Below are 109,846 nucleotides of genomic sequence, written 5' to 3' on the forward strand. Positions count from 1 at the left end.
ACCTGCCGCGGCTGCGCGCCGCCGGCCTCACCGCCTTCCACATCGGCGGCGCCGCCCGCCCCGACGGCTGGGCCGCCCCGGTCTCGGCGGACGCGGTCCGCACCTGGCGCACGGCCGTCGACGCCTGACCCGCCCCACGGGCGCGCGGCGCGGAATCCCCCGGCGCGCAGCCGCGGGAAAACCCCGTGCCCGCGCCCCGGCGCCCTCGCTAGCCTCGCCCGCATGAGCGACGGCATCGACGAAGCACTCGTACGGCGGCTGGTCGCCGCCCAGTTCCCGCAATGGGCCGGACGGACCGTGCGGCGGGTGGCGTCGGCCGGGACGGACAACGCGATGTTCCGGCTCGGCGACGACCTCGTCGTACGGCTGCCGAAGGCGGAGTGGGCGACCGGGCAGGCCGAGAAGGAGCAGCGCTGGCTGCCCCGGCTCGCGCCCGCGCTGCCCCTGCCCGTGCCCGTGCCGCTCGGCCTGGGCGCCCCCACGGCGGACTTCGGCCGGCCGTGGGGCGTGTACGGCTGGCTGGACGGCGCCGACGCGTGGACCGCGCCCGTCGCCGACCTCGCGCACGCCGCCGGGGAACTGGGCCGCTTCGGCGTCGCCCTGCGGGCGGCCGACGCCACCGGCGGCCCCCGCTCCTTCCGGGGCGGCGCCGTCACGGAGTGGGAGCGCGGCGCCCTCCCGGCGGCCGTCGCCGCGCTCGCCGCCGCCGGACTGCTCGACGCGCGCACCGCCCTCGCCGCCTGGGACCGGGCCCTCGCCGTCCCCGCCTGGGACCGCGACCCGGTCTGGCTGCACGGCGACCTCCTCCCCGGCAACCTCCTCACCCGCGCCGGACGCCTCAGCGCCGTGATCGACTTCGGCGGCCTCGGCACCGGCGACCCCGCCGCCGACCTCCTCCCCGCCTGGACCCTCCTCACCCCCGCCACCCGCCCCCTCTTCCGCGCCGCCGCCGAGGTCGACGACGCCACCTGGGAGCGCGGCCGGGGCTGGGCCCTGTGCTGGGGACTGGTCACCGACCACTACTACGGCGACGTCGGCGGCCCCGGCACCGCCCCCGTCCCCAACCCGACCCTCGCCGCCGTCGCCCGCCGCTCCTGGACCCAGGCCCTCCCCGAGTACGCTTGACTCAGGCCAACTGCTCCGGCAGCGGCGCCGCGTGAACGATCGTCAGACCCGACACCGCACGCGTCAGCGCCACGTACAGGCGCCGCAGACCCGTGCGCTCGTCCGGCTCCCCGTCCACCACGGCGGCCGGCTCGTCCAGCACGACGTAGTCGTACTCCAGACCCTTCGCGAGCGACGCCGGGACCAGCGTGAGCCGCGACTCGGCGGTCGTCTCCTCGCCGGGCGCGAGGTACGGCATCCCCGCCGCCTCCAGCGCCTCCGCCAGCGGCGCGATCCGCGCGTCCGCGGCGATCAGACCGATCGAGCCCTCGTGCCCGAGCGCGTCCGCGCACGCCGCGACCACGGCGGCGTCCTCCGTGCCCGGCGCGGCCGTCCGCACCTCGAAGGCGCCCGGGTTCTCCCGCACCGACTCCACCGGCGCGAGGCCCGGCGCCATGTGCGGCAGCAGCCGGGACGCGTACGCGATCACCTCGCTCGGCACGCGGAAGCCCGCCGTCAGCTCCTCCACCCGCGCGCCCGGCTTCCCGAGGTGCGCCAGCGCCGTCTCCCAGCTCCCCGTCGCCCACGGCGTGGTGCCCTGCGCCAGGTCGCCGAGGACCGTCGCCGAACCGGTCGTGCAGCGCCGGCCCACCGCCCGGTACTGCATCGGCGACAGGTCCTGCGCCTCGTCCAGGACCACGTGCCCCAGCGAGTGGGTCCGCTCGACCAGGTCCGTCACCTCGTCGATCAGCACCGTGTCCGCCGCCGACCACTTCGCCGTCCTCACGCTGCGTGCCGGCTTTGCCCACAGCAGCAGCTTCTGCTCCTCCTCGCTCAGCACCCCCGCCGCGTGCTCCGCCAGGAACTCCGCGTCGCCCAGCAGGCGCAGCACCAGCTTCGCCGGCTCCACCGCCGGCCAGCACTCCTTCACCAGCGCCTTCACCGCAGCGTTCCGCGCGACCGCGTTCTGCACCCGGTCGTCCGGCGCCTCGCCCGCCTGCTCCATCCGCACCAGCACTGCGTGCGCCACGCGCTGCGGCAGCGCCTCCCGCGCCGCCCCGTACCGGATGTCACGCGCCGTCAGCTCCCGGACGATCTCCTCCAGTTCGTACGCCGGCACCCGCCAGCGCCGCGAACCGCGCACGACCATCAGCGGCTCCTTCGGCGGCGTCACGTGCGACCACACGGCCCGCCGCAGCACCTCCGCCATCCGGGCGTCGCCCTTCACGACCGCCGTCGCCGCCTCGTCCGTCCCCCGCACCTCCACGTGCGCGACCAGGTCGTCGACCGTCGCCTGCTTCACCTCCAGCTCGCCGAGGGCGGGCAGCACCTGCTCGATGTACTGGAGGAAGGACCGGTTCGGCCCGATGACGAGCGTGCCCGTCCGGGCCAGCCGCTCCCGGTGGGCGTACAGCAGATAGGCGACACGGTGCAGACCGACCGCCGTCTTGCCCGTCCCCGGACCTCCCTGCACGCACAGCGTCCCCGACAGGTCGGAGCGGACGATCTCGTCCTGCTCCGGCTGGATCGTCGCCACGATGTCCCGCATCGGGCCGACGCGGGGCCGCTCGATCTCCGCCTGGAGCAGCCGGCTCGTCCGCTCCAGCTCCGCCGGGTCCGACAGGTGCTCGTCCTCGTACGCGGTCAGCTCGCCGCCCGTGTACCCGAACCGGCGGCGCAGCCCCACGTCCTGCGGGTCCTTCTTCGACGCCTGGTAGTACGGCTGCGAGACCGGCGCGCGCCAGTCGACGACCATCGGGTCGCCCTGCGCGTCGTGCACGTGCCGGCGGCCGATGTAGAAGCGCTGCCCGAGCTGGGCGGGCGGCAGGTAGTCGAGCCGGCCGAAGAACAGCGGGGTGTGCGAGAGGTCGGCCAGCGCCTTGATGCGGTCCTCGATCTGCCGCTCCAGGACGACCGAGTTCACCCAGTTCGCGGTGACGTCCTTGATGTCCAGCGCCTCCACCTCCTCGCGCATCGCGCGCAGGGCGGCGCGGGAGGCGGAGAGGTGGGCCCGCTCGCGTACGAGCGGGTCGTCGGTGGGCACAGCTGCGGACACGGTGAAGCCTCCGGTCGGACATACGGACACACGGACACGTCGATGTGGCCGCCGGTTTCCGACCGGACGGCGGCGCTCTCCGTACGCGACGGGAGGCGGGGAAGCCGGTGAGTCTAACTCCGCCCCGCCGTCCGGTGCGAATCGATTTCCCGTAGGGGGAGGGGTCCGCCGTAAGGGTGACCCCGGTTCTCCCCGGATTCCGCCCCCAGGCCGATGTGTTCCTAATGTCCGGATTCCATCATGGAGACATGACCGCGACGACCTTCACCCTCGTGACCACCGTCCCCCGCCCCCGCCGCGTCACCGCGGCCCTCCGGGCCTTCGGCTCCGCCTTCGTGAGCGTGGCGCTCCTCGGCGACCCCGGCCCCCCGGAGGCGGGCGTCAGGAACCCCCGCCCCGCCCACGCACGGGACCGGGCCCGGACCTGAGTACGCGGCCGGTCCCGGGCTGAGTACCCGCACGCCTGCCGGTGTTCCCGGCGCGCTGCTGGGATGGAGCCATGACGACACCGACACCGCGCCCCACCCCCGACCCGTACGCCCTGAGCCCCCTCGCGCTCCGTGCCTTCGCGGGCTTCGGCCTGCTCCTCGTCGCGGTCTGCGCCGTGGCGGCCCTGGCGTTCACCCTCGGCGACGCGATCTCCGGCGACGGCGTCGGCGGCGGTTTCGCCACGGCCGCCCTCTGGTCCGTGGGCCTCGCCGCCGCGGCGGGCGTGGCCGCCCTCGTCGTGCCCCGCCGCGACGTCGTCACCGCCCAGTACGTCCTGGCCCTCGCGGGCCCGGTCCTGGCGCTGATGGACTGAGCCCGCCGGATCTCCTACGTCGCCAGCAGCTCGTCCGCGTCCACGATCCGGTACGCGTACCCCTGCTCGGCCAGGAACCGCTGCCGGTGCGCGGCGAAGTCCTGGTCGATGGTGTCCCGCGCCACCACCGAGTAGAAGTGCGCCTGGTGCCCGTCCGCCTTCGGGCGCAGCACCCGGCCGAGGCGCTGGGCCTCTTCCTGGCGGGAGCCGAAGGTGCCGGACACCTGGATGGCGACGGTCGCCTCGGGCAGGTCGATCGAGAAGTTCGCGACCTTCGACACGACGAGCACGTTGATCTCGCCGTTGCGGAAGGCGTCGAACAGCCGCTCCCGCTCCTTGTTCGACGTCTCGCCCTTGATGACGGGCGCGTCGAGGTGCGCGCCGAGCTCGTCGAGCTGGTCGATGTACTGACCGATGACGAGGATCTGCTGCCCGGCGAACCGCTTCACCAGCGCCTCCGTCACCCGCCGCTTCGTCGCGGTCGTCGCGCAGAAGCGGTACTTCTCCTCCGCCTCGGCCGTCGCGTAGGCCAGCCGCTCCGAGTCGGTGAGGTTCACCCGCACCTCGACGCAGTCGGCGGGCGCGATGTACCCCTGCGCCTCGATCTCCTTCCACGGCGCGTCGAACCGCTTCGGGCCGATCAGCGAGAAGACGTCCGCCTCCTTGCCGTCCTCGCGCACGAGCGTCGCGGTCAGGCCGAGCCGCCGCCGGGCCTGGAGGTCGGCGGTGAACTTGAAGACCGGCGCGGGCAGCAGGTGCACCTCGTCGTACACGATCAGACCCCAGTCGCGGGAGTCGAACAGCTCCAGGTGCGGATAGACGCCCTTCCGCTTCGTCGTCAGCACCTGGTACGTGGCGATGGTGACGGGCCGGATCTCCTTCTTCGTCCCGCTGTACTCGCCGATCTCGTCCTCGGTCAGCGAGGTCCGCTTCACCAGCTCGTTCTTCCACTGGCGGGCGGAGACGGTGTTGGTGACGAGGATCAGCGTCGTCGCCTTCGCCCGCGCCATCGCCCCGGCTCCGACCAGCGTCTTCCCGGCCCCGCAGGGCAGCACGACGACCCCGCTGCCGCCGTGCCAGAACCCCTCGACGGCGTGCTGCTGGTACGGCCGCAGGCTCCAGCCGTCCTCGGCGAGCTCGATCGCGTGCGCCTCGCCGTCGACGTACCCGGCGAGGTCCTCGGCCGGCCACCCCAGCTTCAGCAGCGTCTGCTTGATCTGCCCGCGCTCGGACGGGTGCACCACCACCGTGTCGGCGTCGATCCGCGCCCCGACCAGCGGCTGCACCCGCTTCGACCGCAGGATCTCCTCCAGCACCGGCCGGTCCGTCGTGGTCAGCACCAGCCCGTGCGCGGGATGCTTGGTGAGCGTGAGCCGCCCGTACCGGTCCATGGTCTCGGCGATGTCCACGAGCAGCGCGTGCGGCACCGGATACCGCGAGTACTCGACGAGCGCGTCCACCACCTGCTCGGCGTCGTGCCCGGCGGCCCGCGCGTTCCACAGCCCGAGCGGCGTCACCCGGTACGTGTGGATGTGCTCGGGCGCCCGCTCCAGCTCCGCGAACGGCGCGATGGCCCGCCGACAGGCTTCGGCGAGCTCGTGGTCGACCTCCAGGAGCAGCGTCTTGTCGCTCTGGACGATGAGAGGTCCGTTCACGTATGTGGGTTCCCTTCCGCGCGGCCAAACATCCAGTCTGCACGACACCCGTCGGTTGTCGCCGGGGGCTGCCACACTGAAGGCGACCGGTTCCGCACGAGGGAGGTGGCGAGATGAGCGTCGCGCACGATCCGCACTACGGGCCCTGGACCATAGAGGAAGTCCTGGCACTGGGGGAGGACCGAGGTCAGCGTCGTGAACTGATGGGGGAAGCGCTCGTGATGTCACCGGCCCCGGGAGTCAAGCACCAGCGGGCGTCGTCGCGCCTCTGGAGCCTGCTGGACCGCGCCATCCAGCAGGAGGGTGTGGCGGCCGAAGTCCTGGAGGCGGTCAATCTCGTGCTGCCCGACGGGCTTTTCATCCCGGACATCGTGGTCGTCGAGGCGGCCGCCGCTGCCGAGAACCCGATCACGTGCGACGCCGACGACGTGCTGCTCGTCGTCGAGATCGTCTCCCCGTCGTCGTCCGGGCGCCGGACCGACCGCCTGCTGAAGCCGCCGTACTACGCGGAGGCGGGCATCGAGCACCTGTGGCGGCTCGAACTGGAGCCGGTGCCGACGCTCGTCGTGGGCGAGTTGCAGGACGGGCGGTACGTCGAGCACACGGTCGCCGAGGCAGGCCGGACGACCCCGATCGAGAAGCCCTTTCCGCTGGAGGTCGACCCGGCGGCCCTGGTCGCGCCGAGGGGCTAGACCTCCTCGTCCGCCAGTTCCGCCACGCCCGTGATGCGGTGCAGGGGGTAGGTGCGGACCTCGTCGGCCGTGTGGTCGTAGCCGGTGACGAAGCCGCCCTCGACGCGGACCGGGGCGATGACGCGCTGGCTCGCCGCGCCGTCCGCGTTGACGTAGCCGATCCACACCGCCGAGCCGGTCATGGCCGCCGCCTGGACCGTCGCCAGGGTCTCGGCGGCGGAGGTGCGGGGGAGGCCGCCCGGCGTGGCGGGGGCGGCGGCGGGTTCCTTGCGGACGGCCGTGGCGGCGCGGTCGCCGGCCCGGATCGCGCGGACCGCCGCCGCGAGCAGGGTGGCGTCGGGTGCCGGCGGGCCGTCCGGGACGGGCGCCGGGGGCGTGCGGGGCGGGGTGCGGCGGGCGTCGGCGCGGGTGATCAGGACGTCGCCCTCCGCCGACTCGGCGGCCGGCGCGTAGCCCATCGCCCGCAGCCCGTCGAGGAGCGCGGCCGGGTCCGTCTGCGCGGCCAGCACCGTCGGCGCGAGGCGGCGCAGGCGCAGGGACGCCGAGCGGCGGTCCGCGAGGATCTCGCCGAGCAGCGCGTCGTCGTCGCAGCGCACGTACGCGGACGCCGCGCCGATCCGCAGGTGCCCGTGCCTGCGGGCCACGTCGTCGACGAGGTACGCCAGCGGCTGCGGCACCGGTGTCCGGGAGTGCGCGGCGAGGAAGGCGTGCAGGTCGGCGGCGGTCCGGCCGGTGTCGAGCGCGCGCCGCACCGAGCCGGGCGTGAACCGGTAGACCGTCGCGCCGCCCTTCGACTCGACGTCCGCGAGGACCGCGAGCGCGTCGGCCAGCGGGCGGAGCAGCGGGCCGGGGGCGACGGCGGTGAGGTCGGCTTGGAGCAGGACGTGGTCGACGGCCTCCGGCAGCAGCGGCTCCAGCAGTTCCGCCGCGCGTTCGGCCGCGACCTCGGGTTCCACGCCGCCGCCCGCCGCGGCGGGCTCGGCGGCCTCGGTGAGCGGCAGGTTCAGCAGGGCGCGGGCGGGGGTGGACAGCGCGCCGCGGCCGGTGACGCCGAGGAGTTCGGCGTCGTCGAGCACCCAGCGGGCGAGGCGTTCCCGCAGGTCGGGGGCGTGGGCGGCCCGCGTCGGCCGCTCCCAGCGCAGCCGGGCCAGCAGCGACTCCGGTTCGGCCGCCGCGCCGGGCGGCAGCGTCGCCAGCAGGCCGAGGACCCGGTGGCGCACCTCTGGCGCCGCCGCCCGGTCCAAATCGGGGCCGAGCGCGGACAGCGCCCGGCCCTTCGCGTCCTGCCCGCCGGCGAGCCGCGGGGTGCGGGTGGCCGGCAGCCAGGCGGTGACGAGCCGGGCCCAGCGTTCGGCGGGCGGCTGGTCGAGCCAGTCGTCGTACGCCGGCGTCGGCGCGTACCGCTCGTCGGCCTCGCCGTCCGAGGCCAGCAGCCCCGCCCCGTACGCCAGCTCCAGCCAGAACGCCGCCACCGGCTCGGGCACGTCCAGCGCCGTCGCCGTCCGCTTCAGGTCCCGCACCGACAGGCCGCCGGCCCGCAGCACCGGCGGGCCGCCCTGGTCCCAGGACTTCAGCAGCTCCTCGACGGTCGCCAGCGCCGTGTACGCCTGCCCGGCGGCGGCGCTGTCCACCACCTGGGGACGGTACGAGCGGGCCACCGCGACCTCCGGCGCGCGCGGCTCGGGCGCCCGCTGGGCCCGCCCGCCGCGCAGGTGCAGCGCCACCTCGCGCGGCAGCACGACCGTGCGCGGCGACACCGGCAGCAGCAGCCCCCGGTCCCGCAGCCAGGTGACCGGCGGCGCCGGCTTCGCCGTCACCTCGCCGTACGGCGGCCCCCACACCAGCCGGTCCAGCACGGCCAGCGCCTCCGGCGGCGCGGTGTCGAGCAGCGCCGCCATCCGCTCCCGGTCGGTGAAGAGCCCGGTCAGCGCGGCGACCGCCGACACCGGGTCGTGCGTGGACGGCAGTCCGGCGGCGGCGACGATCTCCTGGAGCCGGCCCGGCGACATGCCGGCCGTCGCCTCGGCGACGGTCGGCCCGAGGCCGGTGGGGGAGGGGTGCTGCGGCGACGGCGACAGCAGTTCCCGCGCGGTCCGGACGAGCCGCAGCCGGTCGTCGTCGCCCCACACCAGGGCCTGTTCGCGCAGCAGCGCGACCGCGCGGGGCAGCTCCGCCCCGATGGCGGGCGCGTCGGGGCCGCCGCCGAGGAGTCCGAGCAGGACGGGGTACGGGGCGGGGTCCGGGGCCACCGCCAGCGTCTCGGCGACCTGGAGCGCGAACCGGTCGAGCCGTTCGAGGGCGCGGACGACCGACGCGCGGGTCCCGGCCCGGGTCGCGAGCTGGGTGAGGTCGTTCGGGACCGGTCCGAGCAGGTCGGGGCGGGCCCGCAGCAGCGCGGCGAGACCGTCGTCCCCGCGTGCCCGCAGCTCCTCGGCCAGCGTGCGCGGGCTCCCCGCGGTCCGATTCGGACGTCCCTCGGGCACGTGCGCCTCCCGGTCCAGCTCGCCGATCCCCATCCGCCCCACGTTATCCGCTGGACAGGCGCTACCGTCAGGACCGGGACGGCGTTCGGCCGGACGGTGGAGGGGCGGCGTGGGCATCGAGAGCGACCGGATGGTCTTCGACTACCTGAGCGAGGTGGGCGACCTGGCCCAGCAGCGGCACCTCCCGCCGGGTGACCGCAGCGCGCTCGTCGCGGGCCTCCGCGACGAGATCGACCGCCGCCGCGCCACGTACGGCGAGGAGTCCCCGTCGGCCGTCCGGGGCATCCTCGGCGACCTGGGCACCCCGGACGAGGTGGTGGCCCGGGCGGAACGCGGGCCGGCCGGGACGGGCCGCGGCGGTACGCCCCCGGAGCCGGCGCCGGAGCCCCGCCCCGCGGCCCCGCCGCCACCCCGGCGCGGCGCCTGGTGGTCCGGCCCTAGCAAGGACACCAGCAAGGACACCAGCAAGGACACCGGCAAGGGCACGACCGATGCCGACGCCCCGCCCGCCGCGAGGCCCGCCCCGGCGTCCGCCCCCACCCCCACCCCCGTCCCCACCCCCCGCGGCTGGTGGCACGGCGATCCCGCCGCCCCGGCCGGGCCCGCCGGCGCCGGAGACCCCGGAGACCCCGACGCCCCCGGCGACCTGGACCTGCTGGTGCCCGGCTTCGTCGGCGGCGTGGAGGCGCCGGAGCTGTTCCGCCCGCCGGAGCCGGAGGTCCCCGAGGAGGACGAGCCCGCGGAGGCCCCGCCCGGCCGGGCCCGCCGGCTGGCCGGTCTGCTGCGCCGGCGCCGCCCCGCGCCGGAGGCGGAGGAGGCGGCGGAGCCGGAGGAGGAGGCCGCCGCGGCTCCCGCGCGCCGGGGCGTCGCGCACCCGTTCCTGCTGCTGGCGGCGGTGCTGCTGGTCGCGGGCGCGGCGTTCGGCTGGCTGCTGGCGCTGGCCGGCGGCTGGCTCATCGCGTACGGCTCCCGGCGGCTGTCCCCGGCGCAGATGAAGACGGCCGTCCTCGTGCTGCCCGGGGCCGCCGCGGCGGCCACCGGCGTCTGGCTGTGGGGGCGGCGGGACGGCCGCTGGGGCGACCCGCTGCCGCCGGAGGCGCTGGGCGCGGCGATCGGCGACGCCTGGCCGTGGACGCTGCGGGCGGCGGCCGTCCTGTCAGCCCTCTACCTGCTCCACCGCGCCCGCCGCGGCTGAGTCGCCGTCGTCCCAGGGCGCGCCGGGGACGACGAGCGGGGAGCCGGTGACGGGGTCGGGGACGACGACGGCGGGCAGGCCGAACACGTCGCGGACCATGGCGTCGGTGACGACCTCGGCGGGCGGGCCCTGGGTCACGACCCGTCCGGCCTTCATGGCGATGAGGTGGTCCGCGTACCGGGCGGCCTGGTTGAGGTCGTGGAGGACGAGGACGACGGTCCGGCCGCGGGAGCGGTTGAGGCGGCGGACGAGGTCCAGCACCTCGACCTGGTGCGCGATGTCCAGGTAGGTGGTGGGCTCGTCGAGGAGGAGCAGGTCGGTCTCCTGGGCGAGGGCCATCGCGATCCAGACGCGCTGGCGCTGCCCGCCGGACAGTTCGTCGACGGACCGGTCGGCGAGCGCGGTGACGTCGGTGCGGGCCATGGCCTCGGTGACGGCCCGCTCGTCCTCCTCGGACCACTGCTTCCACCACGCCTGGTGGGGCTGCCGGCCGCGGGCGACGAGGTCGGCGACGGTGATGCCCTCGGGGGCGACGGGCGTCTGCGGCAGCAGGCCGACGGCGCGGGCGATGGCCTTGGTGGGGAGCTTCGCCAGTTCCTCGCCGTCGAGCAGCACCGCGCCGCGCTCCGGCTTGAGGAGCCGGCCGAGGGCCCGCAGAGTGGTGGACTTGCCGCAGGCGTTGGGGCCGACGATGACGGTGACCTTGCCGTCGGGGACGGCGAGGTCGAGGTCCTCGACGACCACCCGGTTCTCGTAGGCGAGGGTCAGCCCGCGGGCCGTCAGTCTGCTCATGCCTTCTCTCCCGTGCGGCTCCGGACGATGAGCCAGATCAGATACGGGGCGCCGACCGCCGCCGTGAGGACACCCACCGGCAGTTCCACCGGGGAGAACAGCCGCCGTCCGACGAGGTCGGCGGCGACGACGATCAGCGCGCCGAGGAGCGCCGAGCAGAACAGCGGGATCTGCGCGGTGCGCGTGACCCGGCGGGCGATCTGCGGGGCGAGCAGCGCGACGAAGTCGACGGGCCCGGCGACGCCGGTGGCGACGGACGCGAGGACCACGCCGACCGCGACGAGCCCGAGCCGCACCCGCCCGAGCCGGACGCCGAGCGCGGTCGCGGTGGCGTCGTCGAGGGAGACGGTCCGCTGGGCGCGGGCGGCCCACAGCACGGCGGGCAGCAGGAGCAGCAGGGTCCAGCGGACGGGCGCGGACTCCTCCCAGCCGCGTCCGTTGAGGGAGCCGGTCATCCAGATCTGCGCCTGCTGGGCGACGAGGTAGTCGCCCTTGGTCATGAACAGGGTGATGAGGGACCGGAGGGCGACGGCGAAGCCGATGCCGATGAGGACGAAGCGGGTGGCGTGCAGGCCGCCGCGCCAGGCGAAGACGTAGACGAGGGCGGCGGCGAGGACGCCGCCGGCGATCGACAGGTACGGCAGCACCGTGTACGAGGCGAGGCCGAAGGTCATCGCGGCGACGGTGAGGGCCCCGGCGCCCTGGCTGATGCCGATGATGTCGGGGGAGGCGAGCGGGTTGCGGGCGACGGTCTGGATGAGCGCGCCGGCGATGCCGAAGGCGGCGCCGACGGCGAGCGCGGTGACGAGCCGGGGTGTGCGCAGTTCCTCGACGACGAACGCGGCGGGGGAGTCGCCGCCGGTGAGGATCGTGAGGACCTCGCCGGGCGGGACGGTCTTCTCGCCGGCGCAGAGGTACGCGACGGAGACGGCGGCGAGCAGCAGGAGCAGCGCGCCGGCGGCGAGGACGGAGCGCCGGTGGACGAGGAAGGAGGCGGGTCCGGTGCGGACGAGCCCGTAGCCGGCGGGGCGGACGGGCGGCCGGGTCTTCGTGAGGCTCACGCGGGCACCGCCTTCCGGCGGACGAGGGTGACCAGGAACGGCACGCCGATGAGGGCGGTCATGACGCCGGCGGGGACTTCGCCGGGCGGGAAGACGATCCGGCCGGCGACGTCGGCGACGAGCACCATGACGGGCCCGATGAGGGCGGCCATGGGCAGCACCCAGCGGTGGTCGGAGCCGACGACGGCGCGGGCGATGTGGGGGACGGCGAGGCCGACGAAGGCGAGGGGGCCGGCGGCGGCGACGGCCGCGCCGGTGAGGACCGTCGCGCCGAGGCCGCCGACGATCCGTACGGTGGCGACCTTCTGTCCGAGGCCCCTGGCGACGTCCTCGCCGAGCGCGAGGGCGTCGAGGCCGCGGGCGACGGACAGCACGAGGACGGCGCCGAGCAGCAGGAACGGCCAGATCTGGGCGATCGTGGCGGCGTCCCGTCCGTCGAGGGAGCCGGTCTGCCAGAACCGGAACTCGTCGAGCGCGGCGGCCTGCGTGGTGAGCACGCCGGTCGTGACGGACAGCAGCAGCGCGTTGATCGCCGCGCCGCCGAGGGCGAGCTTCACGGGGGTGGCGCCGCCGCGTCCGCTGGAGGCGATCGCGTACACGGCGACGGAGGCGACCGCGGCGCCGGCGAAGGCGAACCAGACGTAGCCGGAGACGCTGTGCACGCCGAGGAAGGCGATGGCGAGGACGACGGCGACCGAGGAGCCCTGGCTGATGCCGAGGATGCCGGGGTCGGCGATGGGGTTGCGGGTGATGCCCTGGAGGGCGGTGCCGGCGAGCGCGAGGGCGGCGCCGACCATCAGCCCGATGACGGTGCGGGGGACCCGGAGCTGCCGGACGACCTCGGCGTCGTCGCCGCCGGCGCCGTGCAGCAGGGCGTCTAGGACGGTGCCGGGGGCGACCGGGCGGGCGCCGACGGCGAGGCTGAGGAGGACGGCGAGGAGCAGGGCGACGACGGCCGCCGAGGTCGCGAGGACCCGTCTGGAACGGAAAGCGGCTGTCATGTGCACCCATCGGGCGAGGAGGAGGTTCGGTAAGGCTTGGCTCAGTCTAAGCAGCCGCCGAATTCGAACACCCGGGCACAATGTCACCCATGACGACGAACGTTCCCGCGGGCCCGCTCACGGTCGGCTTCGACCTCGACCTGACCCTCCTCGACACCCGCCCCGGCATCCGCCGCACCTGGGAGGAGTTCGCCGCCGCGTACGGCGTCGACGTCGACGCCGACCTCGTCGTCAGCCGCCTCGGGCCCCCGCTGGAGCAGGAGATGGCCCACTGGGTCCCCGCCGACCAGGTCACCGACATGGCCGCCCGCTACCGCGCCCTGTACGGCGTCCACGCCTTCGCGCCCACCGCCCCCATGCCGGGCGCCCGCGACGCCCTCGACGCCGTCCGCGAGGCCGGCGGCCGGACCCTCGTCGTCACCGCCAAGAACGGCCCGCACGCCGAGCAGCACTTCGCGCACCTCGGCATCGAGCCCGACGCGGTCGTCGGCGGCCTGTTCGCCGAGGGCAAGGCGGAGGCCCTGCGCGCCCACGGCGCCTCCGTGTACGTCGGCGACCACGTCGGCGACGTCCGCGGCGCGAAGGCCGCCGGCGCCCTGTCCGTGGCCGTCGCGACCGGCCCGTGCGCGCCCGGCGAGCTCCGCGCCGCCGGCGCCGACGTCGTCCTGAAGGACCTGACGGACTTCCGCGCCTGGTGGGAGACGTACACGCGCTAGGCGGCGCGCCGCGCCTCCCGCGCCTGGCGCCGCTGCGCCGCCACGGACCGGAGCACCCCGGCGGCGGCCAGCGCGAAACCGACGCCCATCAGCATCGACACCAGGTAGGCGACGGTCGGGAAGGGATCCGTCCCGAGGAAGAGCGGAGCCACGGTGACCAGCGTCGCGACCGCCCCGACCGCGAAGACGACGACGCCCGCCCTGACGAGTCCGTCGCCCGGCGCGGAATCGTCCACGGGTCCTGTACGGGTTTCACTGCGCATCCGGCCAGGGTAGTTCCCTGGGCGGAGGAACACTTCGGCGGCGTCTTGTCACGGGCGCCCGGAGCATTAGCCTTGATGCCGGCGGGCCTGTCGACCCGCTGTTTCTTTTACCCCGACGAGTCAACGAGGACGAGGGACAGACGTGCCTACCGGCAAGGTCAAATGGTTCAACAGCGAGAAGGGCTTCGGCTTCCTCTCCCGCGACGACGGCGGTGACGTCTTCGTGCACTCGTCGGTGCTCCCTGCCGGAGTCGACGCACTGAAGCCGGGCCAGCGGGTGGAGTTCGGCGTCGTCGCCGGCCAGCGGGGCGACCAGGCGCTGTCGGTGACGGTTCTCGACCCGACCCCGTCGGTGGCGGCGGCGCAGCGCCGCAAGCCCGACGAGCTGGCGTCGATCGTGCAGGACCTGACGACGCTCCTGGAGAACATCACGCCGATGCTGGAGCGCGGCCGGTACCCCGACAAGGCGGCCGGCAAGAAGATCGCCGGCCTGCTGCGGGCGGTCGCGGACCAGCTCGACGTCTGACCCGGCCGTCCCCCGCTACGGGAAGGACAGCGCGTCCGGGCCGAGGGGCGGCACCAGCCCCTCGGCCGCGGCCCGGGTGAGCAGCCCCCGGACCGCCGCGTAACCGGCCTCGCCGAGGTCGGCGGTGAACTCGTTCACGTACAGCCCGATGTGCTGGTCGGCGACCTTCGGGTCCATCTCCTGCGCGTGCTCCATGACGTACGGCCGCGACGCGGCCGGGTCGTCCCACGCCATCCGCACCGAGCGGCGGGCCGAGTCGGCCAGCAGCCGCAGGGTGTCCGCGCCGAGCGAGCGGCGGGCGACGATCGCGCCGAGCGGGATCGGCAGCCCCGTGGTGGCCTCCCAGTGCTCGCCCATGTCGGCGAGCCGGTGCAGCCCGTACGCCTGGTACGTGAAGCGGGCCTCGTGGATGACGAGCCCCGCGTCGACCTTGCCGTCCCGGACGGCCGGCATGATCTCGTGGAACGGCATCACCACGACCTCGCCGACGCCCCCGGGCACGGTCTCGGCGGCCCACAGCCGGAACAGCAGATAGGCGGTCGAGCGCTCGCTCGGCACCGCGACCGTCCTGCCCCGCAGGTCGAGCCCCGGCTCCCGGGTCAGCACCAGCGGCCCGCAGCCCCGGCCCAGCGCGCCGCCGCACGGCAGCAGCGCGTAGTCGTCGAGGATCCACGGCAGCACCGCGTACGACACCTTCAGGACGTCGTGCGCGTCGGTGCCGCTCTCCGCCCAGCCGTTCGTCACGTCGATGTCGGCGAAGGTGACGTCCAGGCGCGGCGCGCCGGGCACCCGGCCGTGCGCCCAGGCGTCGAAGACGAAGGTGTCGTTCGGGCAGGGCGAGTACGCGATCTTCAGCTGCACGGCCGGGCCTCCTCCAGGGTCGGTACGAGTGCGGTCACGGCGCGCCGCAGGGCGTCCAGGGCGTCGCCGATCCGCCAGGCGGCCCGGTCCCGGGGCCCGACGGCGTTCGACACCGCCCGCAGCTCCAGGACGCCGGTGCCGTGCGCGGCGGCGGCCTCGGCGACCCCGAAGCCCTCCATCGCCTCCGCGGCGGCCCCCGGATGGCGGGCGGCGAGCGCGGCGGCGCGGGCGGCGGTGCCGGTGACGGTGGAGACGGTCAGCACCGTCCCGGTGGTGTGCGGGAGCCCCGCGGCGGCGAGCGCGGCGGCGGCGGGGCCGCTCAGCGCGGCGGGCACGCGGTGCACGGAGCGGCCGAAGCCCAGCTCCTCGACGGGCACGAACCCGTCGGCGGTGTCCGCGCCCAGGTCGGCGGCGACGATCGCGTCGGAGACGACGAGCGAGCCCAGCGGGGCGCGGCCCGGGAAACCGCCGGCGATCCCGGCGGACACGACGAGCCCGTACGGCTCGCCTTCGAGCGCGGCACGGGCCAGCGCGGCCCCCGTCGCGGCGGCGACGGCGGCGGGACCGACCCCGCCCACGAGGACGTCCGCGGCGTGCGGGCGGGCGGACGCCGTGAGACCGCCGGCGACGGAGTCCGCCTCCGCCGCCACGGCCGTCACGATCAGGATCCGGCGGCGCACCGGAGGATCAGGATTCCTTCTTCAGCTTGAAGTGCCAGATGCCGGTGAGCGTCTTGCCGGTGTTCTCGACGATCGTCACCTGCGTCTCGTCGGTGGACTCGCCGGTCTGCTGGCTGGAGAAGAACGCGCTGGCCGGGATGGTCCGGTACGTCTTCTTGTACGGCTCCGGCTCGGCCTGCTGGCCGCCGAGGAAGATGGTCCAGCCGTTGTCGGCGATCTCCGGGTCCACACCGAAGCGGACCTTGTCGTCCATGGCGACGGTGATCGACTTCTCGGCCTTCTTGTTGAGGCACTTCTGGACGTCGGACTCCTTGATGGGGTCGCCGTCGTTGTAGCAGGCCGCCTCGGAGTTGATCGATTCGCTCCCGACCGTGACGGTCGCGATCGGAGTCGGCTTATCGCAGGCGGTGAGGACGAGGAGCCCGGCGGAGACGGCCCCGAGGGCGACGGCGGCCCGGCGGCGCGAGCCGGAGAAGAACGCAACGGTCATGAGCCGAAGGCTATCGGGCCGCCGCGCCGCTGCCACGCGGGGGTACGGCGTGCCGCGCCGGGGCCGGTACGCGGACGGGTCAGGCGACCTTCGCCCGCCGCGGCCGGTCCGGGGCGCCCGGACCGCGCGACGACAGCAGCCCCCGCACCGCCAGCAGCGCGCCGACCGCCAGGAACCCGGCCGCCGCCGCCATCCCCACCGTCCCGTTCAGCGGCATCGCGATCCCCAGCGCGCCGCCCACCACCCACGCCATCTGCAGCGCCGTCTCCGACCGGGCGAACGCCGAGGTCCGCACCACCTCCGGCACGTCCCGCTGGATCAGCGCGTCCAGCGACAGCTTCGACAGCGCCTGCGTCAGCCCCGCGACCGCGCCCAGCACCGCGACCATCACCCCGCCGAAGAACACCGCCGCGCACACCGCCGCCGCCAGCACCGTCGAGATCATCGACGCGATGATCACCTCCGGCCGGTGGCCCCGGTCCCGCAGCAGCGACCCCACCGCCGTCCCGCACGCGTTCCCCACCCCCGCCGCCACCCCGACGATCCCCAGCGACACCGCCGCCGACTGCCCCGACAGCGGGTGCTCCCGCAGCAGGAACGCCAGGAAGAAGATCAGGAACCCGGACAGCATCCGCTGCGCCGCGTTCGCCTGCAGCCCGTGCAGCACCGCCGGCCCCACCGTCCGCAGACTCGGCCGCTTCTCGCCGTGCGTCAGCAGGTGCGCCCGCCGCTCACCCTTCGCCGAGTCCACCTTGTGCGGCATCCGCACCGCCCAGAACGCCCCCAGCAGGAACAGCGCACACGCCCCGTACAGCGGACACCGGGGCCCCAGCATCTGGAGCCCCGCGCCGGCCGGCGCGGCCACCCCCGTCGCCAGCAGCCCCGCCAGCGTCACCCGCGAGTTCGCCTTCACCAGCGAGAAGCCCGCCGGCAGCAGCCGCGGCACCACCGCGCTGCGCACCACCCCGTACGCCTTCGACGCCACCAGCACCCCGAGCGCCGCCGGGTACAGCGCGAGACCCCCCGTCACCACCAGGCCCGACATCACCACCGCGAGGACCGCCCGGGCGCCCATCGCCGCCGCCATCGCCGCGCGCCGCCCGTGCGGCAGCCGGTCCAGCAGCGGGCCGACGACCGGCGCCAGCAGCGTGAACGGCGCCATCGTGATCGCCAGGTACAGCGCGACCCGGCCGCGGGCCTCGTCCGTCGGCACCGAGAAGAACACCGTCGACGCCAGCGCCACCGTGATCATCATGTCGCCGGCGCCGTTCACCGCGTGCAGCTCGATCAGCTTCCCGAGCCCCGACTCGCCCGCCCCGTGCGCGTGCGTCGCCCGCCGGATCCCCCGCGCCGTCCCCGTGAACGGCAGGTGCAGCGCACGCCCCACCGCCCGGCCCGCTCCGCGGAGCGGCCCGGGACGATCCTGGGAGCGACCGGAGGACCGTGCGGCAGCCACCACCTCATAGTGCCCCACCAGCCCCCCGCCCGAACCGAGCCCGCTGGCCCCCGGGGTGTCGGCCCCCGCGACCCCCGAGCCCCTCCCGCACCGCCCGGAACCCCTCGGAGCCCGCCGGGGACACGCCCGGCCGCGCCCCGGAACGGCCCCCGCCCCCGGGCCCGATCCGGATCACTTGGGGCGCGCAGGTGGGCCCAGGCCCGCGAACGGGGTAGCGTGCGTAGCGCGCCACCGGCGGTTCCCCTCGGCCGCGCGCCCCTTCGGCATCCCGCAGAATGGATGACGATAGGTGCGCCCGAGACGTGTGAGATACCGGCCGGGTGCGGACGTCGATGCGGCCCCCAGGTCCGCTCCGCCCGCCCCGCCCCCGGAGCCTCGCTCCCGGACCTCGGCCGGCGCACCCGTGAGACGGCGTAGGAGAGAAGCGATACCAGTGAGTGCTGCGACGACGCGAGACCGTACCCCGCGTACCCCGCGATCCAGCCGTACCCCGGCCCCGGACCGCCTCTGCGCCGAGGCCGTGGACCTCGCCCGCGAGGCCGCCGAGGAGGCCGCGGCGCCCGGCGTCGTCGGCGAGCACTCCGGCGTCCTCGCCGAGGGCGACCGGGTCGTCACGCACTTCTTCGAGTGCAAGGAGCCCGGCTACCGCGGCTGGCGCTGGGCCGTCACCGTCACCCGCGCCTCCCGCGCCAAGAACGTCACGCTCGACGAAACCGTCCTGCTGCCCGGCTCCGACGCCCTCCTCGCCCCCGAATGGGTGCCCTGGAGCGAGCGGCTGCGCCCCGGCGACCTCGGCCCCGGCGACCTCCTCCCCACCGAGCAGGACGACCCCCGCCTGGAGCCCGGCTACACCGGCGAGGACGCCCCGCCGCCGAACTCCGCCGTCTCCTCCGAGCTCGCCGACCACCTCGACGCGGAGGACGCGGAGGTCACCGACCGCACGCCCACCCGCGGCGCGATCGCCGCCGTCGCCGACGAACTCGGCATGGGCCGCGCCCGCGTCCTCTCCCGCCACGGCCTCCGGCTCGCCGCCGACCGCTGGGACGAGTCCTTCGGCCCCCGCACCCCGATGGCCCAGGCCGCCCCCGCCACCTGCCAGTCCTGCGCCTTCCTGATCCCGCTGGCCGGCTCGCTGCGCCAGTCCTTCGGCCTGTGCGCCAACGAGCTGTCCCCGGCCGACGGGCGCGTCGTCTCCCTCGCGTACGGCTGCGGAGGCCACTCGGAGGCCGCCGTCATGCCGACGCCGCCGCGCCCCGCCGAGCCGGTCCTCGACTCCACGGCCGTCGACGCCTTCCCGCTGCACCCGCCGGCCGACTCCGGCTCCGTCACCCCGCCCGACCCCGCCTCGGAAGACCTCGGCCACTCCTGACCCGCGCCGCGGGCCCGCGCCCCACGGCCCCGCACGGGCCGCCGGGCCCGCGCGGTAACTTCGCCGCAGCGAGGGAACCGCACAGCAGACTGGAGTCAAGCGTGAGCGTCACCGTCCGGACGACGACCGACGGAAGCGACCCCTTCGGCACCGCCCGGCTCCGCAGAGGCGTCCTGGACGCCTGGGCCGCCTCCCCGGCCCGCTTCCGCGAGGACGCGAACGCCGAGGAGGACCTCGCCCTCGGCGGGTACCGCGACCGGCTCGTCGTCGAACTCGCCCAGAACGCCGCCGACGCCGCCGCCCGCGCCGGCACCACCGGACGGCTCCGCCTCACCCTGCACCCGGCCGACGCCGACAGCCCCGCCGTGCTGGCCGCCGCCAACACCGGCGCCCCGCTGGACGCCGCCGGCGTCGCGTCGCTCGCCACGCTCCGCGCCTCCGCGAAGCGCGACGGCCAGGACGCGGCCACCGCCGTCGGCCGCTTCGGCGTCGGCTTCGCCGCCGTCCTCGCCGTCACCGACGAACCCGCCGTCCTCGGCCGGCACGGCGGCGTCCGCTGGTCCCTCCCCGAGGCCCGCGAACTCGCCGCCGACACCGCCCGCCACAGCCCCGGCCTCGGCGACGAACTGCGCCGCCGCGACGGCCATGTCCCCCTGCTGCGGCTGCCGCTGCCCGCCGAGGGCACCGCACCCGAGGGCTACGACACCGTCGTCGTCCTCCCGCTCCGCGACGCCGCCGCCCACAGCCTCGCCGAACGGCTCCTCGACACCGTCGACGACGCCCTGCTGCTCACCCTTCCCGGCCTCTCCGAGGTCGTCGTCGAGACCCCCGCCGGGGTCCGCACCCTGACCCGCACCGACGCCGACGGCCACGTCCGCGTCGAGGACTCCGCCGGCGACGCCCCGCACCGCTGGCGGACCGTCACCCACACCGGCCCGCTCGACCCCGCGCTCCTCGCCGACCGCCCCGTCGAGGAACGGCTCCGCCCGCACTGGTCGGTGACCTGGGCCGTCCCCGTCGACGACACCGGCGCCCCCCGCTACCCGCGCACCGCGCCCGTCGTCCACGCGCCGACGCCCACCGACGAACCCCTCGGCATCCCCGCCCTGCTCATCGCCTCCCTGCCGCTCGACCCGACCCGCCGGCACCCCGCGCCCGGGCCGCTGACCGACTTCCTGGTCCAGCGGGCCGCCGACGCGTACGCCGAACTCCTCGCCGACTGGCGGCCGGTGACGAGCGGGGCGCTCGACCTCGTCCCCGGCCCCCTCGGCAAGGGCCCGCTCGACGGGGCGCTGCGCGAGGCGATCCTGGACCGGCTGCCGCGCGTCGCGTTCCTCGCCCCCGCGGTCGCCACCGAGGACCTGCCGGCGCTCCGCCCCATCGAGGCGGAGGTCGTGGAGGGCGCCGGCGCGGACACCGTGGCCGTGCTCGCCGAGGTGTTCCCCGGGCTGCTCCCGGCGGGCCTGGAGCGCCGCCCGGAGCTGCGGACGCTCGGCGTCGGCCGGATGCCGCTGACGGAGGCGGTGGACCGGCTCGCGGGCGTCGAGCGGCCCCCGTCCTGGTGGCGGCGGCTCTACGACTCGCTCGCCGGCGTCGACCCGGAGCGGCTCACCGGCCTGCCGGTGCCGCTGGACTCCGGGCGGACGGTGATCGGCCCCCGGCAGGTGCTGCTGCCGCAGCGGGACACCCCGCCCCGGCTGGCCCGGCTCGGCCTGCTCGTCGCGCACCCGGAGGTCGTCCACCCGCTCCTGGAGAAGCTGGGCGCCCTGCCCGCCTCGCCCCGCGCCGTGCTGACGACCCCGCAGGTGCGGGCGGCGGTCGCGGCGTCCATCGACGCGGCGGACGGCTTCTGGACCCCGGACCAGCCGGAGCTGGACCCCGACGAGCTGGTGGAGACCGTCCTCGGGCTCGTCCGCGACGCGGATCTGGAGCCCGGCGACGAACCGTGGCTGGCCGCCCTCGCCCTCCCCGACGAGCACGGCGAACTCACCCCCGCGGGTGAACTCGTGCTGCGGGGCTCGGCGTTCGACTCCGTCATGCGGCAGGGCGAACTGGCCCACGTGGACGAGGAGCTGGCCGACCGCTGGGGCGAGGCGCCGCTCGCCGCCTGCGGCGTCCTCGCGAACTTCGCGCTGATCCGCGCCACCGACCTCGTCCTCGACCCCGACGACCTCGACCCCCGCGAGAGCGACTACCCGGAGCCGGACGACGCCGGCCTCCTGGACGCGGTCGACGTGTGGTGCGAGGACGTCCTGGACCGGCTGCCGGTGTCCGTGGTGCCGCCGGTGGCGACGGAGATCGTGGCGGTGCGGGACCTGGACCTGGTCGCCGACGACGCCTGGCCGCGGGCGCTCGCGCTGCTCGCCCGGCCGCCGCTGCGGGACGCCCTGATCCAGCCCGTACGGGTCCTCCTCCCGGACGGCACGACGCAGACGGTCCGCCCGTACACCGCCTGGTGGCTGCGGGACCACCCGGTCCTCGGCGGGCGCCGCCCCGCCGGACTGTGCGCGGCCGGCACCGACCCGCTCCTCGCCGGCCTGTACGAGACCGCCGACGCGACCGGCTTCGAGGACGAGCAGGTGCTGCGCGCCCTCGGCGTCCGCACGACGGTGGCGGCGCTGCTCGACGAGCCCGGCGGCGCGGCGGAGCTGCTGGCCCGGATGGCGGTCCCCGGCCGCGGCGTGACGGCGCCGCAGCTGCACGCCCTGTACACCGCGCTGGCCGATCTCGACCCGGACCAGGTCACTCTTCCGGATGAACTCCTGGCGGTGGTCGACGGCGAACCGGTGGTGGTCGACGCGACGGAGGCGCTGGTCGCCGACGCCCCCGACCTGCTGCCGCTGACCGCCGGCCTGCCGCTCCTCCCGGTCGCCCCGTCGCGGGCGGCGGACCTGGCGGAGCTGTTCCAGGTCCGGCGCCTGAGCGAGGCGGTCGAGGCGGAGGTGACGACGGAGGGCGAGGAGCACGAGGTCCCGGCCTCGGTGCACGCCCTGCTGGGCCCGGACACCCCCGCCACGTACGTCGAGCACGAGGAGCTGCGCGCGGGCGGCGTCGAGCTCGACTGGCGCCGCACCCCCGACGGCACGATCCACGCCGCCACCCTGGAGGGCGTGGCCGCCGCCCTGGCCTGGGCCACCCGCCAGTGGCCGCGCCGCTTCGAGGTGGCGGCCCTCCTGGAGGACCCGTCCCGTACGGCGGAGCTGGCCCGCGACCGCTGGTTCGACTAGGCCGTTTCTTTCGGATCAGGCCGGATCAGGCGGGATCTGGCCGGGTCAGGCGGGGAACCTGCGGTCCACCCACCGCCAGGCGGCCTCCAGCATCGCCGCGGCCACCGCGGCGATGCCGACGGCCGCCCACGGCATGGTCGTGCCGACGAGCTTCAGGGCGAAGAAGTCCTGGAGCCAGGGGACGACGAGGACCAGCAGGAAGGCGCCGCCCATCGTGGCGACGAGGGCGAGCCGCCACAGGGTGTAGGGGCGGGCGATGATCGCGAGCACCCACATCGACACCAGGAAGAGGGTGAGGGTGGCGGCGCTGGTCTCGGCGCCGAGGGCGTCCGCGCCGGTGTAGTGGTGGCGGGCGAGGAGGTACGTGGTGAAGGTGGCCGCCGCCGCGACGACACCGCCGGGGATCGCGTACCGCATGACCCGGCGGACGAAGTGCGGTTTCGCGCGCTCCTTGTTGGGGGCGAGGGCGAGGAAGAACGCGGGGACGCCGATGGTCAGGGTGGACAGCAGGGTGAGGTGCCGGGGCAGGAACGGGTACTCGATCTGGCTGGCGACCACCAGCAGGGCGAGGAGCACCGAGTAGACCGTCTTCGTGAGGAAGAGGGTCGCCACCCGGGTGATGTTGCCGATGACCCGGCGGCCCTCCGCGACCACCGACGGCAGGGTGGCGAAGGAGTTGTTCAGGAGCACGATCTGGGCGACGGCCCGGGTGGCCTCGGAGCCGGAGCCCATGGAGACGCCGATGTCGGCGTCCTTCAGCGCGAGGACGTCGTTGACGCCGTCGCCGGTCATGGCGACCGTGTGCCCGTGTGACTGGAGCGCGGCGACCATGTCCCGCTTCTGCTGCGGGGTGACCCGGCCGAAGACGGCGTTCTCGTCGAGGACCTTCGCCATCTCCTCCCGCTCGGCGGGCAGGGTGCGGGCGTCGACGGTGTGGTCGGCGCCGGGCAGGCCGAGCTTGCCGGCGACCGCGCCGACGGAGACGGCGTTGTCGCCGGAGATGACCTTGGCGGCGACGTTCTGGTCGGCGAAGTAGGCGAGCGTGTCGGAGGCGTCGGGCCGCAGCCGCTGTTCGAGGACGACGAGGGCGGTGGGCCGGGCGTCCTCGGCGACCCGCGGGGAGTCGAGCTCGTGGACGGTGCGGGCGAGCAGCAGGACCCGCAGGCCCTGCTCGTTCAGCCGGTCGGTCTCGGCGAGCGCGGGGTCGCCGGCCGGGAGGAGGACGTCGGGCGCGCCGAGCAGCCAGGTGGACTCCTCGCCGTCGCCCTCGCTGAAGGCGGCGCCGCTGTACTTGCGGGCCGACGAGAAGGGCAGCGACTCGACGCAGCGCCACTCCTCTGCGTCCGGGTAGGCGTCGATGATGGCCTGGAGGGAGGCGTTGGGGCGCGGGTCGGACTCGCCGAGGGCGCCGAGGACCTTGTGGACGTACGCCTCGTCGGAGCCGTTCAGCAGGCGGACCTCGGTGACGTCCATGCCGCCCTCGGTGAGGGTGCCGGTCTTGTCGAGGCAGACGACGTCGACCCGGGCCAGGCCCTCGATGGCGGGCAGCTCCTGCACCAGGCACTGCTTGCGGCCGAGCCGGATCACGCCGATCGCGAAGGCGACGGAGGTGAGGAGGACGAGCCCTTCGGGGATCATCGGGACGATGCCGCCGACGGTCCGGGCGAGCGAGTTCTTGAGGTCGTTGTCCTTGACGACGAGCTGGCTGATGATCAGGCCGATCGCGGTCGGGACCATCATCCACGTCACGTACTTGAGGATCGTGGAGATGCCGGAGCGCAGCTCGGAGTGGACGAGGGTGAAGCGGGACGCCTCCTCGGCGAGCTGGGCCGCGTACGCCTCCCGGCCGACCTTGGTGGCGGTGAAGGCGCCGCCGCCGGCGACGACGAACGAGCCGGACATGACGGGGTCGCCGGGGCGTTTGACGACGGGGTCGGCCTCGCCGGTGAGCAGGGACTCGTCGATCTCCATGCTGTCGGCCTCGGCGACGACGCCGTCGACGACGACCTTGTCGCCGGGGCCGAGCTCGATGAGGTCGCCGAGGACGATCTCGGAGGTGGAGACGGCGGTGGCGCGCCCGTCGCGGCGGACGGTGGGTTTCGCCTCGCCGATGACGGCGAGCCCGTCGAGGGTCTTCTTGGCGCGCAGCTCCTGGATGATGCCGATGCCGGTGTTGGCGACGATCACGAAGCCGAAGAGGCTGTCCTGGATCGGGGCGACGATCAGCATGATCACCCAGAGGACGCCGATGATCGCGTTGAAGCGGGTGAAGACGTTGGCCCGGACGATGTCGGCGGCGGAGCGGGAGCTGCGGACGGGGACGTCGTTGACCTCGCCGCGGGCGACCCGTTCGGCGACCTCGGCGGTGGTGAGGCCGGCGGCGCGGTGGACGACGGGCGGTTCGGCCTCCGCCAGGGTGTCGGGGGAGTCCCCGGTGCCGCCGCCGCCCGTGTCGATCCGCGCCTGCTGAGTCATGGTTCCGACGGTACGACCGGAATCGACCGTTCACCTGCCGGGAAGCGGCAAGATCCGACCGTGGGTGGACCGGAATCGTCCCGTGGTGGGACGGGACCCTGAGGGGCGTCGGGGGAGGCGCCCCGGGCCGCCCCGGGGCCGGTTACGCGCCCTGCTGGGCCGCCCGGTGCCGCTTGATCGCGGCGTCGCGCTTGCGCACGTACCAGATGCCGAGCAGGCCGAGGCCGCCGCCGGCCAGGCAGGTCCACACCCACCAGGTGAGGTCGCGGTCGGCGAACCAGCCGTAGAAGGGGACCTGGACCAGGAAGAGGACGAACCAGAGGATCGTGCCGCCGGTGATCGTTCCGACGACCGGGCCCTCCAGGGGCTCGGGTGCCTCGTGCTTCGGTGTCCACTTCGCCATGCGGCTCAGTCTAGGCGGCCCGATTCCGGGTCTACGCGCGGAGATGGACTCCCGCTCGTTCATGTGTTCATACTGAAACGGTTTGCCTATGGCGGGTTTCCTTCGTATGAACCGCCAAAAAGGACGTCAGGACCTCCTTCCCGATGAGGAACCCACCCCCATGAGCACCACGGCCGCCGCCAAGGCCCCCGCCCCCGAGCCTCAGGACCCCCAGGGATCCGCCGGGGCCCTCGACCGCTTCTTCAAGATCTCCGAGCGCGGCTCCACCGTCGCCCGCGAGGTCCGCGGCGGTTTCGCCACCTTCTTCGCGATGGCCTACATCATCGTGCTGAACCCGATCATCCTCGGCAGCGCCAAGGACATGTACGGGCACCAGCTCGACGGCGGCCAGCTCGTCACCGCCACCGTCCTGACGGCGGCGTTCTCCACGCTCCTCATGGGCGTCATCGGCAACGTGCCGATCGCGCTCGCCGCCGGCCTCGGCGTCAACACGGTCGTCGCCCTCCAGCTCGCCCCCCGGATGTCCTGGCCGGACGCCATGGGCATGGTCGTCCTCGCCGGCCTCGTCGTGATGCTGCTGGTCGCGACCGGCCTGCGCGAGCGCGTCATGAACGCCGTCCCGGTCGGCCTGCGCAAGGGCATCGCGATCGGCATCGGCCTCTTCATCATGCTGATCGGCCTCGTCGACTCGGGCTTCGTCTCCCGCATCCCCGACGCCGCGCACACCACCGTCCCGCTGCAGCTCGGCGCCGACGGGCACCTGGGCGGCTGGCCGGTCCTCGTCTTCGTCCTGGGCACCCTGCTCACCCTCGCCCTGATCATCCGCAAGGTGCCGGGCGCGATCCTCATCTCGATCGTCGTCATGACGATCGTGGCGATGGTGATCAACGCGGTCGCGACCGTCCCGTCCTGGGGCCTGACCACCCCGGAGTGGCCCGGCAACCCGGTCGCCACCCCGGACTTCGGCCTGGTCGGCCAGGTCAGCCTGTTCGGCGGCTTCGACAAGGTCGGCGTGCTGACCGGCGTCCTCTTCGTCTTCACCGTCCTGCTGTCGTGCTTCTTCGACGCCATGGGCACGATCCTCGGCGTCGGCGACGAGGCCAAGCTGATGGACGAGAAGGGCAACTTCCCGGGCATCAACAAGGTGCTGCTCGTCGACGGCCTCGCGGTCGCCTCCGGCGGCGCGACCTCCTCGTCGGCCACCACCTGCTTCGTGGAGTCCACGGCCGGCGTCGGCGAGGGCGCCCGCACCGGCCTCGCCTCGGTCGTCACCGGCGGCCTGTTCTCGGTGGCGCTGTTCCTCACGCCGCTCGCGACCATGGTGCCGTCGCAGGCGGCGACCCCCGCGCTGCTCGCGGTGGGCTTCCTGATCCTGGCCGGGTCGATCAAGGAGATCGACTGGAGCGACTTCACCATCGCGGTGCCGGCGTTCCTGGCCATGCTGATGATGCCGTTCACCTACTCGATCACGAACGGCATCGGCATCGGCTTCATCAGCTTCAGCGTGCTGCGGCTCGCGGCCGGCCGGGGCCGCGAGGTCCCGGTGGCCATGTACGTGGTGTCGGCGGTCTTCGTCTTCTACTACGCGATGCCGGCGCTGGGCCTGACCTGATCGCGCGGGGCGGCCCCGGCGCCGGGAGGCTCCGGATCCGCCCCGTAGAACCTCTCCGTCTCCTCGACGGCGGTCTTGAACCGCTCGTCGAAGTCCTCTCGAATGAGCGTCCGGACGACATAGTCCTGGACGCTCATTCCTCTTCTGGCGGCGTGACCCTTGAGCCGGTCGAGCAGCTCACTGTCGATGCGCAGGCTGAGCACTGTCGATCCCATGCCGTTCAGCGTCGGGGCTCCCGGGGCCCCTTTGCGTCACTTTCCGGATCCGACTCACTCGTTCGGGTGATGCAAACGGCACACCCGTGACCTGGGGCGACCCTGATCCGTACGCCTCCCGCGTGACACGCGCGACACCCGCGCATTCCATTGGTCCTTAGCGAGAGTAATGAGTTAGGCTAACTACATGCCTGACCTGTCCCACGGCACCGCCGACGACGCCGCGGCCGTGAACGCGCTCCGCTCGTCCGTCATGCGGCTGAGCCGGCGCCTCAAGCGCCAGCGCGTCGACGAGTCGCTGAGCCCGACCGAGATGTCGGTGCTCGGCACCCTGGCCCTCTGCGGCTCCGCCACCCCCGGTGAGCTGGCCCGCAAGGAGCACGTCCAGCCGCCGTCGATGACCCGCATCGTCGCCCTGCTCGAAGCCAAGGGACTGGTCCGGCTGGAGCCGCACCCCGACGACCGCCGGCAGAAGGTCGTCAGCCAGACCGAGCGGGCCGAGGCCATGCTCGAAGACGCCCGCCGCAAGCGGAACGCCTGGCTGGCCGCCCTCGCCGAGGGTCTGGACGAGGACGAGTGGGCCGTACTGCGCGCGGCCGCTCCCGTCCTGGAGAAGCTCGCCCACCTCTGAACCGAGCGCCAAGGAGGCGACGCACTTTGAGTACGGGACACGGAGCAGACTCCGCACCCGTCCACAAACCCACCCTCGACCCCCGCGGGCGCGAGAGGTCCCCCAGGGGAACCTTCTCCTCCCTCGCGATCCGGAACTACCGGCTCTTCTTCACCGGAGCGATCGTCTCCAACACCGGTACGTGGATGGCCCGGATCACCCAGGACTGGCTCGTCCTCAGCCTCACCGGCTCGGCCGCCGCCGTCGGCGTCACCACCGCCCTGCAGTTCCTGCCGATGCTCCTCTTCGGCCTGTACGGCGGCGTCATCGCCGACCGCTACCCGAAGCGGCGCCTGCTCCTCGTCAGCCAGGCCGCCCTCGGCCTGTGCGGCCTCGCCCTCGCCGTCCTCACCCTCTCCGGACACGTCCAGGTCTGGCACGTCTACCTGATCGCCTTCCTCCTCGGCATGGTGACCGTCGTCGACAACCCGGCCCGGCAGTCCTTCGTCTCCGAGATGGTCGGCCCCGACCGGCTCCGCAACGCCGTCTCGCTGAATTCGGCCAACTTCCAGTCCGCCCGGCTCGTCGGCCCCGCCGTCGCCGGCGTCCTCATCGCCGGGGTCGGCAGCGGCTGGGCCTTCCTCATCAACGGCCTCTCCTTCCTCGCGCCGCTGACCGCCCTCTGGCTGATGCGCCCGAGCGAGCTCCACAAGGTGGAGCGCGCCCCGCGCGGCAAGGGCCAGCTCCGCGAGGGCCTGCGGTACGTCTCCGGGCGCCCCGACCTGATCTGGCCGATCGTCCTCGTCGGCTTCATCGGCACCTTCGGGTTCAACTTCCCGATCTGGCTGACCGCCTTCTCCGAGGAGGTCTTCCACGTCGGCGCCGGCACCTACGGCTTCCTCAACACCCTGATGGCGGCCGGCTCCCTCGCGGGCGCCCTGCTCGCGGCCCGGCGCGGCTCGACCCGGCTGCGGATGCTGGTGATCGCCGCGGGCGTCTTCGGCGCCCTGGAGATCGCGGCGGCGTTCTCGCCGTCGTTCTGGCTGTTCGCGCTGCTGCTGGTGCCCATCGGCATGATCGGCCTCACGGTCAACATCACCGCCAACTCGGCCGTCCAGATGGCGACCGACCCGGTCATGCGCGGCCGGGTGATGAGCCTCTACATGATGGTCTTCGCGGGCGGCACCCCGATCGGCGCGCCGCTGCTCGGCTGGGTCACCGACACGTACGGCGCCCGCGCCGGCTTCGCCACCGGCGGCCTGGTCTCGCTCGCCGCGGCGGCCGTCATCGGCCTGATCCTGGCCCGGATCGGCAACCTGAAGCTGGCGATGGCCTGGCGCCGCGGCCACCCGAGCCTCCGCTTCGTCCCGCGCGCCGCCCCGGAGCGCCTGGCCACGGCGGCCTGACCCGCACCGTTCCGCCGGAGGGCGGGGCACGAGCCCACCCGGCTCCGCCCCGCCCTCCGGCGTCTCGATATGAACGTCCGGGTCCGCCGGTGTGGAGATCCTGTGTATGTTGAGCCGTCAATCACAGGCACCACCAGGGGGGTTCCCTTGCGCAAGCGCTCCACCCGTCCGGTCATAGCCGCGGCCCTCGCCGCCGGCGCGCTGACCGGCGCCCTCGTCGCCACCCCGGCCCAGGCCGCCGAGTACTCCTCGGCCCTGAAGATCGCCGGCGTCCAGTACGACGCCCCGGGCCGCGACAGCAACAGCTGCACGACCGGCAACACCAAGGCCGAGTACGTGACGATCAAGAACTTCTCGCGGACCACCCGGGTGAACCTCAAGGGGTACGTCGTCAAGGACGCGGTCGGCAACAGCTACACCTTCCGCGTCAACCACTACCTGGAGCCCGGCGACCACGTGAAGCTGCGCGGCGGCAAGGGCACCGAGTCCGACGCGAACAACGTGGCCTACCGCCAGAACTGCAACTTCATCTGGAACAACGACAAGGACACGATCAAGCTGATCAAGCCGGGCGGCGCCTACGCCGACACGCACTCCTACACCAAGAGCGCGAACGACCGCGACGGCAACGGCTACATCACGTTCCACAGCTGAGACGTCAGGGCGACACCCGCATCTCCAGGACCTGCCCCGGCCACGCGTCGACCGTGAACGGATCGGTGCGGGTGAAGCCCTGCCGCTCGTAGTATGCGACGAGCCGCCCCTCGCCGCCCGCGAAGCAGTCCACGCGGAGCAGCGAGACGCCCGCGCGGCGGGTCTCCTCCGCCGCGTGGGCGAGCAGCGCCGCGCCCACCCCGAGGCCGTGGAACCGCCCGTCGGTGGCGAGGTAGCGCACGTACCGCTCCGGCTCGCCGGCCGGCGGCACGTACGTCCCGGGGTGCGGGGTCAGCGTCATCGTCCCGGCCGGGACGCCGTCCACCTCCGCGATCCACGGCTCGCCCTCGCCCAGCACCCGCCCGACGTGCTCCACCGTCGCCGGGCGGGAGGTGAAGGGCGTGGTGCCCCACTGGGCGGTGATCCCGCGGCCGTTGAGCCAGACGACGGCGCTGTCGAGTATCGCGAGGACGGCCGGCAGATCCGCCGGCCCCCCGCGCCTGATCCTGATCGCGTGGGTCTCCATCCGGCGAGGCTAGCCGAGCCCCGGAGCGGCCCGGTCAGTGCTCCGGCCCGGCCGGACCGGCCCCGGCCTGACAGACTGGCGCGCATGAGGCTCTTCGCCGCCGTGCTGCCGCCCGCCGACCGGGCCGCCGAGCTGGCCGCCGTCGTCGACCGGCTCCAGGCCCTGCCCGGCGCGGACGCCCTGCGCTGGACCTCCCGCCCGGGCTGGCACTTCACCCTCGCGTTCATGGGCGAGGTCGACGACGACCTCCTGCCGGACCTGCGCGCCCGGCTCGCCCGCGCCGCCCGCCGCACCCCGCCGTTCGGGCTCCGGCTGCGCGGCGGCGGCCACTTCGGCAGGCGCGCCCTGTGGACCGGCGCCGCCGGCGACCTGGACGCCCTGCGGCTGCTCGCCGCGCGCGCCGACGCGGCGGCCCGGAAGGCCGGCGTCCCGATGGAGGAGCACCGCCGCTACCAGGCGCACCTGACGATCGCCCGCGCCCGCGGCGAGGGCACCGCGCTGACCCCGTTCCTGGACGTCCTGGACGGCTTCGAGGGCACCCGCTGGCAGGTGCCCGAGCTGGCCCTGGTCCGCTCCCGCCTGCCGGTGAGCGGGCTGCGCGGCGAGCAGCCCCGGTACGAGACGGTGGCCGCGTGGCCGCTGGAGGGCGGTGCGGGGGCGCGCGGCGGATCCGGTTAACCTCATGGGGTGGACCCGAAGACCCGTAACCGGATCATGGCCGGTGTGCTCGTACTGATGTTCGCGGTGATCGCGCTGACCTCCGTGGCCGGGCAGTAGCGCAGGTAACCCCTTGCTTCGAGCGCGCTCCAACGAGTTGGCTGGTGACTCATGGAGTACACGCAGCTCGGACGCACCGGACTCAAGGTCAGCCGCCTCGTCCTCGGCACGATGAACTTCGGCCCGCAGACCGACGAGGCCACCAGTCACGCGATCATGGACGCCGCGCTCGGCGCGGGCCTGAACTTCTTCGACACGGCCAACGTCTACGGCTGGGGCGTGGAGAAGGGCCGCACCGAGGAGATCATCGGCTCCTGGTTCGCCCAGGGCGGCGGCCGCCGCGACAAGACCGTCCTCGCCACCAAGGTGTACGGGAACATGGGCCCCGACGGCGAGGCGTGGCCGAACCACGACAAGATCTCCGCGCTCAACATCCGGCGCGCGGTGGACGCCAGCCTCAAGCGGCTCGGCACCGACTACATCGACGTCTACCAGTTCCACCACGTCGACCGCGCCACCCCCTTCGACGAGGTCTGGCAGGCCATCGACGTCCTCATCACCCAGGGCAAGATCCTCTACGCCGGCTCGTCCAACTTCCCCGGCTACAAGATCGCCCAGGCGAACGAGGCCGCCGCCCGCCGCGGCATGGTCGGCCTGGTCAGCGAGCAGTGCCTCTACAACCTCTACGAGCGCCGCGCCGAGATGGAGGTCATCCCGGCCGCGCAGGAGTACGGCCTCGGCGTCATCCCGTGGTCGCCGCTGCACGGCGGCCTGCTCGGCGGCGTCCTGAAGAAGGAGACCGAGGGCAAGCGCCGCACCGAGGGCCGCGCCGCGGAGACGCTGGCGGACCCGGCCAAGCGCAAGCAGTTCCAGGCGTACGAGGACCTGCTCGACAAGCACGGGCTGGCGCCCGGCGAGGTCGGCCTGGCCTGGCTCCTCACCCGCCCCGGTGTGACCGGCCCGATCGTCGGCCCCCGCACCCCGGAGCAGCTGGACGGCGCCCTGCGCGCCCTGGAGCTGGAGCTGCCGGACGAGCTCCTGGCCGAGCTGGACGAGATCTTCCCCGGCCCGGGCCCGTCCCCGGAGGCGTTCGCCTGGTAGTCCCGGCGTCCCCCGGCCGTGGCCGGCCGTCCGCGCGCGGCGCGGCGGGCTACGGCCGGTACGGCCCGCCCAGCCCCCACGCCTGGTGCATCGCGCCGGCGAAGGCGGCGGCCAGCTTGTGCTCGCCGCTCGGCCCCGGGTGCGTGCCGTCGTACGTGTCCTCCTGGAGGTCGTACGACTCCGGGACCGTCGCCAGCAGCAGCGGCGAGGCCGCCGCGTCGAGGTCGGCGACCGCCTTCGCGAGCAGGTCGTTGAAGCGGGCGCACTCGGCGGCGAAGGCCGCGTCGTAGCCGGCGCGCACGTTGGGGATCACCGGCAGCAGCACCGCCCGGACCCCCGGCCGGGCGGTGCGCGCGGCGGCCAGGAACGCCCGCACGTTCGCCTCGGTCTGGTCGCTGTTCGTGTAGAAGCCCAGGTCGATCAGGCCGAGCGAGACCAGCAGCACGTCCGCGCGGGTCGCCGCGACGGTGTCCCCGATGACCGGCGCCATGTGCAGCCATCCCTCGCCCCACCCGGCCAGGTGGCGGCGGGCCGCGGCCGGGAAGGCGGGGTCGGCGTACGCGTCGGACACCGGCGCGTCGGCCTCGGGGTCGTACAGCCCGGTGCGCGGCCCGACGATCTCGTACCCGCCCGGCAGCGTCGCCTCCAGGTGCCGCCACATGCGGTACCGCCAGGTCCAGTCGCCGGCGCGTCCGATGGTCATGCTGTCGCCGACGAACAGAAAACGCATGGTCACATCATTCCGGACCCCGTCACCCACCGGCGACGTGATCCGGACCACGGCCCGCTCATCCCAGGAACGCGCCGACCGTCCCCGCGAACCCCTCCGGGTCGTCGTGCCACGGGAAGTGCCCGCCGCCCGCGACGACCGCCAGCCGCGCCGCCGGGAACAGCCCCGCGTACGCGGCGGCCGTCGGCACCGGCGTGTTCACGTCGCCCTCCCCGGCCACCACCAGCACCGGCCGCGCGAAGTCCGCGAAGGCCGCCCGGGTCGCCTCCGGGTCGTACGCCCCCGCGCTCCCGTACACCCCGGCCGCCTCCCCGTTCCGCTGCCGGTCCGCCGCCGCGTGCCGCTCCCGGGCCGCCGCGTCCCACGTCCCGTGGAAGAACGGCGCGACCTTCCCGAACGCCTCCGCCGACCCCCGCCCCGCCGCCAGCTCCTCCAGCGCCGCGTACGCCTCCGCGAACCACGGCTCGCCCGTCCGCCACGCCTGCCGCGCCGCCGCCAGCCGCTCCTCCCCGGACGTGTCGAGCCCGGCCGCCGCGACGCCCGGCGCCACCAGGACCAGCCGCCCGACCCGCTCCGCGTACCGCGTCACGTACAGCGCCGCCAGGTTCGCCCTCGCCGAATGCCCCAGCACGTCCACCGTCCCGAGCCCCAGGTGCGCCCGCAGCGCCTCCACGTCCTCGACGAGCCGGTCGCAGCGGTACGACGCCGGGTCGTCCGGCACCGCCGACGCGCCCGTGCCCCGCAGGTCCAGCCGGATCAGCGTCCGGTGGGCGCCGAGCCCGCCCAGCCCGCCCAGATAGGCCGAGTCCTGCATCGGCCCCCCGGGCAGGCACAGCAGCGGCGCGCCGGAACCGGACACGTGGTACGCGAGCAGGGTGCCGTCGGCGGCACGGAAGGCAGACATGGCCGGACCATGACAGCGGCCCGGGAGCGGGTCAAGCGGGTTTCCCCGCACGCCATGGCACGCTTGATCCCATGCGATCTGCTCTGTGCGCCCTCGGCGCTGCCGCCGCCCTGGCGCTGCTGCCGGCCGGCCATGCCCGCGCCGAAGGGCAGGACCCCGACCGGGACTTCACCCTCCAGGACGCCCGGATCACCGAGTCCAGCGGCCTCGCCGCCAGCCGCGCCCACCCCGGGATCTACTGGACGCACAACGACCAGGACGAGCCGCGCCTCTTCGCCGTCGACTCCCGCACCGGCAGGACGGTCGCGACGATCACCCTCACCGGCGTCGGCACCCCCCGCGACATGGAGGCCGTCTCCGTCGGCCCCGACGGCGCCGTGTACGTCGGCGACATCGGCGACAACCTCGACGGCTCCTGGGACCACGTCTGGATCTACCGCTTCCCCGAGCCGAAGACCCTCAAGGACCAGACCGTCCGCGCCCAGCAGTACGTCGTGAAGTACGCCGACGGCCCCCGCAACGCCGAGGCGCTGATGGTCCACCCGAAGACCGGCCGCGTCTACATCGCCAGCAAGAACGAGGACGGCGGCGGCCTCTACGAGGGCCCCGCCCGCCTCTCCACCTCCGGCACCAACACCTTCCGCCGCATCGGCGAGGTCCCGTGGGTGACCGACGGCGCCTTCTCGCCCGACGGACAGCGGCTGCTCCTGCGCGGCTACTTCAGCGCCCGCGAGTACGCGTGGAAGGACGGCCGCATCGAAGGCGACGGCACCTCGCCCGGCGCCCCCTTCCAGGGCCAGGCGGAATCCGTCACGTACACCCTCGACGGCACGGGCATGATGTTCGGCTCCGAGGGCGCGCAGAGCCGCGTCGTCCGCGTGGACCGCCCGGACGCGCCCCGCCCGCAGGAGCCGGACGGCAGCGCTCCCGCCCCCGCCCCCACCGGCGCGGACACCCCCTCCGCGGCCGAACCCGGCGGCAGCGCCACCAAGGGCTTCCTCGTCCTCGCCGGCGCCACCGTCCTCGTCCTCGGCATCAAACGGCTCCTCCGCCGCGACTGACGGAACCCCCTCCGCCCCCTCCGCCCCCTCCGCCCCTCCCGCGCGACCCCCGGCCGCCCCGGGAGGAGACTGGAAGGAGACCGAAGAGGTGAGGCGTCATGACGGCATTCACGCGCGAGGACACCCCGGTCGCCATGGAAGGAGACGGCCTGGACTTCCGGATGCGGGAGGCGGGCGGCGGCATGAGCGTCGCCTTCATCCACCTGCCCCAGGGCACCGACCTGGCCCCCGCCCTCAAGGGCCTGGAGGGCGACCTGTGCCCGTGCCCCCACTGGGGCTACCTGTTCCGCGGCCGCATCAAGATGCGGACCGCGACCGGCGACGAGGTCTACGAGGCCGGGCAGGCGTACTACTGGGGCCCCGGCCACGCCCCCGAGGCGCTGGAGGACAGCGACGTCGTCGAGTTCTCCCCGACGGAGGAGTTCACCGCCGTCATCGACCACGTCAAGGCGCAGGCGGCCGGCTGACGGAAGCGGAAGGGGAAGGGGCGGCCCGGAAGACGGAAAAGGGAAGGGGCCCGGCATCGTGCCGGACCCCTTCCCTTCTGCCTTGAGCCGTGATCAGAGGCGCTCGATCACGTAGTCGACGCACGCCGTCAGCGCCCGCACGTCCGCCGGGTCGACCGCCGGGAACATCGCGATCCGCAGCTGGTTGCGGCCCAGCTTCCGGTACGGCTCCGTGTCCACGATCCCGTTCGCGCGCAGCACCTTCGCGACCGCCGCCGCGTCGACGTCGTCCGAGAAGTCGATCGTGCCGATGACCTGCGAACGCTTCGCCGGGTCCGCGACGAACGGCGAGGCGTGCTTGGACTCCTCGGCCCACGCGTACAGCGCGTCCGAGGACTCCTTCGTCCGGGCCACCGCCCAGTCCAGACCACCCTGGCCGTTGATCCACTTCAGCTGCTCGTTCAGCAGGAAGAGGGTCGCGAGCGCCGGGGTGTTGTACGTCTGGTTCTTCAGCGAGTTGTCGATCGCCGTCGGCAGCGAGAAGAACTCCGGGACGTGCCGGCCCGACGCGTGGATCCGCTGCGCCCGCTCCAGCGCGGCCGGCGAGAACACCGCCAGCCACAGGCCGCCGTCGGCGGCGAAGGACTTCTGCGGGGCGAAGTAGTAGACGTCCGTCTCGGTGATGTCCACCGGCAGACCGCCCGCGCCGGACGTCGCGTCCACGAGGACGAGCGCGCCCTCGTCGGCACCCGCCACCCGCCGGATCGGGGCGGCGACACCGGTCGAGGTCTCGTTGTGCGTGTACGCGTACACGTCGACGCCCGCCTCGGCCACCGGCTCCGGGTGGGTGCCCGGCTCGGAGGAGATCACGGACGGCTCCGCCAGCCACGGGGCCAGCTTCGCGGCCTTCGCGAACTTCGAGGAGAACTCGCCGAAGGAGAGGTGCTGCGACTTGTTCTCGATCAGACCGTGCGTCGCGACGTCCCAGAAGGCGGTCGAGCCGCCGTTGCCCAGGATCACCTCGTAGCCCTCGGGCAGCGAGAAGAGCTCGGAGACGCCGGAACGGACCTCGCCGACCAGGTTCTTGACCGGAGCCTGGCGGTGGGAGGTGCCCAGGAGAGAGGTGCCGGTGGCGGCCAGGGCGTCCAGCGCCTCCGTCCGCACCTTGGAGGGGCCCGCGCCGAAACGGCCGTCTGCGGGCTTGATGTCAGCGGGAATCTGGATATCGGCCACGAGCCGGAGCGTAACGGGTCGGCAAGCCCCGAAGCGCCCGATGTCCGCCGGATGAGACGACGGACGAGACATCCTTGCGTCGTGGGAACACACGAGGGCACACACGCAGCACTGGCCGCCGACCTGAGGTCCGCGCTCGCCGGGGACGTCGACTTCACCCCCGCCGCACGGGCGCTCACCAGCATGGACGCCTCCAACTACCGCCGCGTGCCCGCCGGTACGGTCGCGCCCCGCGACGCCGACGACGTCGCCGCCGCCCTGGAGGTCTGCCGTACCCACGGCGTCCCCGTCGTCCCGCGCGGCGCCGGCACCTCCATCGGCGGCCAGGCCACCGGCACCGGCGTCGTGCTCGACCTCACACGCCACATGGACGGCCTCGTCTCCCTCGACCCCGGGGCCCGCACCGCCGTCGTCCGCCCCGGCCTCGTCCTCGGCCGGCTGCGGGAGGCGGCCCGCCCGTACGGCCTCACCTTCGGCCCCGACCCCTCCACCCACAGCCGCTGCACCCTCGGCGGCATGATCGGCAACAACGCCTGCGGGGCGCACTCGGTCGCCTGGGGCACCACGGCGGACAACGTGCGCTCCCTCGATGTGGTGACCTACTGGGGCGAGAGGTTGACGCTGGGGAGGGACGGGCAGGGCGCACCCGCCGGTCTCCTCGATCTCGTGGGCCGGCGGCTGGAACTGCTGCGGACCGGCTACCCGCCCGGCCTGCCCCGCCGGATCTCCGGCTACGCACTGGACGCGCTGCTCCCGGAGAAGGGCACGGACGTCGTCCGCTCCTTCGTCGGCAGCGAAGGCACCCTCGGCGTGGTCACGGAGGCGACCGTCCGCCTCGTCCCGCTCCCCGCCGAACCCGTCCTCGTCGTCCTCGGATACGCCGACGAGACGGCGGCGGCCGACGCGGCGGCCGGCCTGCTGCCGCTCGGACCGCTGACCGTCGAGGGCATGGCCGCCGACCTCGTCCCCGGCGGAGGCGCCGGACTGCCCCGGGGCGGGGCCTGGCTGTTCTGCGAGGTCGACGGCACCGGCGCCGCCGCCCGCCTGGTCCGCGCCGCCGACGCCCTCGACGCGGCCGTCGTCCGCGACCCGGCCGGCCAGAGGGCCCTCTGGCGGATCCGCGAGGACGCCGCCGGAACCGCGACCCGCATGCCCGGCGGCGAGGACGCCTGGCCCGGCTGGGAGGACTGCGCCGTCCCGCCCGCCCGGCTCGGCGCCTACCTCCGCGACTTCCGCGCCCTGCTCGCCGAACACGGCCTCCGGGGCACCCCCTACGGGCACTTCGGCGACGGCTGCGTGCACGTCCGCATCGACTTCGACCTCTGGACCCCGGAGGGCGTCCGCACCTTCCGCCGCTTCTCCGAGTCCGTCGCCGCTCTCGTCGTCGCGCACGGCGGCTCCCTCTCCGGCGAACACGGCGACGGCAAGGCCCGCGCGGAACTGCTGCCCCGCATGTACGGGGACGACCTGGTCGCCCTGTTCGCCGCCGTGAAGGACGTCTGGGACCCGGACGGCGGCCTCAACCCGGGCATGCTGGTCCGGCCGGAACCGCTCGACACGGGGCTCCGCTTCGCGGGCCTGACGGGGCGGTCGGACGCGGGACCGCCGCCGGTCGAACTGCCCCTGCTCCGGCTCGGTCGGGAGGCCGCCCGCTGCGTCGGCGTCGCCAAGTGCCGCGTCGCCGGGCCCAGCCAGGGCGACGCCGTCATGTGCCCGTCCTTCCGCGCGACCGGCGAGGAACGGCACTCCACGCGCGGACGCGCCCGCCTCCTCCACGAGATGGCCCTCGGCGACGTCGTCACCGACGGCTGGCGGTCCCGGGAGGTCCGCGAGGCGCTGGACCTGTGCCTGTCCTGCAAGGGCTGCCGCAGCGACTGCCCGGTCGGCGTCGACATGGCCGCGTACAAGGCGGAGTTCCTGGACCGCCACTACTCCGGCGCCACCGGCCCGCTGCGCCGGCCGCGCGCCCACTGGACGATGGGCGGACTGCCGCGCTGGCTGGACGTGTTCGGGCGCGGCCTCAACGCGCTGACCCGGCTGCCGTACGCCGCCGGGCTGGCCGGCGTGACCCCGGAGCGCCCGCTCCCGAAGGTCGCCGACCGCACCTTCACGCGCTGGTACGCCGAGCGCGCCTCCGCCCGCCCGCCGGCCCTCGTCCTGTGGCCCGACACCTTCACCGACCACCTGGCCCCCCAGGTCGGCCGGGCCGCGCTGCGGGTCCTGGAGGCGGCCGGCCTGGGCGTGACACTGCCGGAGGGCCGCGTCTGCTGCGGCCTCACGTACGTGTCGACGGGCCGCCTGGGGGCGGCGCGCCGGGTGATGCGGCGGACGCTGGACGTGATGGAGGGCGGGGAGGCGGGGGGCGTGGGGAGTGGGGGAGGCGGGGAGTCGGGCGGCTCGCCGTCGCTCCCGGTGGTCGTCCTGGAGCCGTCCTGCGCGGCGGCCCTCCGCACGGACCTCCCGGAACTCCTCCCGGACGACCCGAGGGCCGCGCGCCTGGCGGCGCGGGTCCGCACCTTCGCGGAGGCCCTGGAGGAGCTGGCCCCCGACTGGACCCCGCCCCGCGTCGACCGCCCGGTCGCCGGCCAGACCCACTGCCACCAGCACGCCGTCCTGGGCGACGCGGCGGACCGCCGCCTGCGGGAACGCGCCGGCCTGACGGGTGCGCTGGCGGGCGGCTGCTGCGGACTGGCGGGCAACTTCGGCTTCGAACCCGGCCACGAGGAGGTCTCCCGCGCCTGCGCGGAGGACCAGCTGCTCCCGGCCCTGCGCGAGGCAGCGCCGGAAGCGGAGGTCCTGGCCGACGGCTTCTCCTGCCGCACCCAGATCACCCACCTGACGGACCGCAGGCCCCGCCACCTGGCGGAGGTCCTGGCGGAGGGCCTGGAGACGGAGGGCCGGTAAGGCGCGGAGGGGTGCGTGGGGTGGGCCGGGTTCGTGGGTGCGGGTGCGGCCGCCCTCTTTCCGAGAGTGGCGCCTTCCGGTGCCGCGTCAAGGGCGCCTCCGGCGTCGCTGCGCGATGGCCTCCGGCCACCCTTGACCCGGCACCTCCAGACGCCGGACGACTCTCGGAGGGCGGCCGGGGGCGGGGCCACCGGAACGGCCGGGTATCGCTCCGGTGGTTTGTCGGATGCTGGCCGGTGGGTGGGGGCTCGGTTTGTGGCGTGCGTGAGTGGGGCCGTGCGGGTTGGCCAGGGTGCGCGGGAGTGGAATGGGGTGGACCGTGACGGCTCGGCGGGTGACGGCCGTCGGGGGGTCGGGCTTCAGGCCCCGCTGGGCACTGTTCGCGGTGGTTTCCTGCGCGGAGTGGCGGGCCGGGAGGTGAAATGCCGGGTTTGTGGGCAGTTTGGGGTGCGGGGTGGCCGCTTCGCGCGAGTTACCGTCCTGGTATGGGTGGATGGGAGGCTCGGGCGGTTCGTGCGCGGGTGGGGGAGTTGGCTCTCGGGGACCCCGGGCTGGAGCGGTTCGGGGCGCGTACGCATCGGTACGCGCTGCGGCCACCGCTGCCGGTACGGGAGATCCGGGCCTTCGAGGCGACCCACGGCATTCGCCTGCCGGAGGCGTACCGGTCCTTCGTCGTGGAGGTCGGCGACGGCCCCGCCGGGCCCGCCCACGGCCTGATGCCGTTGACGGCCGCCCGCCCGGACGACGACTGGGCCGTCGACGACGAGTGGCGGGAGGACCGCCTCCCGGGCAGGCTCGCCGCCCCCGCCCCGACCGCGCCGGTACCCGGCCCGATCGGCGGGCGGGCGGACGGCCTCACTCCTGGCACGCTCATGCTGACCGAACTCGGCTGCGGCATGTACGCCCGCCTCGTCCTGAACGGCCCTCATGTCGGAGAGGTCTGGCAACTGGACACGGACTGGGCGGGGTTCGTGCCGACGGCCCCCGACTTCCGTACGTGGTACGAGGAGTGGTTGGGCTGATCTCAGGTGAGGCAGAACTCGTTGCCCTCGATGTCCTGCATCGTGATGCACGACTCGTTGACGCCGTCGGCGCGCTGCGTCAGCACGTGCTTCCCGCCGAGCGCCACCAGCCGCGCGCATTCGGCCTCGAGCGTGGCAAGGCGCTCGTCACCGACGAGCCCGGCGCCGGCCCGGACGTCGAGATGAACCCGGTTCTTGACGACCTTGCCTTCGGGTACCCGCTGGAAGAGCAGACGCGGGCCCGCACCCGAGGGATCGGTGCACCCGAAGTAGATCTCGTCCTCGGGCGGCAGCGTGCGGTGGTACTCCTCCCACGTGGCATAGCCGTCCGGGACCGGCGGTATGACGTACCCCAGCACCTCGCACCAGAAGGCGGCGAGACGCGCGGGCTCCGCGCAGTCGAAGGTCACTTGGATCTGTTTGATCTTTGACATCGGCGCACGATAACAGGACGCTGCGGATCTCCCCAGGACATAAAATCCGCCCATCTGCCGTCCGTGCGTGCCCTGTTCGCAGACAACCCGGCGCCCGCTCACCCTCCACCCTCCGCGCAATGCACGTAACTCGCGCGAAGCGGCCACCCCGCACCCCAAACTGCCCATAAACCCGGCATTTCACCTCCCGGCCCGCCACTCCGCGCAGGAAACCACCACGAACAGTGCCCAGCGGGGCCTGAAGCCCAACCCCCGACGGCCGTCACCCGCCGAGCCGTCACGGTCCACCCCATTCCACTCCCGCGCACCCCGACCCCACCCCAACGGCCCCACCGGCGCACGCCACAAACCGAGCCCCCACCCACTCACACCCGCCCGAAGAACCGGCCGAAGCGATACCCGAACCCCCCACCCGCCGGCCAGCATCCGACAAACCACCGGAGCGATACCCGAACCCCCCACCCACCGGCCCGCACCCCGCCCCACCACCGGAGCGATACCCGGCCGTTCCGGTGGCCCCGCCCCCGGCCGCCCTCCGAGAGTCGTCCGGCGTCTGGAGGTGCCGGGTCAAGGGTGGCCGGAGGCCATCGCGCAGCGACGCCGGAGGCGCCCTTGACGCGGCACCGGAAGGCGCCACTCTCGGAAAGAGGGCGGCCGCACCCGCACCCACGAACCCGGCCCACCCCCCGCACCCCTGAGCGCCCGGTCGGCGACCGGCTGCGGTCTCTCCTTCGTCAGGGCCGGCCGCGGTCAGCGGCCTCCTCCCGCCCAACGAGCAGGCACCGCCGAAGAAACGATCAGCTAGGGGTGCCGGTCGGCAGGGCCCTTCCGGTGGGCGCCCTGCCGCTGTAGGCGTTCGCCGCGGAGGGGATGCCTGACGGGGCGTGCGGGCGGGTAGGTCCGGCGGATGGAGCTGTCGCCCTTGCCCCGTACCTCCCGTCTCGCCCTGCGTGAGCCGGTTGTCGACGACGTACCCGCCGTGCACGCGATCTACGGTTCCGCGGCCGTGACCGAGCACCTGAGTTTCGAGCCCCGGTCGGTGGACGAGGTGCGGGGGATCGTGGGGCGGGCGGTCGCGTCGGCGCGGGCCGTGCCCCGGGAGGAGTACGCGCTGGCGGTGGTCGAGCGCGGCTCGGGCGCGCTCGTGGGGTTCACGCGGCTGGCGCTGGATCCGCACCAGCAGCGCGCGGCGACGGTGGGGTTCGCGCTGCGGCGGGAGTCGTGGGGCGTGGGGTACGGGCGGGAGACCGTCGGGCTCCTGCTCGGCCTGGCCTTCGGGGTGCTGGACCTGCACCGGGTGTGGGCGGCGCGGGCCCCGCTGAACCTGGCCTCCGCCCGGACGCTGCTGGCCGCCGGGTTCACGGAGGAGGGGCGGATCCGGGGGCACGTCTTCGTACGGGGCGCGTGGCGGGACTCCGTCACGTACGGGATCCTCCGCGAGGAGTGGGAGCCCGGGCCCGGGTGACCGCCGGCGCTCCGGTCGCCCTCGGCAAGGCGCTCAGCGCCAGAACTCCGGCGGCCCTCACCCCTCGTCGACGATCGCGCGGGCCATGCGCACCAGGGCCTCCGTCGCCGGGTGCGGGAAGGCGTCGCGCCAGGCGAGGACCACCGGCAGCGGGGGTGCGTCGGGGAGGGCCCGGTAGGTGACGCCGGGGTGGGGGTGGAGGGCGGCCGTGGAGGCGGAGGAGACGCCGACGCCCCGGGCGGCGGCGATGGCGGTGAGCCAGTCGTCGGTGTTGGCGACCGTGAGGGTGCGGGTGGGGCGGGCGGGCAGGGGCCACAGGGTGAGGGTGGTCGTGCCGGAGACGGTGTTGAGGACGATCGTCTCCTCCGCCAGGTCGAGCAGCGTGAGGTCGCCGGGGCGGTCCGCGAGGGGGCTGTCGGCGGGGAGGGCGGCGACCCTCGGTTCGGTGGTGAGTTCGGCGGTGACGAGGCCGGGGGCTTCGACCGTGCCGCGCAGCAGGGCCGCGTCGACCTGTCCGCGGGCGAGGCCGGCGGTGCGGTCGTCGACGCGGAGGAGTTCGAGCGGGGTGTCGGGGTGTTCGCGCTGCCAGCGGCGCAGCAGTGGGGTGGTGTACGGGCCGTAGGCGGACCAGGCGTGGCCGAGGCGCAGGGGGCGGTGGCGCAGGCGCGCGGGGTCGACGGCGGCGCCGAAGGCGGCGAGCGCGGCGGCGGCGCGTTCGCGGAAGGCGCGGCCCTCGGCGGTGAGGGCGAGGTGGTGGGTGGAGCGGTCGACGAGCCGGGCGCCGAGGTGCCGTTCGAGGGCGGCGAGGGTGCGGGAGACGGCGGGCTGCGTGAGGTGGAGGCGGGCGGCGGCGCGGGTGAGGTTCTGCTCCTCGGCGATGGCGAGGAAGCAGCGGAGGTGGCGCAGCTCGATGCTCACGGTCATGTCCGTGGAGCATAACCGCAGCGTGATCGGCATTTCCGCTGCCGTGCTCCGGCTCCGTAGCGTGGAAGGGGAATTCAGTCGTCAGGGTGCAGTGAGTGCATTACTCTGGACTGAAAGTACAGTGGAATGAACTGAACGACTGAACGGAACATCTACCGGTGGTTCCGGTGGTTCCGGTGTGAGGAGAGTGGGGGCCGTGGACGGTCAGGCGACGGCGGGGGCTTCAGGCGCGGGCGCGGTGGTGGCGGCGGCCGGAGCGACGGGCACGGCCCCGGGCCCGGCGCCGCTCGCCACCCCCGCGGGCGGCCCTGCGACAAGCCCCGCCCCCACCCCCACCCCACCCCGCGCCGCCCGCCTCGGCCCGGTCGCGCTCGTCGTCGCCGGCGGGCTGTCCGTCCAGTTCGGGTCGGCCATCGCCGTGCTGCTGATGCCCCGGGCCGGGGCGCTCGGTGTCGTCACGCTGCGGCTCGTGCTCGCCGCGCTGGTGCTGCTGCTGGTCTGCCGGCCCAAGGTGCGCGGCTACAGCCGCGCCGACTGGGGGACGGTCGTCGCCTTCGGCGTCGCCATGGCCGGCATGAACATCCTCTTCTACCAGTCGGTCGACCGGATCCCGCTCGGCGCCGCCGTCACCCTGGAGGTGCTCGGTCCGCTGATCCTCTCCGTCGTCGCCTCCCGCCGGCTCGTCAACCTGCTCTGGGCCGGCCTCGCGCTCGGCGGCGTCGCCCTGCTCGGTGGCGGCGGGTTCGACCGGCTGGACCCGGTCGGCGCGGGCTTCGCGCTCGCGGCGGGCGCCATGTGGGCCACGTACATCGTCTTCAGCGCGCGCACCGGCCGCCGCTTCCCGCAGGCCGACGGCCTGGCGCTCGCGATGGCCTTCGGTGCGGTGCTCAGCCTGCCGTTCGGCATCGCGGAGGCGGGCGGCGCGCTGCTCGTGCCGTCGACGATCGGCCTGGGCCTCGGCATCGCGCTGCTGTCATCGGTGCTGCCGTACACCCTCGAACTCCTCGCCCTGCGCCGTCTGCCCGCCCCCACCTTCGCCGTCCTGATGAGTCTGGAACCGGCCATCGCGGCGGGCGCCGGCTTCTTCATCCTGCACCAGGCGCTGTCGGTGACCGACGCACTCGCCATCGCGCTCGTCATCGGGGCGAGCATCGGCGCGGTCCGTACGCAGAAGGCGGCGGTGGGCGCGTAGGGCGGTCAGGGGGCGGCGGGGCGGCGCTTGCCGTACGCCTCCGGCCAGGCGCGCCGCTCCTCGACCAGGAACACGGCGGCGGCGACCGCCTGCGCGACCGCGTACAGGGCGCCGAAGACGGCGAGGACGACGAGGCCGGGGTGTCCGGTGAGCGCGGAGGCGGCGCCGAGCACCAGGCCGGCGAGGACCGCGGCGAGCAGCGGGCGGTAGACGGGCGGGCCGCCCGCGCGGGTGACGGAGACGGGCACGTCGAGTCCGGCGCCCTGGCCGGCGGCGATGGCGTCGTCGAGGGCGTCGGCCTCCTGCGCCGGCACCTCGAAGACGTGCTGGGAGCCGTCCGGGGCGGAGTACCGCATCAGGCCCCACTCCCTGTCCCGGGCCGCGTTCGAGGTGTGGCCGGTGAGGCCGTGGGGGAGCGGGACGGTGCGCCGCCAGCGGGACCGGAAGGCGAGGCTGCCGCTGAGGAGGTGCCCGGTGACCGGGTTCCGCGGGTACGGGCTCCGGCCGCCCTCGGTCCAGTACCGGCAGGGCACCGCGACCCGCCGTCCCTGCCGCATCCCGCCGAGCCGCCACCGCGCGCGGGCGCCGCGGAACGCGCCGGGGGCGAGGAAGCCCGCGAAGAGCGCGCACACGCCGAGCGCGTCCCACCAGTCCACGACGACCCCCCTCGCCCGCCACCGATCCTTCCGAGGGTGGGGCGGGCCGGGTGCGGCGTCAATGGGGGCGGGGACATTCCAGCCCTCCGGCTCCGGGTGCGCGCCGGCAGTCCAGCCCACCGGCTCCGGGTTCGCGCGGCATTCCGGCCACCGGCTCCGGGTTCGCGCCTCCGTGGCCCGATCCTGTCGTTCTCCGGCCGTCTCCCTGTTTCGGTGGCCGCTCCCGCCCGCCGATCATGGGCGCATGGCCCTGGAGATGCGCGACCGCTGCGAACGCTGTGAGACGACGGCCCTGCCGGCCGACGGACCCGCCCGGATCTGCTCGTACGAGTGCACCTTCTGCGTGCCCTGTACGGAGGAGATGGCCGGCACCTGCCCCAACTGCGGCGGCGAACTGGTCCCGAGGCCGCGCCGCCGCGCCTCCTAGCGGCCGGGCGGACGACCCCGTACCCGCCGTCAGCGGACGACGTCGAAGACCTGCTTCTGGATGCCGTTCGCGTACGCCTCGTGCTCGACGAGCTTCAGCTTCTGGGCGTCCTTGTCCGTGGTGCTGAAGAGGCGCTTGCCGGCGCCGAGGAGGACCGGGAAGACCAGCAGGTGGTAGCGGTCGATCAGGCCGGCGTCGGAGAGGGCGCGGTTCAGCGACGCGCTGCCGTGCATGATGACCGGTCCGCCCTCGGTCTCCTTCAGGGCGGCGACGTCCTCGACCGAGCGCAGGATCGTCGTCGGGCCCCAGCCGGGGACCAGGTCGCCGTCGGTGAGGGTGGTGGAGACGACGTACTTCGGCATCTCCTTGTAGTCGGCGAACTCCGCCATGCACGGCCACACCGGGCTGAACGCCTCGTAGCTGACCCGGCCGAGCAGCATCGCGGTCGCCTCCTGCTGCTCGCGGCCCTTGATCTCGTACGCCTCCGGCAGGAAGTCGAGGTCCTTGAAGGTCCAGCCGGAGTTCCGGTAGCCCTCCTCGCCGCCGGGGGCCTCGACGACGCCGTCGAGGGAGACGAAGGCGGTGCTGATGAGCGTGCGCATGTCGGTGCCTCGGATCTCTCTGCTGCTGCGGTCGCTTTCATGATCTAGGACGGTGCGCGCGGCCGGAACTCATCGGCCCGGCCGGGACTTTTTTCAAGCAAGCACGCTTGATTGTTTTGCGGATCGCTGCCATGCTCCGACTCCTCAGGCCCGTCCTCCCGAGGGGAGCGCACCGTGTCCGACCCCGCCGCCGTTCGCGCGGTCATCGCCGACCTGCGCGCCGAAGGCGACGAACTCGACGCGCTCGTCGCCGAGTTGGCCGACGAGGAATGGGGCCGGCCGACGCCCGCCCCGCGCTGGACCGTCGCCCACCAGATCGCGCACCTCGCCTGGACCGACCGGGCCGCGCTGCTCGCGATCACCGACGGCGACGCGTTCGCCGCCGAGGTGGAGAAGGCGGTCGTCGCGCCGGAGCGGTTCGTCGACGACGGGGCCGAGGAGGGGGCCGCGCTGCCGCCCGCCGTGCTGCTCGCGCGCTGGCGGGAGGGGCGGGAGCGGCTGCGCCAGGCGCTGCTCGGGGTGGCGCCGGGCGGGCGGTTCCCCTGGTACGGGCCGCCGATGAGCGCGCCGGCGATGGCGACCGCGCGGCTGATGGAGACCTGGGCGCACGGCCAGGACGTGGCCGACGCCCTCGGGGCCGTACGGAAGCCGACCGCGCGGCTGCGGCACGTCGCCTGGATCGGGCACCGGGCCCGTGACTACGCCTACTACGCGCGGGGGCAGCGGCCTCCGGCCGAGCCGGTGCGGGTGGAGCTCGTGTCCCCGGACGGGGAGGTGTGGGCGTACGGGCCGGAGGACGCGGCCCAGCGGGTCACCGGGACCGCGCTGGACTTCTGCCTGCTGGTCACCCAGCGGGTGCACCGGGACGACACCGGGCTGCGGGCCGAGGGCGCCGACGCGGAGCACTGGCTGCGCATCGCCCAGGCGTTCGCGGGGCCCGTCGGGGCGGGGCGCGCGCCGCGGGGGCGCGCGCCGAAGGGGGGTGCGCGGTGAGGCCGCTGCGGATCGGGAACGCGTCCGGGTTCTACGGCGACCGGTTCGACGCGGTCCGGGAGATGCTGACGGGCGGCCCGCTCGACGTTCTCACCGGGGACTACCTCGCCGAGCTGACCATGCTCATCCTCGGCCGGGACCTGCTGAAGGACCCGTCCGGCGGATACGCGAAGACGTTCCTGCGGCAGATGGAGGACGGGCTGGGGCTCGCCCACGAGCGCGGGGTCCGGATCGTCGCCAACGCCGGCGGGCTCAACCCGGCCGGGCTCGCCGACGCCCTGCGGGAGCTGGCCGCGAAGCTGGGCCTTCCGGTGCGGGTCGCGCACGTCGAGGGCGACCGGCTGCCGGCCGGGCCGGGCGTGCTGACCGCCAACGCCTACCTCGGCGGCGCCGGGATCGCGGCCTGTCTCGCGGGCGGCGCGGACGTCGTCGTCACCGGCCGGGTGACCGACGCGGCGCTCGTCACCGGGCCCGCGCAGTGGCACTTCGGCTGGGGCCCGGAGGAGTACGACCGGCTCGCCGGGGCCGTCGTCGCCGGGCACGTCCTGGAGTGCGGCACCCAGGCCACCGGCGGCAACTACGCCTTCTTCCGCGAGCACGCCGGCCGGGACCTCGTCCGGCCCGGCTTCCCGCTCGCCGAGCTGTACGAGGACGGGTCCGCGGTCGTCACCAAGCACCCCGGCACCGGCGGCTTCGTCGACGTCGACACCGTCACCGCCCAGCTGCTGTACGAGACGGCCGGCGCCCGGTACGCCGGGCCCGACGTGACGGCCCGGCTGGACACCGTCCGGCTCGCGCAGGACGGGCCCGACCGGGTGCGGATCGACGGCGTGCGGGGCGAGGCGCCGCCGCCGGTGCTGAAGGCGGGCCGCTGCCGGCTCGGCGGCCACCGCAACGAGGTCGTCTTCGTCCTGACCGGCCTCGACGTGGAGGCGAAGGCGGCGCTCGTCCGCGCCCAGGTCGGCGCCGCGCTCGCCGCCGACCCGCCGGCCGAGGTCCGCTGGGAGCTGGCCCGCACCGACCGGGAGGACGCCGCCACCGAGGAGACCGCGAGCGCGCTGCTCCGGCTCGTCGTCCGCGACCAGGACCCGGGGAAGGTGGGCCGGACGGTGACGGGCGCGGCGATCGAGCTGGCCCTGGCGAGCTACCCGGGCTTCCACGTCACCGCCCCGCCCGGCAGGGGCGCCCCCTACGGGGTCTTCGAGACCGCGTACGTGCCCGCCGCCGACGTCCCGCACACGGCCGTGCTGCCCGACGGGACCCGTCTCCCCGTCCCCGTGCCGCCGGAGACCCGCGCCCTGGAGCCCGTGCCCGCGCCGGACCTTACGCCGCCGCTGCCGCGCGGCGCGACCGTCCGCGCGCCGCTCGGGAGGATCGCGGGCGCCCGCAGCGGCGACAAGGGCGGCGACGCGAACGTGGGGGTGTGGGTGCGGACGGAGGCGGAGTGGCGGTGGCTCGCGCACACGCTGACCGTCGACATGTTCCGCGAACTGCTGCCGGAGACAGCTGAGTTGGACGTCACCCGGCACGTGCTGCCGAATCTGCGGGCGCTGAACTTCACCGTCGCCGGGCTGCTCGGCGAGGGCGTCGCCTCGCAGGCCCGGTTCGACCCGCAGGCGAAGGCCCTCGGCGAATGGCTCCGCTCCCGGCACGTCGACGTACCGGCCGAACTGCTGTGACCGCCCGCCCCGTGCCGCCCGCCGCCGTTCCACCCGCCCCGTTCCGCCCGCCCCGACCTTCCGGAGGACCCGCCGTGACCGCCCGCCCCGACCCGGAGGAACTGCCGTGACCGTCCTCGCCTCCGCCCTCGACACCGGCGGAACCGACTACCGGGAGCATCGGGCCGCGATGCTGGAGAAGCTCGCCGCGCTCGACGCCGAGCACGCCAAGGCGCTCGCCGGCGGCGGCGAGAAGTACACCGCCCGGCACCGGAAGCGCGGCAAGCTGCTGGCCCGCGAGCGGATCGAGCTGCTGGTCGACCCGGACTCGCCGTTCCTGGAGCTGTCGCCGCTCGCCGCCTGGGGCAGCGCCTACCCGGTGGGCGCGTCGCTGGTCACCGGCATCGGCGTCGTCGAGGGCGTCGAGTGCCTGATCACCGCCAACGACCCGACCGTGCGCGGCGGCGCCTCCAACCCGTGGACGCTGAAGAAGGCGCTGCGCGCCAACGAGATCGCGTACGCCAACCGGCTCCCGGTGATCTCGCTGGTCGAGTCCGGCGGCGCCGACCTGCCGTCGCAGAAGGAGATCTTCATCCCGGGCGGGGCGCTCTTCCGTGACCTCACCCGGCTGTCCGCCGCCGGCATCCCGACGGTCGCGGTCGTCTTCGGCAACTCGACGGCCGGAGGGGCGTACGTGCCCGGCATGTCCGATCACACGGTGATGATCGAGGAGCGGTCGAAGGTGTTCCTCGGCGGGCCGCCGCTGGTGAAGATGGCGACGGGCGAGGAGAGCGACGACGAGTCGCTGGGCGGCGCGGCGATGCACGCGCGCGTGTCGGGGCTCGCCGACCACTACGCCGTCGACGAGGCGGACGCGATCCGGCAGGCTCGCCGGATCGTCGCCCGGCTCAACCACCGCAAGGCGCACCCGGATCCGCCGCTCGCGCAGCCGCCGAAGTACGACCCGGAGGAGCTGCTCGGGATCGTGCCGGGGGACCTGAAGACGCCGTTCGACCCGCGCGAGGTGATCGCCCGGCTCGTGGACGGCTCGGACTTCGACGAGTTCAAGCCGCTGTACGGGGCGTCGCTGGTGACCGGGTGGGCGCGGCTGCACGGCTATCCGGTGGGGATCCTCGCCAACGCGCAGGGGGTGCTGTTCTCCGCCGAGTCGCAGAAGGCCGCGCAGTTCATCCAGCTCGCGAACCAGCGGGACATCCCGCTGCTGTTCCTGCACAACACCACCGGCTACATGGTCGGCAGGGAGTACGAGCAGGGCGGCATCATCAAGCACGGCGCGATGATGATCAACGCGGTGGCGAACTCGAAGGTGCCGCACCTGTCGGTCCTCATGGGGGCGAGCTACGGCGCCGGGCACTACGGCATGTGCGGCCGGGCCTACGACCCCCGGTTCCTGTTCGCGTGGCCGAGCGCCAAGTCGGCGGTCATGGGGCCGCAGCAGCTCGCCGGGGTGCTGTCGATCGTGGCGCGGGCGTCGGCGGCGGCGAAGGGGCAGCCGTACGACGAGGAGGCGGACGCGGGGCTGCGGGCGCTCGTCGAGGCGCAGATCGAGTCCGAGTCGCTGCCGGTGTTCCTGTCCGGCCTGCTCTACGACGACGGGGTGATCGACCCCCGCGACACGCGCACGGTCCTCGGGCTGTGCCTGTCCGCGATCCACACGGCACCGGTCGAGGGCGCGCGCGGCGGCTTCGGCGTCTTCCGAATGTGAGGCTTCACGTGATCAGGACCGTCCTTGTGGCGAACCGCGGCGAGATCGCCTGCCGCGTCTTCCGCACCTGCCGCGAGCTGGGCATCGCGACCGTCGCCGTGCACTCCGACGCCGACGCGGACGCCCTGCACGTGCGGGAGGCGGACGCGGCGGTCCGGCTGCCGGGGGCGGCGCCCGCGGAGACGTACCTGCGGGGCGACCTCGTCGTGGCGGCGGCGCTCGCGGCCGGCGCGGACGCCGTCCACCCCGGTTACGGCTTCCTCTCCGAGAACGCGGACTTCGCGCGGGCCGTGACGGCCGCCGGGCTGGTGTGGATCGGGCCGCCGCCGGAGGCCGTCGAGGCGATGGCGTCGAAGACCCGGGCGAAGGAGCTGATGGGCGTCGCCCCGCTCACCGACGTCACCGGGGCCGACCTGCCGGTGCTGGTGAAGGCGGCGGCGGGCGGCGGCGGGCGCGGCATGCGGGTGGTGCGCGAGCTCGGCGAGCTGGACGCGGCGCTGAAGGCGGCGGCGGCCGAGGCGGAGAGCGCCTTCGGGGACGGCGAGGTGTTCGTCGAGCCGTACGTGGAGGACGGCCGGCACGTCGAGGTGCAGGTCCTCGCCGACGCGCACGGCACGGTGTGGACGCTCGGCACCCGGGACTGCTCGCTGCAGCGCCGGCACCAGAAGGTGATCGAGGAGGCCCCGGCGCCGGGGCTGCCGCCCGCGCTCGTCGAGGAGCTGTACGCGCGGTCGGTGAAGGCGGCGAAAGCCGTCGGGTACGTCGGGGCGGGCACGGTGGAGTTCCTGGTCGCCGGGGGCCGGGCGCACTTCCTGGAGATGAACACCCGCCTCCAGGTGGAGCACCCGGTGACGGAGGAGGTGTACGGCGTCGACCTGGTCGCCCTCCAGATCGCCGTCGCCGAGGGCACCCCGCTGCCGCCCGAGCCGCCGGCGCCCCGGGGCCACGCGGTGGAGGCCCGGCTGTACGCGGAGGACCCGGCGGCGGGCTGGGCCCCGCAGACCGGCGCCCTGCACGCCTTCGCGGTGCCCGGCGTGCGCGTCGACACCGGCTACGCCTCCGGCGACACGGTGCCCGTGCACTACGACGCCATGCTCGCGAAGGCCGTCGCGCACGCGCCGACCCGCGCCGAGGCGGTCCGCCGGCTCGCCCACGCGCTGGAACGGGCCGTGATCCACGGCCCGGTCACCAACCGCGACCTGCTCGTCGCCTCGCTGCGGCACCCGGACTTCCTGGACGCCGACCGGCTCGGCACCGGCTTCTACGAGCGGCACCTGGACGCGCTCGCCCGGCCCCGCGACGGGGAGGGCCACGCGGCCGTCGCCGCCGCCGTCGCCGACGCGGCCCGGGCCGGCGGCCGGTTCGGCGGCGGCTGGCGGAACGTCCGCTCGGCGGACCAGACCCGGACGTACGGGGACCACGAGGTCCGCTACCGGCCGACCCGCGACGGCGGCTTCGAGGTCACGGCGCCGGAGGGCGTCCGGGTGGTGAGCGCCGCGCCCGACCGCGTACGCCTGGAAACGGGCGGTGTCGTGCGGGACTTCCCGGTGGCGTCGTACGGGGACGGGATCGTCCACGCCGGCCCGTACCGGCTCGCGGCCCGCCCCCGCTTCACCGACCCGCGCGAGCAGGTCCTCCCCGGCTCCCTGCTCGCCCCGATGCCCGGCACCGTCGTCCGGGTCGCCGACGGGCTCGCCGCCGGCGACCGGGTGACCGCCGGGCAGCCGCTGCTCTGGCTGGAGGCGATGAAGATGGAGCACAAGGTCGCCGCTCCCGCCTCCGGCACGCTCACCGCGCTCCACGCCGTCCCCGGCCGCCAGGTCGAGGTCGGTGCCCTGCTCGCCGTCGTACAGACCGATGCACAGGAGGACCAGACCGTATGAGCACCGACATCGAACCGGCCGAGCACACCGAACTCCGCGCCGCCGTCTCCGCGCTGGGCCGCCGCCACGGCCCCGGCTTCGACCGGGCGGCGCTGTGGGCGGAGGCGGGGAAGCTCGGCTACCTGGGCGTGAACCTGCCGGAGGAGTACGGCGGCGGGGGCGGCGGCATGGCCGAGCTGTCCATCGTCCTGGAGGAGGCGGGCGCGGCCGGCGCGCCGCTGCTGATGATGGTCGTCTCGCCGGCGATCTGCGGGACGGTCATCTCCCGCTTCGGCACGGAGGAGCAGAAGGCGGCGTGGCTGCCGGGTCTCGCGGACGGGTCGCGGACGATGGCGTTCGGCATCACTGAGCCGGACGCCGGGTCCAACTCGCACCGGATCACGACGACGGCCACCCGCACCGGGGACGGCTGGGTCCTCAACGGCCGGAAGGTGTTCGTCTCCGGCGTCGACATCGCGGACGCGACCCTGATCGTCGGCCGCACGTCGGACGCCCGCACCGGGAACCTGAAGGCGTGCCTCTTCATCGTGCCGCGTGACACCCCCGGTTTCGGGCGCCGCCAGATCGAGATGGAACTCGACGCGGATGAGAAGCAGTTCGAGCTGACCCTCGACGACGTGCGGCTGCCGGCGGACGCGTTGGTCGGTGACGAGGACGCGGGGCTGCTCCAGCTCTTCGCCGGGCTCAACCCGGAGCGGATCATGACGGCCGCGTTCGCGATCGGCATGGGCCGCTACGCCCTCGGCCGGGCCGTCGCGTACGCGAAGGAGCGGCAGGTGTGGAAGACGCCGATCGGCGCCCACCAGGCCATCGCCCACCCGCTCGCCCAGGCGCACGTCGAGCTCGAACTCGCCCGGCTGATGATGCAGAAGGCGGCGAAGCTGTACGACGCGGGCGACGACCTCGGCGCGGGCGAGGCCGCCAACATGGCGAAGTACGCGGCGGGCGAGGCGTGCGTGAAGGCCGTCGACACCGCCGTCCACACCCTCGGCGGCAACGGCCTCACCAAGGAGTTCGGCCTCGCCCGGCTGATCCCGGCGTCCCGCGTGGCCCGGATCGCGCCGGTCAGCCGGGAGATGGTCCTCAACTTCGTCGCGACCCACTCCCTGGGACTGCCCAAGTCGTACTGAGTCGCGGACGGAGTCCCGTACTGAGTCCTGTACGGAGTCCTGTACCGAGTCCCGGAAACCGCACCCCGGTTGTGAAGGTCCTGTGTACGATCCACGGCCACGGCACCCCGCTCGGTGCCGTGGTCCCTTCACGTCCCTGGAGTCGCGCGTGTACCCGCAGACCAACCCGTACCAGCCCGCCCCGGCGTGGCAGCCGCCGCGCCGGTGGTGGCAGCACCCGGCGCTGATCGTCACGCTGCTCGTGCTGCTCCCGCCCGCGGGCATCGTCCTGGCGTGGCTGGGCCGGTGGACGACCCGGACGAAGACCGTGGCGACGGTGCTGTCCGCGCTGTGGTTCGTGCTGATCCTGGTCCAGGAGCCGGAGAAGGAGCCGAAGACGCCGGGCGACGACCCGAAGCCGGCCGTGACGGCGTCGGCGACGGCCGACCCGGCGCCGACGACCGCGTCGCCCGCGCCGACGCCCACGGTCGAGCCGACCACCGAGCCGCCCACGCCGGCGCCGGAACCGACGACCGAGGCGCCCATACCCACCCCCACCCCGACCCCCACCCCGACCCCCACTCCGGAGCCCACGACCGAGGCGCCGACCACCCGGGCCCCCGAGCCCACGACCCAGGCCCCGACCACGCGGGCCCCGAAGCCCGTCCAGACGACCCAGCCGCCGGAGACGGCCGAGCCGGAGCCCGAGCAGGTCTACTACGCCAACTGCACGGCCGTCCGGGCCGCCGGCGCCGCCCCGATCCACGCGGGCGAGCCCGGCTACAGCCGCAAGCTGGACCGCGACGGCGACGGCGTCGCCTGCGAGTGACCCGCCCCTGCGCACGCAGGACCCCTCGTAAACCATGCATGCGCGCTTGATTGTTTCGCGGGGTGCTGCCAGGGTCTCCCCAAGCGGTCCCCGCACGGGCGATCCTGGCGGCCACCTTCCACCTCTCCAGGGGGTCACGCATGGTGTTCCACAGCGAGTACGAGCCCGTCCCCGCCCTGTCCGTCCCCATCCACGACGCCGTCCTCGGCGGGGCCGCCGCCTTCGGTGACGCGCCCGCGCTGGTCGACGGCGCCGGCGGCCTGACGCTCACGTACGCGCAGGTCGACGCCTTCCACCGGCGGGTCGCCGCCGGACTCGCGGAGGCCGGGGTGCGCAAGGGCGACGTGCTCGCGCTGCACAGCCCCAACACCGTGCTCTTCCCGGTCGCGTTCTACGCCGCCACCCGCGCCGGCGCCGCCGTCACCACCGTCCACCCGCTGGCCACGCCCGAGGAGTTCGCCAAGCAGCTGCGGGACTCGGCGGCGCGCTGGATCGTCACCGTCTCGCCGCTCCTCCCGGCCGCCCGGGCCGCCGCCGAACTGGCGGGCGGCGTCGAGGAGATCTTCGTCTGCGACACGGCGGAGGACGGCACCCGGTCGCTCCAGGCGTTCCTCGCCTCCGCCGCGCCCGAGCCGGAGATCGCCGTCGACCCCGCCGAGGACGTCGCCGCCCTCCCGTACTCCTCCGGCACCACCGGCACCCCCAAGGGCGTGATGCTCACCCACGCCTCCATCGCGACGAACCTGGCGCAGCTGGAGCCCTTCATCCCGATGGGCCCGGGCGACCGGATCCTCGCGGTGCTCCCCTTCTTTCACATATACGGTTTGACGGCCCTCATGAACGCGCCCCTCCGCAAGGGCGCCACCGTCGTCGTCCTGCCCCGCTTCGAGCTCGACACCTTCCTCGGCGCGATCCAGCGGCACCGCATCAACGGCCTGTACGTGGCCCCGCCGATCGTGCTCGCGCTCGCCAAGCACCCCGCCGTCGCCGACTACGACCTGTCCTCGCTGGAGTACATCGTCTCGGCCGCCGCCCCGCTCGACGCGGCGCTCGCCGAGGCGTGCTCGCAGCGGCTCGGGCTGCCGCCGGTGCGGCAGGCGTACGGCATGACCGAGCTGTCCCCGGGGACGCACGTCACGCCGCTCTCCGTGGAGCACCCGCCGCCCGGCACCGTCGGGAAGCTGCTGCCCTCCACCGAGATGCGGATCCTGTCGCTCGACGACCCGGCGAAGGACGCGGCGCCGGGGGAGGAGGGCGAGATCGCCATCCGGGGGCCGCAGGTCATGAAGGGGTACCTGGGGCGGCCGGACGCCACCGCCGCGATGATCGACGCCGACGGCTGGGTGCACACCGGCGACGTCGGGCGGGTCGACGCCGACGGCTGGCTGTACGTCGTGGACCGGGTGAAGGAACTCATCAAGTACAAGGGCTTCCAGGTCGCCCCGGCCGAGCTGGAGGCCCTGCTCCTCACCCACGAGGGCGTCGCCGACGCCGCCGTCATCGGGGTGACGGACGCCGACGGCACGGAGGTGCCCAAGGCGTTCGTGGTGCGCCAGCCGGCCGCGCCCGGGCTCACCGCCGAGGAGGTCATGGCCCACGTGGCCGCCCGGGTCGCCCCGTACAAGAAGGTCCGGGCCGTCGAGTTCGTCGACGCGGTGCCCCGGGCCGCCTCCGGAAAGATCCTGCGCCGCGAGCTGCGAGAGAGCTGAGGTACCGCCATGACCCTGGTCGCCGTCACCGAGGAGCGGGGGATCGCCACCCTCGCCCTCGACTCCCCGGACACCCGCAACGCCCTGTCGGCCGGACTCGTCGCCGCACTCGGCGAGGCGCTGGCGGCGGCCGGGAAGGACCCCGCCGTGCGGGCGGTGGTCCTCACCCACACGGGCACCACGTTCAGCGCGGGCGCCGACCTGAAGGCGCCGCCGAGCCCGTACGCCTTCGTCGACCTGCTGCGGCAGGTCGTGGAGCTGCCGAAGCCGGTCGTCGGGCACGTCACCGCCGGCGGTCGGGCCCGCGCGGGCGGCCTCGGGCTGCTCGGCGCCTGCGACATCGTGCTCGCGGGGGAGGGCGCGGACTTCGCGCTCACCGAGGTCCGCCTCGGGGTCGCGCCCGCCGTGATCTCGCTGACCCTGCTGCCGCGGCTGGAGCCGAGGGCGGCGGCCCGGCACTATCTGACGGGCGAGCGGTTCGGTGTCCCGGAGGCGCGCGCGATGGGCCTCGTCACGGCCGGCGACGACCAGCTCGACGCCGTCCTGGACGGTCTGCGGGCCGCCTCGCCGCAGGGGCTGCGCGAGGCGAAGCGGCTGGTCACCGCTAGAGTCCTGGAGACCTTCGAGCGCGACGCGGAGGACCTCGTGCAGAGGTCGGCCACGCTCTTCGCCTCCGCCGAGGCGCGCGAGGGCATGACGGCCTTCCTCGAACGACGGGACCCCGAATGGCGGCTGTGACCGCGCCCCGGCCCGGCGGACCCGCGGCGTCCGACCGGAGCCCCAAGCAGGACCGGAGCCGCGCCACCCGGCAGCGGCTCCTGGAGGCCGCCGTGGCGTGCCTCGCCGACTACGGCTGGGCGGGCTCCACGGTGGCCGTCGTCGCCGAACGGGCCGGGGTGTCGCGGGGCGCCGCGCAGCACCACTTCCCGACCCGCGAGGATCTGTTCACGGCGGCGGTCGAGTACGTCGCGGAGGAGCGCTCGCAGGCGCTGCGGGCGCTGCCCACCGACGACCGGGCGCAGACCGTCGCCGCGCTCGTCGGCCTCTACACCGGCCCCCTCTTCCGCGCCGCGCTCCAGCTGTGGGTGGCCGCCGCGCACGAGGACCAGCTCCGCGACCGGGTCGCGGAGCTGGAGGCCCGGGTGGGCCGCGAGTCGCACCGGATCGCCGTCGAGCTGCTCGGTGCCGACGAGTCGCGGCCCGGGGTCCGGGAGACCGTGCAGGGCCTCCTCGACATGGCCCGGGGCCTCGGCCTCGCGACCCTCCTCACCGACGACACCGCCCGCCGCGACCGGGTGGTCGCCCAGTGGGCGCGGCTGATCGACGAGGTGCTGGGCGGCTAGCGGTCCACCCGCCCGGCCGCCTGGCCGCGCAGGCCGAAGCGGTCGGCCCAGGCGGCGACGTCGGCCGTCGTCGTGTTGCCGCCGCAGACGACGAGGCCCAGGCGGGCGTCCGGGCCGACGCGGTCCAGGACCCGGCGGGCGGCCGGGAGGAGGCAGCCGGCGGCGGGCTCGGCCCACACCTTGGCGTGCTCGGCGAGGTCCAGGGTGCCCTGGACGGCCTCCGCGTCCGGCACCGTGAGCACGTCCTCGACCAGCGCGGCCACGTGCGCGTGGGTGAGCGCGGAGACCGCGGGGGCGCTCAGCGTGCTGACCACGGAGGTCAGCTCCACCGGCACCGGGCCCCCGGCGGCCAGCGCCGCCGTCATGGCGTGCGCGCCGTCGGTCTCCACGCCCCAGATCCGCACGCCGGGGCGGCGGGCGCGCAGCGCGGTGGCGACGCCGGCGACGAGCCCGCCGCCGCCGATGCTGACGAGGACGTCGGTGAGGTCCCCGGCGTCGTCGGCGAACTCCAGGCCGACGGTGCCCTGGGCGGCGACGACCAGCGGGTCGTCGAAGGGGTGGACGAGGGTGAGGCCCTGGTCGCACAGCTCGTCCATGAGGGCGAACGCCTCCTTCATGGAGTCGGCGAGGCGCACCTCCGCGCCGGCGGCCCGGGCGCGGTCCACCGCGCGGGCGGGCGCGGACCGGGGCATGACGACGGTGGCGCGGACGCCGAGCGCGCCGGCCATCACGGCGACCGCGATGCCGTGGTTGCCGCCGCTGACGGCGACGACGCCCGCGGCGCGTTCGGCCGGGGCCAGCGCCAGCAGCTTGGCGGCGGCGCCGCGGGCCTTGAACGATCCGGTGCGCTGCAGGAGTTCGAGCTTGACGGTGACGTCGGCGCCGAGCAGGTCGGTGAGACCGGGGCTCGGCAGGGTCGGGGTCCGTACGACGTGTCCGGTGAGGCGTTCGGCTGCGGCTTCGACGTCCGCGACGGTGATCAGCACGCCGTCCACTGTGCCGTACGCCTCCCCGTCGGCGACAGGTCAGATGCCGGGGATCTCCCGGGCCCGGAAAGCGTCGCGCACCGCCGTGGCGGCCTGCGTGCCGTACATGCGCTGTGCGGTGGCGATCGTGGTGCGGGCGGCGGCCTCGAAGCTGGTGTCGGGCGCGAAGCCGAACTGGGCGTTGACGACGATCCGGTCGGCGGTGCGGGCGCCGAGGGCCTGGCGGATGTCGAAGAGGGCGCGGGACCAGATCTCGCCGTCGGCGTGGACCTCGCCCTCGCGGTCGGCGTAGGTCTTGGTGCCGTCGAGGCGGCGCAGGCAGTGCGGGGCGGCGCTGTAGCCGGTGGCGTCCCAGTCGGCGACGCACGCCTCCTCGGCCTTCATGGGCCAGCCGTACTTGGCGACGGCGTGCCGGCCGACGGCGACGGCGAGGTAGTCGCCGAACGCCTCGCCGATGGAGCCGGCCTCGACGGAGGTGCCGAAGCCGGGGACCTGGGCGTGGTGCACGGCGTGGCCGTACTCGTGGAGGATCACCTCGGCGTCCTCGGCGTCGTCCACGCCGCCCTTGCCGAAGCGGATCTCGGCTTTCTTGTCGGTGAAGTAGGAGTTGTCGGCGCCCCACTGGTTGAGGCGGACGGGCTGGACGCGGTCGTTGGCGCCGGGCAGTTCGGTGCCGAAGCCGAGGCTCTGCAGGTACTCCTGGCCCTCGTTGACCCAGAAGTACGCCATGACCTGCTCGAACTCGTCGTCGGAGCGGTCGTACGAGGCGGCCTGGGAGACCTTCGCGGGGTTGCCGGTCTCGGAGCGGACCGTCACCCACTTCCCGGAGAGGCCGCCGCTCGCGTCGAGGTTGCGGAGGGTGGCGAGGGCGTACGCGGAGGCGGGCACGTCGCTCGCGGCGTCCTTGTGGTCGGCGAGGGTCTGGTCGCCGGTGGCCTGCACGGGGTTGACCATGAAGACCCGGCCCTGCGGGGCGGGCGCGGGTGCGGCGGCGCCGGCCGTGGCGGCGGGGGTGAGGGAGGCGGCGGCCAGGGTGACGGCGGCGGCGGCCAGGAGGCGGCGGGCGGTGCGGCGGGCGGTCATGGACATCCTCCTGCGCGGGGACGCGGCGACGAGACGATTGGCATGCGCGTGACATGCGAGGCGGCGATCTTCGCGTACCCGCCGCCCCGGCGGCCAGACCCCCGCCCCCGCCGACCGGTGTGACGCGGGCCACAGGCGATCCGCCGGGGCCGCAGTACGCTGGTCGCATGCCTACGCTCGTACGCCGCCGTCACGTGGACTTCGTCCGCGTCACGAGCATGAGCTGTCGCCGCGCCGCCTGACCCGAGGGGCACCACCAGCCGCCCCGCAGGGTCCCCTCACCGACCCCTGTCGACCGGCACCCGCGGCCCCCGCCCCACCCCGGCGGCCGCCCCGGGACCCGTACACCCCGCGGACGCATCCATGAGCCTCAGCGCACCCCTCGCTGCCCCCACCACCTCGTACGCCTCGCAGCTCCCCATCGTCGACCTCTCCGCCGCCGACCGCGGCCCGCACGCCCGCCGGCTGCTCCACGCCCAGCTGCACTCCGCCGCCCACGACGTCGGCTTCTTCCAGCTCGTCGGACACGGCGTGACCGAGGCCGAGACCCGCGCCCTCACCGACGCCATGCGCGCCTTCTTCGCCCTCCCCGAAGCCGACCGGCGCGCCCTCGACAACCTCAACTCCCCGCACTTCCGCGGCTACACCCGGGTCGGCGACGAACGCACCCAGGGCGCCCGCGACTGGCGCGACCAGCTCGACATCGGCGCCGAGCTGCCCGCCCGCGCCCCCGCCCCCTGGGAGCCCCCCTACTGGTGGCTGGAAGGCCCCAACCAGTGGCCCGAGGCCCTGCCCGAGCTGCGCACGGCCGCCCTCCACTGGATCGACCGGCTCAGCGGCGTCGCCGGGAAGCTGCTGCACGAGCTGCTGGCCTCGATCGGCGCGGCCCCCGACTTCTACGACGACATCTTCGGCCCCCGCGCCCACCCGCAGCTCAAGCTGGTGCGCTACCCCGGCAGCAGCGGCGAGGGCGACGACCAGGGCGTCGGCGCCCACAAGGACTACGGCTTCCTCACCCTGCTGCTCCAGGACCAGGTCGGCGGCCTCCAGGTGCAGCGCGAGGACGGGAACTTCCACGACGTGCCGCCGCTGCCCGGCGCCTTCGTCGTCAACCTCGGCGAACTCCTCGAAGTCGCGACGAACGGCTACCTGATCGCCACCAACCACCGGGTGGTCTCCCCGCCCGGCGCCACCGAGCGGTTCTCCGTGCCGTTCTTCTACAACCCGCGACTCGACGCTCGGATCGCCCCGCTCGACTTCCCGTACGCGGACCGGGCGCCCGGCGTCACGACCGACCCGGCGAACCCGCTGTTCGCCGAGTACGGGAAAAACGCCCTGAAAGGGAAGCTCCGCGCCCATCCGCTGGTCGCGGCGCGGCACCACGCGGAGCTCCTCCTGCACCCGGAGGGTCAGCCGACGATGTCGGCGTAGCCCTCGATCTCGCGCGGGTCCCGCTGGCCGGGGCCCGTGTAGCGGGCCGACGGGCGGACCAGGCGGCCGGTGCGCTTCTGCTCCAGGATGTGCGCCGACCAGCCGGCCGTACGGGCACACGTGAACATCGACGTGAACATGTGCGCCGGGACCTCGGCGAAGTCCAGCACGATCGCCGCCCAGAACTCGACGTTCGTCGCGAGGACGCGGTCCGGACGGCGGTTGTGCAGCTCCTCCAGCGCCGCCTTCTCCAGCGCGGCGGCCACCTCGTAGCGCGGCGCGTCCAGCTCCTTCGCCGTCCGGCGCAGCACGCGGGCGCGCGGGTCCTCGGCGCGGTAGACGCGGTGGCCGAAGCCCATCAGCCGCTCGCCCTTGTCCAGGGCCTGCTTCACGTACGCCGTGGCGTCGCCGGTCCGCTCGATCTCCTCGATCATGCCGAGGACGCGGGACGGCGCGCCGCCGTGCAGCGGGCCGGACATGGCGCCGACGGCGCCGGAGAGGGAGGCGGCCACGTCGGCGCCGGTGGAGGCGATGACGCGGGCGGTGAAGGTGGAGGCGTTCATGCCGTGCTCGGCGGCCGAGGTCCAGTACGCGTCGACGGCCTTGACGTGCTTCGGGTCGGGCTCGCCGCGCCAGCGGATCATGAACCGCTCGACGACCGACTCGGCCTTGTCGATCTCGCGCTGCGGCACCATCGGCAGGCCCTGGCCGCGCGCCGACTGGGCGACGTACGAGAGGGCCATGACGGCGGCGCGGGCGAGGTCGTCGCGGGCCTGCTCGGCGGAGATGTCGAGGAGCGGTTTGAGACCCCACACCGGGGCGAGCATCGCGAGCGCGGACTGCACGTCGACCCGGATGTCACCGGAGTGGACCGGGATCGGGAAGGGTTCGGCGGCCGGCAGGCCGGGGTTGAAGGCGCCGTCGACGAGCAGACCCCACACGTTGCCGAAGGAGACGTGGCCGACGAGGTCCTCGATGTCGACCCCGCGGTAGCGCAGCGCGCCGCCTTCCTTGTCGGGTTCGGCGATCTCGGTCTCGAACGCGACGACTCCTTCGAGGCCCGGTACGAAGTCGGACATCAGGCGGCTCCCTCTATCGATGATCGATCAACCTAACGGCGGTCGCTGGCGGGACTGAACAGTCATCCAGCGGTCGAGTCTGTACGGTTCCGATGATGCGGGGAAGCGTGACATCCGGCACACTGCGCCGAACCGGCGACGGAGGATTGGCGCCACGTCCTGGCGGGCAGACTGGGGTGCTGCGGCAGGATGGCCCCGTGACCGACGCCCTGGACCCCGCCGACATGCGCGAGCAGTACCGCACCAAGGAACTCACCCCGGCCGATCTGGCGCCCGATCCGGTCCAGCAGTTCGGGGCCTGGTTCAAGGAGACCGCCGCCAGTCCGGCGATCCACGAGCCCAACGCGATGGTCGTCTCCACCGCGACCCCCGACGGCCGCCCGTCGTCCCGCACGGTCCTGCTCAAGCACTACGACGACGCCGGCTTCGTCTTCTTCACCAACTACGGCTCCCGCAAGGGCACCGAACTCGCCGCCAACCCGTACGTGTCGCTGCTCTTCCCCTGGCACCCGCTGGCCCGCCAGGTCATCGTCACCGGCCGCGCCGCCCGCACCGGCCGCGACGAGACCGCCGCCTACTTCCGCACCCGCCCGCACGGCTCCCAGCTGGGCGCCTGGGCGAGCGAGCAGTCCTCGGTGATCGCCTCCCGCGACGCGCTCCTGGCGCGCTACGACGAACTCGCCGCCCGCTACCCCGAGACCGAGCAGGTCCCGGTGCCCCCGCACTGGGGCGGCTTCCGGGTCGTGCCGGACACGGTCGAGTTCTGGCAGGGCCACGAGAACCGCCTGCACGACCGCCTCCGCTACGTGCGGGACGCCGGCGGCGGCTGGAGCGTGGAGCGCCTGGCCCCGTAGCGGTACGGGGGGTCGCCCCGGCGCGGAAACGGCGCGGGAACGCAGACGACCCGTGGGCCTTGGTCCCGTCCGCCTAGGTTCGGACGGGAGCCGGCCGGACTGACCGGCGGCCCACGGGTCGGGTGACTGCTGGGGTTTCGGCAGCTTGCCTGCCGAGGTGCACTTCGTGCGACGGCAGGCGCTAGCCCGCAGTCACCTCACGAGTCCGAAAAGAAACCATTTTTTCGGATCACCTCCTTTCGCGTGTACCCACACCCTACGAACCTCCCGGCAGCGCGACAAGCGATTTACGCGCGCCCGTCCCCGGGGGCCTCACGCGTCCCTGCGGCGCAGCGCCCACCAGCCCGCCAGCAGGGCCGCGGCGGCCCAGAGGGCGGTCACGCCGAGGCCCGTCCAGGCGGTCAGGTCGCCGGTCGGCGTCTGGTAGAGGACACGGGTGCCGGCCTGGTCGGGCAGGTACTGGGCGGCGCCGGACGCGATGTCGCCGAGGACGAACGGCAGCATCAGCAGGGCCGGGACCAGGATGCTCAGCGAGCCGACGGCGCTGCGGAGCAGGAACGTGAGGCCGAAGGCGAGCAGGGCTATGAGGGCGAGGTAGAGGCCGGCGCCGAAGCAGCCGCGCAGGGCGCCCGGCGCGCCGATGCCGATCGCGTGCTCGCCGGCGAACGCCTGGCCCGCGAAGAACGCGGCGAACGACGTCACCAGCCCCACGGCGAGCGCGGCGCCGCCGACCACCGCCGCCTTCGCCGCGTACAGCAGGCCCCGGCGCGGCACGGCGGCCAGCGAGTTCCGCAGGGCGCCGTTCAGGTACTCGGAGGAGACGGCGGTCGCGCCGAAGGCGATGGCCGCGATCTGCGCGAAGTTGGTGTGGAACAGGGCCCGGAACACCGGGTCGCCCTTGCCGTCCGGCTCGGGCCCGCCCACGCTCACGTACAGCAGCAGGTTCATGGCGAGGCCGACCGCGAGGACGGCGACGAGCGAGCCGAAGCTCGACCGGACCGACCGGATCTTGATCCACTCGGAGCGGAGCACGGCGGGCACGGTGACGGCGGCGGTGGCGTTGGGCTTGGCGGTGCCGGTGGTGGCGGTGGCGGTGCCGGTGGGCGTGGCGGGCACGGTCAGACCTCCTGGGGAGTGCGGGCGGTGAACTGGGCGGCGTCGGAGGTGAGCGAGAGGTACGCCTGCTCCAGCGACGCCCGCTCGTCGGCGAGTGCGAAGACCGGGATGCCCTCGCGGGCGGTGACCGCGCCGATCTCCTCGGCGGAGGCGCCCTCCACCACCCACCGGCCGTCCTCGTCGGCGGAGTCCGCGACGGTCCAGCCCCGCCCGGCCAGCACGGTCCTCAGCCGCTGCGGGTCCCCGGTCCGCACCCGCACCCGCGCGTGGCTGTGGGCGTCGATGAAGTCCCGCAGCGGCACGTCCGCGAGGAGCCGGCCGCGGCCCAGGACCACCAGGTGGTCGGCGAAGGTCGCCGTCTCGTTCATGAGGTGGCTGGAGACCAGCACCGCGCGGCCCTCGGCGGCGAGCCGGCGCAGCAGCCCGCGGATCCAGACGATGCCCTCCGGGTCCAGGCCGTTGGCCGGCTCGTCCAGCATCAGCACCTCCGGGTCGCCGAGGAGCGCGGCGGCGATGCCGAGGCGCTGCCGCATGCCGAGCGAGTAGCCGCGGATCCGGCGGCGGGCGGCCGGCTCCAGCCCCGTCTCGGTCAGCACCTCGTCGACCCGGCGGGCCGGCAGCCCGTTCGCCGCGGCGAGGAAGCGGAGGTGGTCGCGCCCGGTCCGGGACGGGTGCGCGGCCTGCGCGTCGAGGAGGGCGCCGACCGTGCGCAGCGGCTCGCCGAGCGCCGGATAGGGCCGGCCGCCGACGGTGGCGGTGCCGGAGGTGGGGCGGTCGAGACCGAGGACGAGCCGCATGGTGGTGGACTTCCCGGCCCCGTTCGGGCCCAGGAACCCGGTGACGCGGCCCGGTTCGACGCGGAACGTGAGGTCGTCCACGGCCCGTGTCGTGGTCCTGCCGCCGTACTCCTTGGTGAGGTTCGTGATCTCGATGCTGGTCATGGCTCAAGACTCGCGTCCGGACGGCCCCCGGCCATCCCCTGCCCGGGGGGACCGTCTCCCCCGTGCGGGGGAGCCGCCGCCGGACCACCCCCTGAGAAGATCAACAGATGCCCGCACAGCCGCAGTTCCTCCCGACGCTCGCCCGGCCGCTCGGCCGCGCGGTCACGTACACCCGGTGGCTGCACCTGCTGATCGGCGCGGTCGTGCCGCTCGGCGTCGGCCTCATCTACCCCGGCCTGTCCGCGCCCGGGATCGTGGACTGGCTGATCGTGGCGGCCCTCCCGGCCCCGCTGGTCGCGGCGGTCGCGCTGGTGCCGTCGGCCCGCCGCGCCGAGGGCCTGCAGGCGCGCCTGATGCTCGTCCCGGGCAAGCACGCGCGCGTGCGGCGCGTGACGGACGCCGCCGCCGGCATCTCGGCGGCGCCGTCGGTGTCGTGGACGGACCGCGGACGGACGGCCCTGTGGCTGCTGTTCCGGCTGGAGGCGGGCCTGGCCTCCTGGCTCGTGACGATCTGGCTGCTCCAGTGCGCGCTGGTGCTGTCGGGCGTGTCCGTGGAGGAGCCGGTGCTGGCCGCGCTGACGCCCTCCCCGGACCTGGGCCTGCCGGTCCTCGCGCCGCTGCCGGTCCTCGCCCTGCTCGCGGCGGTGGTCGGCGGCGGCCGGCTGGCCGCGCGGGTCGCGCGCCGGCTCCTCGGCCCGTCGGTGAAGGAGCGCATGACGGCCCTGGAGGAGCAGACGGAACGGCTCCTGGAGCGCAACCGGATCGCCCGCGAGCTCCACGACTCCCTGGGGCACGCCCTCACCCTCGCGGTGGTCCAGGCGGGCGCCGCGCGGGCGGCGAACGACCCGGACTTCACCGACCGGGCGCTCGCCACGATCGAGGAGGCCGGGCGGGCGGCCCTGGAGGACCTGGAGCGGGTGCTGCTCCTGCTCCGCGAGACGGGCCGGCCGCGCGGCGCGAGCCCCGGCCTGGACGAGGCCGTCCGGCTGCTGGACTCGGCCCGCTCCTCGGGCGCGCGGGTGTCGGCCGAGATCACCGGCCCGGTGGAGGAGCTGCCGGGACCGGTGTCGCGGGAGGCGTACCGGATGCTCCAGGAGGCGCTGACGAACGCGCTGCGGCACGCGGGCCCGGTGCCCGTCGAGGTGCGGGTGGCGGCGGAGCGGTCCCGGCTGCGGCTGCGGGTCGCGAACCCGCTGCCGGACGGCCGCCCGCCGGCCGTCCCCGGCTCCGGCAGCGGCCTGCGCGGCATCCGCGAACGGGCCGCGCTGCTGGGCGGCGAGGCGAAGGCGGGCGCGAAGGACGGCGAATGGCGGGTCACGGTGACCCTGCCCCTGCGCTGACCCCCGCCCGCGACCGCCGCACCGGCCCGCCCCCGCCCGCGACCGCCGCACCGGCCCCCCCGCCCGTGACCGCCGCACCGACCCGCCCCGCCCCGCCACCGCTGCGCCTAGGCTGACCGGATGACGATCAAGGTCCTTCTCGTGGACGACGAACCCCTCGTGCGGGCGGGCCTGCGGGCCGTCCTGGAGGCCCAGCCCGACATCGAGGTGGTGGGCGAGGCGGCGGACGGCGCCGCCGTCATCCCGCTGGTGCGGAGCCTGCGCCCGGACGTCGTGGCCATGGACGTCCGGATGCCGCTGATGGACGGCATCGAGGCGACCCGGGCCGTCCTCCGTACGGTCGAATCCCCGCCGAAGATCCTCGTGGTGACGACGTTCGAGAACGACGAGTACGTGTACGGCGCCCTCCGCGCGGGCGCCGACGGCTTCCTGCTGAAGCGCGCCCGGCCCGCCGAGATCGTCCACGCGGTGCGGCTGGTCGCGGAGGGTGACTCGCTGCTCTTCCCGGCGGCCGTACGCGACATGGCGGCGTCGTACGCCCAGGACCGCCCCGACAACGAGGCCCGTGAGGCGCTGCGGCGGGCGCGGCTGACGGACCGGGAGGAGGACGTCCTCCGGCTGATGGCGCGGGGTCTGTCGAACGCGGAGATCGCGGCCCGGCTGGTCGTCGGCACGGAGACGGTCAAGTCCCACGTGAGCGCGCTCCTCGCCAAGCTGGGCGCCCGCGACCGCACGCAGGCGGTCATCGCCGCGTACGAGTCGGGCTTCGTCTCGCCGACGTGATCCCGCCGTCCTCGCCGCCGGCACGATCCGTTTCGCCGAACCCGGTGTGTTCTGGGTCACGTTCCAGTTGAATGGCCTGCGTCAGGGGGGTTACCGGGGGGAGTTCCAGGTGAGTGCCTTCACGGGGTCCGCGCGGGACACCGCTTCCGTGCCGGGGGCGGGCGGCGATCTGCTGGCCGCGCTGCTCGACGGGATGGACGCGGCGCTGTGCGCGCTGGACGCGGGCGGGACGGTGACGCACTGGAACCGCGAGGCCGAGCGGATTCTCGGCTGGCCGGCGGCGGAGGCCGTCGGGCGGCGCGGTTTCGACGGCTGGGCGGCGCGCAGCGCGGACGCGGAGGAGACGCTGGCCCGGGTGATGGGCGCCATGCGGACGCCGGGCCGGCAGGTGCACGAGCTGGCGCTGCTCCGCAAGGACGGCGGCCGGGTGCTGGTGCGCAGCCAGTCGGCGGGGGTGCGAGACGCCGACGGGCGGCCGGCGGGCGTGTACTGCGCGTTCAGCGAGGTGCACGTGCAGATCGACCTGGAGCGGTCGATCGCGCTGAGCGAGGCGCTGTTCGACGACGCGCCCTGGGGCGTCGTGCTGATCGACGCCGACCTGCGCCCGGCGGTCGTCAACGGCTACGCGGCCCGGGCGATCGGCACCGGCCGCACGACGCTGCTCGGACGCCCGCTGGGCGACGTCGTCGCCGGGGGAGTGGAGGAGCTGGAGGGCGCGCTTCAGCACGTCCTCGCGGAGGGCGGGCCGCCGGCGCCGGCGGACCTGTGGGTGACGCTCGCGGCGGCGGCCCCGGGCGCGGGGGAGCGGCGGCGGTGCCTGCGGAGCGGGTTCGTGCGGCTGGCGTCGCCGATGACGGAGGAGCCGGTGCCGCTGGGGGTGGCGTGGCTCTTCCAGGACGTGACGCGGGAGCGGCTGGCGGCGCGGGAGGCGGACCGGACCCGGTTCCGGTGGAGCCAGCTGCACCGGGCGGGCGTGGCGGCGGCGGAGTACGCGGACCCGGCGGAGGCGGTGGCGGTGCTGCTGGACTTCGCGCTGGCGGGGTTCGCGGACCACGGCCTGGTGGACCGGGTGGCGGGCGACCGGCGGCTCACGCGCGCGGTGGCGTCCCCGGCGGGCGCCCCGGACGGCGACGGCCTCGGCGGCGGTTTCCCGCAGCGGTACGGCCCGGAGCACCCGGCGCTCCAGGCGTGGGACCGCGCGGGGTCGGTGCGGGTGAGCGCGGGCCGGGACGCGGCCGGGTGGGCGGCGGAGCGGCACTGGCCGGCGGACGCGGCGCACGCGCTGTGCGCGGCGCTGCGGTCCCGGGGCCGTACCGTCGGCGTCCTGACCTTCCTGCGGACGGCGGCGCGCGGCGGCTTCGACCAGCAGGACGCGCTCTACGCGGAGACGGTCGCGGCCCGCGTGGCGGCGGCACTGGACGCACCGCCGCTGTCGTGAACCCGCCGCTCCCGTGCACCACCCGCGTCCGTCGCGGGGCGCGGGCCGCCGGGCTCGGTGCCGGAAGAGGACCGGGCTCAGTGCCGGTAGAAGATCCGGTCCTTGTACTCGGTCATCACGCGCCCGTTCCACTCGTGCCCGCCGTCGACGTTGCCCGAGCGCAGCAGCGGCGGCTCGATGCCCCGCCGGACCAGCTCCTCGGCGGCGGCGGCCAGGGTGGCCTGCATGAGGGCGCTGGTGACGACGGTGGAGGCGGGCGCGAAGGGCGCCTCGATGCCCTCGTGGGTGAGCTCCGCGTCGCCGACGGAGATCTTCGAGTCGAGGACGATGTCGCAGTGGTCCTTGAGGTACGTCCCCGACACGTGCCGGGACCGCGTCTCGCTCGCGTACGCCACGGAGGTGACGCCGACGACGGTGAGGCCGAGCGCGCGGGCGTTCATGGCCATCTCGACGGGCAGGGCGTTGCGGCCGGACAGGGAGATGATGAAGAGGACGTCGCCGGCGGAGGCGGGCGAGGAGTCGAGGACGGCTCCGGCGAGCCCGTCGACGCGCTCCAGGGCGGAGCCGAGCGTCGCCGGCATGACGTCGACGCCGACGACGCCGGGGACGGCGAGCAGGTTCATCAGGGCGAGGCCGCCGGCCCGGTAGACGACGTCCTGGGCGGGGAGCGAGGAGTGCCCGGCGCCGAAGGCGAAGAGCCGGTTGCCGCGCGCGACGGCCTCGGCGACGGCCGCCCCGGCGGCGGCGATCTCGGCCGCGTCCTCGTCGCGGACCCGCTGGAGGAGCCCGATCGCCGCGTCGAAGAACCGTCCCGCCAGCTTGCTCTCCGCCGCCCCCGCGGCGCCGTCGCCGTGTCCGGTGGTTCCGCCCGCGTACTCGCCCATGTGAGGAAGCTCCTTCTTCGTCGAGGTCGCCGTCGAATCGCCGTTGAATCGCCGTCGAACGGCCGTCGAATCGCCGCTCACGGTGCGGTCTGGACCATTGCTCTGTCAATACCGCCCATACTGCCTCCGCCGCCCCGGTGTCCCCAGTTCTCCCGGTCCGGGGCCGGGGCGGCCCGGTTGTCGGCCGGATGCGCAAGAATTGGTGGAGGGCCAGCGCACGACTTCCATCGAGGGGCACGAATGTCCGGACTGATCGACACCACGGAGATGTATCTCCGCACCATCCTGGAGCTGGAAGAGGAAGGTGTGGTCCCGATGCGTGCCCGGATCGCCGAGCGACTCGACCAGAGCGGCCCCACGGTGAGCCAGACGGTCGCCCGCATGGAGCGGGACGGCCTGGTCGCCGTGGCGAGCGACCGCCATCTGGAGCTGACCGAGGAGGGCCGCCGGCTCGCCACCCGCGTGATGCGCAAGCACCGGCTCGCCGAGTGCCTGCTGGTCGACGTGATCGGCCTGGAGTGGGAGCAGGTCCACGCGGAGGCGTGCCGCTGGGAGCACGTGATGAGCGAGGCCGTGGAGCGCCGCGTGCTGGAGCTGCTGCGCCACCCGACGGAGTCGCCGTACGGCAACCCGATCCCGGGCCTGGAGGAGCTGGGCGAGAAGGCCGAGGCCGAGTCCTTCCTCGACGACTCGATGGTGTCGCTGGCGGACTTGGACGCGAGCGGCGGCAAGACGGTCGTCGTCCGCCGCATCGGCGAGCCGATCCAGACGGACGCCCAGCTCATGTACACGCTGCGGCGGGCGGGCGTGCAGCCCGGCTCGGTCGTGTCGGTGTCGGAGTCGCCGGGCGGCGTGCTGGTCGGCAGCAGCGGCGAGGCGGCGGAGCTGGACGCGGAGGTCGCGGCGCACGTCTTCGTCGCGAAGCGCTGACGCCCCTGTCCCCCACAGGGGGCGGCAGGACGACGGGCCCGGGGCCGCGCGGGAGCGCCCCGGGCCTTCGCGCGCCTACAGGTAGGGCGCGAGCGCGCCCCACAGGCCGAGCGCCAGGATGCCGCCGGCGCAGACCGCGCCGAGGGCGTGCTTGAGGACGGTCGCGTACGCCGGTTCGACGGCCGCGTGGCGGGCCGGCGGGTTCTCGGGGTCGTACACGACGTGGATCTCGGCGGTCGGCCGGTTGGCGCCGTACGAGGTCTTCAGCTCGTTGCCGCTCGCGTCGGTGAAGGTGTAGTGGCTGGCCTTCCGGCCGTTGGGGAGGTACGCGCGCGTGGCGACGACCGTGATGCCCCGCCGCGCGAGCAGCACCCGGTCCCGGACGCTGACACCCACGACCACCAGCCACATGCCGCCGAGCAGCAGGCCGGGGACCGCGCCGAACGCCGCCGCGCCCATGCCCTCGCCGTGCGCGGAGGCGGTCCACCAGACGTAGCCGGCGTACGCCCCGAGGAAGCCGAGTACGCCCAGCCACACCGCCCACCGGGGGATCGAGTGCGCGGTCTCCTCGGTGGTGAGGAGGGCGCTGCCGGCGGGGTCGCGCCGCTCGGGCAGGGCGGCGGTGACGGCGGCGCGGAAGGCGGGCGCGGAGTACGTGTTGCCGTCCGGGAGCGGGCGGGTGGCGCCGTCGGTGAGGACGAGCACGAGCGATGTCGCGCCGGTCTGCCGGACCTCCTCGACGGCGGCGAGCGGCACGGTCGTGCGGACGCGGTCCCGCTCGATCGTGAGGTGGTCGCTCCGCAGGATCGCGATGTGGTCGCCCTGGGCGAGGACTTGGGGGCTCAGCATGCCCACGTCGACCCGCGAGGCGGCACGACGGTTGTACGCCCCCGGCCTCGATCCGGCCGCGATCCGGCCTCGGCCCGGTCGCGGACGGGCGACGCACCGCCCGCGACCGGCTCGCGAACGGCCCGTGAGCCGCCCCGCGAACGGCCCGTGACCGCACCGGAGTCCACCGCGCGCCCCGTTTTACGCCGGAATGGCTCCGCGCGTGCCCTCGGCGTGCCACGCTGGAGCGAGCTGCGTGCGCTGCGTGATGCGCGGAAGGGTGGGGCCATGCGACCGACAGGGGCCGTACGCCGACTGCCGCGCGTCCGGGCCGGGTTCGCGCGCCGGCCGCGGGTCCCGGTGGGGGCCGGCGGTGGGGCGCGCCGGGCGACAGAGGGCCCCGGCGCCGTGTGGCGCCGGGGCCTGTCCTCCCCTGTTCCGACCTGGAGCCCCGAGCTCTCAAGGTCGGTCCCCTCGGACCGTTTTCCCCGAGCGGTCCGCCTCCCGTTGAAGATCTCCCCTCGGCAGCGCGCGCCAATCCTTGAGGCCCGTCACTCGAACGAGGGGTGTTGCGTGGCAGAAGCGCATTTTCGAATGTGGGTTCGATAGTCTGGCGGGGTTCGACGGGAAAGAGGGGGTGCCAGATCATGGCGCGACGACTCGACGTCACCGGAGCCGACGGCATCCGGCTGGCGGCCTGGGACTTCACGGCCGGCGCGGCGGCGGGGCAGGGCGGCACGGCCTCCGGGCCGGAGCGGGCCCGCCCGCGCCCGGGCGTCCCGCGCGCCGTGGGCATCGCCCGCCAGCCCTCCGGCCCGGAGGACCGCCCCACGCCCCCCGCCCCGGCCGGGCCCCCGGCGGCGGCGTCCGGCGCGCCGGTCTTACTGCTCCACGGCCTGATGGGCCACGCGGGCCACTGGGCCCCCGCCGCCCGCCTGCTGCCCGGCGGGCTCCGCGCGATCGCGCTCGACCAGCGCGGCCACGGGGCGAGCGAGAAGCCCCGCGGCGGACCCTTCACCCGCGAGGCGTACGTCGCGGACGCGGCGGCCGTCGTCGAGCGGCTCGGCCTCGGCCCCGTCACCCTCGTCGGCCACTCCATGGGCGCCCTGACGGCCTGGCAGCTGGCCGCCGAGCGCCCCGACCTGGTCCGCGCCCTCGTCATCTGCGACATGCGGGCCTCCGCGCTCGGCGCGGCCTCGCAGCGCGCCTGGCAGGACTGGTTCCGGGGCTGGCCGGCGCCCTTCCCGAGCCTCGACGCCGTGCACCGCTGGTTCGGCGCGGACGACCCGTGGGTGGAGACGCCGAACCCCGCGCGGGGCGCCTTCTTCGCCGAGGTCATGACCGAGCGCGCGGACGGCTGGCACCCCGTCTTCGACCCCGCCCAGATGCTGACCTCCCGCGAGACCTGGGTCCACGACGCCCACTGGGACTCGCTGGCCCAGGTCCGCTGCCCCGCCCTCGTCGTCCGCGGCCTCGACGGCGAACTCGGCCGCGCCGAGGCCCAGGAGATGGTCCGCGTCCTCCCGCACGGCGCGTACGCGGAGATCCCCGACGCCGGCCACCTCCTCCACTACACCCACCCGGAAGCCTGGGCGGAAGCGGTGGGCCTTTTCCTGGCGGGCGCCCTGACCCCCTGACGAGTACGCCGACGGGGACGGCCACGGACCCCTGGCCGTCCCCGACCGTACCCCCTTGCCGTACCCCCCCCTTGTCGTACCCCCTCCCTAAGCTCCCCTCATGAGCGTCTCCGTGTACTACTCCGCGCGCCGCCCCGGCCCCCTGACGGAGGCCGAGTCGGCCGCCGTCGAGCGGGTCACCGCCGCGCACCTGGCCGCGTTCCCGTACGGCGACGAGGAGAGCCTGTACCTGTACGCCGACCCCGGACCCGAGCCGGACGCGCTGCTGGCCGGGTCGACGAAGCTGCCCCGCGACCCCGACCGCGTCGTCTCCGTCCTGGTCCACGTCCTGGACGCGGTCACCGCGCTGCGCCGGGCCCTGCCGGGCGCGGTGTGGCACGTCCACGTGGACGACCAGGACGTGCCTTGGGACGACGCCGACGGCTTCGGCTTCCCCGGCATGCGCGACGCCCTCTGACGGCACGGGCGCCCCCGCGCCCCCCCCGGCGAACGCCCCCCAGGGCCCACACCGCCCCCACCGGAGCGCCCGCCTCCACCACGCGGTACCTTCCCTCCCACGGCGTGTCGAGAGGGGGAGCCCCGAGGGCTCGGCTCCGCGCCGCATCCGGAGGGAACCCGTACATGTCTCTGCTGTCCCGGCTGAACGGCCGCCGCCGCCCGGCGGCCCGCCCCGCCGCGCTCGGCCTCGCCGTGCTCACCGCGCTCACCGCCTTCACCACCCTCGGCCCGGCCGCCACCCCGGCCCAGGCCGCCCCCAGCGACTGTCCGAAGGGCTACTTCTGCGCCTGGAAGACCGACCACGCCACCGGCGAGATGCTGAAGCTCACCAAGAGCGCGTCGACGCTGGGCTCCTGGGACAACCAGATCAGCGCGGTCTCCAACCGCACGAACCAGTGGGTGTGCGGGTACGACGAGCCCGGCTACAAGACCTCCTACTGGAGCGTCGGCGTGCGCGCCCCCGACCCGGCGGGCACGGACTGGGGCTACATGGGCATGAAGTCCCTCAGCTCCCTGAAGTTCGTCCCCACCGAGCGCGAGTGCTACGGCCCCGCGTACCCGTCCTGGCACGCCGAGCCCAACCCGGCCGGGCCGTCGTCCTTCGGCAACCTGAACGGCGACGACGAGGCCGACCTCCTCGCCCGCGACAAGGTCGGCCGCCTCTGGTTCCTGCCCGGCGACGGCAGCGGCAAGCTCATCGGCGGCGGCTGGGGCGCGATGAACGCCCTCACCCGGCACGGCGACTTCTCCCGCGACGGCAAGGAGGACGTGATCGCCCGCGAGGCGTCCACCGGCAAGCTGTTCCTCTACCCCGGCACCGGCACGGGCACGTTCGGCACCCGCAAGGTCATCGGCACGGGCGGCTGGAACGCCATGACCCGCCTCACCGCCCTCGGCGACCTGACCGGCGACAACCGCGCCGACCTCCTCGCCGTGGAGAAGTCCACCGGCCGGCTCTACCTGTACCCGGGCACGTCCACCGGCACCCTCGGCGCCCGCAAGATGATCGGCTCCGGCGGCTGGAACAGCATGAACGCGCTGACCCCCGTCGGCGACGTCACCGGCGACGGCAAGGCCGACCTCGTCGCCCGCGAGGCGTCCACCGGCCGCCTCTACGCCTACCCCGGCCGGACCGGCGCCCTCGGCTCCCGCACGCTCCTCGGCGGCGGCTGGAACGTCATGGCGCAGCTCGTCGCCGTTGGCGACCACGGCCTGGACGGCACCAACGACCTCGTCGCCCTCACCGGCCCGAGCTACCGCGGCGACTCCTGCTCCTACGAGGGCTGCCTGCTCGTCTACGGCGGCCGGGGCGACGGCACCTTCGCCCGCGGCTCCTGGGACGGCCAGGACTACTCCTGGGACGACATGAGCCTCGTCTTCTGACGTCGTACGGGAAACCCGTATGACAAGCCCACCGCGGATCGCGGTAGATTTCCGCCCTACGGCGCGTCGAGCGGGCTCGGCCCGGCTCCGCGCCGCACATCGGAGGGAACACATGCGCATGACTCTGCGCCGGCGCGTGGCCACGGCGGCCACGGCGCTCGGCCTCACCACGCTCGGCGTCCTCGGCGCCGGCGCGGCCCCCGCCCAGGCGGCCCCGGCGGACTGCCCCGCGGGCTACTTCTGCGGGTGGAAGACGGACAACGCCACCGGCACCATGTACAAGACCAACGCGAGCGTCGCCACCCTCGGCGCCTGGGACAACCAGTTCCGCACGGTCTCGAACCGCACCAACAAGTTCGCCTGCCTCCACGACGACGCGAACCACGGCTACGAGGGCGACGTCTGGTCCATCGCGCCCAACCCCTCGGGCACCGAGTGGGGCGGCCCCGGCAGCACCAGCGTCAGCTCGCTCCGCCTGGTCACCACCGAGCGCGAGTGCTCCGGCGCCGAGGCGTACCCCTACTGGTACGCCAACCCGCAGACCACCGCGCCCGCCTTCGGCGACCTCGACGGCGACAAGACGTCCGACGTCCTCGCCCGCGACAAGGCCGGCCGCCTCTGGTTCCTGCCCGGCGACGGCAGCGGCAAGCTCGTCGGCGCCGGCGGCTGGAACGCCATGAACGCCCTCACCCGGCACGGCGACTTCTCCGGCGACGGCAAGGAGGACGTGATCGCCCGCGAGGCGTCCACCGGCAAGCTGTGGCTGTACAAGGGCGCCGGCACCGGCTCGGTCGGCAACCGCGTCCTCATCGGTTCGGGCGGCTGGAACGCCATGAACCACCTCACCGCCTTCGGCGACCTCACCGGCGACGGCCGCTCCGACCTGTTCGCCGTGGAGAAGTCCACCGGCAAGCTGTGGCTGTACCCCGGTACGTCCACCGGCGCGCTCGGCGCCCGCAAGCTGATCGGCGCGGGCGGCTGGAACAGCATGAACGCGCTCATCGGCTTCGGCGACATGACGAAGGACGGCCAGGCCGACCTCCTCGCCCGCGAGCCCTCCACCGGCAAGCTGTGGCTGTACCCCGGCAAGACCGGCGGCCTCGCCCCGCGCGTCCTCATCGGCGGCGGCTGGAACAGCATGGCGGCGTTCCTCGCGGTCGGCGACCGCAGCGGCGACGGCTACGCGGACCTGTCCGCCATCACGAACGCCAGCTACTCGTCGAACTACGGCCGCGGCGCGGGTCTCCTCGTCGCGTACGACGGCAAGTCCACGAACGGCTTCCAGCCGGGCGTCATGGAGGACGAGTCCTGGTTCGACCTGAACGGCCAGTTCTGACTCACCACGTGAACGGAACACCCGTGTGCGAGGGGCGGCTGCCGCCCCTCGCACACGGCATTGGGGAGGGGGAGCAATGCGCAAGACGATGAGACGCGGCCTGGCGTCCCTGCTGGGCATCACGCTCCTGGGGGGTCTCGGGGTGGCGACGGCCGCCCCCGCACAGGCGGCGGCGAGCGACTGTCCGAAGGGCTACTTCTGTGCCTGGAAGACGGAGGACACCACGGGGACGATGTTCAAGACGAACAAGTCCCTGCCGACCCTGGGCACCTGGAACAACACCTTCAGGTCCCAGATCAACCGCAGCTCGAAGTTCGCCTGTCTCTACGACCTGCCGAACTACGAGCTCGGCACCTACTGGTCGCTGGACCCGAACGAGGACCCCCGCGGCTACGACATCGTGCCGAACCCGCACACCAGCTCGGTGGGGCTCGTCGCCACGGAGCGCGAGTGCGGCGGCGACGCGTACCCGACGTGGTACGCGGAGACGTCCCCGAAGGCCGCTGGCTTCGGCGACCTGAACGGCGACCGGAAGGCGGACGTCCTCGTCCGCGACAAGGCAGGCCGCCTCTGGTACCTGCCCGGCGGCTTCACAGGCACCCTCGTCGGGGTCGGCGGCTGGAACGGCATGAACGCCCTCGTCCGGCACGGCGACTTCTCCCGTGACGGCAAGGAGGACGTGATCGCCCGCGAGGCGTCCACCGGCAGGCTGTGGCTCTACCCGGGCACGGGCACCGGCGGCCTCGGCGCCCGCAAGCTGATCGGCGCGGGTGGCTGGAACGGCATGTCCCAGATCGCCGCCGTCGGCGACCTCTCCCGCGACGGCCGAGCCGACCTCCTCGCCGTGGAGAAGGCCACCGGCAGGCTGTGGCTGTATCCCGGTACGGCCTCCGGCACCCTCGGCGCCCGCAAGCTGATCGGCTCCGGCGGCTGGAACAGCATGAACGCGCTGACCGGCCCCGGTGACACGAACGGCGACGGCCGCGTCGACGTGTACGCCCGCGAGGCGTCCACCGGCAGGCTGTGGATGTACCCCGGTACGACCTCCGGCGGCCTCGGCGCCCGCAAGCTGGTCGGCACGGGCGGCTGGAACGTGATGGGCACGTTCCTCTCCGTCGGTGACTTCACCGGCGACGGCAAGCCCGACCTCGCGACGATCGCCAGGCGGCCCATTCTCGAGCCCGAGCACGCGGACGAACTCCGCACCTACCGGGGCCTCGGCACCGGCGCGCTCGCGGCGTGGGACTACACCGACGGCAACTGGTGGGGCCTGAACGGCGCGTTCTGACCGGCCGGACCTTGGGAAAGGGCCTCCACCCCGGAGCGGGGCGGAGGCCCTTTCGCGTACGCCGCGCCGCGCCTACTTCACCTGGTCGAGGAACGCGCCCCAGGCGGCGGGGGAGACGGAGAGGGAGGGACGGTCGGTGTCCTTGGAGTCACGGACGTGCACAGAGTGCACACAGGAGGCGACCTCGACGCATTCGCCCTGCTCGACGCTGTAGCTGCTCTTGTACCAGTTGAGGTCTGTGCTCATAGCTTCTGTGCCACCTGTTCGATCCATCGTGCCGATTCCACTGGCGAGAGCGCCTGGGACCGCAGGGTGTTGTAGCGGGCGAAGGCGTCCCCCAACTCGGGCTGCTCCGTGAGAAAGTACCTGCCGCTCTGTCCCTCGACATAGACGAGCTGCCGCTCGCGGCCTTCGGTTTCCAGCAGGATGAACGGGCCACTGATGCCCGCGTGCGCCTCCAAGTCGTCCGGCAGGACCTGAAGCTCCACGTGACGCAGCCGCGCAACGTCGAGAACGTGCAGCAGGTTGTCCTTGAGGACGCGGGCGCCCCCAATTGGGCGCGTAAGCACTCCCATCTCCAGGACGAAGCTGACGAGCGGCGCGGGCTTCCGGTGCAGCACCGCCTGGCGGGCCATGCGGCCTTCGATCATGGCCTCGCGTTCGTCGTCCTCCCACGGAGGGACGGCACAGTTGAAGACGGCTCGCGCGTACTCAGGCGTCTGCAACAGGCCAGGCAGGACCCGGCTTTCGAACGAGGAGATCGAGACGGCCTTCCGTTCCTCCTCCAGGTAGTCCTCGAACCACGCGGGCGCCGCACTGAGCGGCACCTCCTCCGCGAGCTCCAGAAGTGCACCTTGTGCACCCAGCGTGTCGTCCGCGATGGCGACGAAATTCCCCCGAGCCCGGCGCTCGCCCCGCTCGATCATCGCCACCTGGGACTTGGAATAGCCGGTCGCGGACCCCAACCGCTCCTGAGAGACACCGGCCCGCTCCCGGTAGAACCGCACCATCCTCCCGAACGCCCTGGCCGTTCCCGCAGCCTGCCTGGCTTCCTTGTTCACACCCCGCCTCCCCGAGTGCACAGTCCCGCACAACATCACGTTGCCCCTGGTGACAGGACAGCACGCTCGGGAAGCTGACGTCATGAATCTGAGCAAGTCGCTTGACGGCAAGCCGTCCTGGGTACCCGCCGCCGGTCACGTCCTCCGGCTCGCCGGCGTGCACTTCGACGCCGTACGGATCCCCGGTGTCCTGGGAGAGGAGGTGGCGTACCACCTCATGGAGTTCACGGACTTCCAGGCGGGGCCGATCGTGCGGGAGGCCGCCCGGGGGCGGAACCTCTACTTCCTGCTGGCGCCGGGTACGGCCTCGGGGTTCGCGTGGCCGGCTCCGGTGCGGGTGCTGGGCGGGGGCTGTGGGGGTGAGTCGTACGTGGGGATCCCGGCGTTCGACGGGACGACGTGGCCGCTGGGCTGGAGGTCGCTCCCGACGCTCGAAGATCCGTTCGTGGAGGGAGAGTTGTTGCACCAGACGGTGAAACGTGCGGTAGCGTGACGCAAGCGTCACGCTCCGTTAAGGGAGCGGCCCCCGGCGGTGCGCCAACACCATCCGAGGGCCTTCACTACCAGTGGACTGGAGCTCCACCAGAAATGCTTCGGCATGTTATCGCGCCCTCGGCGGCGTACACGAAGGTCTCGCACAGTGTCGTCCGGAATCGACGGCTGACCAGCGACGCGAAAGTCCTCCTCATCTACCTCCAGGGCCTTCCGGAGAGCGCGGCCACCGCGAAGCCCCTGGGGCAGCACGCGGTTGACCTGGGCATGACGCCGACGGCCTACCAGAACGCGAAGAAGTCGCTCAAGGCGTGCGGACATGTGCACGAGTGGCGAGGGCAGTGCGACCTGGGGCTCTGGAACACCACCCAGCTCGTCGCGAACGTCCCCCTCACGCCTGAGGAGGCACTGGTGGTGCGGGACGGTGACGGGTCACCGACTGTGCCCGATCCGGTGGTCGGTGGACCGGGTACCCGGGAGGCCGGTTGTTCCTCCACAGACGAAGACGGGGAGAAGACCAACCCCCTACCCCCCGGAGGCCCCGCGCCTTCGCCGGAACCGGAGCCGGAACTGGAGCCGGAACCGGAGCCGGAGCCGGGACCGCAGCCGGGATCGCAGCCGGAGCCGGAGCTTTCGGCTGATGCGGAGGACGAACTCGTCCGCGCCGAACGCCTTCTCCTCACGCTCCACCAGGCCGACCGCGATCTCCGCCTCGGCGTCCGGGAGGCGCGCGGGCTCGCCGCCATCGCCGCCGAGTGGCTGCGGCGGGGCGTCTCGGCGGCTGACCTGCGGCACGCCCTGACCGCGCATCTGCCGCGTACCGGCGTCCGTTCGGCCGTCGGGTTCCTCCGGCACCGGCTGACGGAGAAACTGCCGCCGGAGCCGGTGGACGGCCCGCCCGGCGAGAGCACGGGCCCGGTGCCGGGCGCCCTGGTGAACTGCCAGGGGCCGGGCGACAAGCCCCACGCCTTCCGGCCCGTCGCGGGCGAGACGCTGTGCGGCCCCTGCCGCCGTGAGGCCGCACTCCGCGCCGACCGGCGCGACCGGCGGGACCGGCGCGACCGTCGCACGGAGGGGCGCCCCGCCGTCCGGCCGGACTGGCGCGACCGGGTCGCCGAGGCGTTCGCGGAACGCCCGGGGCTCGCCTGGAAGGCGCTCGACCGTTCGGCGGGGGCCGAAGCGTCCGGCGGCTAGCGTGCGGAAGGCCGCGCGGGACCCGCCCGCGCGGCCGTCCCCAGGAGGCCCCGATGACCGGGAACGTGTCCCCGAACGAGCTCAGGCGGCGCGTCGCCGCGCGGTTCCGGGAGGTGAACGGCGACCACCCGATGACCGCCGCCGACGACGCCTACGTCAGCGCGCAGTTTGTCCCGCTGGACGAGCTGTGCGCCGCCACCGGCCGCGACGCCGACGACGTCCGGCGGCTGATGCTGGCGCGGCGGCTGCCGCTGCCGGGGTACCTGCGCTCCGACGGCGCCGAGATGGTCCCGCGCGACCTGTTCGCGCTCGCGGGGCGGGCGGGCGGGGTGGACCTCCTCGAAGGGTGGTTCGTCGCGCACTGGGACGACGAGGCCGCCGGGCGGGCGGAGTGGGAGGCGTACCTCAGCGGCCAGTACGTCTGCCTGCGCTCCGTCACCCCGGAGACGATCCGGCGCAAGGAGCACCTGACGGGAGCGATCGGCGCGGCGGAGGCCGCACCGGACGCCGGGTCGCCCGCGTGGGCCGAGCGGCTGCACGCGCTGGTCGACGAACTCGACGGCCTGGAACCGGCGTTCACCGCCTACGACCGGCTCCGCTTCGGCGGCCCGACGTCCCGGGACACCTGCGTCGACGCCGTACGCGCCCGCCATCCGCGCGGCGGGGCGGGGACCACTACCCTGGCCCGGTGATACGCGCCTGGGCCCTCCCGTCGACGTTCGCGCTCGCCGGCGCGCTGCTCGCCGCCGTCTCCTTCGCGCGCGGGGAGACCGGCCGGGGAGCGGTCCTGGCGGCGCTCTTCGCGCTCCTCGCGGGCTACCACTCGCCGCTGGTCTTCCCGCGTTCGCTCACCTCCGCCGAGGCCCTGCGCCGCAGCGGCGCCGACGGGCGGCCCGTCGTCTACTGGCGGCCCGGGTGCGCGTACTGCACGCGGCTGCGGCTGCGCCTCGGGCGGCGGGCCCGGCGCGCGTACTGGGTGAACATCTGGCGCGACCCGGAGGCCGCGGCGGCGGTGCGGGCCGCCAACGGCGGCGACGAGACCGTCCCCACCGTCCTCGTGGCCGGCCGCCCGCACACCAACCCCGACCCGGCCTGGCTCCGCGACCGGATCGACGGCCTCACCCCGCCGGCCGCTCCGGGTGGTCCGGCCGCTCCGGGTGGTCCGGCACGCTGACCCCGTACGCGGGAAAGGCGCCGGTCAGCGTCGCGTACGCGTCGGCGGTCAGCCGGTCCCGCCGCCAGATCGCGTGCGCGGTCATCGTCGTCCGGCCGATGGCCGACGACAGGGCGCCGCCCGGCCGCGCGGCCCGCAGCTCCTCCGCGCGCGGGCGGAATGCGTCCCGGACCAGCCTGTCGAGGGCGGAGAAGCGCGCCGCGTCCAGCTTCGGCACGGCGCGGAGGTCGTACGCCCCGGACCTGACCGCCACCGCCGTGGCGTGCCGGATCTCCTGGAGGGCGGTCAGCGGCAGACGGGAGGCGGCGGCGACGAAGGCGGCCACGTCGGACGGGATCAGGGACGGTGACATGCGGCCAGGATCCCTCAGCGCGCGTACGGGTTGCCGGGGACCGGGCCCGGCTGCGCGGGGAGCGGCGGGTACGGCGGGAGCGGCGGCTCGGCGGCCGGGGTGCGGCGGAGGCGGGCGAGGTCGGCGAAGATGAACAGCACGGCGACGACGCACAGGATCGTCGACTGGGTCGAGAAGCCGACGTTCTTCAGCTGGAGGAGCGTCTGGAGGGCGCCGGCGAAGAGCGAGCCGACCGCCACGTCCAGCACCGTGCCCTCGCCGCTGCGCAGGCTGCACCCCCCGGCGGTCAGACCGAGCAGGCACACGATCATGAACTCCCGGCTCAGCCCGGCCTGCGTCGTCGCCCCGATCCGCGCGGTGAACGCGAACCCGGCCACCGCCGCCAGCAGGAACGCCGGCAGGAACAGCAGCACCGTCACCCGCAGCCAGCCCGGATCCGGCACCGCGAGCCGCCGCTCCTGGCGGGGCAGGTACCAGGCCACGATCAGGAAGAGCGCCACCCCGATCAGGAACAGGCCGGGGATCCGCGCCCCGTTGTAGTCCAGCGCCGCCAGCCAGGACGACCGCACCAGCACCGTGCCCTCCGGCGCGATGTCACCGACCAGCGTCTCGGCGCCGATCAGCAGCGCGACCGCCGAGAACAGGGCGTGCCCCGCCTGCGCGTTCAGCGACAGGAAGCCGCTGAGGAAGGCGAACGGCACCGCCGCCAGCAGCGCGAGCAGCACCCCGAACAGCATGCCGCCGTTGTCGGAGGCGTTCACGCCGAGGATCACCGCGCCCAGGCCGGCCACCCCGATCGTCGCCGGCTCGATCCGCTTGCTGCGCAGCAGCAGCAACTGCGACAGGGCCAGGACGCCGGGGACCACCGCGACCGAGGCGATCGCCCTGAGCGTCCGGTCCGCCGGGGCCGTCGGCGCCGCGCCCGCGCACACCACCGCGAGCACGACCGTCGCCGCCCCCACCAGACCCAGCCACCACCCCTGCCCCCGCCGCGCGGAGGCCCCGCCGACCGTCACGTCCACTCCTCCCCCTCCCGTAGGCGCGTCCCCAAGTACCCATCCTGACCCGGCTGTTGCGCCCGCGGTTCCGCTTCCCGGGAAGAAATGGCGTGGCCGCGCCCCGAACCGTCCGGATACGGTCACCGCCATGACCACGACCAGCCCCCGGCCGACGACGACCCTCTGGCGCCCCACCGGCCCCGAGGAACTCGCCCTCGTCCGCGCGCTGGACTGGCGCGCCTGGCCGCCCCGGCTGCCCGAGCAGCCGATCTTCTACCCGGTCCTGAACGAGGACTACGCGATCCGCATCGCCCGCGACTGGAACGTGAAGCACAGCGGCGTCGGCTACGTCACCCGCTTCGACGTCGACTCCGCCTTCCTCGCCCGCTACCCGGTCCAGCAGGCCGGCGGCCGGACCATCCTGGAACTGTGGGTCCCGGCCGAGGAGCTCGACGAGTTCAACGCCCACCTCGTCGGCCCCATCACCGTCACCCACACGTTCCGCTGAACCCCGGGGCGCCGCGAGACGCCCCGGGGACGGTCCCCGGGAGCGGTCAGCCCTTGCTGACCGCCGTCAGGATCTCCGGCAGGCTCCGGGACATGCGGCCCGCCATGAGCTTCAGGGCGCCCCAGGTCAGCAGGGCGCCGTAGGTGACGCCCAGGGGCAGCAGGAGCCACAGGAGGGCGTGCTGGTCGCTGACGCGCAGCCAGACCAGCAGGGCGATCAGCGGGGCGCACAGCAGCGGGCCGGCCAGCATGCCGCCGAAGATCGCCGCGACGGCCATGCCGCCCTGGCCCGGCGCCACGTTCCGGTGCGAGTCCTGGGGGATCGAGTACGGGTAGCGGACGGAGACGACGACGCCCAGCGCCAGCATCGCGCCGAGCAGCGCGAACGCCAGGCCGAAGACCTCCGGGAGCTGCGACCAGCCGCCGGCGACCGCCGCCGTGCCGACGGCGACGAGCGCCGTGAACGGGACGGTGACCGCGGCCATCACGTACGCCCGGTCCCGCAGCTCCGCGAACGCGTCCGCGGGGGACGCGATGGTCTGCGCGACCATCCAGAACGCCGACGAGTCCTGCCCGAACTGGTTGAACATCTGCAGGCCGAGCATGCCGGTGGCGAAGCACGCCCAGTAGACGGAGCCGGACTCCTGGAAGGCGTTGACCATGGGGACGAGCGCGCCGATCGCGAGCGCCGACACCCATCCGGCCTTCGTCTTCGGGTCGCGCCAGAGGTAGCGGAAGCACCGCTCCATCACCGCGCCGGTACGGCCTGCGGGCAGCATCCGGGCCAGCGGCCCGCGCGCCGTGTCCCGTACGGCCTCCGGCGCCGCGCCGACCGTCGAGCCGTCCGGCTCGACCATCAGCCGCACCAGGCTCCGCCGCCACCACCACAGCAGCACCGCGAGCAGCACCAGCGACGGCACCAGCCGCGCCACGGCGAGCGCGAGGTCGCCGTCCGCCGCCGAGAGCACCGCCGCCACCGCCGACGCGGGCGGCAGCCAGCCCACCACGGACGCGACCGTGTCCAGCGCGGACAGGTCCTCCGCCCGGCCCAGCGCCTGCAGGCCGAAGTTCACGCCCTGGATGCCCAGCGCGATCACCAGGCCGCTCAGCAGCGCCATGTCCCGGCCCTTGCGGGACGTCAGCAGCCGGACGTTCGCCGTCGCGATCGCCCGCGACAGCGCCACGCACACCAGCAGCACCAGCGGCACCGCGAGCACCGCGAAGACCACCGCCGCCGCGCCGTGCGCCACCGCCGCGACCGCGCCGACCGCCAGGCACAGCGTGAACAGCGGCCCGATGCCCACCAGGGACGCCACCAGCAGCGCCCGTACCAGCGGCTGCGGGCGGAGCGGCAGCATCACCAGCCGCGAGGGGTCCAGCGTCTCGTCACCGCTCGGCAGGAACAGCGGCATCACCGCCCACCCCAGCGCGAACACCGCCACCGTCAGCACCGCGACCGCCCCCGCGGCCTCGTGCCCCCGCAGCAGCAGGAAGCCCAGCACCATGAAGGCGGCGACCAGCAGCACCACCACCAGGGAGGCGACGAACGCGGCCGTGCGCCCGCTCGACTGCCGCAGCCCGTTCCGCAGCAGCGACAGCTTCAGCCGGACGAAGACGGGCGTGAGCGACGGCGCGGCGGCCGGGCCGCTCATCGGCCCGCCCCCTCGGCGCCGCCCCCGCCGAGCCAGTCCAGCGAGGCACCGGCCGCGTCCCGGCCGTGCGCGCCCACCAGCTCCAGGAACGCCTCCTGGAGGGTGGCGGCGTCCCCCTTCACCTCCGCCAGCGGCCCCTGCGCCCGGATCCGGCCGCCGGCCATCACGGCGACCCAGTCGCACAGCGACTCCACCAGCTCCATCACGTGGCTGGAGAACACGACGGTCGCGCCGGAGGCCGTGTACCGCTCCAGGACGCCGCGGATGGTCTGCGCGGACACCGGGTCGACGCCCTCGAAGGGCTCGTCCAGGAACAGCACGTCCGGGTTGTGCAGCAGCGCCGCCGCCAGCCCGATCTTCTTCCGCATGCCCGTCGAGTAGTCGACGACCAGCTTGTGCTGCGACCCGGCCAGGTCCAGCACGTCGAGGAGCTGGGTGGCCCGCTTGTCGACCTCCGGACCGGGCAGCCCCCGCAGCCGCCCGCTGTACGCGAGGAGTTCGCGGCCGGACAGCCGCTCGAAGAGCCGCAGGCCCTCGGGCAGGATGCCGATCCGCGCCTTCACCCGCGCGACCGACTCGGCGTCGCGCCACACGTCGTGGCCGGCCACCCGGATCCGGCCGGAGTCCGGCCGCAGCAGGCCGGTGATCATGGAGAGGGTGGTGGTCTTGCCGGCGCCGTTCGGCCCGACGAGCCCGATGAACTTCCCCGCGGGCAGCACCAGATCGACGCCGTGCACGGCGACCTGCTGCCCGAACCGCTTCCACACCCCCTCCACGCACACCGCGGGCGCCGCACCGGATGGTTCCGGTGCGGCGCCCGTCGGATCGAACGTCCCGTCAGCTGCCTGGTCAGGCATGCTCCGTCAGCCCTTCTGTGGTCCCCGTGGAACGCTGGTCACGCGTCCCTTTCCGGCCACCCTACGGGCCGGGCCACGGGGGCCCCGGGTCACGGACGGCGGCTGCGCGCCTCGGCCGCCTCGCGCCCGCACGCGTACGCGAGCGCGCTGATCAGCTCCTCCGCGTCCGGCAGCCAGCGGTTGGCCGGGGTGGGCCGCCGCGCCCACTGCACGGCGCCCCGGCCGCCGATGCGGGTCGGCGGCGCCGCCACGTAGTGGCCCTCGCCGCGGGTGGCGAGGTCGAGCGAGGCCGGGGCCCAGCCCAGCTTGCGGATCAGGTCCGGGACCTTGGCGGAGGCGCCGGGCAGCACGAAGAAGAACATCCGGCGGTCCGGGGTGCAGGTCACCGGACCCAGCGTCAGCTCCATGCGCTCCATGCGGGCCAGAGCGAGGAAGCCGGCGGCCTCGGGCACCTCGATCGCGTCGAAGGTGCGGCCGGTGGGCAGCAGGATCGAGGACTTCGGCTGCTTCGACCACATCCGGCGGGCGCCGACCGCGCTCCCGGTCGCCAGCGTCGCCCAGTCGGGCTTCACGGCGTGGGCGCCCGGCAGGGGGCAGTCGGCGGTGCCGCAGGAGCAGCGCTCCCGGCCGTCGACGGCTTCCAGCCAAGTCCCGGGGAACACGTCCCAGTGCCGCTCTTCCGCGTACCGCACGGCGCTGTCGAGCAGCTGCTCGCCCCGCTGCTGGGGGATCTGCGCGGCTTCCGTCGTGACTCCGATGGTCTCATCCACGGTGAAGACAACTCCCCCCGTCACCTGGGGTTACGGGCGCGGCGGCGCCGGGGGTGAGGCATCGATCCTGCATGCGGGGCGCATGGGTGCACGCGCGGGGGCGCGCGGGGGACCGGGGAGCGGGGGAGGGGTACGGAAGAGGGCGGGGCGGGCGTGCGGCGGGGGTCGGGCCGGGGTCGCGGACCGCCGGCCGACGTGTCCGGTTTCGCGTGTTCACATCGGCATTGACCGGATATCCACCGGGCAGTGATCAGTCCGTGTCCGTACCCGTCCCTTCTGGGGGTTCCACTCATGGCAGCCAGGCCACTCGTGCCGCGACAGCCCAACGAACGGCTCCAGGCGCTCATCCAGGAGGCCGCGTGCTCGCACGCCGGCCTCGCCCGCAGGGTCAACATGGTCGGCGCGGAGCGCGGTCTCGACCTGCGGTACGACAAGACGTCGGTCGCGCGGTGGCTGCGCGGACAGCAGCCGCGCGGCCGGGCGCCCGGCGTCATCGCGGAGGCGCTGGGCCGCAAGCTGGGGAGGGCGGTGACGATCGACGAGGTGGGGATGGCCAACGGCCGGAACCTCGCGGCGGGCGTCGGCCTCCAGTTCGCGCCGACCGTGCCCGGCGCGATCGAGCAGGTCTGCGAGCTGTATCGGAGCGACGTGGGCCGCCGGGAGTTCCTGACCGGTTCGTCGGTCGCGGCCTCGGCGCTCGTGGAGCCCAGCAGGGACTGGCTGATCAGCGGCGCCGACGCGCAGGTGGCGCGGACGGCGGGGGCCCGGGTGGGCCGCTCGGACGTGGCGGCGGTGCGGGAGACGACGGCCGCGCTCGTCGACCTGGACCGGCGCTTCGGCAGCGGGCACGTCCGCCCGGTGGTGGTCCACTACCTGGACAGCGTGGTGTCCGGGATGCTGTCCGGCTCGTACCGGGAGTCGGTGGGGCGGGAGCTGTTCGGCGCGGTGGCCCGACTGACCGAGCTGGCCGGGTACATGGCGGTGGACACCGGTGAACCGGGTCTGGCGCAGCGGTACTACATCCAGGCGCTGCGGCTGGCGCAGGCGGCCGGGGACCGGGGGTACGGCGGCTACGTGCTGGCCGCGTCGATGAGCCACCTGGCGGCGGAGCTGGGGAACCCGCGGGAGATCGCCCAGTTGGCGCGCGCCGCGCAGGAGGGGACGCGCGGCGGGGTGCCGCCGCGCGCGGAGGCGATGTTCCTGGCGGCGGAGGCGCGGGGGCACGCGCTGATGGGCGACGAGCGGGCCTTCGAGGCGGCGGCGGGCCGGGCGGCGCGGGCGCTGGAGGCGGCCGGTCCGGAGCCGGACGGCGACCCGGCGTGGATCGCGCATTTCGACGGGGCGTACCTCGCGGACGAACTGGCGCACTGCTACCGGGACCTGGGGCGCGCGGACGCGGCGGTCCGGGCGGCGGAGGAGTCGCTGGCCGGGCATCCGGAGGGGCGGACGCGGCGGCGGGCGATCGGTCTGGCGCTGCTGGCGGTGGCGCGGGTGCAGCAGCGGGAGATCGAGGAGGCGTGCCGGGCGGGCACGCGCGCGCTCGAACTGCTGGGCACGTTGCGGTCGTCGCGCGGCGCGGAGTACCTGGAGGACCTGAGGGAGCGCCTGGAGCCGTACGCGGGCGAGGAGGTGGTCCGGGAGTTCGAGGAGCGCCTGGAGGTGTACGCGGCCTGACGGAGGGCCGCGGGGCGGTTCGGGTTCCGTCCGAAGGGTGTTACCGGTCTCACACGTGTGTGCGGAGCCGTGGACGCACCCGGTAGCGTGAGCCGACGATTCCGTAGGTTGATCAGTGGGAGTCCCGGTGACGCAGAACGGACAGGGTCCGGAGCAGGGGGGCGCGCAGGCGTGGGGCGGTGCCTGGGGGCCCTCGGGTGCCCAGGACCGGCCGGGCGGGCAGCCGCTGCCGCCCGCGCAGCCGCTGCCCCCCGAGGCGCCGCCCGCCGGTGACCTCCAGGCCACGCAGTACATCGCGCCGGTGCCGCCGCAGCCGCAGGGCGGGCCGATGCCGCCGGCGGGTCCGCCGGCCGGTTACGGCTACCCGCCGCCGGTGGCCGCCCACGGCTCCGACCTGCAGGCGACCCAGCACATGGCGCCGGTGCCCCCCGGGTACGGCTATCCGCCGCCTGCTCCGGTGCCGGGCCCCGACCTCCAGGCGACGCAGCACATCGCGCCGGTGCCGCCGCGGACGGGCCAGGACGGCGGCGGGCAGACCCAGTTCCTGGGGACGGGCCGGCTGCCGCAGCCGCCCGCCCCGGCGGGTGCCTCGGACGCGACGCAGTACCTCGCGCCGGTGCCGGGCGGCCCCGTGCCCGGCGGCCCCGTGCCCGGTGGTCCTGTCCCCGGCGGTCCTGTCCCCGGTGGTCCCGTGCCCGGTGGTCCCGGGCCGTCGCAGCCGCCCGCGGAGTTCGACAGCCTGTTCCGGGACTCGGCGCCGGCGCAGCCCGCGCCCCCGGCGTACCAGCAGCCGGCCCCGGCCCCGTACCCGCCCCAGCAGCAGCACCCGCACCACCAGCCGCCGCAGCCGTACGGCCACCAGGGCGGCGGGGGCGGCTACCAGGACCCGTACGGCTACGACGACGAGCCGGAGCCGCCGCGCCGGAAGGCGCCGGTGGCGCTGATCGCGGCCGTGGTGGTGGGCTGCGCGGTCGTCGGCCTCGGCGTGGGCGCGCTGCTCAGCGGCGAGGACGAGAAGACGCCGACGGCCGGGACGGGCGTCGCGCCGACCTCCCAGGCGCCGGCGACCGCCGACGGGGCCTCGCAGGCGCCGTCGGAGAAGCCGGAGGATCCGGCCGAGCCGCAGGCGAAGGAGCTGGACAAGCTCCTCGCCACCAGCAACGACAGCCGGGACACGGTGATCAGCTCGGTCGAGCTGATCAAGCAGTGCAAGAACCTCGACAAGGCCGCCGCCGACCTGCGCGGCGCGGCCGAGCAGCGCCGGGGCCTGGTGACGAAGCTCCAGACGCTCCAGGTCGACAAGCTGCCGGACAGCCAGGCGCTGACGTCGGCGCTCACCCGCGCGTGGCAGGCGTCGGCCGCGGCCGACGACCACTACGCGGGCTGGGCCGACCAGATGAAGGCCAAGAACGCCTGCAAGGGCGGCCACGCCAAGTCGACCAACCGCCTCAAGGCCGCCAACGACAAGAGCGGCGAGGCGACCAAGGCGAAGAAGGAGGCGGCCGGGCTGTGGAACCCGACCGCCGGGAAGTACGGGCTGACGAAGCGGTCCGCCACCCAGCTGTAGGGCGGCGGCCCGCTCCGGGCCGGTCAGCCGCCGCTGGTGACGGTCGGGCCGACGTCGACGAAGCCGGGCCGCTGGGCGACGAGCCGGCCCTTCCGGACCACCTGGAAGGTCACCTCGTGGTTGACGATCCGGGGGAAGTCCGGGGCGCCGAGCAGGTCCTCGTACCTCCAGCGCAGCTTGGGGGTGAGGCCGCCGGTGTCCACCTGGGCGCCCTCGTCGAGGGCCTCGGTGATGCGGGACGAGGTGATGGTGTCCTGGTCGAGGGTCTCGATCACCTCCTTGAGGACGGTGTAGGCGATCCACGTGGTCTGCACGCCGGTGTCGGCCGGGTCGACCCGGTTGTCGGCGAAGGCGTGCTCCTGGATGACCTTCCGCATCGGCTCCCAGCTCTTGTCATCGGCCTCCGGGTACCAGCCGGTGACGTACGCGCCCTCGAAGGGGCTGCGGGCGCCGCCGGTGCGGTCGATGACGGGCTGGCCGACGCTGCCGAGGACGGAGGAGATCCGCACGGCGCCGGCGGCGTCGTCCTCGCCGTTCCCGCCGCTCTCCCCGTTCCCGCCGTTCTCCGACTGCGCGCCGCCGGTGGTCTCGGGCAGCCGGCGGAAGGAGTCGAAGAAGGTCTGGGTGCGCTCGCCGAGCACGGCGGCGACGCAGCCGTCCTTCCCGCCGGCCTTCTCGCGGGCGGTGGCCGCCGGCTCGGTGTACTCGGTGGCGTCCTCGACGGCGGGGATGTCGACGGCGCCGCGCCGGCTCGCCTTCTTCAGGCCCGCGTCGAGGAGTTTGGGCAGCCGGTCGCCGGCGAGGGTGTCGGGGCGGACCAGGGAGACCGTGCGGCAGTCCTCGGCGAGCTGCATGCCGTGGCCGGCGATGAGCGAGGCGAGGCCGCCGTTGACGGGGTAGGAGAGGTGGCTGGTGAACTCGTCCTCGGTGATGCCGTAGCCGCCGATGTACGGGATGCCGGCCGCTTCGAGCGGGGCCATGAAGGCGCGGCCGTTCTGGCTGTACGAGCCGACGACGGCGACCGCGTTCTCGCGGACCGCGCGGCGGGCGCACGCGGCGGCGCCGGCCGGGGTGTTCTGTTCGTTGCAGGTGAGGACGCGCAGTTCGTGCCCGTCGATGCCGCCCTGGGAGTTCACCCAGCGCGCGTACGTCTGCGCCATGGCGGGCATTCCGGGCATGTTGGTCGCGCGGGTCTGGTCGGGGGCCCACGTCATCACCGTGACGGGCTCCCTGGAGCCCCCCGTGGCACCAGGGAGCACGCCACACCCGGTGAGGAGCGACGCGCCGGCCGCCGCGGCGGTGACGGACGCGAGGAGTGGGGACAGTCGCCTACCGGTCATGGCTCCGCACGATTCCGGCCCCGGGGTAACACGGGAGTGTGCGGCGTTCAACGGTGGGTGACATGGAGGTGAATTACGGGGGTCCCGGGCCCTAAGGGGAGGGGCAGGGTCCGGTTGTCGGTGGGGAACCGTACGATCGAGCGATGTCCAGTTCCGTCCCCGGTCCGGTGAACTCTTCCCGTCGCGGCCGTCGCTCCTCCACCATGGGCGGCATGCCGCTCAACGACATGCCGTGGTGGCGCTGGCGCACCAACGTGCGCTCGGCGCTGCACATGCTCTCCGACCCCGCGTTCCACCGGTCCGTCTGGCTCGCCGGCCAGGACGGGTACGGCGACGTCACCGACGCCGTCTACCGCCTCGTCGAGGACACCTGGCTCGACAACTGGTCCGCCGAGCGCTACGTCGGCGCCATCTTCCGGGACGCCGCCGAGGCCCAGCTCGTCGACCTCGCCGTCCTGCGGGTGCTGCGGATCCTCCACGCGGTGGGCCCCGACGCGCCCTTCACCGCCTATCAGGAGCACCCCGGCTGGCCCGAGGCCGTCCAGGCGGCCCGCGAGGCGCACGTCCGGCTGGCGACCGCCGACGGGGACGACCCGGACGTGCCGCCGCGCTCCCTGGACGTCCTGCGCATCCTCACCCGCGCCTGAGGCGGGCGGTCCGGTGGCCGGACGGCGGTGCGGACCGGGCGGCGCGGTGTGGCACGCTGGTGCGATGACCGACCAGTATGTCCTCACCATCTCGTGCCCGGACAAGCAGGGCATCGTGCACGCCGTGTCGAGCTACCTCTTCATCACCGGATGCAACATCGAGGACAGTCAGCAGTTCGGAGACCGTGACACCGGTCTCTTCTTCATGCGGGTCCACTTCTCGGCCGAGGCGCCGGTGACCGTGGAGAAGCTGCGGGCGAGCTTCGCGGCGGTGGGCGACTCCTTCCAGATGGACTGGCAGATCCACCGCGCCGACGAGCGCATGCGGGTCGTGCTGATGGTCTCGAAGTTCGGCCACTGCCTGAACGACCTGCTCTTCCGGTCCTCCATCGGGGCGCTGCCCGTCGAGATCGTCGCCGTCGTCTCCAACCACACCGACTTCGCCGAGCTCGCCGCCTCGTACGACATCCCGTTCCGGCACATCCCCGTCACGAAGGACACCAAGCCGGCCGCCGAGGCCGAGCTGCTGAAGCTCGTCGAGGAGGAGGACGTCGAGCTGGTCGTCCTCGCGCGGTACATGCAGGTGCTCTCCGACGACCTCTGCAAGGCGCTGTCCGGGCGGGTCATCAACATCCACCACTCGTTCCTGCCGAGCTTCAAGGGCGCCAAGCCCTACCACCAGGCGCACGCGCGCGGCGTGAAGCTGATCGGGGCGACGGCGCACTACGTGACGGCCGACCTCGACGAGGGGCCGATCATCGAGCAGGAGGTCGAGCGGGTGGGCCACGAGGTCACGCCCGACCAGCTCGTCGCGATCGGCCGGGACGTCGAGTGCCAGGCGCTGGCGCGGGCCGTGAAGTGGCACGCGGAGCGCCGCATCCTCCTCAACGGCCGCCGCACGGTCGTCTTCGCCTGACCCGCCGCCCGCCGGCCCTCCCGGAGAGAGGGCGCTACAGGTGGCTGAGGGAGGCCGCCGCGGCGAGGACGTCGCGGATGGCCTCCCGGTCGCCGTCCTGGCCCGCCGCCGCCTCCTCCGGCGAGATGTGCCCGGCGAGCAGATGGCAGAACTCCACGCCGTCCATCGCGACCTGCGCCACCACGTGGTCGGGGGAGCCGAGCGCGGCGGGGGAGTCCAGCGCGATGTACCAGTGGCCGCCGCCCGCGCCCTCCACCTCCAGGTGCAGCGACCGGCCGGGCGCGCCGGCGGCGACGAGCTCGCGCGGCGGTCCGGACCGGCCGGTGCGGCGGCGCTCGGCGACGGCCGCCGGCAGCAGCCGGGCGGCGAGGTCGACCATGCCGTGCAGGTGCGGCCCGCTGGGCGGCTCGTACGGGTAGGCGACCGCGTTCGCGATGTCCTCCGCGTGGATCCAGCACTCGAAGGCCCGCTCCAGCAGCGCGTCCTTCAGCGGCAGCGCGAAGTCGCCGTAGGTGACCGTGAGGTCGGCGATGCCGCGCCCTGCGAAGGACACCGTCCGGATCAGCGCGTGGCTCTGCTCCCGCCACGGTTCGCGCAGCGTCCGGTTCGGCGGCCGGTCCAGGGACGTCCAGAACGCTTCCGTCCGCTCGTCCGGCGACAGCTCCGGCACGTCGGGACCGAGCGGGTCGGCGAGGCCGAGCGCCCCGGACACCAGGCCGTCCACCGCCAGCAGGTGGCCGATCACCCCGGCGACGGTCGACTTCCGCCGCACCTGCCGGTCGTCCTCGTACCACTTGAGCCGCACCGGCGCGTGCCACTCCGCCTCGCCGATGTCCCGCAGCAGTGCGTCCAGCCGGGCGGTCTCCGCGTCGTAGGGCGTCGCCCAGCCGGGCACGGGGATGCGGGCGGGCCGCCGGCCGAGGCAGTTCTCCAGGACCCGCGACCGCAGCTGCGGGTCGAGGTCCAGGTCCCGGTCCTCGTGCAGCAGCGTCACCGCGTCCCGCAGCCGCAGCGCCTCGTCCGCGCAGGGCGCGCACACGGTCAGGTGGTCCTCGACGGCCCGGGTCTCCGCGGCCGAACACGCCGACAGTGCCCAGGCCCCGAGGAGGGACTTGAGCACCGTGTGGGTGAGGACGAGGGGCGCCGAGAGGTCCGCGTGGTCGTCGGCGGCGTCCCGCGGTCCCGGTATCCGGGCGGCGCGTGCGAGGCCGTCGTCCTCGCCGTGCGGCCCCGTCACCGCGACCGCCCGTAGCCGCCCGGCGGCCCGTCGAGGGGCCGGAGGTTCGCCGTGGACAGCAGCTGGAGTCCGAGCCGCAGCCGGCGCCGCGCCTCCTCGGGGCTGATCGACAGGTCGGCGGCGGTCTGCCGGTAGTCCCGCCGCTGGAAGTACGCCAGTTCGAGCGCCTTGCGGAGCGGGACCGGCATGGAGGTGACGATGTAGTCGGCGCGGGCGGCGGCGGAGGCCCGGAGCACCTTGGCCTCCAGCTCCTCCGCCGAGCCGACGCCGGTCTCCGCGTACGCCGTCGCCTCGGTCTGCCGCAGCCGGTTGACGGCCTGGCGCTGGGCCAGCCGGGCGATCCACGAGCGGAGGTTGCCCTGCCGGGGGTCGTACGCCTCGGGGTTCTCCCAGACGGCGACGAAGACCTCGCGGGTGATCTGGTCGGCGGCCTGGTCGTCGTCGAGGACCCGGTGGGCGAGGCTGTGCACGAGCGAGGCGTAGCGGTCGTACAGCTCGCCGAGGGCGGCGGCCTCGCCGCGCGCGAGCCGCTGCTGCATCCTGCGGTCCCAGCGCGGTGGTGTGTCGTTCGCCATCCGAGCCTCCCACCTTCCGCTTCCCGCGCCGCGCTCCGGTCCGTCTGTCCGACTGTCCGTCTGTCCGTCCGTCCCAAACTAATGCGACCGGCCGACGGTGCACGCCTCTTTGCCGCAAGTGCGACGTTCACGCAGGAGCGGATGGTAAGGAAAGCGTCATACCCGGCGCCAGAAGTTTCGGCCAGGGGCTCGCGGGCAGGCGCCCGTCCGTGACGACGATCGAGGCTCACGAGGACGACCGCGGCGGATGGACGGTGCTGCGCCTGCGCGGTGAACTGGACCTGGTGACCTCGCCGGGGATACGGCGGCGGGTGCACGACGCCGTCGCGGCCGGGCGGCACGACCTCGTCGTCGACCTGTCGGGGGTGCGGTTCTGCGACTCCAGCGGCATCGGCGTGCTCGTGGCCTCGCGCCGGCTGCTGCGCTCGTGCGGCGGACGGCTGCGGCTGGTCCTGCCGGAGGTGGGGGAGAGCCAGGGCCATGTGACCCGGGTCTTCGCCGCGCTGGGCGTGACCCGGCTCTTCGAGGTGTACGAGGACGTGCCGGCGGCCCTCGCGGGCGAGGCGCCCGCGCCGCCGGTCCCGGCACCCCGCTCCGGCATCGACGAGGCCCCGCTGCCCCGCCCTACCCCGCTGCCCCGAACCGCTCCCTGAGCTTGTACTTGAGGACCTTCCGCAGCGTCTCGTTGCGCGGCAGCGCGTCCACCACCTCCAGCTGCTCGGGCAGCTTGTGGACGGAGAGGCCGGCCGCGCGCAGGAAGGCGGTGAGCTCCGGCAGGGTCAGCGGCGGCGCGCCCGGCGGCTGTTCGACGACGGCGCAGACCCGTTCGCCGCGCTCGGCGTCGGGGAGGCCGATGACGGCGGCGTCGCCGACGGCGGGGTGCTCGTGGAGGAGGTCCTCGATCTCCTTGGCCGAGATGTTCTCGCCCTTGCGGATGATGACGTCCTTGGCCCGGCCGGTGAGGACGAGGTGGCCGCTGGGCGTGAGGTGGCCGAGGTCGCCGGTGACGAGGAAGCCGTCCTCGTCGAAGGCGTCGGCGGTCTGCGCCGGGTCGAGGTAGCCGCGGCAGACGGCCTCGCCGCGGAGCCGTATCCCGCCGTCGTCCGCGATCCGGATCTCCATGCCGGCGGGCGGCCGGCCCTCGGTGCCGGCGAGGTGCTCGGCGGTGTCCTCCGGGTCGCCCATGGTGATCATGGGGACCTCGGTCATGCCGTAGCCGTGGGTGAGCTGGCAGCCCAGTTCCTTCCGGACCGCGTGGTACAGCTCGGGCGGTTTGGGCGCGCCGCCGCCGGCGAGCAGCCGCAGGGTGGGGATGACGGGTTCGCCGGGGTTCTTGCGCTGCTCGGCGAGGAACATCGCGTAGAAGGCGGTGGAGCCGCCGGCGACGGTGACGCCGTGCCGGCGGTACTCGGTCAGTGACTCCGGCAGCGCGAACTGTTCGAGCATCAGGGCGGGGAAGCCGTACAGCAGCAGCATGACGGTGTAGTCGGGCCCGGCGATGTGGGCGTACGGGAAGGCCATGGAGCCGACGTCGGCGGGGGTGAGGCGCAGCGCGTGGGCGAGGCAGGCGCCGCCGGCGATCAGGGAGCGGTCGGTGTGCAGGACGCCCTTGGGGTCGGAGGTGGTGCCGGAGGTCCAGTAGATCCAGCGGACGTCGGTGCCGGAGGCGGGCGGCGGGGGGAGGACGGCCGGGTCGCCGTCGGGCAGGTCCTCGGGGGCGTACGCGGGGAAGATCCCGCGCGCGCCGAGCCGGCGGGCCATCTCCGTGTGGTCGAAGCCGCGCCAGACGCCGGGGACGGCGAAGTGCTCGGCGCGGGACGCGCGCAGCGCGAAGCCGACCTCCTTGTCCCGGTAGAAGGGGATGACGGGGGTCTGGACGGCGCCGAGGCGGGCGAGCGCGAAGGAGAGCACGGCGGTCTCGAGGCGGGTGGGGAGCTGCCAGGCGACGACGGTGCCGGGGCGGACGCCCCGGGCGTACAGGCCGGCGGCGCAGCGCTCGGCGCGGTCGCGGAGCCCGCCGAAGGTGAGGACGCGGTCGTCCTGGAGGAGGACGGGCCGGTCGGGGGTGAGGGCGGCGCGGCGCTCGACGAGCTCCCAGAGGGTGCGGGACTCGCCCAGGGCGTGGGCCTGCGCGGTTGCGGTCGAGGTCACCGGAGCCTCCATTCCTGACGGAGCGTCAGTTCGTGCGGAGAGCGTAGAGGGCCGGTCCTTGTCGGTCCAGACCCCCGGGGCTAGCCTGGCGTCATCAGGATCTGACGATCCATCAGATAACTGGAGGGGTCATGACCGGACTGCCCCGCACCACCCCCGAACCGCCCCGCACCACCGCCCCCGAGCTGCCCCGCATCATCAGCGTCGACGACCACGTGATCGAACCCGCCCACCTCTTCGACACCTGGCTCCCCGCGAAGTACCGCGACCGGGGCCCCCGGGCGCTCACCGCCGGCATCGGCGAGCTCGCCTACGTCGGCGGCAAGTACCAGATCACCATGGACCCCGACGGCCCGCCCGCCGACTGGTGGATCTACGAGGACCTGCGGTTCCCGTACAAGCGCAACATCGCCGCCGTCGGCTTCGACCGGGACGACATGACCCTGGAGGGCATCACCCGCGAGGAGATGCGGCGCGGCTGCTGGGACCCCAAGGCCCGCCTCGCCGACATGGACCTCAACCACGTCGAGGCCAGCCTCTGCTTCCCCACCTTCCCGCGCTTCTGCGGCCAGACCTTCGCCGAGGCCCACGACAAGGAGGTCGCCCTCGCCTGCGTGCGCGCCTACAACGACTGGATGGTCGAGGAGTGGTGCGGCGACAGCGGCGGCCGGCTCATCCCGCTCTGCATCATCCCGCTCTGGGACATCGGCCTCGCCGTCGCCGAGATCCGGCGCAACGCCGCCCGCGGGGTGAAGGCCGTGACCTTCTCCGAGATCCCCACCCACCTCGGCCTGCCGTCGATCCACTCCGGCTACTGGGACCCCTTCTTCGCCGTCTGCCAGGACACCGGCACGGTCGTCAACATGCACATCGGCTCCAGCAGCCAGATGCCCGCCGCCTCCCCCGACGCCCCGCCCGCCGTCCAGGCCAGCCTCAGCTTCAACAACGCCATGGCCTCGATGATGGACTTCCTCTTCAGCGGCGTCCTCGTCCGGTTCCCCCGCCTGAAGCTCGCCTACAGCGAGGGCCAGATGGGATGGATCCCGTACGCCCTGGAGCGCGCCGACGACGTCTGGGAGGAGCACCGGGCCTGGGGCGGCGTCCGCGACCTCGTCCCCGAGCCGCCGTCCACGTACTACTACCGGCAGATCTTCTGCTGCTTCTTCCGCGACAAGCACGGCATCGCCTCGCTGGACGTCGTCGGCCGCGACAACGCCACCTTCGAGACCGACTACCCGCACGTCGACTCCACCTTCCCGCACACCAAGGAGGTCGCCCTCGACCACGTGCGCGGCCTCGACGACGAGACCGTCTACAAGCTGATGCGCGGCAACGCCATCCGCATGCTCGACCTCGGCATCGTCTGATGGACCTCACCTACACCGACGCCGAGGAGGACTTCCGGGCCCGGCTCCGCGCCTGGCTCGCCGCCGAACTGCCCCGGCTGCCCGAACGGCCCGACCCGCTCGACTGGCCGGGCCGCCGGGCGTACGACTGCGGCTGGCAGCGGCGGCTCTACGACGCCGGCTACGGCCACGTGCACTGGGACGCCTCCCCGACCCGGCGGCTCATCTTCCTGGAGGAGACCGAACGGGCCGGAGCCCCCTACGTCGGCGCCAACTTCGTCGGCCTGCTGCACGCCGGACCGACCGTCGCCGCCGAGGGCACGCCGGAACAGCGCGCGCGCTGGCTGGAACCGGTGCTGCGCGGCGACGAGGTGTGGTGCCAGGGCTTCAGCGAGCCCGGCGCCGGCTCCGACCTCGCGGCGCTGCGCACCCGGGCCGTCCGGGACGGCGACGCGTACGTCGTCACCGGCCACAAGATCTGGACCTCGCACGCCGAGGTCGCCGACTGGTGCGAGCTGCTGGTCCGCACCGACCCGGACGCGCCCCGGCACCGCGGCATCAGCTGGCTCGCGCTGCCCATGGACGCCCCCGGCGTCACCGTCCGGCCGCTGCGGACCCTCGCCGGCTCCACCGAGTTCGCCGAGCTGTTCCTCGACGAGGTGCGGATCCCCGTCGCCAACCGGGTCGGGGAGGAGAACGACGGCTGGCGGGTCACCATGGTCACCCTGTCGTTCGAACGCGGCACCGCGTTCGTCGGTGAGGTCGTCGCCTGCCGCCGCCTGCTCGGCGCACTCGCCCGCGCCGCCCGCGAGAACGGCCGCTGGGACGACCCCGGGCTGCGCCGCCGCCTCGGCCGCCTCGCCGCCGAGTTCCAGGCCCTCTGGCGGCTCACCCAGCGCAACGTCAGCGAGGCGCAGGCCACCGGCGGCGTCCCCGGCACCGGCGGCTCCGTCTTCAAGCTGCACTACTCGCACGCCCGCCAGGAGCTGTACGACACCGCAGCGGCGGTCCTCGGCCCCGACGCGCTCGACCTCGGGCGGGAGTGGACCCTCGACCGGCTCTCCTCCCTCTCGTACACGATCGCCGCCGGCACCAGCCAGATCCAGCGCAACATCGTCGCCGAGCGGATCCTCGGCCTGCCGAAGGGACGGTGAGCCGGACCGTGGACTTCCGACTGAGCCAGGACCAGCGCGACCTCGTCCGGGGCGTACGGGACCTGCTCGCGGGCCGCTTCGGGCGGGACGCGCTGCGGGCGGCCGCGGACGAGCCCGGGCGGCTCGACCGGGGGCTGTGGAAGGAGCTCGGCGACGCCGGGTTCTTCGCGCTGCGGCTGCCCGAGGCCGACGGCGGGGTCGGGCTCGGCCTTCCGGAGGCGGCGCTGCTGTTCGAGGAGGCGGGGCGGGCGCTGCTGCCCGGCCCGCTCGTCGCCACGCACCTCGCGGCGGGCACGGTGCCGGGCGCCGCCGAGGGCCGCACGGTGGTGACCGAGGTCTCGCCCGAGGGCCTGCTCCCCTGGCGGGACGCGGCCGACGTGGTGCGCGGCGACGCGGCCGGAGCCGTACCGCTGCGGTCGGTCGACCCGCTGACGCCGCTCCACCGGGCGCCCGGCACCGGGGCGTGGGCGCCGGAGGCCGTCCTGCTCACCGCCGCCGAACAGGTCGGGACCGCCGCCTGGTGCACCGACGCCGCCGTCGCGCACGCCGGGCGGCGGGAGCAGTTCGGGCAGCTGATCGGGGGGTTCCAGGCGGTGAAGCACCTGTGCGCCGGGATGCTGGTGCGGACCGAGCTGGCGCGGGCCGCCGTGCACGCCGCCGCCGTGACCGCCGACCCGGTCGAGATCGCCGGGGCCAAGCTGCTCGCCGACGAGGCGGCCGTCGGCAACGCCCGCGACTGCCTCCAGGTGCACGGCGGCATGGGCTTCACCTGGGAGGCGGACGTCCATCTGCACCTGAAACGGGCCTGGGTGCGGGCCGCGCTCGCGCTGCCGGAGGACCGGGCCGCGGAGGAGGTGGCCGCCGCGCTCTGAACCCCGCCCTCCGGTGCCCGAACTGGTGACGGAGCGTGTTCGAATCCAGGGTCGCGGTCGATATCGGGTTGTGTCCTTCGGGGGGTCGTCACGGGCCGGAGACGGGGTCCCGCTCCGGTACTCTCCGTGGGATGCGAGTGCTTGTGAGCCCGGGTCGCGCCCCGCGTTCGACTCCCCGCCGCGTGCGTCGCACAGTATGGACCATGCGTACTCCTTCGCGCGGGAATATGCCCGAAGCGCTTGTTGCGGTGACTGTACGTCAACCATGCTGTCCCGTAAGGGAATCACGTTCCGTAAAGGTGTGTCCGCCGGTTCGGATGGTGTGAACGGTGCAGGTGCTTCAGGTGCAGTTGGAGGTCGGGCCGGACCCGGCGGAGGTGGGGCGTGCGCGCAGGTGGGCCCGGAAACGGCTGGCCGGTTCCGGGATAGGGGACGACGAGCCGCTGGCGGAGACGCTGGTGCTGCTCATCTCCGAGCTGGTGACCAACGCGGTCGTGCACACCGGCTGTCCCGCCGTGCTGCGGATGCTCTTCGCGGCCGAGGGCGGGGTCCGGGTCGAGGTCGCCGACCGCAGCGAGCTGCCGCCCCGGCCGCGGCACGCCGCGGGGGAGGACACCAACGGGCGCGGCCTCGAACTGGTCGACGGCCTCGCCGACCGGTGGGGCTGGCAGCCCGAAGGGGCCGGCAAGAGCATCTGGTGCGAGGTGGACCGCACGCCCGCGGCGCCCGCGCCGGCCGGGGGCGTGATGTCACCCGGACGGATGCCCTGTTGACGGTTCGTTCCGTTTTCCCCACCCTGGGGTGAGCGATTCGTGGCGAGGGGAGCCGAGGGCCGTGGGCCCTCGGCGTGTGCGGGTCGTGGCCGGGTGGCGGCGGTCCGCAACCGTGCTCGGGGCGCGTGCGGGCGCGCCGCCGCCCGGAGGGGGGCCCGGTCGGGGGAGGGCGGAGGGCTGCCTGGCCGGAGGAGACCGGAGGGCCTGGTCGCCGCTGCCGAGGGGCCTGATCAGAGCAGGGCCACCGGAGCCACCGGGGTGCCGGTGCCGCCGACGAAGGGTTCCGGCATCGCGGACAGCAGGAAGCCGTAGCGCGCCTCTTGTGCACAGGCTGTGGACAACTCTTCGAGGTTCCAGTTCTGGCCCTGGAGCATCCCCATCTCCACCAGGTCGAGCGCGTGCACCCCGAGCCACAGGTCCTCGATCTCCGGCGGGAAGATCTCGAAGGTGAGCGTGTCGTTGGCGACCGCCGCCACGTCCCGGGCGTGGAACCACTCCGGCGTACGGATCGACAGCCCGGGCGACGGGAACGCGTATCCGTGCCGGTCCCCGGCCAGGTACAGCCGCATCTGCCCGGTCCGTACGAGCACGATGTCGCCGGCCCCGACGCGCACCCGCCCGTACTCCGCCGCCTCGTCCAGGTCCTCCGGCGTCACCGCGTGGTCCCCCGGCAGCCGGTCCACGCCCTTCGCGGCCGCCACGTCCAGCAGCACCCCGCGCCCGACGACGTGCCGGGCCGTGTGGATGCCGCTGAACGCGGCCCGGCCGTGCGCGGTCACCGTGCCGGCGGGGCGCCCGTTGTAGATCCGGCCCGAGTGCGAGGCGTGGGTGAGCGCGTCCCAGTGGGTGCCCGCCTGGAGGCCCAGGGTCACCGCGTCGTCGCTGGTGGCGACCGTGCCGGGGCCGAAGAGCTCCTGGTTGACCTGGACCATCACGTGCAGCGGATTGACCCGGCCCGGGATCATCCCGGTCTGCACGCCGTCCTGCCGCAGCTCCACCGCGAGGGGCACGCGGAGGCCGGAGCGGACGCCCGCGGCGGCGTCCCGGACGGCCGCGTCGGAGATCAGGTTGAGCGTGCCGATCTCGTCGTCCCGGCCCCAGCGGCCCCAGTTGTTCACGCGCTGCGCGATCTCGTGGAAGGCGGCGGGAAGGGACATCGGGACCTCCGGGGTCTTGTCTTCCGGCATCTGACGGCCCATAGAATCTAACGGACCGTCAGAAACTGCGGGAAGGGGCCGGAGATGGGGAACTTCTTGGCGGGCAAGGTCGTCGCCGTGACCGGGGCGGGACGCGGCATCGGGCGCGCGGTCGCCCTCGCCTGCGCCGCCGAGGGGGCCAGGGTCGTCGTCAACGACTACGGCGTCTCCGTCGAGGGCGCCGAACCGACCAGTGAGATCGCCGCGGCCGTCGTCAAGGAGATCGAGGCCGCGGGCGGCGCCGCCGTCTCCGTCGCCGACGACATCTCCACCATGGCGGGCGGCCAGCGGGTCGTCGACGCCGCCCTCGCCGCGTACGGCCGGATCGACGGCGTCGTCTGCGTGGCGGGCATCCTGCGCGAACGCATGCTCTTCAACATGACCGAGGAGGAGTGGGACCCCGTCGTCGCCACCCACCTCAAAGGCACCTTCACCGTCTTCCGCGCGGCGTCGGCCGTCATGCGCCGGCAGCGCTCCGGCACCCTCGTCGGCTTCACCAGCGGCAACCACCAGGGCTCCGTCGCCCAGGCCAACTACTCCGCCGCCAAGGGCGGGATCATCTCGCTCGTCCGCAGCGCCGCGCTCGGCCTCCACAAGTACGGCGTCACCGCGAACGCCGTCGCCCCCGTCGCCCGCACCCGCATGTCCGCCGGCGTCCCCATGGAGCTCACGGAGATCGGCGAGCCCGAGGACGTCGCCGCGCTCGTCGTCTACCTGCTCAGCGACCGCGCCCGCGCCGAGGACATCACCGGGCAGGTGTACACCGTCGCCGGACCCAAGATCGCGGTCTGGGCGCAGCCCCGGGAGCTGCGGGCCGGATACGCCGAGGGCGGCGCGTGGACGCCGGAGCGCATCGCGGACTTCCTGCCCGGGACCGTCGGCACCGACCCGATGCCGATGCTGGCCCGGCTGGAGGAGATGGCCCGGGCCGCAGCGGCGGGGGACCGCCCCAACCAGTAGGCCGGCTTCGAGGAGAGGGAGGGCACGCCGTGCACGGTGTGGTGTTCGACGGCAAGGACGTAGAGGTCGTCACGGACCTGGAGGTGCGGGACCCCGGGCCCGGCGAGGTGCTGGTGCGGATCCGGGCGGCCGGGCTCTGCCACAGCGACCTGTCCGTCCTCGACGGGACCATCCCGTTCCCGCCGCCCGTCGTGCTCGGGCACGAGGGCGCCGGGGTGGTCGAGGCGGTCGGGGCGGGGGTGGGCCACGTCGGCCCCGGCGACCACGTGGCGCTGTCCACCCTCGCCAACTGCGGGGCGTGCGCCGACTGCGACACCGGCCGGCCCACCATGTGCCGGAAGGCCATCGGGAGGCCCGGGCGGCCGTTCTCCCGGCAGGGCCGGCCGCTCTTCCAGTTCGCGTCCAACTCGTCCTTCGCCGAACGGACCGTCGTGCGGGCCGTGCAGGCCGTGAGGATCCCCGACGACGTGCCGTTCGCCTCGGCGGCGCTGCTCGGCTGCGGCGTCCTCACCGGCGTCGGAGCCGTCCTCAACCGGGCGAAGGTGGCCCGCGGCGACACCGTCGTCGTCATCGGCGCCGGCGGCATCGGGCTCAACGTCGTCCAGGGCGCCCGGATCGCGGGCGCGGCGGTGATCGTCGCCGTCGACACCAACCCGGCCAAGGAGGACCTGGCCCGCCGCTTCGGCGCCACCCACTTCCTCGGCTCCGCCGACGGCGTCCGGGACGTGCTGCCGGCCGGCGCCGACCACGTCTTCGAGTGCGTCGGCCACACCGGCCTCGTCCGCACCGCCATCGACCTCCTCGACCGGCACGGACAGGCCGTGCTGCTCGGCATGACCGCCCCGACGGCGGAGGCGAGCTTCCCGCCCGCCGCGATGTTCCTCGACAAGGCGATCCTGGGCTGCCGGTACGGCTCCTCCCGCCCCCAGAAGGACATCCCGCTGTACGCCGGCCTGTACCGCACCGGCGCCCTCCTCCTCGACGAACTCGTCACCACCACCTACCCGGTGGAGCAGTTCGCCCGCGCCCGCGCGGAGGCGGAGGCGGGCGAGGTGGCCCGGGGGGTGCTCGTCTTCTGACGCGGCCGGGGAAGGCGCGGACGGGACCCGGCCCGCACGGGACCGCACGGAACCGGGCGGGAGGGGAGCGGCGTCCGGAGCGGAGAAGCCCGCGCCCGACCTCGACGTGAGGAAACCCCATGGAACTCCGCAGGCCGCCGGCCGTGCTCGCCGTCCTCGCCCTCGTGCCCCTGCTGGTGGCCGGCTGCAGCGACGGCTCGCCGCCGCCGGAACCGGCCGACGTGGTCGAGACCGTGGACGAGGAGCCGGCCGGGGAGAAGACGGGGGACACGGGGACGGCGGACGAGGCGGCGCGGCAGCGGGCCCGGGACGCCGTCGGCTCGCCGGACGACCCGGAGTTCGTCGAGGGCGGCAGCGCGCCGGCCGCGGAGGGCGCGCACATCCGTGCCGTACTGGACCCGGGGGCCGCGTACGACCTCTCCGTGGCCTGCGTCGGGACCGGCAGCGTGCGGGTGGTCGTCGCCGGCCGGGCACCGGCGACCCTGCCGTGCGACGGGGCGCCCCTCCACCGCCGGGTCGCGGACGCCCCCGCCGAACTGCCCGTCGACGTCACCCCGGCCGGCGGGACGAAGGGGGTCGTCGCCTGGCAGATCGACACCGTCGACCCCGACGGGAACGGGGCCGGCGCACCGGAGGCCGCCGAGGACGACGATCAGCCGGAGAAGCCGGTGCGGAAGGTGCGGCGGTAGGCGGTGGGGGTGACGCCGATGGCCGTCATCAGGTGGACGCGCAGGGACTGGGCGGTGCCGAAGCCGGAGTCCTGGGCGACGCGGTCGACCGGGAGGTCGCTGGTCTCCAGGAGGTGACGGGCCCGTTCGACGCGCTGCTGGGTGAGCCACTGGCCGGGGCTGATGCCGACCTCGTCGCGGAAGCGGCGGGTGAAGGTGCGGACGCTCATCGCCTCCCGCTCGGCCAGGTCCCGCAGCTGGATCGGCTCGTGGAGGTGGGCCAGCGCCCAGGCGCGGGCGGCGGTCGTCGTGTGGGTGCCGGAGTCCGGGACCGGACGGGCGATGTACTGGGCCTGGCCGCCGTCCCGGTGCGGCGGGACGACCGTGCGGCGGGCCACGTCGTTGGCGACCGCCGCGCCGTGGTCGCGGCGCACGATGTGCAGGCACAGGTCGAGGCCGGCGGCGACGCCCGCCGAGGTGAGCACGTCGCCGTCGTCGACGAAGAGGACGTCGGCGTCGACCCGCACCGTCGGGAACAGCCGCTGGAAGTGGTCGGCCGAGGCCCAGTGCGTGGTCGCCGGGCGCCCGTCGAGCCAGCCGGCGGCGGCGAGCACGTACCCGCCCGTGCAGATCGCGACGAGCCGCGTCCCCGGCCGCACCCGCGCGAGGGCGGCGGCCAGGTCCGGCGGCAGCCTGCCCTCCTGGTACACCGGCCCGAGCTCGTACGAGGCGGGCACGACGACCGTGTCCGCCGTCTCCAGCGCCTCCGGGCCGTGCTCCACGTGCACCGCGAAGTCCGCGTCCGTCGGGACCGGTCCCGGCGCCACCGCGCATGTGACGGTCTCGTACAGCGGCCGTCCCGCCGCGTCCTTGGCGCGGCCGAAGATCCGGTGCGGGATGCCCAGCTCGAAGGGGAGCAGCCCGGGCAGGGCGAGGACGACGACGCGGTGCGGCCGGTGCGGCACGGGCTCCCCCTCGGGAAATCGGTGGTGGTCCAGACCACGTGGTGGTACGACTGGCTGCCCGTGACGGACAACACGCGCGAGGACGCGCGCCAGGACAGCACCCCCCAGTCTGACGCCGGCGCGCCGGCTCCGGCGACGCTCCCGCCGCCGCCCCTGTGGAACCGCGACTTCCGGCTGTTCTTCACCGCCCGGGCCGTCGCCGTCCTCGGCGAGGGCATGGTCCCCGTCGCCTTCGCCGCCGGACTCCTCGGCGCCGGCCGGCCCGGCTCCTCCGTCGGCTACGCGCTCGGCCTGTGGACGGCCGCCTTCGCCGTCTTCGTCCTCTTCGGCGGCGTCCTCGCCGACCGCTTCACCGCCCGCCGCATGATGATCACCGCCGATCTGCTGCGGCTGCCCGGCGCCGCGCTGCTGGCCGTCGCGTTCGCGGTCGGCAGCCCGCCGCTGTGGGCCGTCTACGCGCTCTCCGTCGTCGCCGGCGTCGGCGCCGCGCTCTTCCAGCCGGGCGTCGCCTCGACGATCCCGCGCATCGCCCCCGACGTGCAGCGCGCCAACGCCGTGCTGCGGGTGGCGGAGGCGCTGATGACGATGGCGGGCCCGGCGCTCGCGGGCCTCCTCGTCGCCGCCTGGAACGCCGGCGCCGCTTTCGCCGCGAACGCCGCCACCTTCGCCGTCAGCGCCGTCTGCTTCCTGCTGATGCGGATCCCGCCCGCCCCGGCGGACAACCGCGAGCGCGGCTCCTTCGCCTCCGAACTGGCCCTCGGCTGGCGCGAGTTCCGGGCCCGGAGCTGGCTGTGGGGCGTCATCGCCATCTGGACGGTGTACGGGCTGACCGTCGCCGGCCCGATGGTGCCGCTCACCGCGAGCCTGGTCACCGGCGGCCACGGCTCGGCCGTGTACGGCGCGCTGATGGCCGTCAACGGCGCCGGCAGCGCCCTCGGCGGCCTGCTCGCCCTCCGCGTCCGCCCCCGCCGCCCCCTCGCCTCCGGCGCCGTCGCCCTCCTCGGACTCCCGCTCAACCTGGCGCTCCTCGGCCTCGGCGCCCCGGTCGCCGCGCTCGCCGCCGGGCAGCTCGTGGCCGGCACCGCCTTCGCGTTCTGGCTCGTCATGTGGTCCACGGCCGTCCAGACCCACGTGCCCCAGGAGGCCCTGAACCGCATGCACGCCTACGACGTGGCCGGATCCCTGCTGATGATGGGCGTCGGCCGGGCCCTGTCCGGGCCGGTCGCCGGCGTGGTCGGCACGGAGGCGGTGCTGCTCGCGGGCGCCGGCATCGCGGTCCTGGTGGTGGCGGCGCTGCTGGCGGTCCGGCCGATCCGGGAGCTGCCGAGGGTGGGGTGACGGCCGGGGAGCCGGGGCGGTGTCCCGATCCGTTGGAAACCTGACAGTCGGGCCAATGGCGAGGGTGCGGTTCCGGCCACGATGCTCGGTGGCATGGCCCAGACAACGGAGCACCGCCCCGCCACCCCGACCCCCGCCCCCGGCCCCCGTACCCCCCGCGTCCACCACGCCTGGTACGTCGCCGCGGTCGCCTTCGTCACGATCATCGGCGCGGCCGGCTTCGCCTCCCTGCCGGGCCTGCTCATCGAACCGCTCCACGCCGAGTTCGACTGGTCGCGCGGCACGATCGGCTTCGCCGTCTCCGTGAACCTCGCGCTCTACGGCCTCACCGCCCCCTTCGCCGCCGCCCTCATGGACCGCTTCGGCATCCGCCGGGTCGTCGCCGCGGCCCTCACGGTCATCGCGACCGGCGCCGTCCTCACGGTCTGGATGACGGCCGCCTGGCAACTGGTGCTGTTCTGGGGCGTCCTCGTCGGCCTCGGCAGCGGCTCCATGGCGCTCGCCTTCGCCGCGACCGTCACCAACCGCTGGTTCACCGCCCGCCGCGGCCTGGTCACCGGCATCCTGACGGCCGCCGGCGCCTCCGGCCAGCTCGTCTTCCTGCCCCTCCTCTCCTGGCTGGTCGAGCACCACGGCTGGCGCCCGGCCGCCGTGACCGTCGCCCTCTCCGCGCTCGCCGTCGTCCCGTTCGTCTGGCTGCTGCTCCGCGACCACCCGGCGGACGTCGGCCTCGCCCCGTACGGCGGCGAGTACGCCGAGAAGCCCGCCCCCGTCACGGGCGCCGCCCGCCGCGCGGTGACGGTCCTCCTCAAGGCGGCCCGCACCGGCCCCTTCTGGCTCCTCGCCGGCACCTTCGCGATCTGCGGCGCCTCCACCAACGGCCTGGTCAAGACCCACTTCGTGCCCGCCGCCCACGACCACGGCATGCCGGTCACGGCCGCCGCCGGACTCCTCGCCGTCATCGGCGTCTTCGACGTCGTCGGCACGATCGCCTCCGGCTGGTTCACCGACCGCTTCGAGGCCCGCCGCCTGCTGGCCGTCTACTACGCCCTGCGCGGCGTCTCGCTCCTCTTCCTGCCGATGCTGCTCGCCCCGGCGGTGCACCCGCCGATGATCCTGTTCATCGTCTTCTACGGCCTGGACTGGGTCGCCACCGTCCCGCCCACCATCGCGCTGTGCCGCGAGCACTACGGCGAGGACTCCGCGATCGTCTTCGGCTGGGTCCTCGCCTCCCACCAGGTCGGCGCCGCCGCCGTCGCCTTCGCGGGCGGCGTCGCCCGCGACGTCTTCGGCTCCTACGACGTCGTCTGGTACGCCTCCGGCGCCCTGTGCGCGGCAGCGGCCCTCATGGCCCTCGTGATCCGCCGCCGCCAGGCATGATGAGGGCATGAGCGACTGGGGGAAGCGGCCGTGGCTGCTGGCGGTGTTGCTGCTGGTGCCGGCGGCGGCGACGCTGGCGGGGATCGGGACGTACACGGGGGTGCTGGGACCGGAGGACCCGCCGAAGCCGTCCCGGGCGGACCTCGTGGGACGGTACGAGGACGGGGAGGGGGGTGTGGTGACGCTGCGGGCGGACGGGAAGGCGGAGGTGCGGGGGATCCAGCACAACCTGTACGACGACGGAAGCGGGGCCGGGAAGAGCTGCGACACCTGGTCCTGGACCGTCGACGAGACCCTGCCCCGGTGGCACAGCGCCGTGGTGGTGAGCGGACCCTGCGGCTTCTTCCACACCTGGGACGTGGACGGCACGCGGTCCGACCCGCGGATCATCCACTACATCGAGGACTCGCTGCCCCTCGTCCCCCGCGTCCTCACCCGCCGCTGAACCCCCCGAACCGCCCCCGGTGGAACAGCAGCGGCTCGCCGCCCTCCTCCACCGCGTCCAGGGCCTCCACCCGCCCCACCACGATCAGGTGGTCGCCCCCGGTGTGGACGGCGGTGACCGCGCAGTCGATCCAGGCGGGCACCCCGGCGAGCCGCGGCGCGCCGGTCACCGGGGCCGGCGCCCACGCCACGCCCGCGAACTTGTCGGCGCCGCTGACCGCGAACGCCCGGCACAGCGCCGCCTGCCCGGCCCCCAGCACGTTGACGCAGAAGGTGCCGGCGGCGGCGATGCGGGGCCAGGTGGTGGAGGTCCGGGCGACCATGAAGGCGACCAGGGGCGGGTCGAGCGACAGCGAGGCGAAGGACTGGCAGGCGAAGCCGGCCGGGCCGTCGCCGTCCACCGCCGTGACGAGGACGACGCCGCTCGCGAAGTGCCCGAGCACGCGCCGGAACTCGGCCGGATCGAGCGGCGCCCGCTCGTCCTCCCGGACGGCCCGCAGCGCGGGCCGGGGGAGGGGTTCGACGGCCGTGGGCGCCCCGGCCGCTCTCAGGTGTCGGACGGCGCTGGCCGCCATCCCCGCGTGTCCCATCATGCTCCGCATTGAAACTGACAGACCGTCAGATAGGAACACCCGGGACGGCACGACCTGCCGGGTCACCGCCCCTCGTACACCGCCCCCCGCCGCTCCACGAAGCTCGCCACGCCCTCCTGGGCGTCGCGGGTCGTCATGTTCAGTTCCTGGGCCAGGGCCTCCGCCGCGAAGGCGGTGGCCCGGTCGCTGTCCAGGGAAGCGTTGACCAGGTGCTTCGTCAGGGCGAGGGCGCGGGTCGGACCCTGGGCGAGGCGTTCCGCCCACGCGCGGGCCGTCTTCTCCAGGTCCTCCGCCGGCACCACCCGGTTCACCAGGCCCATCGCCCGCGCCTCCGCCGCCGGCAGCGCGTCGCCGAAGAACATCAGCTCCTTCGCGCGCTGCGGGCCGATCAGGCGCGGCAGCAGGTACGCCCCGCCGCCGTCCGGGACCAGACCCCGGCGTACGAACACCTCCACGAAACGGGCCGACTCGGCCGCGATCACCAGGTCGCACGCGAAGGCCAGGTGCGCGCCGATGCCCGCCGCCGTCCCGTTCACCGCCGCGATCACCGGCTTCTCGCAGTCCAGCACCGCCGCGACGAACCGCTGCGCGCCGCGCCGGATCATCCGCGCCACGTCCCCGGCGACCCGCTCGCCGCCCGCCGCGGGCGCGCCCCGCAGGTCCGCGCCCGCGCAGAAGCCG

General features: G+C 74.5%; 107 protein-coding genes (2 of these 107 only partly in view). 63 read left to right on the forward strand and 44 right to left on the reverse strand.

Features of this window, described 5'->3' with window-relative positions; translation table 11 throughout:
• A protein-coding gene (locus ACFVQZ_RS07080) for a copper homeostasis protein CutC (RefSeq protein ID WP_383620259.1) crosses the window boundary here: on the forward strand, positions 1-128 show its 3' end. The gene continues 562 nt to the left of window position 1, outside the view; 128 of the gene's 690 nt are visible here — the last part of the coding sequence; its start codon lies off the left edge, out of view; it ends in the stop codon at positions 126-128.
• A gap of 94 nt (positions 129-222) precedes the next feature.
• The gene (locus tag ACFVQZ_RS07085) at positions 223-1,125 is read left to right on the forward strand and encodes an aminoglycoside phosphotransferase family protein (RefSeq protein WP_383620262.1); all 903 of its coding nucleotides are present in this window, start codon (positions 223-225) and stop codon (positions 1,123-1,125) included.
• 1 nt (position 1,126) lies between these two features.
• On the opposite strand, the gene ACFVQZ_RS07090 is transcribed toward ACFVQZ_RS07085, so the two are convergent.
• Positions 1,127-3,160, reverse strand: a complete 2,034-nt coding sequence (locus tag ACFVQZ_RS07090; RefSeq protein WP_383620265.1) for a HelD family protein — start codon at positions 3,158-3,160, stop codon at positions 1,127-1,129.
• Positions 3,161-3,408: 248 nt separating this feature from the next.
• Here ACFVQZ_RS07090 and ACFVQZ_RS07095 point away from each other — a divergent pair, with 248 nt between their 5' ends.
• Both ACFVQZ_RS07095 and ACFVQZ_RS07100 read left to right on the forward strand, forming a co-directional pair.
• Complete coding sequence (locus ACFVQZ_RS07095; protein ID WP_030498425.1) at positions 3,409-3,588, forward strand: hypothetical protein; 180 nt, start codon at positions 3,409-3,411, stop codon at positions 3,586-3,588.
• A gap of 71 nt (positions 3,589-3,659) precedes the next feature.
• Complete coding sequence (locus ACFVQZ_RS07100) at positions 3,660-3,962, forward strand: hypothetical protein (protein ID WP_030498424.1); 303 nt, start codon at positions 3,660-3,662, stop codon at positions 3,960-3,962.
• Between the two features lie 14 nt (positions 3,963-3,976).
• On the opposite strand, the gene ACFVQZ_RS07105 is transcribed toward ACFVQZ_RS07100, so the two are convergent.
• Positions 3,977-5,617, reverse strand: a complete 1,641-nt coding sequence (locus tag ACFVQZ_RS07105; protein ID WP_030498423.1) for a DNA repair helicase XPB — start codon at positions 5,615-5,617, stop codon at positions 3,977-3,979.
• Positions 5,618-5,730: 113 nt separating this feature from the next.
• On the opposite strand from ACFVQZ_RS07105, the gene ACFVQZ_RS07110 reads away from it, so the two are divergent.
• A complete protein-coding gene (locus tag ACFVQZ_RS07110) occupies positions 5,731-6,309 on the forward strand; it encodes a Uma2 family endonuclease (RefSeq protein ID WP_030498422.1) in 579 nt (192 codons plus the stop codon).
• Here ACFVQZ_RS07110 and ACFVQZ_RS07115 read toward each other — a convergent pair.
• A complete protein-coding gene (locus ACFVQZ_RS07115; RefSeq protein ID WP_030498421.1) occupies positions 6,306-8,825 on the reverse strand; it encodes a helicase C-terminal domain-containing protein in 2,520 nt (839 codons plus the stop codon). The genes ACFVQZ_RS07110 and ACFVQZ_RS07115 overlap by 4 nt on opposite strands.
• Before the next feature lie 76 nt (positions 8,826-8,901).
• On the opposite strand from ACFVQZ_RS07115, the gene ACFVQZ_RS07120 reads away from it, so the two are divergent.
• Positions 8,902-9,987 (forward strand): hypothetical protein, encoded by a 1,086-nt coding sequence (locus ACFVQZ_RS07120; protein ID WP_383620270.1) that lies wholly within the window; start codon positions 8,902-8,904, stop codon positions 9,985-9,987.
• Here ACFVQZ_RS07120 and ACFVQZ_RS07125 read toward each other — a convergent pair.
• Genes ACFVQZ_RS07125 through ACFVQZ_RS07135 form a run of 3 tightly spaced genes read right to left on the reverse strand, consistent with a single transcriptional unit; the run spans position 9,949 to position 12,841 of the window.
• The gene (locus tag ACFVQZ_RS07125; protein WP_383620273.1) at positions 9,949-10,779 is read right to left on the reverse strand and encodes an ABC transporter ATP-binding protein; all 831 of its coding nucleotides are present in this window, start codon (positions 10,777-10,779) and stop codon (positions 9,949-9,951) included. The two genes, ACFVQZ_RS07120 and ACFVQZ_RS07125, sit on opposite strands and share 39 nt — an antisense overlap.
• Entirely contained in the window at positions 10,776-11,840 is a 1,065-nt protein-coding gene (locus ACFVQZ_RS07130) for a FecCD family ABC transporter permease (protein ID WP_383620276.1), read from the reverse strand. The genes ACFVQZ_RS07125 and ACFVQZ_RS07130 overlap by 4 nt, the downstream gene beginning before the upstream one ends.
• Entirely contained in the window at positions 11,837-12,841 is a 1,005-nt protein-coding gene (locus ACFVQZ_RS07135) for an iron chelate uptake ABC transporter family permease subunit (protein ID WP_030497962.1), read from the reverse strand. The genes ACFVQZ_RS07130 and ACFVQZ_RS07135 overlap by 4 nt, the downstream gene beginning before the upstream one ends.
• An 80-nt stretch (positions 12,842-12,921) precedes the next feature.
• On the opposite strand from ACFVQZ_RS07135, the gene ACFVQZ_RS07140 reads away from it, so the two are divergent.
• Positions 12,922-13,557 carry an HAD family hydrolase gene (locus ACFVQZ_RS07140; RefSeq protein ID WP_383620279.1) on the forward strand — a complete coding sequence of 212 codons (636 nt, stop codon included), beginning with the start codon at positions 12,922-12,924 and terminating at the stop codon, positions 13,555-13,557.
• Here ACFVQZ_RS07140 and ACFVQZ_RS07145 read toward each other — a convergent pair.
• Positions 13,554-13,820: a hypothetical protein gene (locus ACFVQZ_RS07145; protein WP_030497964.1), complete on the reverse strand. Its 267-nt coding sequence runs from the start codon at positions 13,818-13,820 to the stop codon at positions 13,554-13,556. The two genes, ACFVQZ_RS07140 and ACFVQZ_RS07145, sit on opposite strands and share 4 nt — an antisense overlap.
• A gap of 142 nt (positions 13,821-13,962) precedes the next feature.
• On the opposite strand from ACFVQZ_RS07145, the gene ACFVQZ_RS07150 reads away from it, so the two are divergent.
• Complete coding sequence (locus ACFVQZ_RS07150; RefSeq protein WP_030497965.1) at positions 13,963-14,346, forward strand: cold-shock protein; 384 nt, start codon at positions 13,963-13,965, stop codon at positions 14,344-14,346.
• A 15-nt stretch (positions 14,347-14,361) separates the two neighbouring features.
• Here ACFVQZ_RS07150 and ACFVQZ_RS07155 read toward each other — a convergent pair whose 3' ends face one another.
• From ACFVQZ_RS07155 to ACFVQZ_RS07170, 4 genes are all read right to left on the reverse strand, one after another.
• Positions 14,362-15,207 carry a 1,4-dihydroxy-6-naphthoate synthase gene (locus ACFVQZ_RS07155; protein ID WP_383620283.1) on the reverse strand — a complete coding sequence of 282 codons (846 nt, stop codon included), beginning with the start codon at positions 15,205-15,207 and terminating at the stop codon, positions 14,362-14,364.
• The gene (locus tag ACFVQZ_RS07160; RefSeq protein ID WP_063835406.1) at positions 15,198-15,887 is read right to left on the reverse strand and encodes a futalosine hydrolase; all 690 of its coding nucleotides are present in this window, start codon (positions 15,885-15,887) and stop codon (positions 15,198-15,200) included. Before ACFVQZ_RS07160 ends, ACFVQZ_RS07155 begins: the two co-directional genes overlap by 10 nt.
• A 7-nt stretch (positions 15,888-15,894) precedes the next feature.
• The gene (locus tag ACFVQZ_RS07165; protein WP_030497968.1) at positions 15,895-16,377 is read right to left on the reverse strand and encodes a hypothetical protein; all 483 of its coding nucleotides are present in this window, start codon (positions 16,375-16,377) and stop codon (positions 15,895-15,897) included.
• Between the two features lie 79 nt (positions 16,378-16,456).
• Positions 16,457-17,851 (reverse strand): MFS transporter, encoded by a 1,395-nt coding sequence (locus ACFVQZ_RS07170; protein WP_383620287.1) that lies wholly within the window; start codon positions 17,849-17,851, stop codon positions 16,457-16,459.
• Positions 17,852-18,266: 415 nt separating this feature from the next.
• Here ACFVQZ_RS07170 and ACFVQZ_RS07175 point away from each other — a divergent pair, with 415 nt between their 5' ends.
• Together ACFVQZ_RS07175 and ACFVQZ_RS07180 are read left to right on the forward strand one after the other, a co-directional pair.
• Positions 18,267-19,202: a DUF3027 domain-containing protein gene (locus ACFVQZ_RS07175; RefSeq protein ID WP_030497970.1), complete on the forward strand. Its 936-nt coding sequence runs from the start codon at positions 18,267-18,269 to the stop codon at positions 19,200-19,202.
• 101 nt (positions 19,203-19,303) lie between these two features.
• The gene (locus tag ACFVQZ_RS07180) at positions 19,304-22,429 is read left to right on the forward strand and encodes a sacsin N-terminal ATP-binding-like domain-containing protein (RefSeq protein WP_383620290.1); all 3,126 of its coding nucleotides are present in this window, start codon (positions 19,304-19,306) and stop codon (positions 22,427-22,429) included.
• 45 nt (positions 22,430-22,474) lie between these two features.
• Here ACFVQZ_RS07180 and ACFVQZ_RS07185 read toward each other — a convergent pair whose 3' ends face one another.
• Together ACFVQZ_RS07185 and ACFVQZ_RS07190 are read right to left on the reverse strand one after the other, a co-directional pair.
• On the reverse strand, positions 22,475-24,904 hold the full coding sequence (locus ACFVQZ_RS07185; RefSeq protein ID WP_030497972.1) for an HAD-IC family P-type ATPase: 2,430 nt from the start codon (positions 24,902-24,904) through the stop codon (positions 22,475-22,477).
• A 142-nt stretch (positions 24,905-25,046) separates the two neighbouring features.
• Positions 25,047-25,307: a DUF2530 domain-containing protein gene (locus ACFVQZ_RS07190; protein WP_030497973.1), complete on the reverse strand. Its 261-nt coding sequence runs from the start codon at positions 25,305-25,307 to the stop codon at positions 25,047-25,049.
• A gap of 160 nt (positions 25,308-25,467) precedes the next feature.
• Between ACFVQZ_RS07190 and ACFVQZ_RS07195 the strand changes: the two genes are divergently transcribed.
• On the forward strand, positions 25,468-26,919 hold the full coding sequence (locus ACFVQZ_RS07195) for an NCS2 family permease (protein WP_383620294.1): 1,452 nt from the start codon (positions 25,468-25,470) through the stop codon (positions 26,917-26,919).
• On the opposite strand, the gene ACFVQZ_RS07200 is transcribed toward ACFVQZ_RS07195, so the two are convergent.
• Complete coding sequence (locus tag ACFVQZ_RS07200; RefSeq protein ID WP_030497975.1) at positions 26,889-27,134, reverse strand: hypothetical protein; 246 nt, start codon at positions 27,132-27,134, stop codon at positions 26,889-26,891. The two genes, ACFVQZ_RS07195 and ACFVQZ_RS07200, sit on opposite strands and share 31 nt — an antisense overlap.
• A 187-nt stretch (positions 27,135-27,321) precedes the next feature.
• On the opposite strand from ACFVQZ_RS07200, the gene ACFVQZ_RS07205 reads away from it, so the two are divergent.
• The 3 genes from ACFVQZ_RS07205 to ACFVQZ_RS07215 all read left to right on the forward strand — a co-directional run bounded on the left by ACFVQZ_RS07205 (position 27,322) and on the right by ACFVQZ_RS07215 (position 29,804).
• Positions 27,322-27,765 carry a MarR family transcriptional regulator gene (locus ACFVQZ_RS07205; protein WP_030497976.1) on the forward strand — a complete coding sequence of 148 codons (444 nt, stop codon included), beginning with the start codon at positions 27,322-27,324 and terminating at the stop codon, positions 27,763-27,765.
• Between the two features lie 26 nt (positions 27,766-27,791).
• A complete protein-coding gene (locus tag ACFVQZ_RS07210) occupies positions 27,792-29,150 on the forward strand; it encodes an MFS transporter (RefSeq protein ID WP_030497977.1) in 1,359 nt (452 codons plus the stop codon).
• Positions 29,151-29,297: 147 nt separating this feature from the next.
• Entirely contained in the window at positions 29,298-29,804 is a 507-nt protein-coding gene (locus ACFVQZ_RS07215; RefSeq protein WP_383620296.1) for a lamin tail domain-containing protein, read from the forward strand.
• A gap of 4 nt (positions 29,805-29,808) precedes the next feature.
• Here ACFVQZ_RS07215 and ACFVQZ_RS07220 read toward each other — a convergent pair whose 3' ends face one another.
• Positions 29,809-30,330, reverse strand: coding sequence for a GNAT family N-acetyltransferase (locus ACFVQZ_RS07220; protein ID WP_030497979.1), 522 nt, complete (start codon positions 30,328-30,330; stop codon positions 29,809-29,811).
• Positions 30,331-30,414: 84 nt separating this feature from the next.
• Here ACFVQZ_RS07220 and thpR point away from each other — a divergent pair, with 84 nt between their 5' ends.
• Together thpR and ACFVQZ_RS07230 are read left to right on the forward strand one after the other, a co-directional pair.
• Positions 30,415-31,008: an RNA 2',3'-cyclic phosphodiesterase gene (gene thpR, locus ACFVQZ_RS07225; RefSeq protein WP_383620298.1), complete on the forward strand. Its 594-nt coding sequence runs from the start codon at positions 30,415-30,417 to the stop codon at positions 31,006-31,008.
• Between the two features lie 150 nt (positions 31,009-31,158).
• On the forward strand, positions 31,159-32,148 hold the full coding sequence (locus ACFVQZ_RS07230) for an aldo/keto reductase (protein ID WP_030497981.1): 990 nt from the start codon (positions 31,159-31,161) through the stop codon (positions 32,146-32,148).
• A 49-nt stretch (positions 32,149-32,197) separates the two neighbouring features.
• On the opposite strand, the gene ACFVQZ_RS07235 is transcribed toward ACFVQZ_RS07230, so the two are convergent.
• Both ACFVQZ_RS07235 and ACFVQZ_RS07240 read right to left on the reverse strand, forming a co-directional pair.
• Positions 32,198-32,878, reverse strand: a complete 681-nt coding sequence (locus ACFVQZ_RS07235) for a GDSL-type esterase/lipase family protein (protein WP_030497982.1) — start codon at positions 32,876-32,878, stop codon at positions 32,198-32,200.
• Positions 32,879-32,936: 58 nt separating this feature from the next.
• Positions 32,937-33,782 carry an alpha/beta fold hydrolase gene (locus tag ACFVQZ_RS07240; protein ID WP_383620300.1) on the reverse strand — a complete coding sequence of 282 codons (846 nt, stop codon included), beginning with the start codon at positions 33,780-33,782 and terminating at the stop codon, positions 32,937-32,939.
• A gap of 71 nt (positions 33,783-33,853) precedes the next feature.
• On the opposite strand from ACFVQZ_RS07240, the gene ACFVQZ_RS07245 reads away from it, so the two are divergent.
• A complete protein-coding gene (locus ACFVQZ_RS07245; protein ID WP_383620302.1) occupies positions 33,854-34,843 on the forward strand; it encodes a WD40 repeat domain-containing protein in 990 nt (329 codons plus the stop codon).
• Positions 34,844-34,941: 98 nt separating this feature from the next.
• A complete protein-coding gene (locus tag ACFVQZ_RS07250; RefSeq protein WP_030497985.1) occupies positions 34,942-35,310 on the forward strand; it encodes a hypothetical protein in 369 nt (122 codons plus the stop codon).
• Positions 35,311-35,403: 93 nt separating this feature from the next.
• On the opposite strand, the gene serC is transcribed toward ACFVQZ_RS07250, so the two are convergent.
• Positions 35,404-36,522 (reverse strand): phosphoserine transaminase, encoded by a 1,119-nt coding sequence (gene serC, locus ACFVQZ_RS07255; RefSeq protein WP_030497986.1) that lies wholly within the window; start codon positions 36,520-36,522, stop codon positions 35,404-35,406.
• 51 nt (positions 36,523-36,573) lie between these two features.
• On the opposite strand from serC, the gene ACFVQZ_RS07260 reads away from it, so the two are divergent.
• Together ACFVQZ_RS07260 and ACFVQZ_RS07265 are read left to right on the forward strand one after the other, a co-directional pair.
• Positions 36,574-39,426 (forward strand): FAD-binding and (Fe-S)-binding domain-containing protein, encoded by a 2,853-nt coding sequence (locus ACFVQZ_RS07260; RefSeq protein ID WP_383620304.1) that lies wholly within the window; start codon positions 36,574-36,576, stop codon positions 39,424-39,426.
• Positions 39,427-39,956: 530 nt separating this feature from the next.
• A complete protein-coding gene (locus ACFVQZ_RS07265; protein ID WP_321193448.1) occupies positions 39,957-40,448 on the forward strand; it encodes an SMI1/KNR4 family protein in 492 nt (163 codons plus the stop codon).
• Positions 40,449-40,450: 2 nt separating this feature from the next.
• Here the strand turns inward: ACFVQZ_RS07265 and ACFVQZ_RS07270 are convergent, their stop codons facing one another.
• Positions 40,451-40,882 carry a VOC family protein gene (locus ACFVQZ_RS07270; protein ID WP_030497989.1) on the reverse strand — a complete coding sequence of 144 codons (432 nt, stop codon included), beginning with the start codon at positions 40,880-40,882 and terminating at the stop codon, positions 40,451-40,453.
• Between the two features lie 907 nt (positions 40,883-41,789).
• Between ACFVQZ_RS07270 and ACFVQZ_RS07275 the strand changes: the two genes are divergently transcribed.
• Positions 41,790-42,347, forward strand: coding sequence for a GNAT family N-acetyltransferase (locus ACFVQZ_RS07275; protein WP_383620306.1), 558 nt, complete (start codon positions 41,790-41,792; stop codon positions 42,345-42,347).
• A gap of 57 nt (positions 42,348-42,404) precedes the next feature.
• On the opposite strand, the gene ACFVQZ_RS07280 is transcribed toward ACFVQZ_RS07275, so the two are convergent.
• Positions 42,405-43,304 (reverse strand): LysR family transcriptional regulator, encoded by a 900-nt coding sequence (locus ACFVQZ_RS07280; RefSeq protein ID WP_383620308.1) that lies wholly within the window; start codon positions 43,302-43,304, stop codon positions 42,405-42,407.
• A 163-nt stretch (positions 43,305-43,467) separates the two neighbouring features.
• Between ACFVQZ_RS07280 and ACFVQZ_RS07285 the strand changes: the two genes are divergently transcribed.
• Complete coding sequence (locus ACFVQZ_RS07285; protein WP_383620309.1) at positions 43,468-44,463, forward strand: DMT family transporter; 996 nt, start codon at positions 43,468-43,470, stop codon at positions 44,461-44,463.
• A 5-nt stretch (positions 44,464-44,468) separates the two neighbouring features.
• Here ACFVQZ_RS07285 and ACFVQZ_RS07290 read toward each other — a convergent pair whose 3' ends face one another.
• Positions 44,469-45,119 carry a hypothetical protein gene (locus ACFVQZ_RS07290; RefSeq protein ID WP_383620311.1) on the reverse strand — a complete coding sequence of 217 codons (651 nt, stop codon included), beginning with the start codon at positions 45,117-45,119 and terminating at the stop codon, positions 44,469-44,471.
• A 244-nt stretch (positions 45,120-45,363) separates the two neighbouring features.
• Here ACFVQZ_RS07290 and ACFVQZ_RS07295 point away from each other — a divergent pair, with 244 nt between their 5' ends.
• Entirely contained in the window at positions 45,364-45,546 is a 183-nt protein-coding gene (locus ACFVQZ_RS07295; protein WP_030494911.1) for a DUF1272 domain-containing protein, read from the forward strand.
• 29 nt (positions 45,547-45,575) lie between these two features.
• Here ACFVQZ_RS07295 and ACFVQZ_RS07300 read toward each other — a convergent pair whose 3' ends face one another.
• Complete coding sequence (locus ACFVQZ_RS07300) at positions 45,576-46,148, reverse strand: dihydrofolate reductase family protein (protein ID WP_383620313.1); 573 nt, start codon at positions 46,146-46,148, stop codon at positions 45,576-45,578.
• Positions 46,149-46,322: 174 nt separating this feature from the next.
• Between ACFVQZ_RS07300 and ACFVQZ_RS07305 the strand changes: the two genes are divergently transcribed.
• The 9 genes from ACFVQZ_RS07305 to ACFVQZ_RS07345 all read left to right on the forward strand — a co-directional run bounded on the left by ACFVQZ_RS07305 (position 46,323) and on the right by ACFVQZ_RS07345 (position 57,398).
• Complete coding sequence (locus ACFVQZ_RS07305) at positions 46,323-47,141, forward strand: TIGR03084 family metal-binding protein (protein WP_383620315.1); 819 nt, start codon at positions 46,323-46,325, stop codon at positions 47,139-47,141.
• Complete coding sequence (locus tag ACFVQZ_RS07310; RefSeq protein ID WP_383620317.1) at positions 47,138-48,820, forward strand: acyclic terpene utilization AtuA family protein; 1,683 nt, start codon at positions 47,138-47,140, stop codon at positions 48,818-48,820. The genes ACFVQZ_RS07305 and ACFVQZ_RS07310 overlap by 4 nt, the downstream gene beginning before the upstream one ends.
• A gap of 106 nt (positions 48,821-48,926) precedes the next feature.
• The gene (locus ACFVQZ_RS07315; protein WP_383620319.1) at positions 48,927-50,525 is read left to right on the forward strand and encodes an acyl-CoA carboxylase subunit beta; all 1,599 of its coding nucleotides are present in this window, start codon (positions 48,927-48,929) and stop codon (positions 50,523-50,525) included.
• An 8-nt stretch (positions 50,526-50,533) separates the two neighbouring features.
• Positions 50,534-52,408 (forward strand): acetyl/propionyl/methylcrotonyl-CoA carboxylase subunit alpha, encoded by a 1,875-nt coding sequence (locus tag ACFVQZ_RS07320; RefSeq protein ID WP_383620321.1) that lies wholly within the window; start codon positions 50,534-50,536, stop codon positions 52,406-52,408.
• The gene (locus ACFVQZ_RS07325) at positions 52,405-53,538 is read left to right on the forward strand and encodes an acyl-CoA dehydrogenase family protein (RefSeq protein WP_383620323.1); all 1,134 of its coding nucleotides are present in this window, start codon (positions 52,405-52,407) and stop codon (positions 53,536-53,538) included. The genes ACFVQZ_RS07320 and ACFVQZ_RS07325 overlap by 4 nt, the downstream gene beginning before the upstream one ends.
• A gap of 148 nt (positions 53,539-53,686) precedes the next feature.
• Positions 53,687-54,346, forward strand: a complete 660-nt coding sequence (locus ACFVQZ_RS07330; protein ID WP_383620325.1) for an excalibur calcium-binding domain-containing protein — start codon at positions 53,687-53,689, stop codon at positions 54,344-54,346.
• Between the two features lie 140 nt (positions 54,347-54,486).
• Positions 54,487-56,055, forward strand: coding sequence for a 4-coumarate--CoA ligase family protein (locus ACFVQZ_RS07335; protein ID WP_030494903.1), 1,569 nt, complete (start codon positions 54,487-54,489; stop codon positions 56,053-56,055).
• A 9-nt stretch (positions 56,056-56,064) separates the two neighbouring features.
• The gene (locus ACFVQZ_RS07340) at positions 56,065-56,793 is read left to right on the forward strand and encodes an enoyl-CoA hydratase family protein (RefSeq protein WP_383620327.1); all 729 of its coding nucleotides are present in this window, start codon (positions 56,065-56,067) and stop codon (positions 56,791-56,793) included.
• The gene (locus tag ACFVQZ_RS07345) at positions 56,781-57,398 is read left to right on the forward strand and encodes a TetR/AcrR family transcriptional regulator (protein ID WP_030494901.1); all 618 of its coding nucleotides are present in this window, start codon (positions 56,781-56,783) and stop codon (positions 57,396-57,398) included. The genes ACFVQZ_RS07340 and ACFVQZ_RS07345 overlap by 13 nt, the downstream gene beginning before the upstream one ends.
• On the opposite strand, the gene ACFVQZ_RS07350 is transcribed toward ACFVQZ_RS07345, so the two are convergent.
• A complete protein-coding gene (locus ACFVQZ_RS07350; protein WP_383620457.1) occupies positions 57,395-58,381 on the reverse strand; it encodes a threonine/serine dehydratase in 987 nt (328 codons plus the stop codon). The two genes, ACFVQZ_RS07345 and ACFVQZ_RS07350, sit on opposite strands and share 4 nt — an antisense overlap.
• 42 nt (positions 58,382-58,423) lie before the next feature.
• Positions 58,424-59,467: a M4 family metallopeptidase gene (locus tag ACFVQZ_RS07355; protein WP_383620329.1), complete on the reverse strand. Its 1,044-nt coding sequence runs from the start codon at positions 59,465-59,467 to the stop codon at positions 58,424-58,426.
• A 363-nt stretch (positions 59,468-59,830) separates the two neighbouring features.
• On the opposite strand from ACFVQZ_RS07355, the gene ACFVQZ_RS07360 reads away from it, so the two are divergent.
• Positions 59,831-60,898, forward strand: coding sequence for an isopenicillin N synthase family oxygenase (locus ACFVQZ_RS07360; RefSeq protein WP_030494898.1), 1,068 nt, complete (start codon positions 59,831-59,833; stop codon positions 60,896-60,898).
• Here ACFVQZ_RS07360 and ACFVQZ_RS07365 read toward each other — a convergent pair.
• Positions 60,877-61,977 (reverse strand): citrate synthase 2, encoded by a 1,101-nt coding sequence (locus tag ACFVQZ_RS07365; protein WP_030494897.1) that lies wholly within the window; start codon positions 61,975-61,977, stop codon positions 60,877-60,879. The genes ACFVQZ_RS07360 and ACFVQZ_RS07365 overlap by 22 nt on opposite strands.
• Before the next feature lie 224 nt (positions 61,978-62,201).
• Here ACFVQZ_RS07365 and pdxH point away from each other — a divergent pair, with 224 nt between their 5' ends.
• Positions 62,202-62,831, forward strand: a complete 630-nt coding sequence (pdxH, locus tag ACFVQZ_RS07370; RefSeq protein ID WP_383620459.1) for a pyridoxamine 5'-phosphate oxidase — start codon at positions 62,202-62,204, stop codon at positions 62,829-62,831.
• 312 nt (positions 62,832-63,143) lie between these two features.
• Here the strand turns inward: pdxH and ACFVQZ_RS07375 are convergent, their stop codons facing one another.
• Together ACFVQZ_RS07375 and ACFVQZ_RS07380 are read right to left on the reverse strand one after the other, a co-directional pair.
• Positions 63,144-63,872 carry an ABC transporter permease gene (locus ACFVQZ_RS07375; protein ID WP_383620461.1) on the reverse strand — a complete coding sequence of 243 codons (729 nt, stop codon included), beginning with the start codon at positions 63,870-63,872 and terminating at the stop codon, positions 63,144-63,146.
• A 77-nt stretch (positions 63,873-63,949) separates the two neighbouring features.
• Positions 63,950-64,888, reverse strand: coding sequence for an ATP-binding cassette domain-containing protein (locus tag ACFVQZ_RS07380; protein ID WP_030494894.1), 939 nt, complete (start codon positions 64,886-64,888; stop codon positions 63,950-63,952).
• Between the two features lie 107 nt (positions 64,889-64,995).
• Here ACFVQZ_RS07380 and ACFVQZ_RS07385 point away from each other — a divergent pair, with 107 nt between their 5' ends.
• From ACFVQZ_RS07385 to ACFVQZ_RS07395, 3 genes are all read left to right on the forward strand, one after another.
• Complete coding sequence (locus ACFVQZ_RS07385) at positions 64,996-66,228, forward strand: histidine kinase (RefSeq protein WP_030494893.1); 1,233 nt, start codon at positions 64,996-64,998, stop codon at positions 66,226-66,228.
• 120 nt (positions 66,229-66,348) lie between these two features.
• Positions 66,349-67,011 carry a response regulator transcription factor gene (locus tag ACFVQZ_RS07390; RefSeq protein ID WP_030494892.1) on the forward strand — a complete coding sequence of 221 codons (663 nt, stop codon included), beginning with the start codon at positions 66,349-66,351 and terminating at the stop codon, positions 67,009-67,011.
• A 109-nt stretch (positions 67,012-67,120) separates the two neighbouring features.
• Complete coding sequence (locus tag ACFVQZ_RS07395) at positions 67,121-68,449, forward strand: PAS domain-containing protein (protein ID WP_036414779.1); 1,329 nt, start codon at positions 67,121-67,123, stop codon at positions 68,447-68,449.
• A 77-nt stretch (positions 68,450-68,526) separates the two neighbouring features.
• Here the strand turns inward: ACFVQZ_RS07395 and ACFVQZ_RS07400 are convergent, their stop codons facing one another.
• On the reverse strand, positions 68,527-69,333 hold the full coding sequence (locus ACFVQZ_RS07400; RefSeq protein ID WP_051787832.1) for an SIS domain-containing protein: 807 nt from the start codon (positions 69,331-69,333) through the stop codon (positions 68,527-68,529).
• Positions 69,334-69,573: 240 nt separating this feature from the next.
• On the opposite strand from ACFVQZ_RS07400, the gene ACFVQZ_RS07405 reads away from it, so the two are divergent.
• Complete coding sequence (locus tag ACFVQZ_RS07405) at positions 69,574-70,263, forward strand: metal-dependent transcriptional regulator (protein WP_030494889.1); 690 nt, start codon at positions 69,574-69,576, stop codon at positions 70,261-70,263.
• A gap of 75 nt (positions 70,264-70,338) precedes the next feature.
• On the opposite strand, the gene ACFVQZ_RS07410 is transcribed toward ACFVQZ_RS07405, so the two are convergent.
• A complete protein-coding gene (locus ACFVQZ_RS07410; protein ID WP_383620334.1) occupies positions 70,339-71,112 on the reverse strand; it encodes a hypothetical protein in 774 nt (257 codons plus the stop codon).
• Positions 71,113-71,738: 626 nt separating this feature from the next.
• Between ACFVQZ_RS07410 and ACFVQZ_RS07415 the strand changes: the two genes are divergently transcribed.
• The 5 genes from ACFVQZ_RS07415 to ACFVQZ_RS07435 all read left to right on the forward strand — a co-directional run bounded on the left by ACFVQZ_RS07415 (position 71,739) and on the right by ACFVQZ_RS07435 (position 77,233).
• Positions 71,739-72,728, forward strand: a complete 990-nt coding sequence (locus ACFVQZ_RS07415; protein ID WP_383620336.1) for an alpha/beta fold hydrolase — start codon at positions 71,739-71,741, stop codon at positions 72,726-72,728.
• A gap of 100 nt (positions 72,729-72,828) precedes the next feature.
• The gene (locus ACFVQZ_RS07420; protein WP_383620338.1) at positions 72,829-73,185 is read left to right on the forward strand and encodes a hypothetical protein; all 357 of its coding nucleotides are present in this window, start codon (positions 72,829-72,831) and stop codon (positions 73,183-73,185) included.
• A 164-nt stretch (positions 73,186-73,349) separates the two neighbouring features.
• Positions 73,350-74,609: an FG-GAP-like repeat-containing protein gene (locus ACFVQZ_RS07425; protein ID WP_081959046.1), complete on the forward strand. Its 1,260-nt coding sequence runs from the start codon at positions 73,350-73,352 to the stop codon at positions 74,607-74,609.
• 112 nt (positions 74,610-74,721) lie between these two features.
• The gene (locus ACFVQZ_RS07430) at positions 74,722-75,945 is read left to right on the forward strand and encodes an FG-GAP-like repeat-containing protein (protein ID WP_030494884.1); all 1,224 of its coding nucleotides are present in this window, start codon (positions 74,722-74,724) and stop codon (positions 75,943-75,945) included.
• A 76-nt stretch (positions 75,946-76,021) separates the two neighbouring features.
• On the forward strand, positions 76,022-77,233 hold the full coding sequence (locus ACFVQZ_RS07435; RefSeq protein WP_030494883.1) for an FG-GAP-like repeat-containing protein: 1,212 nt from the start codon (positions 76,022-76,024) through the stop codon (positions 77,231-77,233).
• Between the two features lie 72 nt (positions 77,234-77,305).
• On the opposite strand, the gene ACFVQZ_RS07440 is transcribed toward ACFVQZ_RS07435, so the two are convergent.
• Together ACFVQZ_RS07440 and ACFVQZ_RS07445 are read right to left on the reverse strand one after the other, a co-directional pair.
• Positions 77,306-77,479 (reverse strand): DUF397 domain-containing protein, encoded by a 174-nt coding sequence (locus ACFVQZ_RS07440; protein ID WP_030494882.1) that lies wholly within the window; start codon positions 77,477-77,479, stop codon positions 77,306-77,308.
• Positions 77,476-78,294, reverse strand: a complete 819-nt coding sequence (locus ACFVQZ_RS07445; protein ID WP_321192751.1) for a helix-turn-helix transcriptional regulator — start codon at positions 78,292-78,294, stop codon at positions 77,476-77,478. Before ACFVQZ_RS07445 ends, ACFVQZ_RS07440 begins: the two co-directional genes overlap by 4 nt.
• A gap of 82 nt (positions 78,295-78,376) precedes the next feature.
• On the opposite strand from ACFVQZ_RS07445, the gene ACFVQZ_RS07450 reads away from it, so the two are divergent.
• The 4 genes from ACFVQZ_RS07450 to ACFVQZ_RS07465 all read left to right on the forward strand — a co-directional run bounded on the left by ACFVQZ_RS07450 (position 78,377) and on the right by ACFVQZ_RS07465 (position 81,154).
• Positions 78,377-78,787 (forward strand): hypothetical protein, encoded by a 411-nt coding sequence (locus ACFVQZ_RS07450; RefSeq protein ID WP_383620341.1) that lies wholly within the window; start codon positions 78,377-78,379, stop codon positions 78,785-78,787.
• 95 nt (positions 78,788-78,882) lie between these two features.
• Entirely contained in the window at positions 78,883-79,980 is a 1,098-nt protein-coding gene (locus ACFVQZ_RS07455) for a hypothetical protein (RefSeq protein ID WP_383620343.1), read from the forward strand.
• 53 nt (positions 79,981-80,033) lie between these two features.
• A complete protein-coding gene (locus ACFVQZ_RS07460) occupies positions 80,034-80,672 on the forward strand; it encodes a DUF6058 family natural product biosynthesis protein (RefSeq protein WP_383620345.1) in 639 nt (212 codons plus the stop codon).
• A complete protein-coding gene (locus ACFVQZ_RS07465; protein WP_051787828.1) occupies positions 80,669-81,154 on the forward strand; it encodes a glutaredoxin domain-containing protein in 486 nt (161 codons plus the stop codon). The genes ACFVQZ_RS07460 and ACFVQZ_RS07465 overlap by 4 nt, the downstream gene beginning before the upstream one ends.
• Here the strand turns inward: ACFVQZ_RS07465 and ACFVQZ_RS07470 are convergent.
• Both ACFVQZ_RS07470 and ACFVQZ_RS07475 read right to left on the reverse strand, forming a co-directional pair.
• Positions 81,099-81,506 (reverse strand): hypothetical protein, encoded by a 408-nt coding sequence (locus ACFVQZ_RS07470; RefSeq protein WP_383620347.1) that lies wholly within the window; start codon positions 81,504-81,506, stop codon positions 81,099-81,101. The two genes, ACFVQZ_RS07465 and ACFVQZ_RS07470, sit on opposite strands and share 56 nt — an antisense overlap.
• A gap of 14 nt (positions 81,507-81,520) precedes the next feature.
• Entirely contained in the window at positions 81,521-82,522 is a 1,002-nt protein-coding gene (locus ACFVQZ_RS07475) for a hypothetical protein (protein ID WP_383620349.1), read from the reverse strand.
• Between the two features lie 130 nt (positions 82,523-82,652).
• Between ACFVQZ_RS07475 and ACFVQZ_RS07480 the strand changes: the two genes are divergently transcribed.
• On the forward strand, positions 82,653-83,012 hold the full coding sequence (locus ACFVQZ_RS07480) for a hypothetical protein (protein WP_030494874.1): 360 nt from the start codon (positions 82,653-82,655) through the stop codon (positions 83,010-83,012).
• A 46-nt stretch (positions 83,013-83,058) separates the two neighbouring features.
• Here the strand turns inward: ACFVQZ_RS07480 and ACFVQZ_RS07485 are convergent, their stop codons facing one another.
• The 3 genes from ACFVQZ_RS07485 to ACFVQZ_RS07495 form a co-directional block, all read right to left on the reverse strand.
• Positions 83,059-84,663 carry a transporter gene (locus tag ACFVQZ_RS07485; RefSeq protein WP_383620351.1) on the reverse strand — a complete coding sequence of 535 codons (1,605 nt, stop codon included), beginning with the start codon at positions 84,661-84,663 and terminating at the stop codon, positions 83,059-83,061.
• Positions 84,660-85,520, reverse strand: a complete 861-nt coding sequence (locus ACFVQZ_RS07490) for an ABC transporter ATP-binding protein (protein WP_383620353.1) — start codon at positions 85,518-85,520, stop codon at positions 84,660-84,662. The genes ACFVQZ_RS07485 and ACFVQZ_RS07490 overlap by 4 nt, the downstream gene beginning before the upstream one ends.
• An 89-nt stretch (positions 85,521-85,609) precedes the next feature.
• Entirely contained in the window at positions 85,610-86,290 is a 681-nt protein-coding gene (locus ACFVQZ_RS07495; protein WP_030494871.1) for a bifunctional DNA primase/polymerase, read from the reverse strand.
• A gap of 291 nt (positions 86,291-86,581) precedes the next feature.
• On the opposite strand from ACFVQZ_RS07495, the gene ACFVQZ_RS07500 reads away from it, so the two are divergent.
• Both ACFVQZ_RS07500 and ACFVQZ_RS07505 read left to right on the forward strand, forming a co-directional pair.
• Entirely contained in the window at positions 86,582-87,964 is a 1,383-nt protein-coding gene (locus ACFVQZ_RS07500; RefSeq protein ID WP_030494870.1) for a hypothetical protein, read from the forward strand.
• Between the two features lie 127 nt (positions 87,965-88,091).
• Entirely contained in the window at positions 88,092-89,531 is a 1,440-nt protein-coding gene (locus tag ACFVQZ_RS07505; protein ID WP_383620356.1) for a hypothetical protein, read from the forward strand.
• A gap of 23 nt (positions 89,532-89,554) precedes the next feature.
• Here ACFVQZ_RS07505 and ACFVQZ_RS07510 read toward each other — a convergent pair whose 3' ends face one another.
• On the reverse strand, positions 89,555-90,871 hold the full coding sequence (locus ACFVQZ_RS07510; RefSeq protein WP_383620358.1) for an ABC transporter substrate-binding protein: 1,317 nt from the start codon (positions 90,869-90,871) through the stop codon (positions 89,555-89,557).
• Positions 90,872-91,014: 143 nt separating this feature from the next.
• On the opposite strand from ACFVQZ_RS07510, the gene ACFVQZ_RS07515 reads away from it, so the two are divergent.
• Positions 91,015-91,518, forward strand: a complete 504-nt coding sequence (locus ACFVQZ_RS07515; protein ID WP_081959043.1) for a hypothetical protein — start codon at positions 91,015-91,017, stop codon at positions 91,516-91,518.
• Between the two features lie 64 nt (positions 91,519-91,582).
• Positions 91,583-92,434, forward strand: coding sequence for a formyltetrahydrofolate deformylase (purU, locus tag ACFVQZ_RS07520; protein ID WP_030494866.1), 852 nt, complete (start codon positions 91,583-91,585; stop codon positions 92,432-92,434).
• A 34-nt stretch (positions 92,435-92,468) separates the two neighbouring features.
• Here purU and ACFVQZ_RS07525 read toward each other — a convergent pair whose 3' ends face one another.
• Both ACFVQZ_RS07525 and ACFVQZ_RS07530 read right to left on the reverse strand, forming a co-directional pair.
• Positions 92,469-93,671 carry a maleylpyruvate isomerase N-terminal domain-containing protein gene (locus ACFVQZ_RS07525; protein WP_383620361.1) on the reverse strand — a complete coding sequence of 401 codons (1,203 nt, stop codon included), beginning with the start codon at positions 93,669-93,671 and terminating at the stop codon, positions 92,469-92,471.
• Positions 93,668-94,246, reverse strand: a complete 579-nt coding sequence (locus ACFVQZ_RS07530; protein WP_030494864.1) for a sigma-70 family RNA polymerase sigma factor — start codon at positions 94,244-94,246, stop codon at positions 93,668-93,670. The genes ACFVQZ_RS07525 and ACFVQZ_RS07530 overlap by 4 nt, the downstream gene beginning before the upstream one ends.
• A 209-nt stretch (positions 94,247-94,455) precedes the next feature.
• On the opposite strand from ACFVQZ_RS07530, the gene ACFVQZ_RS07535 reads away from it, so the two are divergent.
• Complete coding sequence (locus tag ACFVQZ_RS07535) at positions 94,456-94,899, forward strand: STAS domain-containing protein (protein ID WP_081959041.1); 444 nt, start codon at positions 94,456-94,458, stop codon at positions 94,897-94,899.
• Here the strand turns inward: ACFVQZ_RS07535 and ACFVQZ_RS07540 are convergent.
• Positions 94,871-96,397: an AMP-binding protein gene (locus tag ACFVQZ_RS07540; protein ID WP_030494862.1), complete on the reverse strand. Its 1,527-nt coding sequence runs from the start codon at positions 96,395-96,397 to the stop codon at positions 94,871-94,873. The genes ACFVQZ_RS07535 and ACFVQZ_RS07540 overlap by 29 nt on opposite strands.
• A gap of 131 nt (positions 96,398-96,528) precedes the next feature.
• On the opposite strand from ACFVQZ_RS07540, the gene ACFVQZ_RS07545 reads away from it, so the two are divergent.
• The 4 genes from ACFVQZ_RS07545 to ACFVQZ_RS07560 all read left to right on the forward strand — a co-directional run bounded on the left by ACFVQZ_RS07545 (position 96,529) and on the right by ACFVQZ_RS07560 (position 100,542).
• Complete coding sequence (locus ACFVQZ_RS07545; protein ID WP_383620364.1) at positions 96,529-97,764, forward strand: amidohydrolase family protein; 1,236 nt, start codon at positions 96,529-96,531, stop codon at positions 97,762-97,764.
• Complete coding sequence (locus ACFVQZ_RS07550) at positions 97,764-98,897, forward strand: acyl-CoA dehydrogenase family protein (protein ID WP_383620365.1); 1,134 nt, start codon at positions 97,764-97,766, stop codon at positions 98,895-98,897. The genes ACFVQZ_RS07545 and ACFVQZ_RS07550 overlap by 1 nt, the downstream gene beginning before the upstream one ends.
• A gap of 8 nt (positions 98,898-98,905) precedes the next feature.
• Positions 98,906-99,769 carry an acyl-CoA dehydrogenase family protein gene (locus tag ACFVQZ_RS07555; RefSeq protein WP_030494859.1) on the forward strand — a complete coding sequence of 288 codons (864 nt, stop codon included), beginning with the start codon at positions 98,906-98,908 and terminating at the stop codon, positions 99,767-99,769.
• A gap of 329 nt (positions 99,770-100,098) precedes the next feature.
• Positions 100,099-100,542, forward strand: a complete 444-nt coding sequence (locus ACFVQZ_RS07560; protein WP_030494858.1) for an ATP-binding protein — start codon at positions 100,099-100,101, stop codon at positions 100,540-100,542.
• A 230-nt stretch (positions 100,543-100,772) separates the two neighbouring features.
• Here the strand turns inward: ACFVQZ_RS07560 and ACFVQZ_RS07565 are convergent, their stop codons facing one another.
• Positions 100,773-101,699 carry a cyclase family protein gene (locus tag ACFVQZ_RS07565; protein WP_383620367.1) on the reverse strand — a complete coding sequence of 309 codons (927 nt, stop codon included), beginning with the start codon at positions 101,697-101,699 and terminating at the stop codon, positions 100,773-100,775.
• A gap of 84 nt (positions 101,700-101,783) precedes the next feature.
• Here ACFVQZ_RS07565 and ACFVQZ_RS07570 point away from each other — a divergent pair, with 84 nt between their 5' ends.
• The 3 genes from ACFVQZ_RS07570 to ACFVQZ_RS07580 all read left to right on the forward strand — a co-directional run bounded on the left by ACFVQZ_RS07570 (position 101,784) and on the right by ACFVQZ_RS07580 (position 104,466).
• Entirely contained in the window at positions 101,784-102,698 is a 915-nt protein-coding gene (locus tag ACFVQZ_RS07570) for an SDR family oxidoreductase (protein ID WP_383620369.1), read from the forward strand.
• Between the two features lie 29 nt (positions 102,699-102,727).
• Positions 102,728-103,777, forward strand: a complete 1,050-nt coding sequence (locus ACFVQZ_RS07575) for a Zn-dependent alcohol dehydrogenase (RefSeq protein ID WP_383620371.1) — start codon at positions 102,728-102,730, stop codon at positions 103,775-103,777.
• Positions 103,778-103,896: 119 nt separating this feature from the next.
• Positions 103,897-104,466 carry a hypothetical protein gene (locus ACFVQZ_RS07580; RefSeq protein WP_383620373.1) on the forward strand — a complete coding sequence of 190 codons (570 nt, stop codon included), beginning with the start codon at positions 103,897-103,899 and terminating at the stop codon, positions 104,464-104,466.
• Here ACFVQZ_RS07580 and ACFVQZ_RS07585 read toward each other — a convergent pair.
• Positions 104,430-105,410, reverse strand: a complete 981-nt coding sequence (locus ACFVQZ_RS07585; RefSeq protein ID WP_030494853.1) for a helix-turn-helix domain-containing protein — start codon at positions 105,408-105,410, stop codon at positions 104,430-104,432. The genes ACFVQZ_RS07580 and ACFVQZ_RS07585 overlap by 37 nt on opposite strands.
• A 60-nt stretch (positions 105,411-105,470) precedes the next feature.
• Between ACFVQZ_RS07585 and ACFVQZ_RS07590 the strand changes: the two genes are divergently transcribed.
• The 3 genes from ACFVQZ_RS07590 (at position 105,471) to ACFVQZ_RS07600 (ending at position 108,573) form a co-directional block, all read left to right on the forward strand.
• A complete protein-coding gene (locus ACFVQZ_RS07590) occupies positions 105,471-106,748 on the forward strand; it encodes an MFS transporter (RefSeq protein WP_383620463.1) in 1,278 nt (425 codons plus the stop codon).
• 93 nt (positions 106,749-106,841) lie between these two features.
• Complete coding sequence (locus tag ACFVQZ_RS07595) at positions 106,842-108,128, forward strand: MFS transporter (protein WP_036414772.1); 1,287 nt, start codon at positions 106,842-106,844, stop codon at positions 108,126-108,128.
• A gap of 7 nt (positions 108,129-108,135) precedes the next feature.
• A complete protein-coding gene (locus ACFVQZ_RS07600; protein ID WP_383620375.1) occupies positions 108,136-108,573 on the forward strand; it encodes a hypothetical protein in 438 nt (145 codons plus the stop codon).
• Here the strand turns inward: ACFVQZ_RS07600 and ACFVQZ_RS07605 are convergent.
• Both ACFVQZ_RS07605 and ACFVQZ_RS07610 read right to left on the reverse strand, forming a co-directional pair.
• On the reverse strand, positions 108,560-109,165 hold the full coding sequence (locus ACFVQZ_RS07605; protein ID WP_321192744.1) for a flavin reductase family protein: 606 nt from the start codon (positions 109,163-109,165) through the stop codon (positions 108,560-108,562). The two genes, ACFVQZ_RS07600 and ACFVQZ_RS07605, sit on opposite strands and share 14 nt — an antisense overlap.
• Before the next feature lie 62 nt (positions 109,166-109,227).
• Positions 109,228-109,846: the 3' portion of an enoyl-CoA hydratase/isomerase family protein gene (locus ACFVQZ_RS07610; RefSeq protein WP_383620377.1), read on the reverse strand. It continues 170 nt past the right edge of the window; only the last 619 of its 789 coding nucleotides appear in the window; its start codon lies beyond the right edge, outside the window — the gene reads right to left on this strand; the stop codon is at positions 109,228-109,230.

The organism is Streptomyces sp. NPDC057854 (assembly GCF_042797055.1).
Lineage (GTDB): Bacteria > Actinomycetota > Actinomycetes > Streptomycetales > Streptomycetaceae > Streptomyces.

What these genes read in the sequence shown, in the direction of transcription:
- ACFVQZ_RS07085 (WP_383620262.1), top strand. Translation starts at nt 223, where the DNA reads ATGAGCGACGGCATCGACGAAGCACTCGTACGGCGGCTGGTCGCCGCC.
- ACFVQZ_RS07095 (WP_030498425.1), top strand. Translation starts at nt 3,409, where the DNA reads ATGACCGCGACGACCTTCACCCTCGTGACCACCGTCCCCCGCCCCCGC.
- ACFVQZ_RS07100 (WP_030498424.1), top strand. Translation starts at nt 3,660, where the DNA reads ATGACGACACCGACACCGCGCCCCACCCCCGACCCGTACGCCCTGAGC.
- ACFVQZ_RS07110 (WP_030498422.1), top strand. Translation starts at nt 5,731, where the DNA reads ATGAGCGTCGCGCACGATCCGCACTACGGGCCCTGGACCATAGAGGAA.
- ACFVQZ_RS07115 (WP_030498421.1), bottom strand. Translation starts at nt 8,825, where the DNA reads ATGGGGATCGGCGAGCTGGACCGGGAGGCGCACGTGCCCGAGGGACGT.
- ACFVQZ_RS07125 (WP_383620273.1), bottom strand. Translation starts at nt 10,779, where the DNA reads ATGAGCAGACTGACGGCCCGCGGGCTGACCCTCGCCTACGAGAACCGG.
- ACFVQZ_RS07135 (WP_030497962.1), bottom strand. Translation starts at nt 12,841, where the DNA reads ATGACAGCCGCTTTCCGTTCCAGACGGGTCCTCGCGACCTCGGCGGCC.
- ACFVQZ_RS07140 (WP_383620279.1), top strand. Translation starts at nt 12,922, where the DNA reads ATGTCACCCATGACGACGAACGTTCCCGCGGGCCCGCTCACGGTCGGC.
- ACFVQZ_RS07145 (WP_030497964.1), bottom strand. Translation starts at nt 13,820, where the DNA reads ATGCGCAGTGAAACCCGTACAGGACCCGTGGACGATTCCGCGCCGGGC.
- ACFVQZ_RS07165 (WP_030497968.1), bottom strand. Translation starts at nt 16,377, where the DNA reads ATGACCGTTGCGTTCTTCTCCGGCTCGCGCCGCCGGGCCGCCGTCGCC.
- ACFVQZ_RS07185 (WP_030497972.1), bottom strand. Translation starts at nt 24,904, where the DNA reads ATGACTCAGCAGGCGCGGATCGACACGGGCGGCGGCGGCACCGGGGAC.
- ACFVQZ_RS07190 (WP_030497973.1), bottom strand. Translation starts at nt 25,307, where the DNA reads ATGGCGAAGTGGACACCGAAGCACGAGGCACCCGAGCCCCTGGAGGGC.
- ACFVQZ_RS07195 (WP_383620294.1), top strand. Translation starts at nt 25,468, where the DNA reads ATGAGCACCACGGCCGCCGCCAAGGCCCCCGCCCCCGAGCCTCAGGAC.
- ACFVQZ_RS07200 (WP_030497975.1), bottom strand. Translation starts at nt 27,134, where the DNA reads ATGGGATCGACAGTGCTCAGCCTGCGCATCGACAGTGAGCTGCTCGAC.
- ACFVQZ_RS07205 (WP_030497976.1), top strand. Translation starts at nt 27,322, where the DNA reads ATGCCTGACCTGTCCCACGGCACCGCCGACGACGCCGCGGCCGTGAAC.
- ACFVQZ_RS07220 (WP_030497979.1), bottom strand. Translation starts at nt 30,330, where the DNA reads ATGGAGACCCACGCGATCAGGATCAGGCGCGGGGGGCCGGCGGATCTG.
- thpR (WP_383620298.1), top strand. Translation starts at nt 30,415, where the DNA reads ATGAGGCTCTTCGCCGCCGTGCTGCCGCCCGCCGACCGGGCCGCCGAG.
- ACFVQZ_RS07230 (WP_030497981.1), top strand. Translation starts at nt 31,159, where the DNA reads ATGGAGTACACGCAGCTCGGACGCACCGGACTCAAGGTCAGCCGCCTC.
- ACFVQZ_RS07235 (WP_030497982.1), bottom strand. Translation starts at nt 32,878, where the DNA reads ATGCGTTTTCTGTTCGTCGGCGACAGCATGACCATCGGACGCGCCGGC.
- ACFVQZ_RS07240 (WP_383620300.1), bottom strand. Translation starts at nt 33,782, where the DNA reads ATGTCTGCCTTCCGTGCCGCCGACGGCACCCTGCTCGCGTACCACGTG.
- ACFVQZ_RS07245 (WP_383620302.1), top strand. Translation starts at nt 33,854, where the DNA reads ATGCGATCTGCTCTGTGCGCCCTCGGCGCTGCCGCCGCCCTGGCGCTG.
- ACFVQZ_RS07250 (WP_030497985.1), top strand. Translation starts at nt 34,942, where the DNA reads ATGACGGCATTCACGCGCGAGGACACCCCGGTCGCCATGGAAGGAGAC.
- ACFVQZ_RS07260 (WP_383620304.1), top strand. Translation starts at nt 36,574, where the DNA reads ATGAGACGACGGACGAGACATCCTTGCGTCGTGGGAACACACGAGGGC.
- ACFVQZ_RS07270 (WP_030497989.1), bottom strand. Translation starts at nt 40,882, where the DNA reads ATGTCAAAGATCAAACAGATCCAAGTGACCTTCGACTGCGCGGAGCCC.
- ACFVQZ_RS07275 (WP_383620306.1), top strand. Translation starts at nt 41,790, where the DNA reads ATGGAGCTGTCGCCCTTGCCCCGTACCTCCCGTCTCGCCCTGCGTGAG.
- ACFVQZ_RS07280 (WP_383620308.1), bottom strand. Translation starts at nt 43,304, where the DNA reads ATGCCGATCACGCTGCGGTTATGCTCCACGGACATGACCGTGAGCATC.
- ACFVQZ_RS07295 (WP_030494911.1), top strand. Translation starts at nt 45,364, where the DNA reads ATGGCCCTGGAGATGCGCGACCGCTGCGAACGCTGTGAGACGACGGCC.
- ACFVQZ_RS07300 (WP_383620313.1), bottom strand. Translation starts at nt 46,148, where the DNA reads ATGCGCACGCTCATCAGCACCGCCTTCGTCTCCCTCGACGGCGTCGTC.
- ACFVQZ_RS07325 (WP_383620323.1), top strand. Translation starts at nt 52,405, where the DNA reads ATGAGCACCGACATCGAACCGGCCGAGCACACCGAACTCCGCGCCGCC.
- ACFVQZ_RS07335 (WP_030494903.1), top strand. Translation starts at nt 54,487, where the DNA reads ATGGTGTTCCACAGCGAGTACGAGCCCGTCCCCGCCCTGTCCGTCCCC.
- ACFVQZ_RS07340 (WP_383620327.1), top strand. Translation starts at nt 56,065, where the DNA reads ATGACCCTGGTCGCCGTCACCGAGGAGCGGGGGATCGCCACCCTCGCC.
- ACFVQZ_RS07345 (WP_030494901.1), top strand. Translation starts at nt 56,781, where the DNA reads ATGGCGGCTGTGACCGCGCCCCGGCCCGGCGGACCCGCGGCGTCCGAC.
- ACFVQZ_RS07355 (WP_383620329.1), bottom strand. Translation starts at nt 59,467, where the DNA reads ATGACCGCCCGCCGCACCGCCCGCCGCCTCCTGGCCGCCGCCGCCGTC.
- ACFVQZ_RS07360 (WP_030494898.1), top strand. Translation starts at nt 59,831, where the DNA reads ATGAGCCTCAGCGCACCCCTCGCTGCCCCCACCACCTCGTACGCCTCG.
- ACFVQZ_RS07365 (WP_030494897.1), bottom strand. Translation starts at nt 61,977, where the DNA reads ATGTCCGACTTCGTACCGGGCCTCGAAGGAGTCGTCGCGTTCGAGACC.
- pdxH (WP_383620459.1), top strand. Translation starts at nt 62,202, where the DNA reads ATGCGCGAGCAGTACCGCACCAAGGAACTCACCCCGGCCGATCTGGCG.
- ACFVQZ_RS07380 (WP_030494894.1), bottom strand. Translation starts at nt 64,888, where the DNA reads ATGACCAGCATCGAGATCACGAACCTCACCAAGGAGTACGGCGGCAGG.
- ACFVQZ_RS07385 (WP_030494893.1), top strand. Translation starts at nt 64,996, where the DNA reads ATGCCCGCACAGCCGCAGTTCCTCCCGACGCTCGCCCGGCCGCTCGGC.
- ACFVQZ_RS07390 (WP_030494892.1), top strand. Translation starts at nt 66,349, where the DNA reads ATGACGATCAAGGTCCTTCTCGTGGACGACGAACCCCTCGTGCGGGCG.
- ACFVQZ_RS07400 (WP_051787832.1), bottom strand. Translation starts at nt 69,333, where the DNA reads ATGGGCGAGTACGCGGGCGGAACCACCGGACACGGCGACGGCGCCGCG.
- ACFVQZ_RS07405 (WP_030494889.1), top strand. Translation starts at nt 69,574, where the DNA reads ATGTCCGGACTGATCGACACCACGGAGATGTATCTCCGCACCATCCTG.
- ACFVQZ_RS07410 (WP_383620334.1), bottom strand. Translation starts at nt 71,112, where the DNA reads ATGCTGAGCCCCCAAGTCCTCGCCCAGGGCGACCACATCGCGATCCTG.
- ACFVQZ_RS07415 (WP_383620336.1), top strand. Translation starts at nt 71,739, where the DNA reads ATGGCGCGACGACTCGACGTCACCGGAGCCGACGGCATCCGGCTGGCG.
- ACFVQZ_RS07420 (WP_383620338.1), top strand. Translation starts at nt 72,829, where the DNA reads ATGAGCGTCTCCGTGTACTACTCCGCGCGCCGCCCCGGCCCCCTGACG.
- ACFVQZ_RS07425 (WP_081959046.1), top strand. Translation starts at nt 73,350, where the DNA reads ATGTCTCTGCTGTCCCGGCTGAACGGCCGCCGCCGCCCGGCGGCCCGC.
- ACFVQZ_RS07430 (WP_030494884.1), top strand. Translation starts at nt 74,722, where the DNA reads ATGCGCATGACTCTGCGCCGGCGCGTGGCCACGGCGGCCACGGCGCTC.
- ACFVQZ_RS07435 (WP_030494883.1), top strand. Translation starts at nt 76,022, where the DNA reads ATGCGCAAGACGATGAGACGCGGCCTGGCGTCCCTGCTGGGCATCACG.
- ACFVQZ_RS07440 (WP_030494882.1), bottom strand. Translation starts at nt 77,479, where the DNA reads ATGAGCACAGACCTCAACTGGTACAAGAGCAGCTACAGCGTCGAGCAG.
- ACFVQZ_RS07450 (WP_383620341.1), top strand. Translation starts at nt 78,377, where the DNA reads ATGAATCTGAGCAAGTCGCTTGACGGCAAGCCGTCCTGGGTACCCGCC.
- ACFVQZ_RS07455 (WP_383620343.1), top strand. Translation starts at nt 78,883, where the DNA reads ATGCTTCGGCATGTTATCGCGCCCTCGGCGGCGTACACGAAGGTCTCG.
- ACFVQZ_RS07460 (WP_383620345.1), top strand. Translation starts at nt 80,034, where the DNA reads ATGACCGGGAACGTGTCCCCGAACGAGCTCAGGCGGCGCGTCGCCGCG.
- ACFVQZ_RS07470 (WP_383620347.1), bottom strand. Translation starts at nt 81,506, where the DNA reads ATGTCACCGTCCCTGATCCCGTCCGACGTGGCCGCCTTCGTCGCCGCC.
- ACFVQZ_RS07480 (WP_030494874.1), top strand. Translation starts at nt 82,653, where the DNA reads ATGACCACGACCAGCCCCCGGCCGACGACGACCCTCTGGCGCCCCACC.
- ACFVQZ_RS07485 (WP_383620351.1), bottom strand. Translation starts at nt 84,663, where the DNA reads ATGAGCGGCCCGGCCGCCGCGCCGTCGCTCACGCCCGTCTTCGTCCGG.
- ACFVQZ_RS07490 (WP_383620353.1), bottom strand. Translation starts at nt 85,520, where the DNA reads ATGCCTGACCAGGCAGCTGACGGGACGTTCGATCCGACGGGCGCCGCA.
- ACFVQZ_RS07500 (WP_030494870.1), top strand. Translation starts at nt 86,582, where the DNA reads ATGGCAGCCAGGCCACTCGTGCCGCGACAGCCCAACGAACGGCTCCAG.
- ACFVQZ_RS07510 (WP_383620358.1), bottom strand. Translation starts at nt 90,871, where the DNA reads ATGACCGGTAGGCGACTGTCCCCACTCCTCGCGTCCGTCACCGCCGCG.
- ACFVQZ_RS07515 (WP_081959043.1), top strand. Translation starts at nt 91,015, where the DNA reads ATGTCCAGTTCCGTCCCCGGTCCGGTGAACTCTTCCCGTCGCGGCCGT.
- purU (WP_030494866.1), top strand. Translation starts at nt 91,583, where the DNA reads ATGACCGACCAGTATGTCCTCACCATCTCGTGCCCGGACAAGCAGGGC.
- ACFVQZ_RS07530 (WP_030494864.1), bottom strand. Translation starts at nt 94,246, where the DNA reads ATGGCGAACGACACACCACCGCGCTGGGACCGCAGGATGCAGCAGCGG.
- ACFVQZ_RS07545 (WP_383620364.1), top strand. Translation starts at nt 96,529, where the DNA reads ATGACCGGACTGCCCCGCACCACCCCCGAACCGCCCCGCACCACCGCC.
- ACFVQZ_RS07550 (WP_383620365.1), top strand. Translation starts at nt 97,764, where the DNA reads ATGGACCTCACCTACACCGACGCCGAGGAGGACTTCCGGGCCCGGCTC.
- ACFVQZ_RS07565 (WP_383620367.1), bottom strand. Translation starts at nt 101,699, where the DNA reads ATGTCCCTTCCCGCCGCCTTCCACGAGATCGCGCAGCGCGTGAACAAC.
- ACFVQZ_RS07570 (WP_383620369.1), top strand. Translation starts at nt 101,784, where the DNA reads ATGGGGAACTTCTTGGCGGGCAAGGTCGTCGCCGTGACCGGGGCGGGA.
- ACFVQZ_RS07580 (WP_383620373.1), top strand. Translation starts at nt 103,897, where the DNA reads ATGGAACTCCGCAGGCCGCCGGCCGTGCTCGCCGTCCTCGCCCTCGTG.
- ACFVQZ_RS07595 (WP_036414772.1), top strand. Translation starts at nt 106,842, where the DNA reads ATGGCCCAGACAACGGAGCACCGCCCCGCCACCCCGACCCCCGCCCCC.
- ACFVQZ_RS07600 (WP_383620375.1), top strand. Translation starts at nt 108,136, where the DNA reads ATGAGCGACTGGGGGAAGCGGCCGTGGCTGCTGGCGGTGTTGCTGCTG.
- ACFVQZ_RS07605 (WP_321192744.1), bottom strand. Translation starts at nt 109,165, where the DNA reads ATGATGGGACACGCGGGGATGGCGGCCAGCGCCGTCCGACACCTGAGA.